This window comes from Paraburkholderia sp. CNPSo 3281, from assembly GCF_024206515.1.
GTDB lineage: Bacteria > Pseudomonadota > Gammaproteobacteria > Burkholderiales > Burkholderiaceae > Paraburkholderia > Paraburkholderia nodosa.
Window position 1 is genome coordinate 1 of record NZ_JAMBPS010000033.1, and the last position, 88630, is coordinate 88630.

The window sequence follows — 88630 nt, forward strand, 5'->3', positions numbered from 1 at the left end:
CGTCATGGCGGGAACGGCCGTGGGCAGGCCCGCCTTGATCGATGCCTGGCGCGCCACGTTCTGGCCCGAACCGGCCGTGAGCACCTGACCCATGATCACGTCGCTCACCTGCTCGGGCGTAACGCCCGCGCGCTCGAGCGCGGCCTTGATGACGATCGCGCCCAGGTCGGGCGCCGCCACCTTCGCGAGCGAACCGCCGAATTTGCCTACTGCCGTACGTGCGGCCGAAACGATCACAATGTCAGTCATGTTGAGCTCCTGCTCTGCAAATGCGCTGGAATATCGATGTCTGGGAAGCTGAACCGGCAAACGCCGCGTCCTCGTCGTTCATTCAGGGCGACGAAGACGCGTGTTGACGCGCATTGGCGTACTGCCGGTGGGCAGGAACGCGAATCAGGCCTTGGCCGAGCTTGCCTTGGCGGCAGCCGGCTGGACCGCGACCGGCGCGGCTTCCTGGGCGGAAGCGACGACGTTCTGGAAACCGCTCTGGGCCGTTTCGATGGCCTGGCGGGTCACGCCGCGCAGCGTTTCGGCGGCATTGTTCATGGCTGCGAACGTCGAGTTCATGGCCGCGACGAAGGGCTCCGCGCCCACGGGCGCGTTTTGCGTCAGACCTTCGGAAAAGGCCTTGAAACGCTGCTCGTGCTCGCCCGATTGCGCCTGGGCGGCTTGAATCCACTCGTTCTGGGTCGTCGTCGCGATGTCGACGAGATGGCGGCTGTACGACATAGCCTTGGCGGCCGCCTGCTGCGACGCACCAATTTGCTGTGTCAGGAACTCGGCGGGATTGCCGCTCTGGAGGGCACCTTTGAGCGTCGCTTCGCTTTCGGCGATGGCAGCCTTGCTCGCCTGGACGTTGAGATCGATCACGGCCTGCACGCCCTCGAAAACGGGCTTCGAGAGCGCAAAGAACGCTGCGACGCCGGCTTGGTAGTTCGCGCGGAATTGTTCGGGTGCGGAAACGGACATCAGATCATGCTCCTTGGTTAGTCTTACTAATTAAAGCGCCAACCCCCGATGGCTTGACTTACGGCTGCATTCCTATGTTTGAAAACGAATGTTGCATCGCCGCAGTCAATCTAGAGTGTCCATTCTAAGACAGAAATTTAACAATTTTGTGGCGGTTCATATTAGGTAAAAACCCTGAGCGTAAGTCTTTCGGGTTCGGAAATTGCAGTTGTCAAGCAACTACCTTTCGAGGCCGGTAAATTCGACGCTGAGCGCGAAAATTGCGTGATGAATAAATGGTCCGCGACGGATTTTCCCCGCGTGCGCCGTTTAAGTCCTTATAGGGGCTGTTAACCCCTCTGCATCCAGGTAGAGAAATCATGACCCGCAAACCACTGCATTCGTCACTTGCCGCCGTTCTGTTCGCCTCCACCGCAACGGCCGCGCTCGCACAGCCCGTGGTCGTCGCGCCAAATGAGCCGCCACAGCAGCCCGTGGTCGTCGCGCCGACGTCGCCGCCGCCTCCGCCACGGGAAGAAGCGCCCCCGCCGCCGCGCCAGGGCTATGTGTGGCAGTCCGGCCACTGGCGCTGGGACCGGGGCGTGTATGTGTGGGAACCCGGCCGCTGGGAAGAGGCCCGCTCGGGGTACAACTGGGTGCCGGGGCACTGGGTCGAGGATGGCCCGAACTGGCGATGGATTCCGGGCCACTGGGCATAGCGCGGCTCGAGCGGCATAAGGCCTGAATGCCCGACTTCAAACTGGGAAACGACTATGACGGCGCTGCAGCGGGTCCGCCTGCGGTTCAATCGTTGCAGACCGACAAGGCCGGGAAGGCCTTGAACGAACGCGATCCGGATGCGGAACTCGTCGCGCGTGTCGGCGCGCGTGATCCGCTTGCCGTACGCGCGCTCGTCGCGAGCAAGCTGCCGCGCCTCATCGCACTCGCCACACGCATGCTGGGCGACCACAGCGAAGCCGAAGACGTCGCTCAGGAAGCGTTCGTGCGGATCTGGAAACAGGCACCCACCTGGCGTACGGGCGAAGCGAAATTCGACACGTGGCTGCATCGCGTGGCGCTCAACCTGTGCTACGACCGCCTGCGCGGTCGGCGCGAAGAGACCGTAGCAGACGTGCACGCCGTGAGCGAGCCGGCCCCCGATCCCGCAGGCTCGCCCGACCAGCAGATCGAAGCGCGCACGCGCGACGAACGCGTGCGCGCCGCACTCGCGGCGCTGCCCGTGCGGCAGCGCGAAGCGCTCGTGCTCACTTACTATCAGGAGCTTTCGAACCTCGAAGCAGCCAGCCTGATGGATATTTCGGTGGACGCGCTCGAAAGCCTGCTGGCGCGCGCCCGGCGCACCTTGCGCGCACTACTGGCCGGCGAAGCTGCCGGTAAGGACTCCGTATGACACCCGAACGATTCCACACGCTCGTCGCGGCTTATGGCGCCGACCCGCAGCGCTGGCCGCAGCACGAGCGCGAAGACGCGCTCGAATGGGCGCGCGCGCATCGCGCCGAAGCCAACGCGGCGCTCGACGAAGCCATGGCGCTCGATAGCTGGCTCTCCCGCGACATGGTTGCGCCGCCCCCTCGCGCGCTTTTCGAGCAGATCGTTGCGGGCGCACCGGTGAAGCCCGTTGCCGCCGCGAAGCGCCGCAGCTTCTGGTGGTCCGGCGCGGCATTCGCGGGCGTGGGCCTCGCGGGCGCGCTTGCGGGCGCGCTGACGATATCGTTTGTCGTCCTCGGCGGCGCGACGCCCGCAGCCCCACATGAGACGTATCTCAGCACGAGCTTTGGGGGGACCAGTTCGGACTGGAGCGAATCGAACCTCAACCCCGGCGCCGAAGGGAGTGACGAATGAACGGCTGCTCATGGAAAACGCTGCTCGTCGGCTCGGTACTCCTGAACGTTTTTCTGCTCGGCGCCATTGCGGGCGGGGCGTGGCGCTGGTTCGCCGTACACGGCGAGCCGCAGGCGCAACCGGCGCAGCGCGTGGCGTTGCGCTTCGCCACCGAGGAGCTTTCGCCGGCACGTCAGCAGCAGTTCGCTCAAGCGCTCAAGTCCTCGCGCCGCGAGGGCCGTCAGTACGCGCGTGACGGACGCGACGGACGGCGCGAGGTGCTCGACCTGCTCGCCGCGCCGCAACTCGACCGCAACGCCATCGACGCCGCGCTCACGCGCACGCGCACGGCCGACAGCGCGTTGCGCGCGCAAATCGAAAGCGGCGTAGTCGATTTCGCGGCCACGCTCACGCCCGAAGAACGCGTGAAGTTCGTCGAAGGGCTCGAAAAGCGCGGCCAGTGGCGGCTGCCGGCGCAGCCGCAAAAGCAGCCGCAGAAGACCGTCAGCGAAGCGAGCGGCGCGCAGTAAATAATTTGGCGGACCAGCGACGGATAAGGCGAGCGATGACCGTTTAACGGGAATACGCAACGCTCCAACGAGCACAAGGACCGCGCATGGAAAGCCTTTCGAATGCCCGCGCCGGCGCGATCGCCATGAACCGCTTCGGCCTCGGCGCACGCGCCGACGAGACGCCGCCCGCCAACCCCCAAGGCTGGCTGCTCGGCCAGTTCCAGGCATACGAACCCCTGCCTGCCGCATGGCGCAACGAGCCCGGCGCGCTGGCGCTCGCCGCACGCTTCGGGGCAGAACGCCAGCAAGGTATGACGGCCGACGCGGCAGCAAGCGCGGCTTCAGAGACGAACGCACAAGACAACCAAGCCACACGCCGCGCGGTCAATCAGACGATCCGCCGCGAGAGCGTGGGCATCTACCGCAGCGCGGTCACAGCGCGCCTCACGAGCGCCTTGCAGACCGACACGCCTTTCGTCGAGCGCCTCGTGCATTTCTGGTCGAACCACTTCGCCGTATCGGTGGATAAGGCGCTGATTGCGGGCATTGCGGGCGCATTCGAAATGGAAGCGATACGGCCGCACGTGCTCGGCAATTTCGCGGACATGCTGGTCGCCGTCGAGCAGCACCCTGCCATGCAGCTCTTTCTCGACCAGACGCGCTCCGTTGGACCCGACAGCCGCGCCGCACTGCGCGCCGATCAGCGCGACCCCGCGCACAAGCGCGGCCTGAACGAGAACCTCGCACGCGAGATCATGGAGTTGCACACGCTAGGCGTGCGCACCGGCTACACGCAGGACGACGTGACCGAATTCGCACGTGCGCTCACGGGCTGGAGCGTGGCGGGCGTGCGCGGGCCGCAGCCTGGGAACGCCGCGCCAGGTAGCTTCGTGTTTCGCCCCGCGCTGCACGAGCCGGGTACGCGCACCGTGATGGGCAAGCGCTACGATCAACCGGGCGAGCAGCAGGCGCTCGCCATCCTGAACGACCTCGCGCACGCGAGCGCCACGAGCCGCCATATCGCGCTCCAGCTCGCGCGCCACTTCGTCGCCGACAATCCGCCGCCCGCACTGACCGAGCGTCTCGCGCTCGCCTTCGAGCAAAGCGGCGGCGATCTGCCTACCGTGTATCGCGCGCTCGTTGAAGCGCCGCAAGCGTGGGCGCCCGTCGATGCGAAGTTCAAGACGCCGTGGGAGTGGACCGTTTCGTCGATGCGAGGCCTCGGCTGGCGCGAACCCGGCGACGCGGGCGACATCAATGCCGCGCCGCTGCTCACGCAACTCGGCCAGCCAGTGTGGCGGCCGGGCTCGCCCGCCGGTTACGACGACATCGCCGCAAGCTGGGCCGCGCCCGACGCGCTCGTGCGCCGCGTGGAAGTCGCCCAGCGCTTCTCGGCGCGCGTGGGCGACCGGCTCGACCCACGCACGCTCGGCAACACGCTCATGGGCGCCACGCTCAGCGCGCCCACGGCCACCGCAGTCGCGCATGCCGAAAGCGCGTCCACCGCGATCGCCTTGCTGCTCGTCTCGCCCGATTTCCTGAGGAGATAACCGCCATGGTTTCCCGCCGCCATTTCCTGCGCGTTGCCGCCGCCGGCGCGGGCGCGATGCTCGTCGCGCCCCGGATCGTGTTCGCCAGCGTCGAAACCGAGCGCCGCTTCGTGTTCGTGATCCAGCGCGGCGCGGCCGACGGGCTCAACATCGTCGTGCCCTATGCGGACCCGGCCTACGCTACGCTGCGCGGCCCGCTCGCCATCGACATCGACAAGGCTACTAAACTCGACGGCACGTTCGCGCTGCATCCGTCGCTCGTCCAGATAGCGCAGATGTATGGCGAAAAACAGGCGCTTTTCGTGCATGCGATCGCTTCGCCGTATCGCGACCGCTCCCACTTCGACGGTCAGAACGTGCTGGAAACAGGTGGTCGCGCGCCCTACCAGGTCAAGGACGGCTGGCTCAACCGGCTCATCGCCATGCTGCCTGCCTCGCGCGAAAACGCCATTGCGCTCGCGCCTACCGTGCCGCTCGCACTGCGCGGCACGGCGCAGGTGAGTTCGTACGCGCCCTCGGCGCTGCCCAGCGCATCCGACGATCTGCTCACGCGCGTTTCCGCGCTCTACGAAGCCGATCCGCAACTGCGCGCGCTCTGGACTTCGGCGATGAACGCGCGTGGGCTTGCGGGCGACGCCAGCGCGCGCCAGGACCCCGCGAGCGTCGGCAAGCTTGCGGCGCGCTTCCTCTCGCGCCCCGATGGCCCGCGCATCGCCATGATCGAAACCGGCGGATGGGACACGCACAGCGCGCAGAACGCGCGGCTCGCGAATCAGCTAAAAGCGCTCGACACGATGCTCGCCTCGCTGCGCGACGGGCTCGGCCCCGCGTGGGACAAGACCACGGTGCTCGTCGCGACCGAGTTCGGCCGCACGGCCGCGGCGAACGGCACGGGCGGCACCGACCACGGGCAGGCTTCGGTGGCGATGCTCGCGGGCGGCGCCGTGGCGGGGGGACGCGTACAGGCCGACTGGCCGGGGTTGCGCAGCACGGATCTCTACGAGTCGCGCGACCTCAAGCCCACGGCCTCACTCGATGCATTGATCGCGGGCGCGGCCGCGGAGAGCCTCGGGCTCGATCCACACCGCACGGCATTGACGCTATTCGGCGATGCAGGCACAAAAAATGCGACTACGGGTTTGATAAAGGCATGAACGGTGAGGAACAGACAAACACCGAAGCGGGCCGCTTTGCGTGGACGCGGATGCCGCCACGCGACGAGACCTGCCAGCCATTCGGACAACCAAACAATTTCAGTCAGTGGAGGACACCCGTCATGAAAATAAAACTATTGCACCCCGTGACCCTGGTCGCCTGCGCCGCCCTGCTTTCCGCGTGTATTGTGGAACCGGCCCACCCACCGGAACCGGCGCCGCGCGTCGAGACGCCGCCGCCCGCACCCGCCCAGGGCTATGCCTGGGCCAAGGGACATTACCGCTGGGAAGGCAACCAGTGGGTGTGGATTCCGGGGCATTGGGTGCAGGGGTACTGAGTCATATTGCTGCGGCGGTCAGATCGCATCGAGAGGATAGATCGGCCGCCGCACCTTTCTGAATTCGAGCTTGCCGCCTCATTACTGTTCTTCAAGGACATCGTGAAGGCGACCGCGCCCGTGCTCGCCGACCACGGTTACGCCATCATCAAGCGTTTTTACACGCGGCTCTTCGAAGCCCACCCTGAACTGAAGAATGTGTTCAACATGGCGCATCAGGAACAGGGGCAGCAACAGCAGGCGCTCGCGCGTGCCGTCTATGCGTACGCGGAAAACATCGAAGACCCTTCGAGCCTCGCGGCCGTGCTCAAGAACATTGCAAACAAGCACGCGAGCCTCGGCGTGCTGCCCGAGCACTACCTATCGTTGGCGAACATCTGCTAGGCGCGATCAAGGACGTGCTCGGCGACGCGGCCACCGAGGACATCATCTCCGCATGGGCGCAGGCCTACGGCAATCTCGCCGACGTGCTCATGGGCATGGAAAGCGAACTCTATGAAGGTTCCGGCGACAAGCTGGGCGGCTGGACCGGCTGGCGCTTTCTACAACGAGCCGCTGCCCGGCGATGTGCAAGGCCGCGATTACGATTACGCGGGGTTCGTCGACATCGGGCAGATCAAGCAGGCGATTCTGCAACCGGACGCCGACTACTCCATTTGCGGCCCGATTCCCTTCATGCGCATGCAGCACGATGCGCTAAAGAATCTCGGCGTTCACGAAGCCCGGATCCACTACGAAGTCTTCGGCCCGGATCTTTTCGCGGAATAGGCTCGAACTGCTGGTCGACAGGCGCGGCCCACACGCCGCGCCTGCCGCTTCCATCGCTCAGAAACCAAACACTCTCAGCGCGTTGCTGCCGCGCACGGCCTCGCTTTGTGCTTTCGGCAGGCGCGCGGTATTGGCAAACGCACCGCGCGTGTCATGCACCTGGTGCGGCCAGTCCGTGCCGAACATGACCTGGTCCACGCCCACCACCGAGATCAGGAACTCGAGCGAGGCCGGGCTATACGTGATGCAGTCGTAATAGATGTGGCGCAGGTAGTCGATGGGCTTGCGCTTCATCTGGCGGCGCTGCGGAATTTCCACTTCGTCGCCCTTGGCGAAGCGGCCTGCGAGATACGGCAGCGCTCCACCCGCATGCGAGGCAATGATCTTGAGGTTCGGATACTGGTCGAAGAAGCCTTCGAAGATCATGCGCGTGATGGCGAGCGTCGTATCGAACATGAAGCCCACCGACCAGCTCAGGTCGAATTTCGTCATGTCCATTTGATCGACGCCCGGGGGATCGGTGGGATGCACGAGCACCGGCAGCGAGCGCCGGTCGATCTCGGCCCAGACCGGCGCGAATATCGGGTCCGTGAGGCTGCGGCCCGCCACGTTGGCGAGCACCATCACGCCGCTCGCGCCGTTGGCGCAGGCGCGCTCCAGTTCCTGCACCGCGCGTTGCGGATACTCCCACGGCAGCGAAGCGAACCAGCGGATACGCTCGGGGTGCGCGGCCTGGCCCTCGGCAATCGTGTCGTTGGTCTCGCGCGCGGCCTGGCAGCTCGTTTCCTCGTCGCCCCAGAAGACATTCGGGCACGTCAGCGAAACGACCGAGACGTCGATGCCCGCTTCGTTCATGTGCTCGATGCGAAGGTCGAAATCGAAATGGCCCTTCTGCGGAATCACGACCGGCGTGTTACCGCGAAACACTTCCTGCTGCCCATCGGGCCGCGTTTGAATGTTGTAGGCTCTGCCGCGCTCCTTGAGCAGTTCGAGCCACTTGTGCGTGAAGATATGGGTATGGACGTCGATGACGGGCATGGTGGTTTCTCCTGTTCGAAGCTCGTCGATGGAATCGTTAACGCTTCGTCATCCTTATCTTGTGGATCGAAGCGTCAGCGTGCAGGCGTTGCGCCGCTCCGCTCAAATGGACGAAGGCGCGGAAAGATCGTTCAAATACGGTGCGTCACGCTTGAGCATGAACGCGCCAACGAGACCCAGCGCGAAGAACACCGCGCAGAAGTGGGCAGGCGCCATGTTGTTGCCCGTGGTATGCAGCAGCCACGTCAGCACGAACGGCGAGAACCCGCCGAAAATCGCCGCGCCGATGTTGTACGAAATCGCCAGGCCCGTGGAGCGCACTTCGGTGGGAAACAGCGTGGCGAGCGCCGTGGGAATCGGACTGTTCGAAGCGCCGATCAGCAGCGCAAACAGCAGTTCCACCGTCATGATCGACACGATGGAAGGCGCGCTTACGATCCAGTAATAGGTCGGATACAGCACGACAAGAAAGACGATGAGCGAGCAGCAGATCATGCGGTTGCCGCCCACACGGTCCGCCAGATGGCCGAAGAACGGAATCGTGACCACGCGCAGCAGCACGCTGGCGAGCAGCACGGTAAAGGGCAGCGTCACCGGCATGTGCAGGTTCTGCACCGAATAAATCGGCAGGTAAGTGATGATCACGTACGCCATGACATTGAGCGCGGCGCTCAGCGCCGTCGCCACGAAAAGCTCGCGCGGGTATTGCGACACCACGCGGCTGAACGGCGCCTTCACGCGCTTGTCGATCTGCTCGAACGCCTCGGTCTCGGGCAGGCTGCGGCGGATATAGAAGCCCACCGGGCCAATGAGCAGACCAAAGAGGAAGGGGATGCGCCACGCCCAGGATTCGAGCGCGTGCGGCGTGAACAGGTGCGTGAGCGCGCTGCCCATTGCCACGGCCAGCAGCGCACCCAGCGCCTGGGCGAACATCAGCCAGCTGCCGTAGAGATTGCGCCGACCTTTGGGCGCGTACTCGATCAGCATGGCCGTGGCCGTGCCGAACTCGCCGCCCGCCGAAATACCCTGCAGCAGGCGGGCGCACAAGACGATTGCGGGCGCAACGAGTCCGATCTGCTGAAAACCGGGCGTAAAGGCGACCATCGCAGCCGCCAGCGTCATCAAGGCGATGACGAGCGTGAGGCCCGCCTTGCGGCCCTTGCGGTCGGCGTACATGCCAAGCAGCACGCCGCCGAGCGGCCGCACCACGAACCCCGCGCCGAAAGTGGCCGTGGTCAGCATGAGCGCCGCGTATTCGCTGTCGCCGGGAAAGAACTGCCTCGCGATGATGATAGAGAGAAACCCGAATACGACGAAGTCGTACCACTCCAGCACGTTTCCGAGCGTCGACGCCACGGCGCCGCGCCAGCGAATGCGCGTATCCATTGCTCTCACGACTGTCTCCTGCGGCCGGCTCGCGGCTGGCCTGCTTTTATCGGATCGTTATCGGCTTCACTCGAATCTGCCGCAAAGCAATGTAAGGCACTATAGTCATGAAGACAATCGAACAAAATCAATGGCTCCATAAAGTTACTTTATGCAACCGACTATCAAACAACTGCGGGCGTTCGCGCTCGTCTGCCGCTTCGGCGTGCTCACGCGTGCCGCCGACGAGATGTTCATCACGCAGCCCGCCGTGAGCGTACTGATCCGGCAGATGGAGGAAGCGCTCGGCATGCGCCTGTTCGACCGCACGTCGCGCTCGCTGCGGCCCACGGTGGCGGCGCGCGAAATCCTGCCTACCGTCGAGCGCATGCTGCGCGACCTCGAATCGATCCAGTCGAGCGTGAAGGAGTTGGCCGGGCGCGAGCGCGGGCAGTTGCGTTTCGCCGCCACGCCTTCCATCGCGGCCGCCATCGTGCCGCGGCTCGTGGCCGAATATCGCGCGCTGTATCCGAACATCGAAGTGTCGATCGACGACGCCGCGCCCGACCGGCTCACGGCGTCCACGCTGACCGGCGACGTGGAATTCAGCATCGGCACGATCAGCGACAAACCCGAAGGCATTACGTTGCAATGTCTCGCGCGTGACAGGCTCTGCGCGATCTGCCGCAAGGACTCGCCGCTCGCGAAAAAACGCCGTGTAACGTGGGCCGATGCGCTCGGCTACCCGTGGATCGGTGTGAAGCCGGGCAGCGGCATTCGCGGCCTGATCGACGAGACGCTCTTCGCGTTAGGTGAGCGCAAGGCCGTTGAATATGAGGTGTCCTATATGACAACGGGGCTTTCGATGACGGAGGCGGGACTCGGCATTGCGATCTTTCCTGGCATGCTGCTCGGTGCGTTTCCGCACCGCGATCTTGTCGCACGCAAGCTCGAAGCGCCCGTCGTCACGCGCGACGTCAATCTGATCCGGCGCGCCGAGCATTCGCTTTCGCCCGCGGCGGAGTCGTTCATCGAACTTTGGTACAAGCGCATCGGCAAGCCGGCGGGCGCCTGAAGCCCGCGCGACCGTATCACCCCATCATCACCTGTGCAGCGCCTCTCCGGAACATTCGATCATCCCCCGTATCACGCGGCTGCGCGCGGAAGCGCGCGACCACAGAATGCCGAAACGACGCGGCTCCGTTTCCTCGGGTAGCGGCAGGCGTGCGAGTCGCAAGCCTTTCGTAAGCGGCGTGCCGATATCGGGCACGAGCGAGACGCCAAGGCCGCGATCCACCATCAGCGCAATCGCCATCAGCGAGTTCAGTTCGAACAGCTCGCGCGGTGCGATCTTCGCGCGGCGCAAATACTGGTCGGCCTGCTTGCCGCCGCCCAGCGCGCGGTCGTACCGAATGAACGGCTCGCGGCGCAGCAGGTCGTGCGGATCGGCGCGCGCGAACTTTACAGGCGCGAGCACGACGATGGGCTCCTCGCGCAACAGGTGCCAGTCGTACGACTTCGGCAGCGCGAAGGCGGGGTGCAGGCAAATGGCCACGTCCACCTCGCCGCGCTGCAAGGCCTCGAAGAGTTCCGTCGAAGTGCCTGCGCGTATCAGCAGCTTGACCTGCGGGAAGGCGGCGGCGAAGCGCGCCAGCACGTCGGGCAGCACGCTCAGCAACGCCGACGTGATGGTCCCCACGCGCAGTTCGCCGCCCATTTCCTGCTCCTGCGCCAGCGCTTTCAACTCGTCGAAACCGCGCACGAGCGAGCGGGCGCGCTCCACCACGCGCTGGCCTGCCTCCGTAGGAATGACGGTGCGCCCTGCACGCATGACGAGCGCCACGCCCAGCTCGCGCTCCAGCGCCTGGATTTGCTGCGCGATCGCGGCGGGCGTCACGCCCACGCGCCGCGCGGCCTCCGCCATGGAACCGCTCTCCACGACCAGCAGCAGGTTGCTCAGGAACCCGGTGTCCATAAACGTAGTTTCTCTATGGTTTAAAGATAGATTCGCATAGTTTATCTAAATCATTGCCGATCGTAGACTGCCCTTCAGTGGTGATCTCTATGGAACGCGTGGAATGAGAAGCAAGTTGTTCGTGCCGGCATCGCGCCCGGAGCTGTTCGAAAAGGCGTTCGCGAGCGCCGCGGACGCGTTGTCGTTCGACCTGGAAGACTCGGTTGCCCCTGCGCGTAAACCCGAAGCGCGCGAGGCGCTGCGCACGTTGCTGGTGTCGGCCGCCGTGCGCGAACGCGGCAAGGTGCTGATCGTGCGCGTGAACGCGCTCGACACACCGTGGTTCGCCGACGATATTGCCGCCGTGGTTCAACCCGGCCTCGACTACGTGAATCTGCCGAAACCCGCATTCGCCGACGACGTGCGCGCCGCCGCAGCCGCGATCGAGCGCGCGGAGCGCGCCAATGGCGTAAGCCGCCCCGTGAAGCTGCTGCTCAACGTTGAGTCGCCGCGCGCACTGCGTGAAGCGGCAACGCTCGCCGCCGCGCATGCCCGCGTCGCGGGCCTCCAACTGGGTCTCGGCGACCTGTTCGAGCCGCTCGGCATCGCCCGGCGCGACCCGGCCGCCATTCAGCAAGCCATGTTCAGCCTGCGGCTCGCGGCCGGCGAAGCGGGCGTATTCGCGTACGATTCGGCTTTCGCAAATATCAAGGATACCGAAGGGTTTCGCGCGGAAGCCGAACTGGCCCGGGCGCTAGGCTTTCTTGGCAAGAGCTGCATCCACCCGAGCCAGATCGCGCTCGCCAACGATGTGTTCCGCCCCTCCGACGAAGAAATCGCCCACGCGCTGCGCGTGGTGGAAGCCGCGCGCAACGCCGAACGCGACGGCGTGGGCGCTTATGTCGTAGACGGCAAGATGATCGACGCGCCTTTCGTCGAGCGCGCCCGCGCGCTCGTGGCAAGCGCCGAGCGTCTTGGACTCGTTGCGTCCGCAACGTCGAACGAGGTGCGCCAATGAACCAGCCTCCCGAAACGAATGCAGCACCGCGCGGCCCACTCGCGGGCGTGCGCGTGCTCGACCTGAGCGCCTATATCGCGGGCCCGTATGGCTGCACGCTGCTCGCCGATCAGGGCGCGGACGTCATCAAGATCGAGCCGCCCACAGGCGACAACCTGCGCAAGTACCCTTCCACGCTACAAGCCGAAAGCCGCGCGTTTCTCGGTGTCAACCGCGGCAAGCGCGGCCTCGTGCTCGACCTGAAGCAACCCTGCGCGCAGGAGGTGCTGCTGCGTCTCGTCAAACAGGCCGACGTCCTCGTGCACAACTTTCGACCCGGCGTGCCCGCACGGCTCGGTATTGCCTGGGAACAGCTGCGCGAGGTGAACCCGCGGCTCATCTACTGCGCGGTCACCGGCTACGGCGACCAGGGCCCGAACAAGGACAAGGCCGGCTACGACCAGGTGCTGCAGACCATGACGGGCATGTGCGCGCTGCAGGGCAAGGAAGGCGGGCCGCCCGAGATTCTCTATGGCTCGGTGGTCGACTACTACGCCGCCGCACTCGTCGCAGCGGGGGTATCCTCCGCGCTGTTCGAGCGCGAGCGCAGCGGCGCAGGCCAGTACGTGGGCGTCTCGCTGCTGCGCAGCGCGCTCACCATGCAATCGGCGCGCATGATCTGGGCCGACGACGAACCTAAGGACGTTGGACGCGACATGCGCTCGGGCGGCATCACCGGCATTCATCCCACCCGCGAAGGCTGGCTCTACATCTCCGCGAACACGCCGCATTTCTGGCAGGCGCTCTGCGAAAAAACCGGGCTCGCTGCACTCGCGCAGAACGAGCGTTACGATTCGGTGCGCAAACGTGCGGAGCATCGCGACGAGATCGTGCCGCAATTGCACGCCGCGTTGCTGGCTCGCAGCGCGCTCGAATGGGAAGCGCACTTTGGCGAGGCGGTCCCCTGCGCGGCGGCGCGTACGGTCGAAGACATGTTCGACGATCCACAGGTGCTCGAGGAGGAGATGGTCACGCGCTACGACTACCCCGGCGTGGGGGCGTATCGCGGCTTTCGCGAGCCGATTCGCTTCGGTGCGACGCCTGCACCGGACCCGATCGCTGCGCCCGCCTTTGGCGAGCATTCCGATGCGGTGCTGCGCGAGGCCGGCTGGAGCGATGCGGATATCGAACGATTGAGAAACGGGCACGCCGTGCTCTGAACACAAAAGGCTGCATCCGCGCGCATCCATGCCAAATGGCGCGCGCGGCAAACAAGGAGACAGCGCGATGGACCGTGAGCAGCATGTCCATACCCTCGACGCCCCCAAGGCGGCCATACAGGCGCCTGCCTTCGCGTGCGATTCGCACATCCACATTTACGATCGCCGCTTCGCGGCCTCGCCCGGCAACGGTGCGCATATCGTCGATCGCGCGACGGTCGGGGACTATCGACGCGTTCAGGAACGCACCGGCACGCAGCGCACCGTCATCGTCACGCCGCGCCCCTACGGCACCGACAACTGCGTGACGCTCGATGCGATCCGCCAGCTGGGCATCGACAACGCCCGCGGCGTGGCCGTCCTGCGCCCCGAGGTGAGCGACGCCGAACTCGACATGCTCGATCGCGGCGGCATACGCGGCATCCGCTTCACGTTGTACACGCCGCATCAAGCGGTCGTGACCTTCGACATGGTCGAGCCGCTTGCGCGTCGCATAGCGGAACTCGGCTGGCACGTGCAACTGCACTGGACCGCCGACCAGATCGTCGAGCACGAAACCTTGCTCACCCGGCTGCCCTGCAAGATGGTGTTCGACCATCTCGCGCGCCTGCCCGTGCCCGCGGGCACCTCGCATCCCGCGTATGGCGTGGTGCGCCGCCTGGCCGCTTCGGGACGCGTGTGGGTCAAACTCTCCGGCGCTTACCTCGATTCGCAGGTGGGCCTCGCGGGCGGTTATGCCGACCTCGCCGAGACCGCGCGCGCATGGGCCACACTGCTGCCGGAGCGCACCGTGTGGGGCAGCGACTGGCCGCACGTGACGGAGACGCACAAGCCGAACACCGCCGCGATCTTCGATCTGCTCGCCACGTGGGTCGACGACGAAGCGGCACGCAAGCGGATTCTCGTCGACAACCCCGCCGAACTCTACGGCTTCGCCCGATGAACTAGCGCCGCCGGGCCCCGATACAAACAGCCGCGCGCCAGGTACGCGCGGCCACTTTCAGCACCAGGAGACGATACGTGAAGTCCACCGCCACCGCCGCACCCGTACGCAAGACACGCTTTACCGACGCGACGATCAACCTGTTCGAGCGCACCATTCCCGACCCGTTCGTGCTCGCGATTCTGATCACCGCGGTCGTGGCCGCGCTCTCGGCGATGTTCGCCCCGCATGCGACGCTCAACACGCTCGTGGTCGGGTGGTACAAGGGATTCTTCAATATTCTCACGTTCGCCTTCCAGATCACGCTCGTCCTCGTCACGGGTCACGCGTTCGCGCACGCCGCGCCCGTGCAGCGCGTGTTCAAGGCGCTCGTGGGCATTGCCCGCACGCCGGTACAGGCAGCCGCGCTCACCTTCCTGCTCGTGGCCGTGGCCTCGTTCTTCAACTGGGGCCTCGGCCTCGTGGTGAGTGCGCTGCTCGCGCGCGAAGTGGCCAAGCGCATGCGCGTGGACTTCGCATGGATCGTCGCGGCGGGCTTTTCGGGCTGGGTGGTATGGGCGAGCGGCATTTCCAGCTCCATCGCGCTCGCACAATCCACGCCGGGCAGCGCGATGAACGTCGTGCAAAAGCTCACAGGAAAAGTGCTGCCGTTCAACGACACCGTGTTCACGGCGTTCAACCTCGTGCCCGTGGTCGTGATGCTCATCGCCACGCCCATCGTGCTCGCGCTCCTCAAGCCGCGCGATGAAGACGCCGTCGTGCTCGACATCGAAAAGAACCCCGACCCGGAACCGCGCAAACGCCCCGAAGGCAAACTGAGCTTCGCGAAGTGGCTCGAATACTCGTGGATCGGCAGCGCGTTCATCGGCGTAGTGGGCGTGACGTTCCTCGTGCTCGCGCACATCGAGCACATCGAAGCGTTTTCTGGCGTGAACGCGGTGATCTTCGTGATGTTCATCGCGGGCGTGATCCTGCACGGCTACCCGCTCGCTTACGCGGATGCGGTCAAGAACGCCGCCAAACAAACCGGCTCGATGATGTTGCAATACCCGCTCTATGGCGGCGTGATGGGCATGATGGATGCCACGGGCCTGCCCAACGTGATTTCGCACTTCTTCATCGCGATCTCGAACACGCACACGCTGCCGTTCTGGAGCTATGTGTGCTCGCTCATCGTCACGTTCTTCATTCCGAGCGGCGGCGGCCACTGGGCCGTGCAGGGTCCGTTCGTCGTGCCCGCGGCGATCGCGCTGCATGCTTCGATGCCTGCAACCACCATGGCCGTCGCCATGGGCGAGCAGGTCTCCAACATGATGCAGCCGTTCTGGGCCGCACCCGTAGTCGCGATGGCCGGCATTGGCGTGCAGCGCGTGCTCGGCTTCACGGTCATGACGTTCCTGCTCGGCACCGTGGTGTTCGGCGCGGCGCTGCTGCTGCTCGTTTGATCGGCATTCTTTCCTCGAGTCTGCGCCGCTCGCTGTTCACACTTGAGTCACGAAAGGGTAACGTTCAGCCCCTCCCATGGCGCGCCGAAAGCTCCTCCAGATCGAGATCGCGTTCGAGCACGCGCAATAGTTCGTCGTGGATCAGGCCGGCGCGGTGCAGCTTCAACAGCTCCGCGCGTCCGGCTTCCACGGCGGCCAGCACGACATCGTAGTGCGAGGTGCGCATTTCCTGCGGATAGCTCTCGGCGTTTACATAATTGCGCGTCAGGTTCGCGCGATACGTATATTGCTCCAGCAGCCGCGGGTGGATCACGCTGCCGTCCGGCCCGTGGACGAGCGGCGTGATCGCCGCCAGCTGTGCAGCTTCGAGGCGGGCCCACGCCTGCGGCTCGTTGAGGTAGGGTTCCTCACCTTCCAGATCGTTCGCAGGTCTGATGAGTTTGATGAGCGGCCCGATGGTCGTGCCCTGTAGCAGCACTGTGAAAAGAATGACGGCAAACGCGGCAAAGAGGATGAGGTCGCGGCCCGGCATCGCCTCCGGCAACGCAAGCGCAATGGCCAGCGTGACCACGCCGCGCATGCCGGCCCAGCTAACCACCGTCGCACCGCGAAAGTCCGGCGCGCTCACGCGGCGCGGCACGATCCGGTGCAGCGCGGTCCTCACGATCTCGATTCCATACGTCCACACGCAGCGCGAGACGACAACGGCGAGCACCACGGCCATCGCAGCGGGACCGAGCAGCGCGACGGCATTGCCCGTCCCACCGAGGCGCAGCATGACCCCGCGCAGCGAGAGGCCGATCAGCACGAACACCAGCGCCTCGAGCACGAAGACCATGACCTGCCAGAACGCGGTGCCGCGACTGCGCACCGTGGCCGAAAAGACTTCGTGCTGATGCCAGCCTAGCTGCATGCCGCACGTGACCGTGGCGATCACGCTCGAAACGCCCAGCATGTCTCCCGCGATATAGGCAATCCAGCCTGCGAGCACGGAGGCGGTGATGATCAGATACTCATCTTCGAGCTGCCGCAGCAGACAAACCACGACATAGCCCACGACCGCGCCGACGACAATGCCGCCAAGCGCGAGCCCGACGAAACTGAGCGCCGCATTCGGCTCGCTGAATACGCCCGTCAATGCGGCAGCGACGGCGAAGCGAAACAGCACGAGACCGGCGGCGTCGTTGAGCAGACTCTCGCCTTCGAGCAGCACCATCAGGCGGCGCGGCAGCGCGAGCCGTTCGAGCACGGCTTTCGCGGCGACGGCATCGGGCGGCGATACCACCGCGCCCAGTGCGAAACACGCGGCCCACGGCAGCGACGGAACGGCCCAATGCGCGACCACGCCCACCGCCCACGTCGTGAATGCAACCGCGCCAATGGCGAAGAGCAGGATGGGTGCGAGGTGACGCTTGAAATCGGACCAGACGAAGGAGTAGGCGCCGTCCATCAGCAAGGGCGGCAGAAACACGATGAGAACGAGGTCCGGGTCGATCACGACCGGCGGCAGGCCGGGCACGAAGGCCATGGCGGCGCCGCCTACCAGCAGCGCGGCAGCGGGCGGCAGGCGCAGGCGTTTGGCGAGCAACTCGAGTGCGATGATGGCGATGAGCGAAAGGAGCACGAGCTTGAACGCCGACACGGACGACATGACGCTTCCTTGTTTTTACCCAATGGGGATATCGAAGGAATTCGAATTGGGGGCGCGGCCGCCGCTCAATTCCCGCAAGCGTGAATCAAAAACTGCTGCATCGCTCTCGCTGGATCGCTGAGTACCGCCCCAGGATGCCACAACATACCCGCTTCCATCTGCGGAATGGCATCCTCTACGGCGCAAGCGTCGATGCGCTTACCCTCCAGCGACCACGGCCTGAACACCATATCCGATAGAATCGTCACGCCAAAGCCATGCGCCACGAGCCCGCGCAGCGCCTCCATCGAACTCGTGCGAAACGCGATATTCGGCGCAACGCGCCGCTTTTTCCAGTAGCGCAGCGTCGAGGCCTCGCCCTCGTCCACCGTGAGCAAGATATAGGGGTAACGCGCAATGTCGCGCAGCGTGACGGTGCCCATTTGCGCGAGCGGATGCGTCGGTGCGGCCCACAACTGGCGGCGCGAACGCATCAACACATGGTGGCCGAAGCGCGCGCCGCTCCACGTTGGAAAGCAACGCCACGCCAAGATCCACCTTGCCCGCGAGCACCGCGTCCTCGATGGCCGGCCGGTCCAGATCGTGCAGATCGATCTCGATCTCGGGATAGGTCGCACGAAACCGCGCGAGCAGTTCCGGCAGGAAATAGCCGAGCAGCGTATAGGAGGCGGCCATGCGCACCGTACCGCGCAAGCTGTGCGCGCGAAACGGGGCCTTGTGCAGCGCGTCGCGCACCGACTCCAGCACGTGGCGGGCGTGGTTGAGGAAGTCCTGCCCGTCGGGCGTCAGTTCCACGCCCTGGGGCAAGCGCACGAAAAGCCGTGTGCCGAGCGCCTCCTCGAGCGCGAGCACCGCATTGGTGATCGCCGACTGCGAGACATGCTCGGACGCCGCCGCCATCGAAAACTGCCCGTTCTGCGCCGCCGCCACGAAGTAGCGGAACTGCCGCAAAGTCACGTCCTTGGCCATGTGCTTTTCGAATATCGTGAGTCGATGGTTCCGATTCTACGATACGTAGCTTTCGACCTCCCCGCGGCGGTCAGCCCCACACAAAACGTGTATCAGCGCGGCGCCATGCGCAACGCGCCATCAAGCCGGATCACCTCACCGTTCAAATAGCGGTTGCCGACGATATGCTCGACGAGCGCCGCGAACTCCGCGGGCTGGCCAAGACGCTGCGGAAACGGCACGCCCGCGCCGAGCGCCTGCTGCACTTCGGCGGGCATGGCGAGCAGCATCGGCGTTTCGAAGATACCAGGCGCGACGGTCACCACGCGAATGCCGTTGCGCGCCAGTTCACGCGCCGCCGGCAGCGTGAGCGAAACGACGCCGCCCTTCGAAGCCGCATAGGCAGACTGCCCGATCTGGCCATCGTACGCGGCCACCGAGGCTGTATTGACGATCACGCCGCGCTCGCCGCCGGCGTCGGGCGCATTGGTCGCCATCGCCACGGCGGCGAGGCGCATCACGTTGAAAGTGCCGATGAGGTTGACGCTCACGACCTTGGCGAACAGATCGAGCGAATGCGCCCCCTCTTTTCCGACGATGCGCTGCGCCGGTGCGATCCCCGCGCAGTTGACCACGCCATGCAGCGCACCGAAGCGCTGCGTGACGAGGGCGATCGCTGCCTCGACGCTTGCCGCCAGCGTCACATCCACCTCGACGGCCAGTGCATGCTCGCCGCCGAGCGCCGCCTCGTCACGCGCACGGGCGACGTCGATATCGCCGAACACAACATTCGCGCCGCGTTCGAGCAGATGACGGCCTACCGCCGCGCCGAGTCCTGACCCACCGCCCGTGATGAAAAACGTCTTGTCTTGCACAACCATTTGAGTCTTCTCCGGTAGTTATCTGTTAGTTATCCGATCTTTTCAAACCGTCTCGCCTGCGATTTCCGCGCGATACCGCTCGCGCACGCCGCGCGAACGCTCGTAATTGCGCTCCTTGACGATACCGAAGCCTCGCACCGCACCCGGCACGCCAAGCAGGCCGACGGCCGCAGCAAGCGTCTGCTGCGTAAGTCTGCCGAGCACGAGGCGCACGTCGTCTTCGAATTCGCCGATCATCGCGCGCTCGATCACGCGGTCGCGCTGCCGTGCGAACGGATCGAGCGGCGTGCCGCGCAGCGCCTTGCCGTGCTTGAGCACGCGCAGCAACGGCTCGGCCCACACGCCGCGCAGCGCGATCTTGTTGCGGCGTCCCGTTTGCGTATCGCGGCGTGTGACGAGCGGCGGCGCCATGTGGAAAGTCTTCTTGCCCGCCGTGCCATCGAACAAACCGGACAGGTACGCGCCGAAGCCACCATCGGTGTGCAGGCGCGCAACTTCGTACTCGTCCTTGTAGGCCAGCACCTTGAAGTAATGGCGCGCTGCCGCTTGCGCGAGCGCGCCGCTCGCCCCTTCGATTCCGCGCTCCGCCTGCGCGACGGTTTCGACCAGCGCGCGATAGCGCGCCGCATAGGCGGCGTTCTGGTACTGCGTGAGATCGCGCTCGCGCTCGGCCACGAAGCGTGCGAGATCGAACGGCGTGTCCGCGGCCGCAACCTCCGCTCCCGTCACGCGTTCGAGCGCGCGAGCGTCCTGCGCGATCAAACGTCCCCACAGGAACGCGCGTTCGTTCATCTTCACGGCCGCGCCATTGAGACCGATTGCGCGCAGGATCGATGCTTCGGAAAGCGGCACGAGGCCCGACTGATACGCGTAGCCCACCATCATCATGTTAGAGGCGATGGCGTCGCCGAAAATCGCTTCCGCAGCCGCCGTGCAGTCCCAGAACACCGCACCGTCCGCGCCCATCGCGCTCTCTATCGCCGCCTGATGGACGGCCTTGCTCACGGGCAGATCGCCGTCGCGTACGAAGTCGGCGGTCACGTTGATGCGCTCGTTCACGATGGCGCGCGCACCGCTGGCCGGCAGGCGCGAGAGCGCGCCCGACGATGCCGCCACCACGGCGTCGCAGCCCAGCAGCACGTTGGCCGCATGCGCGCCGATACGCGAGGTGGTGATGAGCCCGCGGCTCTGCGCGATCTGCACGTGGCTCAACACTGCGCCGTTCTTCTGCGCGAGGCCGGTGAAGTCGAGCGTCGAGGCGCCGCGCCCTTCGAGGTGCGCGGCCATGGCGAGGATCGCGCCGATCGTCACGACGCCCGTGCCGCCCACACCCGTCACGACCATGCGCAGATGTTGCTCGAGCGCCTGCGGCACGCGCGCGGGCGGCGCGAGCGTGGCGCGCAGTTCGGCTTCGATGCGCTGAATGCGCGCGGCGTCCGGGCGCTTCGGCTCCATGCCCTCCACCGTCACGAAGCTCGGGCAAAAGCCCTTCACGCACGAGCTGTCCTTGTTGCAACTCGATTGATTGATGGCCCGCTTGCGGCCCAGCTCCGTTTCGAGCGGCTCGATCGCGATGCAGTTCGACTGCACGGAACAGTCGCCACAGCCCTCGCACACGGCCGGATTGATCACCACACGCGTGGGCGGATCGATCAGCTTGCCGCGCTTGCGGCGGCGGCGCTTTTCGGCGGCGCAGGTCTGGTCGTAGACGATCACCGAAACGCCCTTCTGCTCGCGCAGGCGGCGTTGCAGCGCGTCGAGCGCGTCGCGGTGCAAGAGCGTCACGCCCGCAGGCAACACCAGCGAGCCCGCGTACTGCTCAGGCCGGTCGGTGACCACGACGACTTCGCTCACGCCTTCGGCCCGGACCTGCGCCACCACGCGATGCACGGTCAGGCCGCCCTCGGCGGGCTGGCCACCGGTCATCGCCACCGCGTCGTTGAAGAGAATCTTGTAGGTGACGTTCGCGCGCGCCGCGACGGCCTGGCGGATCGCCAGGCTGCCCGAGTGCTGATAGGTGCCGTCACCGAGATTCACGAACAGATGCGGCATGTCCGTGAAGGTCGACATGCCGACCCACTGCACGCCTTCGCCGCCCATCTGGCAAAACGTCGCCGTGTTGCCGGCCTCGCCGAGCGCCATGATGTGGCAGCCGATGCCGGCCGCGGCATGCGAGCCTTCGGGCAGACGCGTCGACGTATTGTGCGGGCAGCCCGCGCAGAAGAATGGCTTGCGGGTGAGCGGCTCGCCTTGCGGCACTGGCGCGAGCGCAATCACGCGCTGCGCGCCCAAACGCGCATGAGTCGCACCGGTAGCGACGAGTGGCACATCAATCTCGGCGTGCCGGAAAAACCGCTGGAGCGCGTGCGCAAGCTGCTCGGGCGCGAACTCCATCGCGGCGGGCAGCAGCGGCTCGCGCTCGCCAAGCGTCTTGCCGTGCACGGACGGCCGCTCGTCGGCGCGCACGTTGAAGAGCGCCTCCTTGATCTGCCGCTCCACGAACGAGCGCTTTTCCTCCACGACGAAAAGCGCCTGCATGCCGCGCGCAAACGCCTTGAGCCCTTCCGTTTCGAGCGGCCAGATCATGCCGACCTTATAAAGCCCGATACCGAGTTGTTCGAGGCGCTCGGGCGTGAGGCCCAGCGCCTCGAACGCGGCCAGCACGTCCGCATGCGCCTTGCCTACCGTCACGATGCCCACGCGCGCCTGCGCGGGCCGCAGCAACGCGCGGTCGAGCGGATTCGCGCGCATGAAGGCGAGCGCGGCGGGCAGGCGCTCTTCGAGCACGCGGCGCTCCAGTTCGGCGCGCTCCGCCGGCCAGCGCAATTGCGGGTCGTAGTTGAAGCCGCGCTGCGCCGGCATCGCGATGTCTTCGGGCAAACGCAACGGCGCGCTGCGGCCCACGCGCATCGAGCGGCCGCTTTCCACCGTCTCCGTAATCGCCTTGAAGCCGACCCACAGTCCGCTGAAACGCGAAAGCGCATAGCCCGTGAGCCCGTACTCGATGTACTCCGCAACCGACGCCGGAAAGAGAATCGGCATCATCGCGCCTTCGAATACGTGGTCCGTCTGGTGCGGAAACATCGACGACTGCGCCGCGTGGTCGTCGCCGGCCACCGCCAGCACGCCGCCGTGGCGCGCGGCGCCGAGCATGTTCGCGTTGCGGAATACGTCGCCGGTACGGTCCACGCCCGGCCCTTTGCCGTACCACATCGAGTACACGCCTTCGACACGTTTGCCCGGAAACGCGTCGAGTTGCTGCGCGCCCCACAGCATGGTCGCGCCGAGGTCTTCGTTCAGGCCCGGCTCGAAGCGCACGTCGAAGTCCGCAAGCAGCGCCTTCTGGCGCCACAGTTCCTGATCGAATCCGCCGAGCGGCGAGCCGCGATAGCCGGAGACGAGACCCGCCGTTTTCAGCCCGGCAAGCCGGTCCGCGCGCGCCTGTTCGATCAGGATGCGCACGAGCGCCTGGGTGCCGGTGAGAAAGACCGCGCCGTCCTCGCGCAGGTAGCGGTCTTCGAGACGATAGTCCGTATCGATCTGGCGGTCGGTCTCGACGGCTCGCATGTTCATGGTTATCTCCGCTGTTCGACTTGTGGGTATTAGCGGATTCTAGGTAGCCAATAGCGGCGATTCGTGCCAAACTGAGCCACAGTATTCTCGCAAGTTAGCAACAATCGCCCCAAATTCACCTTTTTCAGGGAAAGCTGGCCAATGAAATTCGACCGCGTGGATGTGGCCATCCTGCACGCGCTGCAGCGCGACGCGCACGTGAAGTCCGCCGACCTCGCGGAATCGCTCGGGCTTTCGCTCTCGCCGTTCTACCGGCGCATCCGTATGCTCGAAGAGCGCGGCGTCATCACGCAGTACGTCACGCTGCTCGATCAGGAGAAGGCGGGCTTTCCTGTCAACGCGTATGTGTCGGTGGCGATCGAGAAGAAGAACGAGACGCGGCTAGCCGCGTTCGAGCGCGCGATCTCGAACTGCGACGAAGTGATGGAGTGCTATTTGATGACGGGCGCGTTCGACTACATGCTGCGCGTGGTGGCGAGCGATATTGCGGGCATCGAGCGTTTCGTCATGACGCGCCTCACCAAGATCGAGGGCGTGCGTGACATTCACACTTCCGTGGCGCTGCGCCGCGTGGAGTACAAAACCGAGCTGCCGGTGCGCGTGCGCGACGCGTGACACGCGGCCAACGCCGGGGCTCAGTCAGGATGTCGAAGGAATCAACGCGTAGCCAAAGCCTTCACGCCTTTTGCCCCGCCTTGCGCGCCGCCCGCAACGGCTTCACGGCGGCCGCAGCGGCGCCCTTCTCCTGAGCGGCCTGCGGCTCGCGCACCTGAACTTCGCGGGTCGAACGCAGCGCGTCCAGGCGGCCTTCGAGCGTGCCCACCTGGTGGCGCAAATCGCCCAGTTGCGTCTGCAATGCCTGAATTTCGGCGCGCGCACTTTCCTCCGTGCGCGCTGCGCGCTGCGTGGCGGCTTCGGCGTCGCGCTGCAAACGCGCGTTCGCCGTGTGCTCGCGCTCGATTTCGAGCTGGGCGCGCTTCTCCGCTGCCTGCCAGCGCGTTTCCGCGAGTTCGGCGCTTGCGCGCAGCTTGTCGCGTTCGGCCGCAAAGTCGGCGCGCGCCTGGGTGAGCGCCGTGCCGCGTTCGCGGCTCACCTCGCGCTCGCGCGCCAGTTCCGCTTCGAATGCGCCGCGCGTGGCAACCGCGCCGGCTTGCGCCTGTTCCAGCTCCTGAATGCGCACCTGCGCCGTGAGCAGCGCAGCGGTGCGCTGTTCGAGCGCCACCTCCGTGTGCGCGAGGTCCGCGCGCACGGCGGCGGTTGCGCCTTCCGCGGCGCGGCGCGCCTCCTCCACTTCCAGCCGCAGCGCTTCGAGCGACGCCTGCGCGGCCGCCGTGGCGCGCGTCCAGAGCGCACCCATGAGTTCGCCGGCGGCCCCCTGCAGTTCCTCGGGCAAATCGGCGTGCTCGATACGCACGCGGCTCTTCTCGCGCAGGGTGGCCCAGAACTCCGAAAGGACTGCCGTAGGCGTGCTCATGCTGCCGCGGCGCACGAGCTGATAGAGGCGGTTGGCCGTGGGCGTGATGCCGTAACGGAAGAACATCAGCGCGCACACTTCGCGATACAGTTCACGCGTTTTGGGAAACTCGGCCTTGAGCCGTTCGATCTCGGCGGCGAGGCGTGCTTCGTGGGAGGCGACGTCGGTCATGGGGCAATGCGGGGCTGGAATGCGTCGATATTACAACGTAAAGCGTACGATTCCTACCGTCACGCATGCAGCCCGCGCGTGCGTGAAAATTATAGAATCCATGCAGTGCGCTTGCTAAACTGTTAAAGCGAATCCAGACGCGACAATAATCTGAATTAATTGCACGCTTTTTTATCAAGCTGCATAATTTAGGTTATCTAATGAATCTGCGAGGCTCGGTGGCTGCCTGGGTACGATCCAGACGGTCACAAAGCGCTCGCCGCCCGGTCCCTTGCGGTCCGGCCAGAGGCGGCCCCCGCCGCCCTTTGCGAAAGCCCTTCCTTCCCGCTTTCCCGACCGGACGCACGCCGCGTCACGCGCGTGCGTAAGCCGCATTGATTCGACAATTGAAGCGGTCGCCCGCAGTTCCGTTCAGTCCATGAAAACGCCCGCCCAGCTGTTGGCGCGCGTTTGTCCGATCCGTTGAATTGAGAGGTGTGCCATGTCAAGCCTGTCGAGCGAATCCATCGCCACGCTGAAAAGCGCGCTGCGCGGCGAAGCCCTGCAACCCGGCGACGCGGCCTACGAAGAAGCCCGGCAAATCTGGAACGCGATGATCGAGCGCCGTCCCGCGCTCATCGTGCGCTGCCGGGGTTGCGCCGACGTGCGCCAGGCTGTGGCGCTCGCGCGTGAATCCGGGCTGCCGCTCGCCGTGCGCGGCGGCGGCCACAATATCGCCGGCAGCGCGCTATGCGACGGCGGCATCGTGATCGATCTCTCGCTGATGAAGTCGGTCAGAGTCGAGCCCGCCACGCGCCGTGCGTATGTGGAGCCAGGCGCCACGTTGCACGACTTCGACCACGAAGCGCAGGCGTTCGGCCTCGCCACGCCGCTTGGCATCAATTCGACGACGGGCGTGGCGGGTCTCACGCTCGGAGGCGGCTTCGGCTGGCTGAGCCGGCGCTTCGGCATGTCAGTCGACAACCTCGTCGCCGCCGACGTCGTGACCGCCGACGGCAATCTGCTGCGCGCGAGCGCTGATGAAAACGCCGACCTCTTCTGGGCGCTACGCGGCGGCGGCGGCAACTTCGGCGTAGTTACGATGTTCGAGTTCGCGCTTCACCCCGTCGGCCCCGAGATCTACGGCGGACTGGTCGTGCTACCGTTCGACGCCGCGAAAGAAGCGCTGACGCTATATCGCGAGGCGGTCAATGCGATGCCCGAAGACCTGACCGTGTGGAGCGTGTCGCGTCTCGCACCGCCGCTGCCATTCCTGCCGCCCGAGGTGCACGGCAAGCCGGTCATCGTGTTCGCGATCTGCTATTCGGGGCCGCCGGAAAACGGGCCGAACGCGGTGGACGCGGTGCGGCGCTTCGGCAAGCCTTGTGGCGAACATCTCGGGCCAATGCCCTACGCCGCGTGGCAGCAGGCATTCGATCCGCTTCTCACGCCGGGCGCGCGCAACTACTGGAAATCGCACAATCTGGCTACGTTGCCCGACGGTCTCATCGACACGCTGATCGACGCCATCGCCACGCTGCCCTCGCCCGAGTGCGAAATATTCTTCGGGCAAATCGGCGGCGCGACGCTGCGCGTCGCGCCCGATGCGATGGCCTATCCGAATCGCGACGCGCTCTACGTCATGAACGTGCACGGCCGCTGGACCGATCCCGCCGACGACGAGCGCTGCGTCGCCTGGGCGCGCGGCTTCTTCGAGGCTTCCGCGCCCTATGCGCTCGGCAGCGTCTACGTGAACTTCCTCACCGACGACGAACGCACGCGCATCGAGGCGGCCTATGGTCCGAACATGAGCCGTCTCGTCGCCGTCAAGACGCGTTACGACCCGCACAATCTTTTCCGCCACAACCAGAACATCCGGCCCGAAGGGTCGGCCGAGGGGAGCCAGTAGTCAACTTTTCGATGTCATCGTAAGGGGAATCGTCATGTCGACTTATGTGGTGCTCGCGCAGTTCACCGACCAGGGTATCCGCGCTGTCAAGAACAGCGCGCAACGGGCCGGTCAGGCAGCGGAACTCGCCAAAACTTTCGGCTGTGAAATGAAGCAGATCTACTGGACGCTCGGGAAATACGACATCGTCACGGTCATCGAAGCGCCCGACGAGCAAAGCTTCATGGCGTTCGGCCTCGCGCTTGGGTCGCTCGGCAATATCCGCACGCAAACGCTGCGCGCCTTGAGCAAGGATGAGTTCACGGCGGTGCTCGGCAAGCTCAATTAACGAGCGCCGGCGCGCGGCACCTGGGCCGGTGCCGCGCTGCCGTCCGTCATTCTTCATATCTATTCGCCGCATGCGCGGCGCATTTCCCCTCAAGATCGGGGAGGCAGTTCCCTGCCCGAACACACGATCGCGCGCGAGCAACCTTCCGGGAAGCGGCGTTGCGCGAGCGAAGTCTTTCTTTTTGGCAAACGTTTGCCGCCCGGGTATCAAGTCCGCGCGCGCGAGGCCGAAAACGCGTACATCGCCACGAATTTTTGGAGACCCGGCCGTGACGCGCGTTTTGCTTTTACTTGCCGTAATGGTTGTGACAGGCTGCGCGCAACTGCAGCCGCCCACCACGGCACAGACCGGGAAGCCCGCCGTGTCGAACGTCATCATGAAGTTCGACATTCCCGCCGATGCGCTGGGCGCGCACGACCCGCAACTGAGCGCGGTGCTCGCCAAGGCGGGCGCGCTCGCCGCCGCGCAGAAGCAGCCCACCGTGATCCGCGTGACGGCCCTCGGCCAGGACCTCAAGTACATCAATCAGGCCATCTGGCGGGGCGTGCCCGCGCAAGGGCCCAAGCCCACGCTCGAAAACCTGACGGCCGGCGCGAATCAGACGTACAGCGTCGCGATCGAGCCGTTGCATGCGGGGAGCTGACACGATGCGTCCGATCGTTCTCGCCGTCGCACTCGGCTTTTGTAGCGCCGCCTGGGCGGGCCAACCCGCCGCCGGCGCGCCGGCCACTGCCACCATCGTTGCCACTGCCGCCACGCCCGCCGCCGACAAGGTTTATCCGCCGCTGCCTACACTCGCCATGCTGCCGCCCGCAACCGGCGACGACGACGAGGTTCCCGCGCCGCATTCGTCTTCGCACAGCAAGAAGAAGACGCGTCAGCGCGATTGCCACTGCGCCATGCCCACGCCGCGCCTCGTCGTCTCTGACACTTCGCGCGCCTACCTCAAGGACATCGAGCAGCAACTCGATTCCGCTCTCGCGCAGTGACGCCCAACCCGGAGCTTCGACCGATGCAGAAGACCAACGCCCTGCGCCAGTTCGGATCGCGAGTCATGCGCGCGTGGGTCGCGTTCATGAGCCTCGCGGCGCTCGGCGCAACGGCCGCACATGCCGCGCCGCCCGCCGACGAATGCTTCGAAAAGGCCGGCGCCTACCAGGGCGTGAATCCGCTCGTGCTGCGCGCGGTGGCGTGGCGTGAATCGAAAGGCGACGCGGCGGCCGTCAATCACAATGCGAACGGCTCGATCGACGTCGGGCAAGCACAGATCAACTCGATCCACTTTTCGGAGCTTTCGCGCGAGGGCATTCCGCACGGCGCCCTCACTGACCCGTGCGTGAATATCTTCGTGGCCGCCTGGCTGCTCAAGCAAAAGATGGTGCGATACGGCAACACGTGGCGCGCCATTGGCGCGTACCACTCGGAGTCGCCGCACGAGCGCGATGCCTACGCGCGCAGCATTCAGGCCATCCTCGTGAGCTGGGGCCGGCTGCAACCGGGGCGGTAAACGCGGCGCCCGGCGTCGTTGCAGACTCGTTGCAGGCGCAACGGCTCGCTTACCCGCGCAGCTTGTTCAACAGCTTGAGCCCGCGGCGCGCCACGGCCGAATAAAGCTCGGCGCCCTTGAGCGCGGGGTCGATATGGCGCTCGTAAGGCTGCAGCGTGATCGGGAAATACGGCACAAGCTTTTCCACCACGCGCTGTGGCGAGATGTGCGTGTTGCTCTGGACCACGGCGAACATGCCATCGCTTTCCGGCGCGAGATGGCGGGCCTCGCTCCAGCCTTCCATCTTGTCGGCAAACCATACGCTTTCGTCGGCGTGCAGCGCGCGCTGGCCCGGTTTCGGGCCCGTGTGGTACTGCTCCAGCAGCCCTTCGTTTTCCGCGTTGAGCCAGTAAAGCGTGTATTCGGTCCAGTCGAGCGCGTAGTTGGCGAGCAGCACGCGCCGCCAGTCGGTGCCGTGCAGCGCCGCGAGGCGCTGTTGCAGGCTCAGGCATAGCGTGCGCGACAAAATCGCCGGCGTCCACCAGATGCCGTCGCGCGTGAGTTGCGGATCGATATTCAGCAGCTTCGCCGAAGCCTCCCAGTAATACGGCTCCACCGTGCGCGGCTGCACATGCGTAAGCGCACGGCCGTCGAGAATCAGCGTATCCGCGCTGAAGCGATGCGTGGCGAAACAGTCGGGGTCGAGCACGAGGAAATACTCGGTTTCGATCCATTCGGGCGCATTCAGCTTGATGATTTGCTGCCGGTGCCAATTGCGGATCTGGTGACGCTGCGAGAACTCCGCAAAAATGCCCATGTACAGCGATTCGTCGACCACTTCGATGGGGAAATCGGACCACGCCTTCGCGTAGCCTTTGACTTCTTCGAGTTCGTCGTGCGGCACGACGATCACGAAACGGTGAAACGTTTTGGGCGTCGTGAAGTGACGCAGCGACGAGAAGAGGATGTCGCAACGGCCAATGTTGTCGGCGTAGTGCCGTCCCCGCGTTTTGACCGGCAGGATGGCGCTGATCTGGTGCATGGCAGTCAGGTCCCGAATGTTAGAAGAATCGATAAATGAAGTTCGGGATGTAGCCGCGCCGATGCGTCAGCGCGATGCCGATCAGCCTGCCGCCCGCGTCGAGCAACTGCGTTTTCAGGCCGAGGACCACGGGCTTGCGCGAAACCTCTGCGCGTACCGCCATGACCGTTGCGTCCGCCAGCGCCGCGTTTTCAATGCCGGCGAACGACTGGCTAGCGGGCGGCGCATGCACGACGATGTAGTCGTGCGTCTCGCGCAGCGCGTCGAACAGGGTCGTGGTCTGCTGCCACGAAGTCGGGAACGTGCCGCTTTCCGGCCGCGCGACGACGATGTTGTGCCGCTCGACGCTCTCGAACACGAGGCCGCTCGACGCCGCGATCTCCGCGGGCGCCGCGCTCGCCGCACGGCTCTGCCCGCTATGCCCCGACCAGGTCAGCAGGCCCTGCGCGTTCGGCGGGCCATAAAGCGGCGCGTCGGCGCTGGAGGCCATGTCGAGAATGAGGACCGGCTTGGTCGTGCGGTGCTCCAGTTCGACGGCGAGGCCGCGAATCACCGACAGCAGCCCGTCGTTCTTGCCGAACGAAAGCGCCATGACGACCTTGGCGGGCGAGTCCGTGCTCGCGTTGATGGCCGCGATCATGCGGCCATACGCCATCTGCGCGGGCCGGTTGGCCGCTTTGGCTGCGTCGGCTGACGCCCGCACGCCGCCGGGGCGGCGTGCGCCGCCGCCGAGCATCACCGGCGCGTTCAGCACCGGCAGCAGCAGAGAGCGCTCCGCCTGCTCCGGACTCAGGAAGGTCTCGCGCAGGCTCGCCATGATGAGCACGACGAGCGCCGAAATCAAGAGACCCGCCGCCACGCTCGCCGAAATGATAAGACTGGCCGAAACGCTGCGCTGCGAAGGCGGAAACGGCGCCTGGATCACGCGCACGTTCGTGCTGTTCACCTGGCTCACCTGCCCCTGCTGGATCTTCGCCAGCTCCACCTGGCGCGAACGGTCCTTGAAGCTGTCGGCCAGAATGTCACGCGTTGCCTGCAGCTGGCGCATCTGGCTGGAGATATCGCTCAAGCTGCGCAACTTCGCGCGCGTGTCCTTGATCTGATCTTCGAGCGTCTGCTGGCGTGCGGTTTCGCCCGCGATGCCGGCATTGAGCGCGGCCAGCCGCCCTTGCACCACGTCGTAGTAATCGTTGTGGCCGTAGCGCGTGGCGGTGGCCATTTGCGCCTTGCGCCGCGCGATGCTCGCGTGCATGTCGGCAATCTGCTGATCGAGCTGCTGCACGAACGGCGAGCTATCCATGTAGCGCGAGGCGAAGTCGGCGCGGCGCGCTTCGAGTTGCATCAGCGAGAGCTGCATCGTGTCGAGCGCGTGAGCGGCTTCGGAATCGTCGGTGAAGATCGGAATCGTCGCCTTCACCCCCTTCGAGGACGCCTGCTCCGACTTCAGTTCGCCGCGATGCTGCGCGAGCGACGTGTCGTTTTCGAGCTTTTGTTGAACCAGCTGGCTTTCGAGCAGCACGGCACGCGAGGTCTGGTCGTCGATATTGACGATGCCGTGCGTCTTCTGGAACGCGAGCAGGTCGGCATCGGCTTTTTTCAGTTGCCTTGCGACTTCGTCGCGCTGGCCGGTCAGGAAATCGACGCGGCCCGACGTGAAAATCGTCGCGCGCCGGCGAAAGTACGTGTCGAGCAGACGCGAGAGCGCATCGGCCGCTTCCTTGGGATCGGCGTCGTAATACGTGAGGTTGATGGTGCTCGCGAGATCGTTCTGCTCGATATGCAGCCGATGCTCGAATTCCTGCAAATGGCTGTCGATTTCGTGTTCGCTTGCGTTCGGTCCCAGTTTCGCAATCACGACGTCGCGGTGCAATTCCGGGCTGCTGAGGATTTGCGCTTCGACGCCGTCGAGCTGGCCAATGGCGGGCTGCACCGCGGCGGCACCATTCGGGTTGTTCGACTGGTCGTAATATCCTGCAAGGAGTACGAGCAGCGTCGACTGTGCCCGGTAAGGCATGGGCACCAGCAGCGCGACCGCCACGCCGATCGCCACAACGGCAAGAAATACCGCTGTTGCAATCTTGCGATAATAAAAAAAGGTGTTGAGATAATCCCGGACCGTCAGTTCGACAACAGCCGCCTTCCTTTCAGGCCTTGTTCTAGTAGTAATAACCATACAGGTGCGGTTCCGGACCAACAGTGAAGATTCGACGGCGCATATAATACGTAAGAAAACATCCAGGATGTCGCGTTAAACTGACATCCGCGAAAAAATCATGTGAGTTCCACCCTTCATTAACGGCAATTCCTGCCGTTACTTGACAAGAGATCAGGAACCGCAAGCCACCGCTTCACCCACGCGCCCGATGAACATACTCCGACCAGCCTGTATCCTCGGGCTGCTGACGCTTACCGCCTGCACCCAGACCTGGGTGGAACCGCAATTCCAGCAGCGCGCGCAGTTCGCCGCGTGGTTGCAAGCCACGCCCGGCGTCTATCGCATCGAACCCGGCGACGACCTTTCGGTCGTCATGCCCTTCAATGCCGAGCTGAACTTTCGCGGTTCGGTCGCGCCGGACGGCGGCCTGACGATGCCGTTCGCGGGCACGATCCCGGCGGCGGGCCTCACGGTCGCCCAGCTCGGCGACGCCATCAACAAGGCGCTCGCCGCCAACGGCATGGCGAAGAACGCGCACGCTTCGGTCTCCATTGTGCAGTCGGCCGCCAAAATCTATGTGGCCGGCCAGGTCGCGCGCCCCGGTGAAATCGCGCTGCACACGGGCATGAGCGTGCTGCAAGCCATCGCCGCCGCGCAGGGCTTGCTCGACACGGCGCGCACCAACGAAGTCGTCCTGATTCGCCGCAGCCCCGATGGCCGCCCGATGCTGCGCACGATCGATATCGACGCGCTCACGCATCGCGGCGACCCAACGCAGGACGTCATCCTGCAGGCCACCGACACGATCTTCGTGCCGAAGTCCTCGATCGCCGAAGTCGACCAGTGGGTCGATCAGTACATCGACAAGGTCATTCCGTTCCAGCGGGGCTTCGACTACACGATCTCGAACAACCCCGCGACTTACTAAGCCTGCTCAGCGAACCCATGCCGCCCGACGGTTTGCAACGTCCGGGCAAACGAATCAACTGCGATGGAAACCGCCACCACGACCACCGGGCTTGCCCCGGTCTTTTCGAGCGAGCCCGCCAGGTGGCGGGTCACGTGGTGGCTGCTCGCGCTCTTGCCGCTCTTTGGGCAGACCTTCCACTACCTGAGCACGCTCGTGCCGCTCTGGGCGCTCTCGAAAGCGCTGCCGGTCATTTCGCTGCCCGGCGTGCTGCGTCTGGGCGGCGAACCGCGTTTTCCCATGACACGGCAAATCCTCATCAGCTTCGCGTGGCTCTTGCTGGTGCCGAGCTTCGCTGCCGTGTTCTACTTCCACGAGGGCTTTTTCACGAGCATCACGGCACAGGTGAAACTGCTGCCCGTCCTGTACTTCTTCTCGTTTCTCGCGCTGCTCCTCACGCTCAAGCCCACGCTCGGCGAGCTGGAGCGCAGTTTCGTGGTGCTGGGCGTCGTCATTCTCGCCGTGCTGATCGTGCTCTGGGCCGTGGTGCCCTCCGACTGGTACCAGGAGTCGTATGTGATCGGCCAGTCGCCCTTTTTCAGCAGCGACAACCGCGGCCATCGCATCCGCATGTCGATGTATTTCCCGCTCATCCTGCTGTTCTTCTGCTACCGGCGCGCCTTTTTCGAAAAGCATGCGGGCTATCTGTTCGGCGTGGTCGTTGCGTTCGCGGTCACGCTGCTGATCGTCAAGACGCGCGCCATGGTCATCGGCATCATGGGCGTGCTCGTCATCAACACCTTTGCCTGGTCGCGCATGCGCACGCGCGTTCTGCTGCTGCTCGCCGCGCCCGTCGCGCTCGCCGCCACATTCTCAGCGGGCTACCTCGCCACGACCTTCAGCACCGACGCGAGCACGGGCTTCGACACGCGCCGCATCACCATCCTGCTCGCCACGAAGTTCCTCGGCAGCGAACCGATGCGCTGGCTCTTCGGTGTAGGCACGATCAGCTCGACCAGCAAGGACAACCTGATCGACTACTTTCACCACTTTTTCTTCCTCGCCGACATTACGTGGCTCGGCATCGTGTTCGAGTACGGCCTGATCGGTGCGCTCATCATCCTGTTCTTCCAGCTGCGCGGTATCGTGTTCTACCGGCGCCTGCGCAAGAAGGTCGATGACGATTTTCTCGGCGCACTGTTCGACTATCTCGTCTACGTCCTGCTCATTTCATTCTTTTACCCGCCTACCCTCACGCCAGGCGAGACCGCGGTCATTCTCGCAATCTTCGCGTACGTCTGGCGCGTGGGCGAGCTGGACAGCAAACACGACGACCATGCCGATCTGCAGGTTCACCATGCCTCGCTTTAAGCGCATCAAGCGCCCCAACCTGCATACGCTGCTGGTCGGCGCGCTGCTCATGTCGGGCGCGGCAGCCTGCACCGATGCGACCTCGGGCACGCCCTTGCCGGTGGCCATCCCGGTAGATGCCGGCGCCGGCCGGCACCCCATCAGCCCGCTGATTTACGGCATCAACTTCGGCACGACGGCCGTCCTGCAAGACCTGCGCGCGCCGGTCAACCGCTCCGGCGGCAACAGCGCCTCGGCCTATAACTGGCGCATCGACGCACGCAACGCGGGCAAGGACTGGTATTTCGAGAGTCTCGCCGTCAATCCCGCCGATATCAATGATCAGTTCGGCGAGCGCTTCGTTGCGCTCACCCAGGCGGCGGGCGCCACGCCCATCGTGACCATTCCGATGCTCGGCCGGGTGGCGAAACTCGGGCCGGCGCGCGAGACGCTCGCGAGCTTCTCGATCGCCAAATACGGTCCGCAACCGAATCACGACGTGAATGGCCACGCCGACGCCGGCAACGGCCTGGCGCCCGGCGACAAGCCGATCGCCGGCAACGACGCGAACGACGCCTCGACGCCCGACGACCCGCAAAACGAGCAGGCGCGCGTCGCGGATCTGGTCAAGCAATTTGGTGGCGCAAGTGGCGGCGGCGTGCGTTACTACGCGCTCGACAACGAGCCGAGCCTTTGGCAGCTGATTCACCGCGACGTGCATCCCACGGGCGCGCATGCGAGCGAAATCGCCAGCAAGGTGATCGCCTATTCGCGCGCCGTGAAGGCGGCGGACCCGCACGCGCAGATCGTCGCGCCGGAAGAATGGGGCTGGCAGGGCTATTTCTACAGCGGCTTCGACCAGCAGTACGCAGCGGACCACGGCCTCGATCACGCGCCCGACCGCACAGGCGAAACCCAGGGCATGCCGTACGTGCCGTGGCTCCTCACGCAATGGAAAGCAGCCGGCCATCCGGTCGATGTGTTCAGCCTGCACTTCTACCCGCAGGGCGGCGAATATGCCGAAGCGGGCGTGACGAACTCGCAGGCCGTCGCGCTCATGCGCAACCGCTCCACGCGCGACCTGTGGGACCCGAACTACAAGGACCCCACGTGGATCAACAGCGTCGTGGCGCTGATTCCGCTGATGCGCCGCTGGGTCGATTCGTACTACTACCCGGGCACGCCCATCGGCATCACGGAATACAACTGGGGCGGCGACACGCTGATGAACGGCGCGACGGCCCAGGCCGACGTGCTCGGCATTTTCGGCCGCGAGGGGCTGGACATCGCCACGCGCTGGGGCACGCTCGATCCTTCGATGCCGGTGTACAAGGCATTCAAGCTCTACCGCAACTACGACGGCAACGGCGCGGCGTTCGGTGCGACCAGCATTGCCGCGAGCGTGCCCGACCCGGACACCGTTTCCGCGTTCGCCGCCTTGCGCGAACGCGACCACGCGCTGACGCTCGTGGTCATCAACAAGCAGCTGGACCGCCCCGCCGACGCCGCCATCACGCTCGATCATTTCGCGGCCAGCGGCGTGGCCGAAACCTGGCGGCTCGCCAACAACCAGCTGTTTCGCATGCCCGACGCGCGCTACCACGACAGCGCGCTGCGCGCGAGCCTGCCCGCGCAGAGCGTGACGCTGTTCGTACTGCGCGGCGCCCAGGCGCAGCATGACTGAAGCCACTGAAACCCAGCACCCGGCGCAAATGCGCGCGCGCCAGAACGGCGGCTCGATGATCCGGGGCTCGCTCGTGAGCCTCGGCGTGCGCCTGCTCGACCTGCCGAGCCGCTACGGTTTCCATCTGCTGATCGCCGCCATGCTGGGCGTGGTGCAGACGGGCGACTTTTATATCGTGTTCAGCACAATGGTGGCGCTCGCGGGCTTCGGTCGTCTCGGCATCGACCAGGCGCTGACGCGGCAGATCGCGATGGACCTCGCGGCGGGCGAGGCGCGCGCCGTGCGGCCGGCCATCCGCCGCGCGCTGTGGCTGGTGCTGCTCGCCTCCACGGCCATGTCGATCGCGCTTGGCGCGGGCGCGTTCGCCTTCGCGCACGACGTGCTGAAGAAGCCCGAACTCGCCTGGCCGCTCGCGCTCGGCGCGCTCTCGTTCCTCCCGCAAAATCTCGGCGCGGCAATGGCGGGGGCGCTTGCCGGACTCCAGCGCGTGGGCTACAGCCAGATGATCTATTCCTGGCTCTGGCCCGCGATCTTCTGCGCCGTCGCCCTCCCGCTCGGATTGACGCGCGGCATGAGCGTCGCCAGCACGCTCATGCTGATCGCCGCCAGCTTCACGCTCACCGCGCTGACCGGCGCGTTCCTGCTCAAGCGTTTTCTTGCCGGCGTGCCCGCCGGCGCACAAGCGCCAGCCGAACCGCCGCGCTTGCTCAAGGCGGCTTTGCCGCTCTTCACGCTGGAATTCACGAAGCTCCTGATCACCTCGGCGCCCGCCATCGTGCTCGGCATCGTCGCCTCGTCACGCGAGACCGGGCTTTTCGCGCTGGCGTGGCGGCTCGCGCTCGTCATCAATCTGCTGATCAGCGGCGTGACCGGCATGGCCGCGCCGAAGTTCGCAGGCCTTTTCGCGCGCAACGACCGGCACGGGCTCGACAAAAGCGCGGCCCAGGCGGCGGGCCTCGTGCTGTGCCTCGCGTTGCCCGCCGCGCTGTGCATGCTGCTCTTTCCCGAACACCTGCTACGCTTGTTCGGGCCGGGCTTCGGCGGCGGCGCGGCCGCGCTGCGCGTGCTCGCGCTCGGCCAGATCGCCGCGGCATGCTTTACGGCCATGCCCGAACTGCTGGGCATGACGGCGCACACTGCCGTGCTGTACCGAATCAACCTCTACTCGGTCGCCATGCTGCTCGTGGGCCTCGCCGTGCTCGCGCCGCCTGGCGGCAGCGTCGGGGCGGCGGCGGCGGCATCGCTGGCCATTGCCGTGAACGGCGCGCTCGCGGCGTGGGCGGCGCACCGGCTGCTGGGCGTGTTGCCACTTGCGCTGCTTGGGCGATGGGTGCTCGGGCGCGTGCCGGGACGCACTGCGGCGAACGACGCGAAACAGGACGCCTAGATCGTCGGGATTGCAACGGCGCCGACTTCAACTCTGACCAACAATAACGGCACGTCGGGACCGATCCAGGACGACAGCGAGACGCAAAAAAAAGCGCCTCGACCCGCGACATGCTGCGTACCCCTGAGGCGCGCAGCATTGCTGATATCATGAAAAGCACCCCCGACCCCTCTGCGCTCCCCGTGGAGACAGGGCCGTAAGCAATCGCGGACACTGGAGGCGCAAGCACCCGATGTCGTCAGCCGAGGACCGTTTCCCGGACACGCAACCACTGCCAGGCGAGGCGAAGGCGGCCCCCGGATGCGTGCGCGCCCGCCCGCGCGCGCGGGCAGCATTGCATCACAATTGGGATAGCTAATCGTTTTACCCAGCTTGCCCATTCCGGTTCACCCATCGCGAGGAGAACAGCCGTCATGAAACGACGCTGCCTGCTAAAGGGGGTTGTCGCTTTGCCGTACCTCACCGCTACCTCGAGTTTCGCCGGCGCGCTGCCCGCTGCGGCTCCTGCGGGCCGCATCCGGCCCAGCGATCCCGCGTGGCCGAAAGCGCCGGAATGGGAAGCGTTGAGCCAGGCGGTCGGCGGAAATTTGCTGCAACCCACCACGATCTGGCAAACCTGCGCACAAGCGCCCCACGCGCCAGCGTGCCTGGCAAGAATCAAGGAAGCGCGCAATCCGTTCGCGCTCGGCGACGATCCTGGTGCCACCCAGATCTCCGGCTGGCTCGATGCATGGACGGCGCACGCAAGCGCCTACGCAGTGGCGGCCCGCTCGACCGCGGACGTCGTCGCGGGCGTCAATTTCGTGCGCCAACACAATTTGCGCCTCGTGGTGAAAGGCGGCGGCCACAGTTACCTTGGCGGCTCGAACGCGCCGGATTCCCTGCTGATCTGGACGCGTGGGATGAACCGCATCGAACTACATGACGCGTTCGTGCCGGCCGGCTGCTCGACGCCGCCACAGCCGGCCGTGACGGTGGAGGCAGGCTGCATGTGGATCGACGTCTATACCGCCGTCACGACGCAGGCCGGACGCTACGTCCAGGGCGGCGGCTGTACGACCGTGGGCGTTGCCGGCCTCGTTCTGGGCGGCGGCTTCGGCTCCTACTCGAAACGCTACGGACTCGCGGCCGCGAGTCTGCTCCAGGCGGAGATCGTCACCGCCGACGGCATTGTCCGCACGGTCAACGCATGCCGGGAGCCCGATCTTTTCTGGGCGCTCAAAGGGGGCGGCGGCGGCAGTTTCGGTGTGGTGACGAGGCTCACGCTACAGACCCATGACCTGCCCGCAAGCTTCGGCTGGGCCAGGTTCAAGGTCAAGACTTCATCGCCGGAGGCTTATCGGCGGCTCGCTGCGCGACTGGTCGATCACTATGCAGAACATCTGTTCAACCCTGCATGGGGCGAGCGCTTCATCTTTCACAGCGACGAGATCGAGGTGGCGATGGTGTGCCATGGCCTCGACGACCATCAGGTCAAATCGGTCTGGGCGTCCTTCATCAATTGGGTGCGGGCCTCGCCGGGCGATTTCACCCTCACCGAGGGACCTCGCGTCGGCGCCGGCCCTGCGCGTCGCTGGTGGGACGTCGAAGCCAACCCGGGACTCGTGGCCGACCCACGCACGGGCGCCGCGCACAACCATGGCTGGTGGCGAGGCGATGGCGAGCAGGCCTCCGCCTTCCTGCACGCCTACGAGTCGCAATGGCTGCCCTCGGCCCTTCTCGAACCGGCGCAACGCGGCCGGCTCGTTGACGCCTTCGTGGCGGCGGCCCAGTTTCAGGCCGTCGAACTGCATTTCAACAAGGGACTCGCGGGCGCACCGCCGGAGGTGAACGAGCAGGCGCGCCAGTGTGCCACCAACCCCAAAGTTGTCGACGCCTTCGGCCTGGTGATCGTCGCCACAGGCGGCCCGCCGCCCTTTCCGGGCCTGCCCATCGCCCCGCCTGACATGGCACAGGCACATCGCAACGCCGCGAACATAACCAAGGCCGCGACCATTCTCAAGGCGCTATCGCCAGCAAGCGGCTCCTATATTTCGGAGACCGATTTTTTTCGCAACGATTGGCGCGAAGCGTTTTGGGGCGTCAACTACGCGCGGCTAAAAACGATCAAGGATCGCTACGATCCGGAAGGGTTCTTTTACGTCCATCACGGCGTGGGCAGCGAGGACTGGAGTCCCGACGGCTTTAGGCCCGTGCCGTCGTGAACGTTGCGGTGGTGGGCGCACGCTTATTGTTTAGCTAGCCTAATTAAATACCCGAATTTTCCGCATCTCGTCGAGCGACAGAACACACAAACAAGACCCTCGATCGCGGAGACCGTCCCTTATTTCCCCGCATCCCCACATCGCGCACTGGCCTCGTCAGGACTCCCGCCCTCTTGCACAACCAAAGTCCTGCACCAATCGAAAGATCCGTGAAGGTAAATCGTAGGCGCGGTCACGTGACCTGCATAGAACCGACTTACTGCCGCCTCCTGAACGTCATGTGGAAGGTCTAGCTTTCCAGCCTGTAACACGCCGTAATGATTTGAAGTGACGCAATCGCTGCCCCACCGTCATGCAAAGAAGTGCAATGCTTCAATGGAGAGACACATGCGCCAGACATCGAGATCCAGACACCAATGGCCCGCCGTTCCCGCCTTGCTTGCGGCAGTTTCGCTAGCGGCTGCGGCACTCTACTGCTCTGCTGCCGATAGCCAGTCCACAGCGGATCCATCTTCGGTCACGGCAACGCCGATCAAGCATGTCATCATCATTGTGGGCGAAAATCGAACGTTCGATCACGTGTTCGGCGCCTATCAGCCGCGCGCGGGCCAGACCGTATGGAACCTGCTGTCGAGAGGCATCATCAGGGCAGACGGGGGACCCGGACCCAACTTCAAGCTCGCCGAGCAATACATGGCCAAGGCCACGAATCCCTCGCGGTTCGACGCCAGCCCGACGTCGAAACAACCTTACCCGACGCTGCCGGCGCCGAACACGGGCTCGGCGCCGACCGCTGCGAGCGATGCGAATCCGCCGCCATTCGCCACACTGGCGGCTGCGCAGGCAGCCGAAGGCTATGCCCTCGAATCGAGTGATGTCGTTCATTTGACGACGGGCGCAACGGGCCTCCCCAACGACGTGCCTGACGCGCGCTTTGGATCGAACCTGTACAACCTGCAGAGCGGTCCCTATCAGATCTCGCGTGTGGGTCCGAACTACGACCAGTACATGAACAGTCCGGTCCATCGGTTCTACCAGAACTGGCAGCAGTCGGACTGCAATATCGCGCACGCGACGCTCGACAATCCGAGCGGTTGCAAAATGGATCTATTCGCGTGGGTCGAAGTGTCGATAGGTGCCGGATCGAATGGCAAAGCGCAAGCGGCGAACTTCACCGACCAGTCGACCAACGAGGGCGCGACCGCGCTCGGGTTCTATAACGTGAAGAGCGGCGATATGCCCTATTTCACGGATCTCGCACTTCACTACACGATCAGCGACAACTATCACCAGCCGGTGATGGGCGGCACGGGCGCGAACAGCATCATGATCGGAACGGCCGACGCGCTCTATTACACGGACGGCAAAGGCAATCCGGCAAAGCCTCCCCAGAACGAGATCGAAAACCCGCGGCCGCAGCCAGGCACCAACAACTGGTATGCGCAGGACGGCTACTCGGGCGGGACCTATAGCAATTGCTCGGATCCGAAGCAGCCGGGCGTAGGCGCGATACGAAATTATCTCGACAGCCTGCCTTATCACCCCAATGCCAACTGCGCGCCCAGCACGTACTATCTGCTCAATAATTACAACCCCGGCTACAACGGTGACGGCACCGTCAACACGAGTACGTTCACCATCCCACCTTCGCCGGTGCGCACGATCGCCGATACGCTCCTCGAGAACAATATTTCGTGGAAATACTACGGCGAAGGCTGGAAGACATTCGTGACCAATCCTTCAACAAGTGTCTACTGCAATATCTGCAATCCGTTTCTTTATGAAACGGCGATCATGACTAATCCGGCGCTGGTGGCCGCGCATCTTCAGGACACACCGAACCTGTATTCCGACATCGCAAATGGCACACTACCCGCGGTATCGTTTGTGAAACCCGGCGGACTGCTCGATGGGCATCCGTCTTCTTCGAAGTTCGGTCTCTACGAAGGGTTCGTGCACAAGATCATCGATTCTGTTCAGGCGAACCCCGCGTTGTGGGCATCCACTGCGATCTTTATCACGACCGACGAGGGCGGCGGCTACTACGACTCCGGCTACATTCAACCCGTGGACTTCTTCGGGGACGGGCCGCGCATTCCCCTTATCGTCGTATCGCCATACTCGCGCGGCGGCCATGTCGTTCACGACTATTCGGATCACGTGTCACTCGTGAAATTCATCGAACACAACTGGTCGCTGGGACCGATCACGGCGCGCAGTCGCGACAATCTTCCCAATCCCGTCCAGCTTCCCGCGAGCCCATACGTGCCGACGAACGCGCCGGCGATCGGCGACCTGTTCAGTGCCTTCCAGTTCCAGCCCGCCAGGCAGTCCGGAGCGGACAGCGGAAACGAGGGCGCGGCGGGAATGCTGCCGTTCTGATCGCAGCAAAGACGCACACCGGACACGCCGACGGCCCTCAGCAAAAAGGGACCGTCGGCGCACTCACTGCTACTGCTCCGAACGATCGCCCGAGTCGTCGTCCCCCGTGGTCTGGAGGCCCGGAAGGACCTGGGTGCCTTCACGCTGAACGGCTACCAGCTTGTGCGGGTCGAGACCGAGCATCTTCAGGATGGTCGGCGCCACCTGCATGTTGGTCACCGGCGTATTGACGACATTCTTCTGCAGCTTCGGATTGGAGACCACCAGCAGCGTGTTCGTATCGTCCGTGTAGAGTCCGCCGTGTTCGGCCAGCTTCGCCGCGCTCTTGCTGTAGATCGTCCCGGGTATCGGCTGAATGATGAGATCGGGGACACGGCCCTGGGCAGGATCGCCCCAGATCGCCTTCAGCGCTGCGTCGTGGTAGAGCGTCTGGATGTGAGTGGAATTGCCGCTCGCCTCGTCAGCGCCAAGGATCGAGACCGCCTTGGCCGTATCGCCGTGGTTCTTGAGCCAGATGAGCGACACGTCGTCGGCCGTTTCCTGGGCAACCGGCACGCCGCCATTGCCGAGCACGGTGGCGACATCGCTCACATCGGCGGTGGCATACGCGTTCTTCGAACCGCTCAGCATGTGAAGCTTCTTGAAGTCGATCGGCGACTGGCCGTGTTTGCCGCCGACGATGAACAGCGTCGAATGCAGGAGATGGCCCGCTTTGAGCGCATCGTACATCTGGCCCAGCGAGGCATCGACGAAGTCGAGCGACTGCTCGAGCGGCAGTGTCGGCGTCCCGGCTGCATCGAGATAGCCGCCACGCGTCGTGGTCGTGCCTTCCATCGCGGACGTGACCTTCTGTCCGACGCTCACCGCCTGAAAGTTCATGCCGAAGATCGCGGGTACGCCCACCTGCTTCGTCCCGGTCTGATCGAGCCCATGAATCCAGTTCAATACGACCTTGACCTTGAAGCCGTCATAAGCCCGGGTATAGATCGGGTCGGCGGTCCAGTCGTCGGTCGCGGGCGCACCCGGAAAGCCATTGGCTTGCAGGGAGGTCGAGTTGATCTCGGGCGCGTAGAGTTCGTCGAGACCCAGCCCCGAAGGCCCGTTCACGATCTCGTACGCCGGGTGCTTGTCCGACCAGGCGGTGCGCATGCCGGCCTGATGAATGATCTCGAAGATCGTGTTCGTGCCGTTCTTGAGATACAGATGCGGCCAGACCTGCACGCAGGCGCCGCCGGCCGTCTTGCGCAGCGGGAGCTTCGCGGGATTGATGTGCGGATTGCGCGGGTCGAACGCGGCTCCCGCGGGCGGCGATCCGCCGTCGAGCTGGGTGAGATCCCAGTCGAGCGCTTCGAAGTTGGTCACCTCCGTGCCGGGCGTGCGCGTGCAATTGCTGCCTGGCGGGTACAGGGTCGCGTCGTAGGTGTCGTCATAGAAGACGCCGTGGCTCAGCGGGCTGCCGCCGGTTGCGAATGCGAGGAGGCCGGGATACGAGTCGGAAGGCCTGGATGTCGATGCGTGGGTGTACTCGACACCGTGTTTGACGAGCTTCGCGAAGGTGGATTGCGGGTGTGTCTTGATGTAGTTTTCCAGGTCGGCCTCGTGCATCCCGTCCACACTGATCAGCAAAACGTGCGTGTATCGCTGGTTGTGATCGCCATCCTGATCCTGCGCTGTCGCGGTCATGCTCGCAAACGCCAGCACGCTCGCACTGACGATTGCCCTGACTCCAAACCATTTTCCGAACGCGTTCATTCTTCACCTCTTGATATGAATTATGAATTGGGCGCGAAAGCGCCCTAGAGGAGATAAGTCGCGGAATGAGAAAATGCCGTGAAAGATTACTTTCGGTTGTCTTCCACAGGAGCGCGGGAGGCTTGAGGGACGTGCGTTTGACTCAATGTAACAGGTTGTATCAGGGCAGCGCGGCTATTCCATGACGTTGTGAATGCAGCGATCTCTTTCGGCCGATTAATCCATTCACGATGTCAATCTGGAATCCTGATGATAACGTTTATCGTTTATTGCGCTAATCGTCTAACCAGCCGAACTCGCCCCGTTCAGATCGATGTCATTGCCCTTTTCGCGCTCGAGCATATCGAGCGCGAGCACGCGCCCGACATCGCGCACGAACGCTTCCATGATCGCGAGAGACTCCGGGCTGCCCGGCACACAGTCTTCGGGATTCCGCTTTCCCTGTGCCCGTCTGATCGCGCGGATGCTGGCTTCCAGCGCCCGTGCTTCTGCCCAGATCGGATCGTCTTGCGGTGGTTTGGGTTGTTCGTGCGCCATGCTGGGATTTTCGGCGGCCGGCACACAAACTTTAGCGTCTGGGCGTGACTTGTTGAACGGCTAGGGCGCGGCCTTCGCGATGAGGTCCTGCAGACGGGCCATCGAGCGCTGATCCAGCGGGTGCATCTCGCAACCCACGCGGCTCCATCCTCTTTCCTGATCCTCGGAGATCCAGCGAACATCGAGCGCGACGGCCAGGACGATGTCGTCTTCGTCGTCGATCGGCGCCGACTGCAGCCACCCCGAGACCGTCTCTCCCCGGAAGAGCAGTCCGTTGCGCGCGTGCAGGAGCGCCCCGCGCGAGCTAAGGTCAGCGACCTGTGCGAGCGCCCTACCGTCCTTGTTCAGAAGCACAGGGGCGAACAACAGCGGCGTACGGACCTCCCGACGCATATCCAGACCACTTCGCATACGCATTACACCTGTTTCAACGTTTCATTTTTATTGAGCGTCGGGATTTTAACGTGACTGCGCACAATTGAGCGCCTGAACAGTCTGGCCGCTCTTCGCGCGCCCCCAATTCGCCCTGGCGAAATAGCGATTGCCTGCCCTCAAGTTGCGCGGATCTTTGTCGATATGTCAATTGCATTGATTGTGGGCGCAGGGTGACGAGTATGCAGCGTGGGGACAGCAAGATGGGGAATGGCGCACGGAATCCGGCCGCGAGGCCGGCGCCCATCGGGCTATGGCGCGTGCTGCACGCATGGAGCATGCGAAAACACGGCTGGTCGCGCCGCTGGCACTGATTGCGATCCTGTCGGCCATCGCCCTGAATACCGTCATCGCCCTGCGGCAATCTCATGAGCAGCGGTATGCGCTCGCGCAGCAGCGTGCGGACCTGCGAAGGCCGCGAGCGCTGCATCACCCTGCTCGACGAGTTGAAGGACATGATTCGCCATCTGGGCGCCCTGAGCAACCGGCTCGCGACGTACTCCATGCTCAAGCCGGGCAGCGTGACGATGGATACGCCGTCGCTGGGCGAACTCGACGCGCGCTTTTTCCAGACGATGCAGAAGATCGGCGAGATCCGCATGGACGAAGACGCGCACCTCGACCGGTCGGTCACCCGGGCGTCGCGTGCGTCGGGCACGATGATCGGCGCCGAGGCGCTTGTGCGATGGACCGATGCAGAACTCGGCAGCGTGTCGCCGGCGGCGTTCATCCCGGTCGCCGGGCTGATTCGCGGCATCTCTCGCCGCGCGCACGTTGGCCGGTCTGCGGGAGATGGGCGTGCGCGTCGCCATCGACGATTTCGGCACGGGTTATTCGAGCCTCGGGTATCTCAAGCGCTTTCGAGTCGATCGCCTCAAGATCGACCGCGAATTCGTGCGCGAGATTGGCCAGGACACGGAAACGGAAGCGATCACGCTCGCCGTCATCGCCGTGGCGAAGGCACTTGTACAGCCGCGCCGGCACGTCCGGTGCCGCTGCCCGCGTGAACCCGCGCTACGGCGCGCTCGCGCGGCGCGACTGCTCGCGGCGAACACAGAGCACGGGCATCGAGCAGGTGAACGCGGTCGTCACGGTGATGGATCGCGTCACCCTGGCAGCAGTAGGACCAAAGTCCGATTGACGATTGATCCACGACATGGGATTCGTCTAGTTTCCGCTTCAGCGTGTTGAATGCAGTAGCCCACAGGAAGGCAGCGGTGAGACATTCGACGTAGGCGTGCGTCGGTAGTGTTCCCGTTCCTGGAGGCCACAGCATCATGCGCGATCAGTCCGCGTCGCACCGCAAATCCGGCTTTCGTCTCCCCGTTCTCGAGTGGGTACGCGGCTACCAGACATCGTGGATCAAGCCCGACATCATCGCGGGCGTCACGGCGGCGGCTGTCGTGTTGCCCAAAGCGATGGCTTACGCGACCGTTGCCGGACTGCCCGTCGAGGCCGGACTCTACACGGCGTTTGTGCCGATGGTGATCTACGCGCTCTTCGGCACGTCGAGGCCGTTGAGCGTCAGCACCAGCGCGACGCTGGCCATCCTGAGCGCGGCCGCGCTCGCTGAGGTTGCACCGGGCGGCAATGCCGCCCAGCTGGCCGTCGCGACCGCCACGCTTACGCTGCTCGTCGGCCTCTTCCTCGTTCTCGCTGCCTTGCTCAGGCTGGGGTTTGTCGCGAACTTCATTTCCGAGCCCGTGCTGACGGGTTTCAAGGCCGGCATCGCCGTCGTCATCGTGCTCGATCAATTGCCAAAACTGATTGGCATTCATGTCGTGAAAGGAACGTTCTTTCATAACGTGTATGCGCTCGCTGCCGGGCTTCCCCATGCGTCTATGGCGACGGTTGCAATGGGCGCACTGACGATCGCTGTGCTGGTCGCGCTCGAACACTGGTATCCGAAGTCCCCGGCCCCGCTCATTGCGGTGGCGCTCGGGATAGCGTGTGTCGCCTTCGCAGGCGTGCAGCGGTACGGCGTGGAGATCGTCGGCCAGATCCCGACCGGACTGCCTTCGTTCGTGATGCCGGATCTGTCGCTGATCGACGCGCTCTGGCCAGCGGCGGTGGGCATCGCCTTGATGAGTTTTACCGAAACGATTGCTTCAGGGCGCGCATTCGCGCTCAGCGGGGAACCCGTTCCGCTGCCGAACCGCGAACTGCTGGCGACGGGTCTGGGCAACGCGGTGGGCGCGCTGTTCGGCTCGATGCCCGCGGGCGGCGGGACGACCCAGACGGCCGTCAACCGGCTGGCCGGTGCGCATTCCCAACTGGCCGAACTCGCCACCGCGGCCGTGACGCTCGGCACCATGGTGCTGCTCGCGCCCGTCATCGGTCTCATGCCGCATGCCACGCTCGCTGCCGTGGTGATCGTCTATTCGATCGGCCTGCTCAACCCGGCGGACTTTCGCGCGATCCTCGCTATCCGTCGTACCGAGTTTGTCTGGGCGGTCGTGGCGCTGGTGGGCGTCGTGCTGCTCGGAACGCTAAAGGGCATTTTGATCGCCATCGTCGTTTCGCTCGTGGCGCTCGCCCATCAGGTCTCCGATCCGCCTGTGTACGTGCTGCGGCGCAAACGCGGCACGAACGTATTCCGGCCGATTTCGGACGAGCATCCCGACGACGAGGACTTTCCCGGACTGCTGCTCCTGCGTCCCGAGGGGCGAATTTTCTTTCTCAACGCTTCCAACATCGTGCACAAGATCATGCCGCTCCTCGCCCAGACGCGCCCCAGGGTTATGGCGCTCGATATGCGGGCGGTATTCGATGTGGAGTACACAGCATTGAAGATGCTGACCGAGGCGGAGAGGAAATGTCGTGAGAGTGGGATCGAAGTCTGGGTCGTGGGCCTCAATCCCGAGGTGTTTGCCGTTGTCGAGAAAGCGCCGCTCGGCAGCGTGCTCGGACATGAGCGCATGTTTCTCAATCTCGAACAGGCGCTAGCCGCATGGTGGCAGGCGCAGCATGCCGTGTCGCGCGATCGTGTATCTTCTTCCAACATCGATCCCGGACAGAGAACGCCATGAGCGCTCATCTCCTCGTGCAAGAGGCCATATGAATACCACTACCCCGACACAGCAGAGCGCGGCCGAAAAGCGCGAGCCCATACTCAATACGGTCGAGCGCGTGACCGAACTGTGCTTTGGCCTGTTCATGGCGTTGACGTTCGTCGGCGCGGTCAAGGCCGTCACAGCGGGCGAGGACGCCGGCCGCAAACTGTTCCTGGCCGCGCTCGGATGCAATCTCGCCTGGGGCCTCGCCGACGCCGTGATGTATCTTGTCCGCACACTCGCGGATCGCGGACAGCGCCTGACACTCGCCTTGACCGTGAAGCGCGAACCGGAACGCGCCGCTGCGGTGCGGGCGTTGCGCGCCGCGTTGCCGAAGGCGCTGGAGCCGCTCGTCGACGATGAAGAACTCGAGTTGATTCGCGCGCGCCTCGCTGCGGCGCCTACGCTGCCACCTCGCGCGCATTTTAAGCGCGATGACTTTCTTGGGGCACTGGGCGTTTTTCTGCTCGTCGTCATATCGACGTTCCCCGTCGCGCTGCCCTTTATCCTCGTGAGGGATCACACAGTCGCGCTCGTCCTCTCACGCGTACTCACGCTCGCGATGCTCTTCACTGCCGGTTTTGCGCTAGGACGCTACACCGGCGCGGGCGCGATGAAAGCGGGCTTCGCCATGACGCTGCTTGGGATCGTGCTGACGGTGGCGATCATCGCGCTGGGCGGCTAGCCGTCAGTTCGATGGGCGCGGCCGTTGATGCTGGCGCTCCGGGCCTGGCAGGCGGGCGTGCCGTAGACATCGCCCGGATGGCAATTCAGGTTTTCGCCTGGTCCACCGGTGGATAGACGATCGACCCATCAGGTCGAACGACCGCACCCGCCGTCAGCCGCGCGGGTTCGTGTCGTTGCGCACTCATGATGTGTATGACTGTTTCGCCTCGCGCGATCAGATAGTCGGCGATGATGCGTCGGTGACACCGCCACCACACGGCTTCCGAGCACATCACGGCACAACGCCTGTCGTGCCCCTGTTCGACCAGATGATCGATGCCCGCGTGAAACGCTTCGGAAAGCGCATAGTCGGCGTAATGATGAAAGCTGCTGTTGATCCAGAAGCCATTGACGTCTCCGGATACGGTTCGCGATTTTCCGCGCAGCCCACCGAGTACGGTTTCGTGTTCATACGAGATATCGCATGCCGCAAGCGCAGCAGGCAGGGTTTCCTCGTTGAATTGCGGGTTGGTTCTCGACCTGGGCATTTTTCTCACGTCGACGAGCATGCCGATGTCCGCACCCCTCAATAGCCCGATAAATTCATCGAGGGTGCGGTCGGAATGGCCGATCGTGAAGAACGGGAGGGTCACACTTCCCACCTGCGCGTGAACAATAGCTGGATGACTCGCCGAGCGCTTATTATGCGCCTCCAGCAAGGAGGCGCGCGCTCGTGATTTCGAGCCCGTCGTGCCTCATCATGCGAAGGCGCTAGGCGTGCGAACCTTGGGCGGCCGGTCGCTCAGCAGCAGCGGCATCAGCCTCCGGTTGGCCGTCTGCGCCGCCCACTCGCAATAGGCGGCGCTGCCGAGCACCCAGCCCTCGAGCGTCGCCTGCATCAGGTTGTTGACTTCGCATTCGTCTGCAGGCTGCGCGCCCAGATCGCGGTAAGACTGGTGGCGCTCGAACGGCGTATTGCCGAGCGCCCGGTAGAGCGGATGATCCTTGATGAACCTGTCGACACGCAGCCCGACGTGGTGCGTGTAGCTCGACCACGGGTAGTTGCCCGGCTCGGCCACGAGGCGGTTGCGCACCGGCGCATGATCGATGACCTGGCTCGCGAGCAGGAAATAGCGGTCGGGTTCAACGATTGTTGCCCGGTACTCGCCACGCCACATCGCACCGCGGCGTCCGTGGCGGCGGTTGAACGTCTCGACATAGCGGCGGCAAACCGCCTGCATCGCCATGGCCACGCTCGATTCGTATGAAGGCGTGACAAGGAACTGCACCGCGTCGGGCATGAGCACCCACGCGTGGATGGCCAGATCGGCGACGCGCGCGGCGTCCGCCAGGCAGGCGAGGAAGTAGAGGTAGTCTCCTTCGTCGAGGAATGCGGGCCCCGTGAGCCCCTGCAAGATAACGTGCTGCGGTTGTTCTGGGACGTAGTGCCGTGCAAGCCGTGTCATGCTGAATTAACCGGAAATCCGATGTGGGAAAGCGATCCGACGGGTATCGGTCGCCTGACGCTGCGTGAGTGCATCTACGATCAAATTCTATGGGGCGCGCGCGTGCGTCTGCGTCGCGAACAGGCCTTTTTTATGGCCTCAATTCGCCGATTTGCCGATCGCAACGCGCGCCTTTTTATGCCGCCGCTGAATAGCCGTCGCACCGCGATCCGGAACCACTAAGTCATGGCAACACGAGCGTACGGTCTCCCTTCGCAGCGCACCTGAACCGGTCAATGTTCGCCGCCAAGTGTTTCGCGATTTCTATTAATAGGAATCCGAACAATAACGGGCGCGCCGCAGCCCGAAATGTCGACGAACCGACACCCGGGCTAACCCAACCGGTTCAGTCGGTGCGCGACGCCGCCGCCACGAACGCTTCGGCCTGCAGCGCGACGCGCCACGGCGTCCACGCCATATCAAAAGCTTTTTCCGCGCGCCGCGCATCGAGCCGGATGTCCTGTTGCCACAGCCGCGCGAGCGAAGGCGGCAGCGGCGCCGGCACCTTCACGCCCCCAAGTTTCCGCCCGGCGATCTCGGCAATCTTCAGCGCAGGCGCCCACACCTTCGTTTCGAGCGCGAGACGCCGCGCACCGATCCGCTCCACCGGCGTCGCCCCCAAAATACGTGCGTACGCGACGAAGTACTCGTTCCAGCGCGGCGCCTGGGCCATCGCCAGGTTGTAGGCCTGTGCGCCCGAAGCCGGCGTGCGCAGCGCAGCCAGCGCCGCCTGCACGACGTCGTCGATGTGCACGAGATTGCTGCAACCGTCGCCAGCGGCGCCGAGGTCGCCCAGGCGCCGCGCGCGCAGCAGCTGCGCAATGCGTGCCGACCATTGCGGACTGCCGCCTCCATAAATGCAGCCCGGGCGCAATATCGTGAGCGCAGGCAGCGAAGCGAGCAGTCGTTCCGACTCGACCTTGGCATGGCCATAGGGGCTCGCGGCGTCGAGCACGGCTGCTTCGTCGATGCGGCCTTCGGCGGCGCCGTACACCGCCATCGAACTGAAGTGGACCACGGGCAGCGGCGCACCGCGTGCCTCCAGCGCGGCAGCCAGCGCGCGCGCATTTGCGACGATCGTCGCCGGCGCACCTGCCACGCAGTTGACCACGCCGTCCACGTCGGCCAGCGCGGCGGCGAGCGACGCGGGGTCCGCCGCATCGACACGGCGCAAGCCGCTCCCTTGCCTGCGCGAGGCGGCAACCGGCTCGGCCCATTCGGTACTGTTTAGCGCTTTCACCAGATGGCGGCCGACAAAGCCGGTCGCACCGAGAACGAGAATACGGGCTTTCATCACGCGGGTTCGGAATGGTTTGCAGTGGGAACGGACAGCGCGCCGATATCGGCGGCGCCCTTGAGGTGTTCGGCGAGCCGCAGTGCGAGCGCGACGATGGTCAAGGTCGGATTCGCCTGGCCCGAAGTCGGGAACACCGCGGCGCCCGTCACATAGACGTTGTCCGCTTCGTGCAGCCGGCAGTCGGCATCGACCACGCTCGTGCGCACGTCTCGCCCCATGCGCGCCGTGCCGATGTGATGGCCGCCATAGGCGCCGTAGCGCGTCATTTCGGCTTCGACCTGCGCGGGGTCGTAGCTGAAGCGGCCGACGCCCGCGCGCTCGACCTCGTGCGCGAGCGCGGCGAGCGCACGGCTCACGGTCGCGACGTCCTGTTGCGTGTAGCGCCAGTCCACATGAATGCGGCGCAGGCCGAGCGTATCGGTTTCGTCGCCGAGCGTGACGCGGCTCGCCGGATTGGGCTCCTGCTCCGCGTGGAAGTCGAGCGAGAAGCACAGATTCGCGGGCCGCACGATCACCGAGGGGAACTTGCGCGCGGCCAGCGTGCGCCGCCGCAGCCAGTGCCACAGGAAACGCGCCGTGTTCGGCGCGTCGGCAACGACGTTATTCAGGTGCGCGAGCGTGGAGCCCGCATAGCCTTCTGGCGTGCCGTCGTAGAGGCGCTTTGCGTATTCGTAGGGCACGATGCCGCGCGCGAGATACAGCGCGGAGAGGATGCCGTTGCCGTGCCCGGCGTCCGGAATGCGCGGATGATGCAGGCGCGCAATGAAGTTGCCCGCGCGCAGCGCGGCTTGCTGCTCCGGGCGCAGCGCGAGGCGGCGGCGGCAATAGATACCCTCTTCCGTCACCTCGTAGTCGTGCCACACCGACTGCGCCGCCGCGAGATCGAGCGTGCCGATCGTGCCCGCGAGATGGCTCATGTAATAGCGGCCCACCGCATCATGGGCGTTGCCGAGTCCCCGGCCGCTCGGCCCAGGGCTGTTGAGCAACAGGCGTGGCACTTCTAGCCCGCCGGCCGCGAGCACGTAGGCGCGCGCGGCCACCTCGAACGTTGCGCCGCCCGTCGCGTCCGTCGCGCCCGTCGTGTTCAGTACGCGCACCTGGGCCGCGCCGACACGCCGCGTCGAACCCGCCAGCATCGGCAGGCGGCACAGGTTCGCATGCTGGAGCACGCGCACGCGGCCTTTCGCGAGGCGCGCCCGGTAACGCTGACCGAAATCGGTCGGGCAGCTGAAGCGCTCGAGCGTGTGCGTCGAAAACACGTCGCTGGCATAGCCGCCGATCATCGGGCGCAGCGGCGCGGCGAACGCGCCTTCGGCCGTATAGGCGAATTCGCCCGCTTCGCACAGCGCGTTGGCTTGCGGGTAGTGGCGCAGCACATCGGCGAAGGCGATCGGCCAGCCGCTGTGCGCGACGTAGTCGCGCGCCTCGAAGTCGAGCGCGTCGAGCGGCATGCAGCGGCCGCCCCACAGCGTGGTCGAGCCGCCGAAGCGGCGCACACGGTAGTTGTCCGGCGGCGGATGAAGCGCCGCATTCGCCACCGTGCCCGCGTACAGCTGCTGGGTGGCGGGCTCGGGCGCATCGCCGCCGCTCTCCAGCACGATCACGTCGAGCCCGCTCTCCTCCAGCGCGAGCGCGAGCGCAATGCCGGCGGCACCGGCGCCCACAATGCACAGGTCCGCGCGCAGCGTCGTGCCGGCGGGAATCTCACGGGCGTCGGTGATCATCGTCTGTCATGAACGGTAAAGGAAAAACGGGCCGCGGCGATAGTAGCCGATCGCACGCATGCAACCGCCGGCGCAAGCAGAGAAATTTCAGACGCATGCCGATTTTTGTCTCTAAAAAAACACTGTTGTGTTACCCGCCGCACCGACACAGCAGTAAGATTCTGTCTGAAGTCCAAAGCGCCTTGGCAAAAGCCAGGAGACCAGAAAAAAACATAACGTTCGACGCATGACGGGGTGGCACGACGCCGGTTCAACGGGCGCCGTGCGTGGCTCACGTCGTGTGCGCACGTCGGGGTCACAAAAACAGGATGAGCACGCCTTACATAACGGCGGCGCCGCAGGCAGCCGCACGGGGTGTCTTCAAGCCGAGCATTCCCTTGTTCGGACTCAATATCGCCGCCGTGTCGTTCGACACCGCGCTCGACGTGCTTTGTGCCGCCGCCGTGCAGCGCGACGGCCGGGCGCGGGTGGCGGTCACGCCGAACGTCGATCACGTGGTGCGTCTCGACACGCAGCCCGACCTTCAACGCCTTTACCGCACCGCCGACTTCCTGTTCGCGGACGGCATGCCCGTTGTCTGGGCGAGCCGCCTGTTCGGCGCGCCGCTGCCGGAACGCGTGACCGGCTCGGACCTGTTGCCCGCGCTGTGCGAGCGCGCCCGCGCGGGCGGCTGGAAAGTCGTGGTGGTGGGCGGTCGTCCGGGCCACGAAGCCACGCTCCTGAATGGCTTCGCGCAGCACTATCCTGGCCTCGACGTCGAGGTGATCGCGCCTTCCATGACGTTCGTTCCGACCGGCCCCGAGGGCGATGCGGTGGCCGAGCGCGTGCGCGCGGCCGCGCCCGATATCGTGTTCGTGTGCCTCGGCATGCCCAAGCAGGAACGCTGGGCCCTGCATCACGCCAGCAAGCTGCCGGGCGGCCTCATGCTGTGCGCGGGGGCGGCCGTCGAGTTCGCCGTCGGCCTGCAGCAGCGCGCCCCCGTGTGGATGCAGCGCTGCGGCCTCGAATGGTGCTGGCGCATCAAACAGGACCCCGCGCGCCTGTGGCGCCGCTACCTCGTGGACGACCGCCGCTTCTTCGCCATCCTCTGGCGTCACTGGCGCATGGCGCGCACGCAGCAGCGCGCGGCGTAAAGCCGCCGATGCGAGCGCGGCCGGCTCAGGTCCGGCCACGTCTCGCGCGGCGCTCGCTTCACACCGCATTGCGGCCCGAGACGATCGACGGGACCGTCTTCAGCAGGATCTGCAGATCGAGCCATAGCGACCAGTGCGTGATGTAGTAACGGTCGTACTCCACGCGGCGCTGCATCTTGTCGGGCGTATCGGTCAAGCCGCGCAGCCCGTTGATCTGCGCCCACCCCGTGATGCCCGGCTTCACGCTATGGCGCAGCATGTAGCCGGAAATCAGCTGCCGGTACTCTTCGTTGTGCTCCGCCGCGTGTGGACGCGGACCCACGAGACTCATCGAACCGCCCAGCACGTTGAAGAGCTGCGGCAACTCGTCGAGCGAAGTCCGGCGCAGATAGCGCCCTACGCCCGTGATCCGGTCGTCGCCGTTGCGGGCCTGGCGCACACCCTGCTCTTCTGCATCTTCCTCGCTCTGCGCCGCGACGCGCATCGAGCGGAATTTGTGCACGACGATCGCCCGGCCGTGCTCGCCGTTGCGACGCTGCCTGAACAGCACCGGACCCGGTGAATCGAGCCGGATCACCAGAGCGATCGCGAGCATGACTGGCCACAGCAGCGCGAGCAGCAACGCCGCGCCGGCAATGTCGACCGCGCGCTTGAGCATGCGCGAAAGCCCCAGAATCGGAACGTCGTGCAGAGCGAGCAGCGGCACCCCGGCGAGGTCCGCGCCGGTCGTCGCGACGTCTTCGAGATAATGCAGCTCGGGCACGAGATAGATCGCGGCCGTTGAATCGTAGAGGCGCGACACGATGTCGGCCGTGATGTCCTTCACTGCCGTCGCGTCGGCTCGCACCACCCCGGCCTGCCCCATGGCGAGGAACACGATTTCGTAGTCGTTCGCGTGGATGCGCGCGGCGGCGTCTTCATAGCGGCCGAGATACGGCGGCAGCGTTTCCCCGTCACGCGGCGCAGCGGGCGCATCGTTGTAATAGCCCTTCACGTGAATGCCGAGAATCGGCGAACGCTGCAGGCGCAGGTTCAGCTTGCGCGCCTCGCTACCCATGCCGAAGAACACCGCACGGCGCAGGTTGCCGGGCGCGTTGTTGACGCTGTGGGCCACGCCGCGCAAAACAGCGAGGCCGACGAGTTGCAGCGGCAGCGCAATGACGGCCCACTGCGCGACCAGCGTGCGCAGGGCCGTCGTGCCGCTATCGCCATGCGTCACGAACAGCAGCACCATGAGCGCGATCGGCAGCCGGCACCACCGCCACGCGCCGCGGCCCAGCATCCACCATAGATGACGCGCGCTGGCAATCAGGTGAAAGCGCGCAAACACGACGAACGCGGCCACGGCGAACGCGCCTGTCAACGCACGCGTGTACGGCGTGTCGCCGCTCTGTCCGCGCAGCAATAGCAGCGCGACGAGCGCGCCCGTATTGAGCGCCGCGCTGATGACACCGACCAGCGCCATAAAGAGGCGGTGATGGTGGGTCGACTGGGTGGACATGACGGGTTCGGCCAGTATGTGCGACTGTTTGATACGCCTGATTGGCATGACGGCGGGATTAGACCGCGAGGGGAATGACCGTCTGCGCAAGGCGCAACAGCGGCAAGCGGCGGCAGACGATTCGCCGGAAAGGCGAAACGCGAGTCTCAAACGCTTGCGATTAAACACACAATCCGAACGTACGCGCTTTTTTTAAACATGGAGCGCAATTCGTAGTGCAAGACGGCCGCTCCCCGTCGGCCTGATGACGCGGACTCCTTTTCCGGCAGCGCGAGTGGTCTGGATTCGCGCCGATAGTCCGGAATGGAGAGCGGCCATCCCATATTCGCGCGTATCATACCAGCGCACTATGAATTTGCGTGCGTCTGAAAGATGACACCGTAAAAACGCGCGATATTGTGGTGAATTTGCCAATGCAACTGATTTAACGTCGCCGCTATTAATGGGGCAAGTTCGCGACTTTAATAAAAATGAATAACCCTTTTTTGCGCGCGAATGGGGCGAATTACGTCCGCGCAAACGTTTGATCAAGCGAATCGAAATGCGCGGCGGCGCCCGGCGTTATCGCCGGGGCGGCTGCGCCGCCCTGTGGCTCGCTCAGTGGCCCGCATAAATCGAGCGCCCGCCGACGCTGGCCATGACCGGTGCGCCCGCGTCCGAGCTGCCCGTCATCGCCACGCCGCCGACCGCCGTGTTGCCCGGCGCGGCCTGCTGGGTCTTTTGCGCCTGCTCCTGAGCCACGATCGCCTCCGCGTGCTGGATGTCATCAGGATAGTTGACATCCTTGGCCACAGGACGATACCCCGCCTGCTCCACCCGCACGAGATCGGCGATCACTTGAGCACGCGTGACCGGCGCGTTAGCGGGGTTGGCGGTCTGTGCGAAAGCGGCAGCCGGCGCGGCCAGGGCGCAGGCAACGAGCAATGTGGAAACGAGTGCTTTCATGATGTTCACCTCTCAAAGAATGGCCGCCGCATCGGGAAAGGATGCCGCCGCAGCCGCCCTCGGCAATGTCGCGAAGGTTGAGCGCATTCTGGTCGCGCGGCGCTGACGCAAAGCTGACCTGCTGATTACGAATTCGTTATCTGGGCGCAACGCGCTCACAGCGGCCAACGCGCCCTGCGCGGCGAAGATGACAAATCCGTAATGTCGAGGTCAGCACGGGGTAAGCGCGCCCTCCCGATACTTGCGCCACTCCTGCCTCAACCCGGACCCCGTCATGTGGATCGTCAAACTGGCTCTCAGACGGCCCTACACGTTCATCGTGCTGGCCATACTGCTCTTCATCCTTGGGCCGCTCGCCATCATGCGCACGCCCACGGACATTTTTCCGAACATCAATATCCCGGTGGTCAGCATCGTCTGGACCTACAACGGTTTCTCCGCCGAGGACATGGCTCACCGCATCACCTCGAACTACGAGCGCGCGCTGACTTCGGACGTGGATGACATCGAGCACATCGAATCGCAATCGCTCAACGGCGTTTCGGTCGTGAAGGTGTTCTTCCATCCGGGCGCCGACATCAACCGCGCGATTGCGGAGGCGGCGTCGAACTCCGCTTCGATCCTGCGCGTCCTGCCGCCGGGCACGCTGCCGCCGAACATCATCACGTACAACGCCTCCACGGTGCCGGTGCTGCAACTGGGCCTGTCCAGCGCGACCTTGCCCGAGCAGTCGCTTTACGACCTCGGCAACAGCTTCATCCGCACGCAGCTCGCGACCGTCCAGGGCGCGGCCGTGCCGCTGCCCTATGGCGGCAAGATCCGCCAGATCATGGTGCAGCTCGATCCGAAAGCGTTGCAGGCCAAGGGTCTCGCGCCCGCGGACGTCGTCAACGCCGTGAACGCGCAGAACCTCATCCTGCCCGGCGGCACCGCGAAAATCGGTTCGCGCGAATACAACGTGGAGATGAACGGCAGCACACAAACCGTGGCGGCGCTCAACGACCTGCCCATCAAGACCGTGAACGGCAGCGTGGTATATGTGCGCGACGTCGCGCATGTGATCGACGGCTACGCGCCGCAAACGAACATCGTGCGCGCCGACGGCAAACGCGCGGCACTCCTTACCGTCGAAAAGACCGGCAGCGCCTCGACGCTCACGATCATCCAGCAGGTGAAGGCCATGCTGCCGAAGATCGCGGCGGGCCTGCCGAGCGCGCTCAGGATCACACCGCTCTCCGATCAGTCCGTATTCGTGAAGTCGGCGATCTCGGGCGTGGTGCGCGAAGCGCTCATTGCGGCTTGCCTCACCGCCGCGATGATCCTGCTCTTTCTCGGCAACTGGCGCGCCACGCTCATCATCGCCGTGACGATTCCGCTCGCCGTGCTCACGTCGCTCATCGCGCTCGCGGCGCTCGGCGAGACCATCAACATCATGACGCTCGGCGGCCTCGCGCTCGCGGTCGGCATCCTCGTCGACGACGCCACCGTCGCCATCGAAAACATCACGCATCACCTGGAGCGCGGCGCGCCGCTGCACGACGCCATCCTCAACGGTTCCGGCGAGATCGCCGTGCCGACGTTCGTTTCGACGCTCTCCATCTGCATCGTGTTCGTGCCGATGTTCCTGCTTTCGGGCGTGGCGCGGTATCTGTTCGTGCCGCTCGCCGAGGCCGTGGTGTTCGCGATGTGCGCGTCGTACTTCTTCTCGCGCACGCTGATTCCCACGCTCGCCATGTATCTGCTGCGCACACGCAAGCCTGACGCTGCACCCAGGCGCGGCATCGCGGGTCTGTTGACGCGCTTTCAGGCGGGCTTCGAACGACGCTTCGAAGCGGTGCGCAACCGCTATCGCGCGCTGCTTCAGGCCGCGATAGCGCAGCGCCGCCGATTCGTCGTGCTGTGGGTCGCGCTGTGCCTCGGCTCGCTCGTGCTCGTGCCGTTCACCGGCCGCGACTTCTTTCCCGCTGTCGATACCGGCGAAATCCGCCTGCATCTGCGCGCGCCCACCGGCACGCGCATCGAGGAGACGGCCCGCCTCACCGACGAAGTCGAAGCGAAAATCCGCAGCGTGATTCCGCCCGCCGAACAGGCCGCGGTGCTCGACAACATCGGCGTGCCGGTGAGCGGCATCAACCTCACGTACGACTCCTCGGACCCCATCGGCCCCGAAGACGCCGACATCCTCATCACGCTCGCGCCGAAGCACAAACCCACCGCGCAATATGTGGCGACACTGCGCAACGTGCTCAACGCGTCGTTTCCCGGCGTGACGTTCGCGTTCCTGCCTGCCGACATCGTGAGCCAGATCCTGAACTTCGGCCTGCCCGCGCCCATCGACGTGCAGATCGTCGGCAACAAGCTCGCGCAGAATCGCGTCGTGGCGAACCGCCTGCTCGACCAGATGCGCGGCGTGCGCGGCCTCGTCGACGCGCGCATCCAGCAGCCCGGCGACGAGCCCACCCTCAACGTCGACGTGGACCGTACGAAGGCCTTGCAAGCGGGCCTCACGCAGCACGATGTGGCGCAGAACCTGCTCATCGCGCTCTCGGGCAGCTCGCAAACCACGCCCAATTTCTGGCTCGATCCGAAGAACGGCGTGAGCTATCCGCTCGTGACCGAGGTGCCGCAATACGATATTCATTCCCTGCAAACGCTCGCCAATATTCCGGTGACGACGTCGCAATCCGTCACGTTCACGCCGCAGAATCAGCTAGGCACGCTCGGCACGGTCTCGCGCAGCTCGCAGGAAGCCGTGGTCTCTCACTACAACGTGCAGCCCGTGCTCGACATCTTCGCCTCGACGCAAGGGCGCGACCTGGGCGGCGTCGCCTCCGACGTGAACCGACTCGTGAACGCCGCGCGCGCGCAACTGCCGCCGGGCTCATCGATCGTGATGCGCGGCCAGGTGCAGTCGATGAACGCCTCGTTCAGCGGCCTCGCAGCGGGCCTCGTGTTCGCCATCGCGCTCGTCTACCTGCTGATGGTCGTGAACTTCCAGTCGTGGCTCGATCCGCTCATCATCGTGAGCGGCCTGCCGGCCTCGCTCGCCGGCATCGCGTGGATGCTGTTCGTCACGCAGACCACGCTGAGCGTGCCGGCCCTCACGGGCACGATCCTCTGCATGGGCATCGCCACGGCCAACAGCATTCTCGTCATCAATACGGCGCGCGAGTCGCTTGCCGCCGGCATGGAACCGCTCGCCGCCGCGCTCGACGCGGGCTTCAACCGCTTTCGCCCGGTGCTGATGACGGCGCTCGCCATGCTGATCGGCATGTTGCCGATGGCGCTGGGTCTCGGCGACGGCGGCGAACAGAACGCGCCGCTCGGACGCGCCGTGATTGGCGGCCTCGCGATCGGCACGCTCTCCACGCTCGTGTTCGTGCCGGTCGTGTTCGGCATGGTGCATGGCTGGCTCGCGCAACGCCGCGCCGCGCGCAATGCCAGTAACGATGCGCAAGCCAGTGTAACCACTCACGTTGAATAAGGATTCCAGATGAAATCGCAGACACCGCACGAAGAACGCGATGCCGCGGCGCCAACCGCAACGCGAGGCCGCACCGCTGTCGTCGTCGGCCTTACCTGCCTCGCCATCGCCGTCACGCTCCTCACCGCGGGCATCGTGCCGCGCCTCGAAGCGCGCACCGCGCAAGCCCGGCAGGTCGCGGCGCAGCGCGAGCTGATCGTCTCCACGCTCACGCCCACGCGCGCGCCCGCGACGCAAGACCTGTTGCTGCCCGGATCGGTCATGTCCTGGGCCGACGCCTCGATCTACGCGCGTACGAGCGGGTACGTGCAGCACTGGTACACGGATATCGGCGCGCACGTGAAGGCGGGTCAGACGCTCGCGCAGATCGACACGCCCGAACTCGACGCGCAACTCCAGCAGGCGCGCGCCGACGAAGCCACCGCACAGGCCAACTATCGCTTCGCCAGCAGCACGGCGCAGCGCTGGCAGACGATGCTGCAGACGCAATCGGTTTCCGAGCAGGACGCCCAGGCAAAAACGAGCGACGCCGCCGCGAAACTCGCCACGCTCCAGGCGGCGCAGGCCAACGTGGCGCGGCTGCAGGAGCTGGTTGCCTACCAGAACGTGACGGCGCCTTTCGACGGCGTCGTTACGGCGCGCAACGTGCAGGTGGGCGCGCTCGTCACCGCGGGCGGCACGCCCGGCCTCGCCACGATGCCAGGCGAGCTGTTTCATCTCTCGCAGACCGACCGGCTGCGCGTGTACGTGGACGTGCCTCAGGACGACGCGAGCCTCGTCACGCCTGGCATGACCGTCTGGTTGACGACGCAGCAATATCCGGGCCGCCGCTTCGAGGCGAGCGTTGCGCGCAGCTCGAACGTGATCGATCCGCTGAGCCGCACGTTGCGCGTGGAAGTCGATGTGGACAACCATGACGGCGCGCTGATGCCCGGCGCCTACGCGCAGGTGCATCTTGCGCTCACGGCGGCGGCCCCGGCGCTCGAACTGCCTGTGAGCGCGCTGCTGTTCCGCCCGGACGGCGTGACCGTCGCGGTGGTGGATGCAAAGAACACGGTGCAATTGCGCACGGTGACCATAGGCCGCGACTTCGGCACCTACGTGGAAATCGCCACCGGACTCACGCCGACCGATCGCGTCATCAACAATCCCGGCGACGCCATTGCCAGCGGCCAGAGCGTGCACGTGGCGGCGCCCTCGACGGCTACGAAAGCGAAAGCGTAAGCGAGGCTCACCATGTTCGAACACCCTCTTCCTGCGCTGCGCCGGATCGTCGTCGCCTGCACGGCAGCCTCGCTCGCGGCGTGCACCACGTTGCCGCAGTACAGCGCGCCCCCGCTAGACGTGCCCGCGCACTACGCCACACAACTCGCGGCGGCGCCCGGCTGGACGGTCGCCACGCCCGCCGACGTCAAACCACGCGGCCCGTGGTGGACCCTCTTCGGCGACAACGACCTCGACCAGCTCGAGGCGCGCGTGGACGTGTCGAATCAGAGCGTGCGCCAGGCCGTCGCCAATCTCGAAGCCGCGCGCGCGATGATCGATTATCAACGCGCGGGCTATGCGCCTACCGTCACGGCGGGCGTGGCGGCGCAGCGTTACCGGACCTCGCAGAATCTCGTGGACCATTCGCTTGCGGGCAAGACGATTCCCGATTATTCGACGGGCCTCACGGCGAGCTGGGAACCCGACTTGTTTGGGCGCGTAAAGGACGCAACCACGGAGGCGCATGCCAACGCGCAGGCTGCGGAAGCCGACCTCGAATCGGTACGCCTTTCGATTACGAGCCAGCTTGCTACGGACTACTTCGATTTGCGTTCGCTCGATCGCCAGAAGAAGCTACTCGACGACACCGTGACCGCCTACACGGCCGCGCTGCGCATCGTGCAGCAGCAACTTGCCGATGGCGCGATCGACGCCTCCGCCATCGCCCAGGCGCAAACGCAGCTCGAAAGCGCGCGCACGGCAGATAGCGACATCGACGTGCAGCGCGCCCAACGCCAGCACGCCATCGCCACGCTGATCGGTGTGCCCGCTTCGACGTTCAGTCTGCCGCCGCGTGTCGATCCCGCCGTCGTGCCGTCGATTCCCGCGGGCGTGCCCTCCGCGCTGCTCGAACGGCGTCCCGACATCGCCTCGGCCGAGCGGCGCGTGGCGGCGGCCAATGCAGGAATCGGCGCAGCGCACGCAGCCTTTTATCCCGACCTCACGCTCTCCGCGACGGCGGGTCTCGAAAGCACCTTCTTCGCGCCGTGGCTCAGCGCGCCGAGCCTCTTCTGGTCGCTCGGCTCGCAACTGGCGGGCACGCTCTTCGACGGCGGCCGGCGCGACGCCACGCTAAAAGGCGCGAACGCGCAATACGACGCGGCCGTGGCCGGCTATCGGCAAACCGTGCTGACGGCGTTCCAGCAAGTCGAAGACAACCTGAGCGCGCTCGATACGCTGGCGAGCGAAGCCCAAAGCCAGCAACGCGCCACGGCCGCCGCGCAACTCTCGCTCAAGCTCACCACCAACCGCTACCAGGCGGGCGCGGTGAACTATCTCGATGTCGTGACGGCGCAGACCATCGCGCTCTCGAACGAACGCAACGATGAGCAGATCGCGGCAAGAAGGCTCGATGCGAGCGTGCATCTGCTAGAGGCGCTCGGCGGCGGTTGGGACCGCGCGGCGCTGGGCAACTTGAGCGCTAAGGGCGGGCGAACGTCAGGATGAAACGCGTGAGCACCGCGTCGCTTTCGGCGCGTGCCGAGCCGCCGTGCAGCGTCATGATCGTGCGCACGATCGCGAGCCCCAGACCCGTCGAAGCGCCCGCGCGCGGCTCGCGGTGGCGCGACGCATCCGCGCGATAGAAGCGGTCGAAAATGCGCTCCAGCAGCGCGGCTTCGATGGGCGTGCCCGGATTCGCCACCGTGACCTCGACGGCCGTTGGCGTCTGTTCGACGCTCATGGTAATCTCTGCGCCGCGCGGCGTGTAGCGCAGCGCATTGGCGAGCAGGTTGCCCACGGCGCGCCGGAACAGCTCCTTGTCCGCACGCAGGCGGCCCTTTCCTTGCACGCGGATTTGCACGCCCGCCTCGTCGGCGAGACCTTCGAAGTAGTCGGCAATCTGCGTGAGCGCATCGTGCACGTCGAACTCCGCGAGCGTCGTCATGAACTGCGGGTGCTCCGCGCGCGCGAGAAAGATCACGCTTTCGATCATGCGCGAAAGTCGCTCGCATTCCTCCAGATTCGATTCGAGCAGGGCTTCGTATTCGGCGGTACTGCGCTCCCGCGCGAGCGCCACTTCGTTCGCGCCGCGCAGGTTGCCGAGCGGCGTGCGCATGTCATGCGCGAGGTCCGCCGTGTATTGCGACATCCGCTCGAAGCCGCCGTGCAAACGGTCGAGCATGGCGTTGAGCGACTTCGTGAGCGTGTCAAGCTCGCTCGGCGCGCGTTCGACTTCGATGGGCGTATTGAGCCGGTCCACCGTGACCGTAGCAGCACGCGCCGCCATCTCGCGCAGCGGCCGCAGCGACTCGCGCACGAGCAGCCAGCTCATGAGGAACGCGAGCAGCATGCCCGCCAGGCCGAAGCCGTAGAGCCGCTCGCGATAGTGGTCGAGCAGCCGCCAGCGGTCGGTCATGTCGCGCGCGATGACAATGGTGACGGGCGTGCCGTCCGCCAGCGCGGCGTCCGTGGCAAGTCCGCGCACGGGTACACCGCGCGCGTTGCGCCACTCCACGACGTCGCCTTCGGTAATGCGTTGCGCCGGAGGGAGGCGCCGTGCGAGCGCCGCTTCTGGAAACGCCGCGTCCGCAATGGCCGCCGTGTTGTGCTCGACCAGTTGCGCGCCGCCGGTGCCGAGTATTTCCATGGAAAGCGCGGGATTGCCGAGCACCTGGCTCGTGAGCCGCTCCGCATGTTCACGCACGTCGTGCTCGTTGTGCAGCTCCTGGGCGAGGCGGCGCGTATGCCGCGAGATCAGCACGATATCGAGATCGTCCTGCTGCTTCACTTCGCGGTCCAGCGTGAAATAGAGCGTGCTGCCCACGAGCGCGAATACCGCGAGCGTAGTGCCCGCGAAACTCAGCGCGAGGCCTGTGGCGAGCGAGCGCACAGCCATGCGCGGCATCAGGCGTTCCCTTTGATTTCAGCGACATAGCCCACGCCGCGCACCGTGTGGATCAGCTTGACGTCGAACGCGTCGTCCACCTTCGCGCGCAGGCGGCGGATGGCGACTTCCACGACGTTGGTGTCGCTGTCGAAGTTCATGTCCCACACGTATGAGGCGATTTGCGTGCGCGTGAGCACTTCGCCCTGGCGGCGCACGAGCAGTTGCAGGAGCGAGAACTCCTTTGGCGTGAGGTCGATGCGCGTGGCCCCGCGTTTCACGCGCCGGCGCGTGACGTCCACTTCGAGGTCGCCCAGCGTGAGCACGTCGCTCTCGCGCGGGGGGCCGCGGCGGGCCAGCGTGCGCACGCGCGCGAGCAGCTCGACGAACGCGAACGGCTTGACGAGGTAGTCGTCCGCGCCCAGCTCCAGGCCCTTCACGCGGTCGCTGATATCGTCGCGCGCGGTGAGGAAGAGCACCGGCGTGGTGTGCGTGGCGCGCAGTGTCTTGAGCACCGTCCAGCCGTCCATTTCGGGCAGCATGACGTCCAGCACGATCACGTCGTACGCGGCCTCTTTCGCGAGAATGAGGCCTTCCGCGCCGTCACCGGCAACGTCCACGGCATAGCCGGATTCCTCGAAGCCCTTCTTCAGATACGCGCCGGTCTTCGGCTCGTCTTCGATCACAAGAATGCGCATCGCCGTTTTACTCTGAGTGTGTCCGGCTCAATTGTATGCGCTGTGCCGCTTGCTGCGCGTCCGGGCGGCGCGCCTGGCATGGCCGCCCAGCCCCTGCGGGATGCATTTCGAACGGTCGTATCGAATCTGCTTTGAGCGACTTGCGAAGAAGTTATCGGGTGTTGTGCATGCAAACACCCGCTCAAACGCCTCGATGCCCTTGCGTTCCTGGCTGCAAGCCTTATGCGGTGCGGGTTTCAGCCGTGGTGCCCCGGCCCACGCCCCGGCGCTCCGCTCCATTTATCGCTCTCCTTCGCCGCGGCGATGAGTTTTGGCCTCGAACGGCCCCATTCATGATCGAAAACACCGGCCGATAAGCAGCGGTCAGCGGGACAACCCAATCGAAAAACGACGGAGATCACGCATACCGAATCATCGACCCGACCGAACCATCAGGGAGAAGCCGCTCTCCGGCCCGGCAAACAGTTCGTTTCCCGACCGACACACGCGGCGTGACACCCACTGCAACGACGCGTTCATCGAAGCCAGCGGCCTTTCCCGCGAAGCCCTGATCGGGCAGCCTCATAACGTCGTGCGCGTGCGCCGGCCGGGGAGCGTATGCAGTTTGCGCAGGCCATGCGGCCGTCACTTGACCACCTCATTGCGAATCTGGGTGAAGAAATCGCCCAGGCGCACCTTTCCGGTGTCCGGCTGCCACCAGTGGCCGGCGAACTCAGCGCCGTAATGGACACCTACCGCGCGTCGATGTCCAGCCGTTTGCACTGAAGCCGTTACCCGCATCTTGAGCCGCAGTCCGAAAAGTCTGCTCAGCACAACTGACAGAACGTGGCATTCACATCGCCAGCGAAGCGTAAGTAATGCTAATCAGGTATCTCAAAATTTGATTTACCTCAATTGTTGTCGACCGTCATTTCGCTTAACGATTCTTGACGGATTTTTTCTGCCGCCCAAGCGATGATTTAGCCTTCCGCGCGCGCCTTAATTTGTAGCGATGCCGGACCGGTATCGCGTGAAACTGCCGGATCTCGCTCCTGCAATGCCTGGCATCATCTGGCCTCAAGGGTTAATAAAAATGAATGACCGTTGTTATCGGCTTGTCTTCAGCAAGGTGCGGGGCATGCTGGTCGCAGTTTCAGAAACAGCGACGGGAAACAGCAGCACCTGTCATGGAGAAACCGGCCCGACGTGCGCGCTTCAGTCCTTTACGCTCTTTTCAATGCGTCATGCAGCGTTTGCTGCGCTCGTTCTCTTTGGTCTCGCGCCAGAGCTCTCGGAAGCGCAGATTGTGCCGTCCGGCGCGCGCGCGCCAGATGTAATCACTACGGCAAACGGGCTCCCGCAAGTGAACGTTACCAAGCCCTCCGCGGCTGGTGTGTCACTTAACACATATTCCCAATTCGACGTCCAGAAAAACGGAACAATTCTCAATAATTCGCGTGTTATTACAGGAACGCAACTCGCCGGGCAAATATCGGGGAATCCGAATTTTCGCCCGAATGACGCAGCGAAGATTATCGTCAACCAGGTTAACAGCAATAATCCATCCCAGTTGAGAGGTTACGTCGAGGTCGCCGGGAGAAAAGCCGATGTCGTGATTTCGAACGGTTCCGGGATCGTGGTCGATGGCGGCGGCTTTATCAATAGCGCACGTGGAATTTTAACGACTGGTAATCCGCTTATCGATGGCAGCGGAAATCTGACGTGCTTCAGTGTAACGGGCGGCCTGATTACTGTCCAGGGCGCGGGCCTGAACGCCTCGAATATCGATGAGGTCGATTTGTTGTCCCGAGCCCTCGAAGTGAATGCGGCCATATACGGCGGCAATACACTTCATGTCGTGACGGGCGCCAACAACATCGATTACACGAGCCTCGTTCCCACGCCTGTCGCGGGTAGCGGACCCGCACCCGGCGTCGCCATCGACGTATCGCAACTGGGTGGTATGTACAGTGGCCGCATCATTCTGGTTGGCACGGAGAACGGTGTGGGTGTCGCGAATGCGGGCACCATCGCGGCGCAGGCGGGCGACCTCATCCTCACGAGCGCGGGTCAGCTTGTGCAGTCCGGCAAGGTCAATGCGAGCGGCAATGTCGGAATCAGTGCGACGGGCGTCGCGAATACGGGCACCATCTACGCGCAGGGCGATACCGCCATTAGCACGGCGGGAACCGTTTCGAACAGCGGGACCCTTGCTGCACAACAAAGCACGTCGATTACCGCTGGCAATATCGCATCGACTGGCACACTCGGTGCGGGTGTGAATGGCGACGGCGCGGTGGGCAACAGCGGTGACCTGCTGCTTTCCGCGTCGGGACAGCTTGACGCCACCGGGCTGAACCTGGCGGGCGGCAATGCGACGCTTACGGGCGGCGGCGTGAATCTCGCGGGCAGCGAGACAGCAGCGAACGGCTACCTGTCGCTGGCGGCCTATGCCGGTGACGTGAACCTTGCTGGCGCGACCACGAGCGCTGGCGGCGCCGTGAACGCACAGGCGAGCGGCGCACTGGTCAACGACTCGGGCTCCCTGAGTGCTGGCAACGGCGTCACGCTTGATTCTGGCAGCCTCTCGAACCAGCAGGGCGAGATGACTTCGCAGGGTGCGTTCGTCGCGCAGACCTCGGGACAGATTGCGAACCAGGGCGGCCAGTTTGTCTCTCAGGGCGCAATGCAGGTTAGCAGCGGCGGTGCCATTGCGAATAACGCGGGGGTCATGCAGGGTGCTGCGGGCGTATCGGTCGCAGGCGCGTCACTGGATAATTCGGCGGGGCGCATCACCTCCCTCTCCGGCGATGGCCTTTCGGTCACCACGACCGGGCAACTTCTGAACGCAGCGGGGACCACGGCAGGCGGCGCGCAGGGTGGCGTAATCGGCGGCAACGGTGCCGTGACGTTGCAGGGCGGGAGCATTGTCAACCACGGCGCGGTCAGCGCACAAACAAACCTCCAGGTTGATGCGCAGTCCCTGAATAACGATGCGGGCACGCTTCAGGCGCAGAATAATGCAACGATCAACGCCGGAGCGCAGCTCACCGACAACGGCGGTGCCATTGTTGCGGGCCGGACCGCGCGCCTGAGCGCGAGGACGCTGGATAACAGTGGGGGCGTCACCCAGGCCGCGCAACTCTCCCTCAACGCAACGAACCTTGTCAATCACGCAGGCACGATCACGCAGAGCGGTTCCGGGCCGATGAGCGTGAATGTCAGTAATACGCTCGACAATTCGGCAGGCGGCACGTTTCAGACCAACAGTACCGACCTCACGCTCGCCTCTGCTGCAATCGATAACGATGGCGGCACAATCACGCACGCAGGGACCGGCACGCTGACGATTGACGCCGGTAACGGCACGGGCACGCTGTCAAACGTCAATGGCAAGATTCAGAGCAACGGCGAAGTGGTTGCCCGGGACGGTGCATTCAACAACACCCAGGGCCAGGTTGTCGGCCAGAACGGCCTCACCGCCACGGTGGGCGGCGCGCTCAACAACACAAACGGAAGACTGCTGTCGAATGCAGACCTGAGCCTCGCGAGCGGCACGCTGGCCAATGATGGCGGCCAGGCTGGCGCGGGTGCGAACGAAACGATCCATGCTGGCTCAGTCACAAACAGCGGCGGCGTTTTTGTGGCACCGAACCTGTCGATCACGACCGGTGGCACGTTCGATAACAGTGGCGGCGAAACGCAGGCCAATCAGCTTGCGTTGTCAGCGACGGATCTGCTTAACCACGGCGGAACGATTACGCAGTTTGGCGCATCACCGATGGCACTCGATGTCAGCGATACGCTGGACAATTCCGCGAATGGTGTCATCCAGACCAACAGTACGGACCTCACACTCGCCCCTGCCAGTCTCATCAACGACAATGGCGGTACGATCACGCATGCGGGTACTGGCACGCTCACGATTGATCCGGGCAATGGTTCGGGCTCCTTCTCGAATGCGGGCGGCCAGGTCCTCACGGCGGGGCAGCTTCAGGTCAAGGCTGGCAGCGTCAACAATCAGGCGGGAGCACTCGCGGCACAGGGGGCTATCTCGGCAACCGTTGCGGGGGACGTGAACAACAACCAGGGCGTTGTGCGATCGCTGTCCTCGATTGACCTCGCGAGCGGCGGTGCGCTGACGAACGTGAACGGGAAAATCCAGTCCGGCACGGGTTCGCCCGGTGACACCAGCACACTCGGTGTTCAGGCCGCGTCGATTGATTCCACACATGGCCTCATCGGCAACCTCGGCACGGGCGATACCACCGTGCAGGGCGGCAGCCAGATCGTCAACAGTAACGGGCTCATTGCGGGTAACGGGGCCGTGAAGCTCAACGCGTCGTCCATCTCGAACACGCAGAACGGCCAGGTGGCCGGCGCGGCCGTCTCGATCCAGACGGGCACGCTCGATGACACTGCGGGCAAGATTGGCACCTTTACCGGTTCGGGCGGTGACGTCGATATTACGGCCACGGGGGCTGTGTCGAATACCTACGGCCAGATCGGCGCCGATCATGACCTGCTGATCAGTGCCGCAACGCTCACGGGGGGAGGCGCATACAGCGCAGCCAATGACGTGACGGCAAACCTGCAGGGTGACTTCGCGCCGACGTCGGCCATGCAGTTCACGGCCGGTCACGACCTCACCTTCACCCTGCCTGGCACGTTCACCAATTCCGCCACCCTCCAGGCGGTCGATAACCTGAATGTCAACGCGAACGACATCAACAACAGCGGCGCCATGATGGCGGGCGGTACCCTTTCAACGCAATCGAACACGCTCGAAAACTCGGGCGCGATTGTGGGCAGCAGCGTATCGCTGAACGCGACCAGCCGTATGTCGAACGTGGGTCCGACCGCGCTCATTGGCGCCACCGACAGTAACGGCCTGCTTGAGCTGCTCGCGCCCGACATCGAGAACCGCGACGACACCACGGCCACCGACACGCAGGCGACCACCGCGATTTTCGGTCTTGGCCGGGTCGTGCTCGCGGGCGGCAAGGACGCAAACGGCAATTACACCAACGCGAACCTGATCGACAACGTATCGGCGCTCATCCAGTCCTCGGCTGACATGGCGATGTACTCGAATCAGGTCACGAACACGCGCCGCGTGATGACGACCGACGGGGCCTACATCGAAGCAGTCGATCCGTCGATCATCGAGAAGCTTGGTATCAGCCTGTCGGGGTGTACGGCAGCGTACATGGCCGCATGCGGTCCTGGCAATCCGCAGGTCATGGGCATCCAGTTCGATCCGAATGCTTCCAACTACGATCCCGCCGTCATCGCTGCATTGCAGGCCGGGCCAGGCGGCATGCCGATCGATCCGCCGCACGGCGGCCAGTGGAACAGTACGTACCAGTACACGACCTATACGGGCGTGGCGCTCGGTAACCTGATTACCGCCATCAGCCCGAAGGCGCAGATCATGTCGGGTGGCAACCTGGACCTGTCGAATGTGGGCCTGTTCCAGACCTACTGGAGCGCGGTGGTTGCCGTGGGCAACATTGCGATGCCGGCCTCCCTCGACGCGAATAGCTGGGCCGGACAGCTTGCACCGGGCGTGCAGGTGACCTACTCAGGCCAGTACCACTACGACAACTACGACAACTCGGAACATAACTGGCAGTTGCCGTTCGGCAATGCGACATTCGTCACCTCCAATCCGGGCGGCTACCAGGTGGCCCCGGCGGATGTCAAGCTCTACGGTCTGCCCGACTACGAATCCACCTGGGGTGCGGGCGGCACGATTTCCGGTAACGGCGTAAGCATCAACAATACCGCCGGTAACGCTGGAATTCCGTCGCTCGGCCTGGTCAACGGTCAGTCGATCTCGGGCGTCAATGTCGGTTCGGTGAGCGGCAGTGCGAACGGCACAAAGAGCGGCGCGGCATCTGTCCAGGGCAACGCGACCCAGGTCGATCCGGTCATCGCACACGCGACGGCGGTGAGCGTCCTGAGCAACCTGTCGGTTCCCCAGGGCGGCCTGTTCAGTCGCGATACGGCACCGAACGCGCCGTATCTGATCGAGTCGAGCCCTGCCTTTACGAGCGCGAAATCATTCATTTCAAGCGACTACTATCTCCAGCAGCTTGGCCTGAATCCGCAGATGGTGGAGAAGCGCCTGGGCGATGGTCTCTACGAGCAGCAGCTCGTGCAGAACCAGATCACGTCGCTGACCGGCAAGGCCGTGCTTGGCCCCTACACCGATACGCAGTCGATGTATGAGTCGCTGATGGCAGCGGGCGCATCGCTTTCCGAATCCCTGAACCTTCCGCTGGGCATGGCACTGTCTCCCGCGCAAGTTGCGGCCCTGACGACCAACGTCGTCATCATGCAGACCGAGATGGTTGACGGACAATCGGTGCTCGTGCCGGTCGTCTATCTCGCGCAGGCCAGCCAGCAGAACATGAACGGGCCGCTCATCACAGCGACCGACATCGACCTCCAGAACGCGCAGACCTTCACGAATAGTGGCACGATGCAGGCCAGCAATACGTTGACGATCAAAGGTAAGTCGATCGACAACGCGTTCGGCACGCTGCAAAGCGGTGGCCTCATGTCGCTGACGACAACGGGCGACGTGAATTTCACCTCCGCGACGGTGAACGCCGGAAGCCTGGCGCTGAGCGCAGGCGGCAATCTGCTGCTGAACACGGCAACGAACACGGTGAAACAGGTCAGCGCAACGGGTGCCACGCGAACCACGACCACGCTCGGCCCCATCGCGAATCTGAACGTCAAGGGCGATGCTGCGATTGTGACGGGCGGCGACCTCGAGCAGAACGGGGCCAACCTCAATGTCGGCGGCAACCTCGGCATGGCCGTTGGCGGCAACTACGACATCGGCACGGTGCAGACCGGCGAGCAGAAGGTGGTTCATGGCGCGAACGGCGTGTCGGATACGAACATCAATAGCGCGACTGGAAGCTCGGTGAAAGTGGGCGGGGCCTCGCTGATTGGCGTGGGTGGCGACCTGACCGTAACCGGCGCGAACATCAACCTGGCCGGTGGCGGCACCATCGCAGCGAACGGCAATGTGACGTTGCAGGCGGCGACGACCACATCGACCATCGACGGTAGCCATGCAACCAGCGATCACAATGGCAACTACTCCGATGCGGAGCATCTGTCCAGCCAGGCCCTGACCAGCACGACCCTCACGAGTGGCAACACGCTGAACGTGGTGTCGGGCAACAACATCAACGTGAACGGCAGTTCGATTGTGCTGACCCAGGGCAATGCGAACCTTCAGGCGGCCAATGACGTGAATATCGGCGGGACCACTGCGACCCAGGTTTCGGATACGCAGCAGACATCGAGCACCAGTCACATTGTGAGCAGCAAGCAGGTCGCAAGCGCGCGGGACACGACCACCACGCAGACGCTTGGCAGCACGATTTCGGCGGACGGCGTGTCCATCAGTAGCGGACACGACATCAACGTCGCGGGTAGCACGATTGTCGGCACGAACGACGTGGCGTTGAGTGCCGCGCATGACCTGACCGTTACCACGACGCAGGACACCATGCAGTCCTCCGGCACGTATCAGGAGCAGCATTCTGGCCTGGGCACAAGCGGTCTGACGGTCACGGCTGGCACCAGCAAGCTTACGCAGACCGACCAGGAGTCGAGCGTCACGAATAACGGAAGTCTGATCGGCAGCCTTGACGGCAGCGTATCGATGACCGCCGGCAACAACCTGCACATCACCGGCAGCGATGTCATCGCTGCGCAAAACGTGACAGGCAAGGCTGCGAATGTCACCATCGACTCCGCAACCAACACCTCGAACTACAGCGAGACCACGCAGACCAAAAAGAGCGGTTTCACACTCGGTCTTTCGGGCAGCGTGGGCGACGCCATCAACGGGGCGTACCAGCAGGGGCAAGCAGTCGCAAGCGGCAACAGCGACAGCCGCGCGACGGCCCTGCACGCCATCGCGGCGGCAGGCGATGCAGCGATTGCCGTGGCCGGTGCGACAGGTGGCGCGCTGGCGGGCCAGAGTCCGAGCATTGGTGTGCAACTCAGTTTTGGGTCCAGCCAGAGCAGCAGTACGTTCAGCGAGAGCCAGGTCACGCAACAGGGCTCGACCGTCCAGGCAGGCGGCACCGCGAGCTTTACGGCAACGGGCAATGGCACGCCCGGCTCGGGCAATGTCACGATTGCCGGTTCGAACGTGAGCGCGAACGATGTCGCCCTCACTGCGAAGAACGAGGTGAATATCGTCAACACCACGAATGCGGACCAGACGGCCAGCACGAACAAATCGAGCAGCGCAAGTGTTGGCGTTTCGTATGGCACGCAGGGCTTCGGCGTATCAGCGTCAATGTCAAACGCGCACGGCGACGCGAACAGCGACGCGGCGGTCCAGAACAACTCGCATGTCACGGGCGCTAACAGCGTGAGGATCACGAGTGGCGGCGATACGAATATCGTTGGCTCGGATGTCGCGGGCGGCACGGTGACCGCGAATGTCGGCGGCAACTTCAACATCCAGAGTGTGCAGGACACGACCGTGAGCACCGCGCACCAGAGCAGCGCGGGCGGTGGCTTCAGCATCAGCCAGGGCGGCGGCAGCGCGAGCTTCAGCGCCCAGAACGGTCACGCCGATTCGAACTATGCGCAGGTCACCGAGCAGGCGGGCATCGAGGCCGGTAGCGGTGGTTTTAACGTCAATGTCAACGGTAATACGAACCTGACGGGCGCGGTGATTTCGAGCACCGCTGACCCGTCGAAGAACAGTTTGACGACCGGTACCCTCACGTTCAGCGATATCCAGAACCAGTCGCATTATGACGCGACGAGCAACGGCATCAGTGCGGGCGTAGGCGTTGGCAGTACAGGCAAAGCAATCGGGCCGGGCTCGGTCGGCGGGACGGGTGGCGTATCACCGATGATGTCGCAGAACGAAAGCGGTGATTCGAGCGCGACCACGCGCAGCGCGATCAGCGCGGGTTCGATCAACATCACGAACCAGGCAGCGCAGACGCAGGATGTATCGACCCTGAGCCGCGATACGACCAACACCAACGGCACGGTAGCCGGCACGCCGGACGTGAACGCGATCCTGAACCAGCAGGCCGACACAATGCAGGCGGCGCAGGCGGCAGGCCAGGTAGTAGCGCAGGGCATTGGCGCGTATGCTGATTCACAACGGCAGGCGGCGGTAGACCAAGCGAAGATAGATGCCGCGAACGGCGATACGGCAGCCTTTGCCGCAGACGCGGCTACTGCCAAGCAGTGGGATGAAGGTGGAGAGAGCCGCGCGATATTGCAGGCGGCAGGCGGTGCGCTTATTGGCGGTCTTGGCGGCGGGAGCGTCTTTACGGCGGTCGGGGGCGCGGCTGGCGCGGGCATTGCCTCGACGATGGCGAACCAACTGGATAGCCTTTCGAAGGGCGTGGCGTCGGAGACGGGTTCCAGCCTCCTGGGCAACCTTGCAGCGAACGTGGCAGCGGGCGTGGGCGGCGCACTGGTCGGCGGAGGTACAGCAGGCGCAGCAACTGCAACGAACGTGGACCTCTACAATCGTCAACTCGATCCCAAGGAGAAGTCCCTCGCGCAGCAACTCGCCGATGCGAGCGGCGGGAGATATACCGTAGCGCAGATCGAGGACCAGATGCGCCAGATGGAAATGAGCGTCAACGGCACAACGACATCGGGCGCGCCCGCCACCCTCGTGGGTCGGACGCCAACAGATTCTGGAGCAAAATGGATGTCTGCCGGGACAACTGCAAACGGGCAGCCGGTGTTGACGCAAATACTTGCGCCGTCCGATCCCGCATTGCAGAGCTACATTCTGGCGAACTACAACAGCGTTTCGCCGGGGCAGGTGCCTAGCCAATTCACATATCCGTCGAGCGGCGGTGGCGGCTCGATCAAAGTGACAGGACCGTTCACAAATTTCGATCAATCAGACCTCAACTACGTGCGCAGCACAACCTCAAACGCGAGTTCGATGGTTTCTAATACTGCGGGCTGGATCGGTTCCTCTGCTGCCATGGGCGCTGCAACTCCATCTCCTCTCACACCCGTTCTGGGCGAAATTGCCTTTGGAGCGACGGTTGTCGGCACTGCCGCTGATGCATTATCACAATTGGCGCAACCTAATGTCGGCCAATATACATACCAAGGCGTAGTCTCGCTGGCCGGGCAGATTGCTGGAGACTACAATCCAGCGGGATCATTGGCTGTGAATGGAGCTGCCGCGGTTATCAACAATGTCCCGCTGGCGACGACAATCCAAGATTGGCTAACTCAAAAATCGAATTCGATTTTTAACTCAAATTCGAATGGGGCGAAAAAGTGAAATTGATTGACGATGGGAACTTTCCCCGTTGGCTTCGCGTAGCGTTGTTCGTGGTGGGGCTGGCGATCTTTGGTGGTAGCTTGGCGCTTGAGTGGTTGCCGCGATGGGCCAGGTTGGGTGGTTTCTTGTTGGGATTCGGAATGATGGTTTTGGGTGGTTTTACTAGCCGTGCACATATGCTGCATATCAAGCCATTCGATAACAGCTACAAGAAGGCCCGCAAGAGCTACGAAAATGACGATGACGAAAGCAACAAGTGAAAATTAAAAAGAGGAATTTTTCGTCAGTACCGCTTGCTGTTCTCGTTCCTCTCGCGGCCCACGCGCAGACTCCGCCCGATGCGGCGGTCCGCACGACCGCCGAACAGTAGCGACAGGTCCAGCAGCAGCGGGATGCGTGTCCGTAGCGCGAGGGGTGCGCTCTGTTGAACCGCCAGAGTTTGGGCTTTTCCATCACGTTTGATCATTCACTTCTTCGTCGTGGGGTCGGCAGCGGCGAAGATAGATAGGGCCGACATTATTAAAGGGAACAAGGCAGTGTTCTACAAAAATATCGCTACTGGGTTGATCGTTGCTGTTGTACTGGGAGGCTGCGCCAGTGCGGGCGTCCAGCAACTCAAGGATGAGAGCGCCACAACGGTAGGCGAGAAAATTACCAAGGGCAAGAGCACGAAGGATGACGTGCGCGCTACATTCGGGGATCCAACCGAAACATCGTTTACCGACAGCGGCAATGAAATCTGGCGTTACCGCTATTCGCACTCCACGGCCAAAGGAATCAATTTTGTGCCTCTCGCCAACATATTCATGTCTGGCCAGGACGTGGACAAAAAGGAACTTGTGGTGTTTTTTGACGACAAGGGTGTCGTGAAAAATTTCGCCATGCAGTCGAGCAAGGAAGAAGTAAAGGGCGGCATCCTTCCGCAATAACCGGTTTCCACGAAAAATGACTCGCACCAAGCGGCTGTCAGCGGGAACACTGACGGCCTTGATTCCGCTCGCTGTCCACGCGCAGACCCCGCCCGATGTGGCGGCCCGTACCAACGCCGAACAGCAACAGCAGGTCGAGCAGCGGCGCGACGCGCAGCAGCGCGCCGCGACCGTCGCCGCGCCCGTTGTACGCTCGACTGCCCCTGTCGTCGGGGAGTACCCCGTGCTGCCCGTTGAGACACCGTGCTTTCGCATCGACACGTTCACGGTCGAGGTGCCCGATACGCTCCCTGAAGTGGTTCGTGTAAAGGGTGCATCGGCGTTGCCGCTCGATCCGTTCGCATTCCTGCATGACTGGCTGCGCCACTATGAGGGGCAATGCGTTGGCAAGCAGGGCGTTGACATGCTGGCGAAGGGCCTGCAAGGCGTTATCCTGAGCCACGGCTACATCACGACGCGTGTACTGATGCCGACCCAGGACCTCTCGAAAGGGGCGATGAAATTCACGCTCATACCGGGCGTGATCCGCAACCTGAAGCTTGCCGACGCCAGTACACGGGGCACGCTGAAAACCGCCTTTCCGGCTCGCGACGGCGACATCCTCCAGTTGCGCGACCTTGAGCAGGGGCTGGAGCAGATGAAGCGCGTCCCGAACCAGGACGCCTCCATGGAGATTGTGCCCGGTACCGAGCCCGGCCAGAGTGATGTCGTGGTTACGGTCAAGCGCACGAAGCCATGGTCGCTCGTCGTCTCGGCGGATAACTCGGGCACCGACGCGACGGGCCGTTACATCGGCAACGTGTCGCTCGCGCTCTATAACCTCCTGGGCATCAACGACGTGCTTTCAGGCGGCTACAACCAGGATTTGCAGTTCGGCAACCATGACCTCGGTACACACGGCTGGAATGCCTCGTATGCGGTGCCGTGGGGCTACTGGACAGGCACGCTGTTCGGCTACACAAACACGTATTACCAGCAGATTGCCGGGGTCAACCAGACGTTCGTTTCGAGCGGAAACGCGCAGACAGCCGGTCTGAAGCTGGAGCGCGTCATTCGTCGTAGCCAGAACGATGTTTCGGGCGTCGAGTTTCAGCTAATCAAGCGCTTTGGCGCGAGCTTCATCGATGACGTCGAAATCCCACAGCAGAAGCGCGACAACACGTTCATCGAGGCGGGGCTGACCAATCGCCATTACTTCGGCGCGGCGCAGTTCGACGGCACGCTCGCCTATCGCCAGGGTATCGGCTGGCTCGGGGCGATGCCGAATACAGCGAGTGGGCCTACGTACTATTTCCACATGGCGACGCTCGACGCCAATCTCTCGGTTCCGTTCGCTGTGGCCGGCAAGACGCTGCGCTATGTGGGTACGCTGCACGGGCAGTTCACCAACGACGAACTGAACTATATCGATGACCTGACCATCGGCAGCCGCTACACGGTTCGCGGCTTCAGCGGTGAAACGATGCTGGCCGCGGAGAAGGGCTTCTACTGGCGCAACGAACTCCAGTATCCGATTGGCCAGACGGGCCAGCTGCTTTATGCGGGCCTCGACTACGGCCACCTTTGGGGACCATCTACGGCGTTTCTTGCCGGGACGCAGCTCGCGGGCGCGGTCCTCGGCTTCAAGGGTTCCGTACCCTCGCGCCTGGGCGCGTTCAGCTATGACGTGTTCGCCGGCACGCCGGTCTACGCGCCGCGCGGCTTCCCTGCGCCGAGCGTGACGCTGGGCTTTCAGGTGACGGGGCAATTCTGATTGCGATTCACTGACCATAAGGAGCTAACAATGCGCCGAAAATTTTTGATGGGTCTGATTGGTGCCACCGTGCGATGGTGTCCAATGACAATATCGCAACCTTGAAATTCAAGGCTCCACGGGTGGCGTCACGCGCGCCTTGACGCTCTGCCTGGGGAAACCTGACCCGGTGCCCGCTGGCGTCACGACGCCCTTCGCCTACGAAATCACGGAAGGCGGCGCTGGCGATATCACGCAGATGGACAGCCGGATGCTGACGTTCAATATCTCGACAACGCAGACTGTGACGGGCACTCCTGCACTCGAACTGGCGACCGTTACGGCTGCGGGCGTGACCTATTCTCCGACGGTTCCGGGACCGCTGATGGCCGTCAGCCCGAACTACAGCGTCGCCGGCTCTCCGAGCCAGGCGGCGCTGTACGTTGTGCGCCTGACGAAGTAACGGATGAGTGGGCGACACAGGCGATGACCAGCAGGCTCTCGATCCTATCGAAGCGCTCACGCAGCAGGACAGCGCACTCGTGAATCACTTTTCGATTTCGGCCAGTACGCTTGGCAGGAATGCGCAGACCGTGATCGAAACGGTGAGCGCGTTCAGGATTTGACGCTGCAATCAAGCGGAGGCTGTGTCTCCGCTCTCACGCCAGACAAAAAAAACGGCGCGGCAGTGCAACCCGCACCGCCGCGCCGATCAGTCCAGCGCTGTTGCTATATCAAACTCAGTGTGCCGCCCTCACCTGCGTAGCCGGTTCCGACTGACGCGCACGCTGCGACACCAGGATCGCAATCGCCGCGAGCACCGCCGGTACGGCGAGCATCGCGAGAATCGCGGCAAATTCCCAGCCGAGTCCCAGCAGGGCACCGCCGATGGCCGAACCGAAGATGCTGCCGAAGCGGCCCATGCCCAGCATCCAGCTCACACCCGTTGCACGCGCAACCGTCGGATAGCGGCCCGGTGCGTAGGCGTTCAGGCCCGTTTGCGCACCGCTCATGCAGAAGCCCGCAGCGAACACCAGCAGCGCGAGCGACGAGGAAAGCGCGCCCACGCCGGCCAGCGCCAGCACGCAAATGCCGCCGCCGACGTACGCCGCGCTGATCACGCGCGCCGGACGCACCTTGTCCATGATCCAGCCCACCAGCACCGCACCGATCGTGCCGCCAATCTGGAACATGGCCGTGACGTTCGCCGCCACGGTAATGGAGAGGCCCGCGTCCTTGATCAGCGTGGGCAGCCAGCCGGTCAGCAGATAGATCACGAGCAGGCCCATGAAATACGTGACCCACAGCGCGAGGGTCATCACGCCATAGCCTTCCGAGAACAGCACGCCGATCGGTTTGCGCGTGGGCAGCGGCGGCTCCGTCGAGACGAAACTCTCGTCGCCCGCGAAGTTCGCGCCGGTCACGCGGTTCAGCGTCGCGGCAATGCGCTTGCTCGTCGCGCCCCGCACGGCGAGCAGACGCGCCGATTCCGGCAGCAGCCAGGCTTGCAGCGGCACGAGTGCGAGCGGAATGGCGCCGCCGAAAATCAGCACCGCGCGCCAGCCGTGGTTCGGCACGAGCCAGCCGGCCGCGAAGCCGATCAGTGCGGAGCCGAGGTTGAAGCCCGTGAACATGATCGTGATGAGCAGCGCGCGGCGGCGTTGCGGCGAGTACTCCGAGAGCAGCGTCGTGGAGTTCGGCATGGCCGCGCCAAGACCGACACCGGTCAGCACGCGCAGCACCGCCATTGACACCGGCGACTGCGTGAATGCCGTGAGAATCGTGAACACGCCGAAGAGGAACACGGAGGTGATGAGCACCCACTTGCGGCCAACGCGGTCCGAGGCCGGACCCGCGGCGAGCGCGCCGATCACGAGACCGATGGGCGCGGCGCTCATGACAAGCCCGAACTCGGGGCGCGAAATGCCCCACTCGTGAATGATGGAGGGCGCGACGAAGCCCATGATGGCCACGTCCATGCCGTCGGCGGTCACCGCGAGGAAGCACAGCGCCACCAGTAGCCACTGATAGGCCGAAATGTGGCGTTCGTCGATGAACGCCTTGACATCGATTGTTTTGCTGCCAGACATCTGTAGTCTCCTGTCCGTTCTGTGGTCTGCCGCTCGCTCGTGCCCGAGTCGAATTTCAACGAACTGCTATCCGTCGGGGGCACGATAGGTGGCCAACCCCTCGCCCGAAAGTGCGGGTTAACCACATATGGATATGTCCGTACCCGTCCGCATGGGCGAGTTCGGCACGCCCGCAGCCGCGAAGCCGCCCCGGAAGCCGCGCCGCGTAAAGGCCGGGCGCAATCAGCCCGCGCTTTGCCTGTCGCGGTCTGGGGCCGGAATCGAATCCAGCGTGATAAACAAAATCGATACTCTCCGAAAGGATTCGCAAACGAGCTGGACGATCATGCGGAATTCAGTTGCCGCTACCTCGCTGGGCGGCGCTCTCATTCGCGCCGCTTTTCGAGGCGGCGGCGCAGTTCGAACCGCTATCAGCGCCGCGCATTCGCCATGCGATTCAGTTATCGCAATACAAACGAAGCCAGCCCCGAAGGGCTGGCCGGTTCAACGGTGAATCACGCGAGGTTGCCCGAAGTCAGCCCGTTAAGGCGCGGCAACGCCTTGCGTAGTCGGCGTGTACGTCGCATAGAAGCTCGAGCCTGCCCAGGCATGCGTGGGCTGGTTGTACAACGGTGCGCCCTGCGTCCAGTTCGCGCCGAGGTGCCAGTCGCCAGTGCCCGTGAACTGCGCGACTGCCGGGTACGGATAGACCGGCCGGCTGGCCGTCACGTTGTTCGACGAATCGGTCTGATACGTCATGACCGCGTTCGGCGCCGTGCCCTGCTCGGCCCAAGCCGTGATCTGCGAGACGAGGTCGATGTTCGGGAAGCCTTCGCCGCCGCCACAGTGAGCCACGCCGGGCACGAGGTACAGGCGCGCGAAATCGCTCACGTTCGAAGCGCCCATCGTGTTCTGCATCGCTTCGTAGTACTGGGTCGTGAAGAGCGGCGAAATGTGTTGATCAGCCCAGCCGTGCCACAAGATCAGCTTGCCGCCCGCCTTCTTGAACGCCGAGAGGTCGGGGCTCGTCGCGTCCATCAGCGGATGATTGGCCTGCAGGTAGGTCGGGTAGAAGCTCGCATCCGTGTAGCCGAAGGTGTCGATGGTCGGCATGGCGGGCGAGCCCGTGAAGATCAGGTTGTAGGCACCCGTCACGATCATGTAGCTGAAGAGGCTCTTCACCGAAACCGGCGCGGCAGTCGAATTCGTCGTCGGCACTTCCACACCGACCCAGTTCTCTTCCGAACCCATCTGCGGGGAACCCGCCAGCATACGCTCGCCCGTTGTCGCGTCCACCGGTCCGCCATAGATCTTGCTCGCGGTGGCGACTTCGGCTGCGCTCAGGCAGTTGCTCGTGTTCGTCGCGCCTTGAGCACACTGGATCGATGCGGGATCGAAATTGCAGGTGCGCGGATCGGCGATCAGACCATCGGGCACACCCGCCTGGCCGCCGCATGCCGCGACGACTGCCTTGTGCAGCACGAGCGCCTTGTCGGCGTACAGGGTCGCGTTGCCGGTGCTGCCGCCGGTCGTGCTTTGCGACTCCACGCTCCAGCCGTGATACAGCGAGTTCTGGATCTGGAAGTGTGCAGCCGGCGCGCCCGCGACGATGCCGTTATAGTCGTTCGGGTAGCGTTGCGCGGCCATCAGCGCTTCGCGGCCGCCGTCCGAGCAGCCGATGAAGTACGCGTACTTCTGCGTTTGCCCGTAATAGGCCTTGATGAGTTTTTCCGCCGTGAGCGTCGTGATGTGCTGCCCGCGATAGGCGAAATCGGCCTGTTTTTGCGGGTCCGCGGTCCACGTCGTGTCGTTGCCCGAGTGGCCCATATCGGTCGCCGCCGTCACGAAGCCGCCTTCCTGCACGAGCGGACACGTGTAGCTGAAGCTGAACGACGACTGCTCGGTCGGGTCGCTCACGTTGCCGCACAGGCCCCCGCAGCCCAGCGCCGCAAAGCGCTGCGTCCACGTGCTCACCGGCAGCGCCACTTCGAACGTATTCGAAGGTGCGAGCGTGCCCTTCACGGTACAGAAGTTGACCGAAGCACCGTTGATGGTCGCCGTGGTCACGGTAGCCGAAGTAATCGTGCTTCCCGAACCGCCAATATCGGTGATGTCCACCGATGCCAGCTTCGAGCAATCCACCACGGGCGCCACGACGGCTAGCGGCGCTTTCGACGCATCACCGCTGCTGTTGCTGCCGCCGCCGCTGCCGCACGCGGCCACGAGGGTGGCCGCCGCGAAGAGGGAGAACAGCGAGAGCAGCGAGGCTGCACGAGCGCGCACGCTCGTAAAAATCCGCCGGGTATGCAGGTTTCTCATGCTTGCCTCCTGGCGTTGTCCGTATTGGTGTTGTTCTGATTCATTTTTCACGCCTCCGATGCTGTTTTTTCTCATTAGGATATCTAATTAATGTAGATGCGTAGACCGTGCGACATGAGATGTCCAATCTAATCGTCTTATTGTTCCTTCTAATTCTCTTATTGCCGCCTTGCTCGTGCTCTGCTGCTCTGCTACAGCCCGTAGTCCGCGTCGCCTGCCGGCTCCATGCCAAACGCCCGCTTGGTCGCCTCGGCGCGTTCCGAACAGAGGAATGTCAGGAAGTCCGCCGCCGCCTGCCGCTGCTGCGACACGGCGCAGATCGCCGCGGAAAAGACCGTGACGAGTTGCGCGCCTGCGGGCAGCGGCCCGATCACGTCGACGCCCGGCACGTCCTTTAGCTCGCTCAATTGCTGAAACCCGATCTCGACCTCGCCTTCCACGATCAGGCTGGCCACCGGCACGCCCGGCTGCGCCATCACGAGGCGCGGCCCGAGTGTTTCGGCCACGCCCCAGCGTTCGAGCAGCCTCAGCAGATGGTCGCCGCTAGGCCCCGTCGAATAGCCAATGCGCGCCGCGCGCAGAACCGTCTCGCGCAGTGCGTCTTCAGTGCCGATATCCGGGTGCGCCGCACCGGCGGCGACGGCCGCCGCCATGCCGGAGCGCACGACGTCCGTGCGCTCGCCGATGAGATGCCCGCCCGCCGCCAGGCGCTCGATAGCAGCCGAGGCCAGCACGGCGAAATCGAACGCCGCGCCCGCCTGCACGCGCCGCGCGGCTTCCATGCCGCCTATCGCGGCAACGGTCAGCCGCTGCCCCGTTTCGCGCTCGTATTGCTCGGCGAGCCCCGCAAGCAGGAGGCGCGTCGCCATCGACCCGACTCCCGCCAGCGCGGCGTTGCTTTTCCCATCGTCCTTTGTCATTGACTTCCGTTTCAGTCGAGAGTGAGCGAGGCCGCCTTATAGGGCGCTTCGCCGGTATTGCACAGATTGCGAGCCGCTGCGTGTGCGCTCACAATCCCTTTGCCTTAAGCCGCGCATCGAGGCGCGGATACACGCGGCGCGCGTTGCCTTGGTAGATCTTGTAGCGATCGGCGGCGTCGACATGTGCGGCTTCGATATAACGCTTCGTGTCGTCGTAGTTGTGGCCCGTTTCGGGGTCAATGCCGCGCACCGCGCCGATCATCTCGCTCGCGAACAGAATGTTGTCCACGGGAATCACGCGCGTGAGCAGATCGATGCCGGGCTGGTGATACACGCAGGTGTCGAAGAACACGTTATTCAGCAAATGCTCGCTGAGCGGCGGCTTCTTCAGTTCCTGCGCGAGGCCCCGAAAGCGCCCCCAGTGGTAAGGCACCGCGCCGCCGCCGTGCGGAATCACAAAGCGCAGCGTGGGGAAATCGCGGAACAGGTCAGACGTCAGGCACTGCATGAATGCGGTCGTATCCGCGTTCAGGTAGTGCGCGCCTGTGGTGTGGAAGCACGCGTTGCAGCTCGTGCTCACGTGGATCATCGCGGGAATGTCGTATTCGACGAGCTTTTCGTAGATCGGATACCAGTGACGGTCGGAGAGCGGCGGGCTCGCCCAGTGGCCGCCCGAAGGATCGGGATTCAGGTTGACCGCTACATTGCCGTACTGCTCGACGCATTTGACGAGTTCCGCAACGCACGTGGCGGGATCGACGCCCGGGCTTTGCGGCAGCATCGCGGCCGGCACGAAATGCTCGGGGAAGAGCTCGCTCACGCGGTGGCACAGCTCATTGCAGATCGCGGCCCAGGTGCTCGACACCTGGAAGTCGCCGATGTGATGGGCCATAAAACTCGCGCGCGGGCTGAAAATCGTGAGATCAAGACCGCGCTCGCGCATCAGCTTGAGCTGATTGAGTTCGATCGATTCGCGCAATTCATCATCGCCGATCTTCAGTTCCGACGCCTTCGGCATATCGGATGGATGGGCGATGCCCGCTATCTGGCGTTTGCGCCACGCCTCCAGCGCTTTCGGCGCCGTGGTGTAGTGGCCATGAATGTCGATGATCATTGGGACCCCTGCTGCTGATTCGAATCGTTGCGCTACGGTACGAATTAGCCCCACCGCGCTAGTAGCCAGGGCTATTACCTAGATTGCGCAAAAAATGCCGCTCATGCCAATAAGCGGGTGCGGCAGCCGGCGGCTGAAAATACTGGAAACCACGGACGCCGTGGGGTTTGCGCCGCGCCGCGTTGCCCGACTGAGGCGTCGCGCCGCCCCGCCGCCGCTTGCCAAACGCCGATAAATTAAATCGATGCCTCGATAAACATCTGGTAAGCGATGGATGGAATTCGAAGGGTCGTTGGGGGCGGCCGATGCGCGGCGGCGAATTCGCTCATAATGGACAGTTCCTCGGCCTGCCAGCGTGCGGATGAACCACCATGCATATCGACCGGTTTGAAATTCGCGTTCCCGAAGAGGCACTCGACGACCTGCGCCGGCGTTTGCGCGCCACGCGCTGGGCCAACGCTACGCCCTCGCCGGCGTGGCAACAAGGGGCCGATAGTGCATGGCTGCGCGAGCTCGTCGCATATTGGGCAGACGAATACGACTGGCGCGCCGCCGAACGCGCGCTGAACCAGTTGCCGCAGTTCATGGCCGAAGTGAGTGGTGCGGGTGGTGCGGGCGGCCAGCGTGTGCACTTCGTGCATCGGCGCGGCGCGGGCCCGAAGCCGTACCCGCTCGTCATCACGCACGGCTGGCCGGGCTCGTTCATCGAATTCCACGCGCTGCTCGACCGGCTCTGCGATCCCGCGACATACGGCGCGGACCCAGCCGATGCGTTCGATGTCGTCGTCCCGTCGCTGCCGGGCTTTGCCTTTTCGCCCGCGCCGGCAGCGCCCGGCACCTCCGCGTTCCAGATCGCAGACCTGTGGGCCGCGCTCATGCGCAGTCTCGGCTACGAGCGCTTCGGCGCGCAGGGCGGCGACCTCGGCGCGGGTGTGTCCATCGCGTTAGCCGCGCGGCACAGCCAGGCCGTGGAGGGCATCCACCTGAATTTCCTGCCCAGCTCGTATGAACCCGCAATCGACGCTGCGCAAGCCCCGCTCACCCCGGTGGAACAGGACTATCTGCGCGAAAAGGCCGACTGGGCAGCACTGGAGGGCGGATACGCGCATATGCACAGCACCAGGCCGCAAACCGCGGCGGCGGCGCTCAACGACTCGCCCGCTGGACTGGCCGCATGGATCGGCGAGAAGTTTCGCGCGTGGAGCGACTGCGACGGTGACATCGAGCGGCGGTTCTCGAAGGACACGTTGCTTACGGACCTTTCACTGTACTGGTTCACGGGCAGCATCGGCACATCCATGCAGATGTACTGGGAGAACCGTCTCCAGCCGTTTCGCTTCGCGGCCGGGCAACGCGTGGCGCTGCCCGTCGCCTTCGCGCACTTTCCCAAGGAGATCAATCACCCGCCGCGGTCGTGGCTCGAGCGCGTGTTCGATGTCGCGCAATGGACCGACATGCCGCGTGGCGGCCATTTCGCCGCCATGGAAGAGCCCGATCTGCTCGCTGCCGACATTCGGCGCTTCTTTAAACGGTTCCGGCAGTGAGCGTCACTGCGCTGTGCTATCGCCGAACGGATGCGCGGGAGCATCCGTCGCGCGCCACGCGTAACGCCTGAGGAGCGCGGCATAGCCTTCGATCACGAAACCACTGCATTTGTGCCGATAGTCGTCGCGCCGCATGCGGTAGGCGCGCGCCAGCTGAAACCACGGCAAGCGCGGCAGATCGTGGTGCACGAGATGGTAGTTGTTGTTCAGATACAGAAAGCGCATGACGAGCCCGGCCTCGTTGATGGCGATACGCGCCTTGGGATGCGACGCCGCGCGATGCTCGTACAGCGAGCGGACCATCGCGAGCCCGAGCGCGGGCCAGGTGACGGCGGCGAGATACCACCACCACGGCACGCCCGCGTAACGCTGCACCCACGCGAGCAGCAGCACAACGGCCGCGAAGTGCGCGAGCCACATCGGCACGTCACGCCAGTCGCCGCTTCGCAGCGCTTTCACCGCGCCGGCGAGCATGGCGGCCACGCTCATGGGCGGCCCGATCACCACACGGCCCACGAAGCTCTTGCGTGCGTGCCATAGCACGCGATGCCAGCGCGGCAGGCGAGCCCATCGCTCGTGCCGCACGTAGTTCGTTTCGGGGTCGATGCCAGGCACAGTCAACGCTTCGTCGCGATGATGCGCCATATGGCTCTCGCGGTACACCGCATAGGGAAACCAGACGGCAAGCGGCGGCCAGCCCAGCGCCATGTTCAGCCATGCGAAACGGGTGGGATGACCGTGCAGCAATTCGTGCTGGAGCGACATATGCCATGCGCACAACACGATGAGGCATGGCGTGGCGGACACGAGCGTGACCAGACCTGAGCGCACGAACGCCAGCACCGCAAACCAGCCACCGTAGATCACGGCGATCAGCAGCCACGTGGGCCATTCCGTGCGTGCGGTGAACCCTGTGGCGAGCGCGGCGATTTCCCGCGCGTGATCTGCGTCGAAGTATTCGGCCATGTTCGCCAGCTCCCGCGATGAAGGATGGTGCCACTCCATACGGAGAGCAAAGCAACGCAGGTCCTCACCATACCGAACGCGCGGCGCTTCACCAACCAACGAATTGCCATTTGCTTATTTCACCGCGCCGCGCGACGCGCCACGAGCGTGCGGCGTAGAATGCGCCGATGACCCGCTGGATCGCCTCCCTGCCGATGTACAACGTGACGCCGCAACATGCGGCATCGTGGCGCTCGCTGTTGAGCGACTGTCTGGCCATCGTTGCACGCTCGTTCGAGTTGGGCGACATCGCGATCGAGAACGCGCCGGAGGGCGAACTCATGCCCCACTGGCGGCGCGAGGATTTGCTGCTCTCGCAGACCTGCGGGTATCCGTACCGGATGCTCGGCCTCGCCAAAGATGTCCATCTGATTGCGACCCCGATATTCGACGCGCCCGGTTGCGAAGGTCCGCGCTATCGCAGCGTGCTCGTCGTTTCGGCGCAGGCGTGGGAGCGCGGCGCGAAAACGCTGGCAGCGTGCCGCGGCTTGCGCGCCGCATGCAACGGCGCGGATTCGCATAGCGGCATGAACGCGTTTCGCCACGCGGTCGCGCCGCTCGCACGCGACGGCCGCTTCTTCGCCTCGGTGCGCTGGACAGGCTCGCACGCGGCCACCTTACGCGCGCTGGCGAACGGCACGGCCGACGTGGGCGCCATCGACTGCGTCACGTTCGCGCTGCTTCACGATTCGCAGCCCGAACGGTTCGACGGCGTGCAAACCATCGGCATGACAGCCTCCGCCCCCGGCCTCCCGCTGATCGCCTCACGCGCGCTCGGCAAGAATCAAGCCGATGGATTGCGCGATGCGCTGGACGCCGCGCTCGCAGCCGATCCTGAGCGTGCACACAAGCTGCGCCTGCGCGGGTTCGCCAGGCTCACTGGCGAGGCGTACGCCGAGATCGAGGCGTTCGCCAGCACTGCGGCTCGACAGGGCTATGCCGAGCTGCGTTGAAGCGCGGCGTCAGGCTCATCCGCGTAGTCTTCGCTATCGATCTCGTAGCCCGAGGGCTGGCCACGCCGTTGCGCGCCGCAAAACGACGAATATAGATAAGCAATCCTCCCAAAATTGGTTGTCCGCTTGCGACGCGCTCTCTAGCATCGCTTTATCCACAACTCTTCGAATAACGGATCCTATGAAAAAAAGAACCTTGCTGGGCACGATGCTGGCTTCGCTCGCGATGGCCGTGAGTTTCGGGGGCGTGACGCTCGCGCACGCGGCGGACCAGACGTTGCGCGTGGGCATCATGTCGGGTGAAGACGAGGACGTATGGCGCGTGGTCGCCGCCAACGCCGCGAAGCGCGGCCTCACGATCAAGGTGACCACGTTCTCCGAATACACGCAGCCCAACGAAGCGCTTTCCAGCCACGACCTCGACGCCAATTCGTTCCAGCACAAGCCGTATCTCGACGCACAGATCAAGGCGCGCGGCTACAAGATCGTGCCGGTGGGCTTTACCTACGTGCAGCCTATCGGGCTGTATTCACGCAAGGTGAAGTCGGTAACGGACCTGCCGCAGGGCGCGACCATTGGCGTGCCGAACGATCCGAGCAACGAAGGCCGCTCGCTGCTGCTGCTCCAGGCACAGGGGCTCATTACGTTGCGCGACGACGTCGGCCTGCTGCCGACCGCACGCGACATCGCGAAGAATCCGAAGAATATCCGTATCAAGGAACTCGATTCGGGTATTGTCGGGCGTGCGATTGGCGATCTGGATGCGGCCGTTGTCAATACGGACTGGGCCGTGAAGTCGGGGATCAAGATTCCGCAGGAGCGGATTGCTCAGGAGAAGGTGACTGGCAATCCTTATCGCAACTTCATTGCCGTGAATGAGAAGGATGCCAATGCGGGTTGGGTGCGTGCGCTTGTGGAGAGTTATCAGCAGGCTAATGTCGCTTCTGAGATTATTGCCGTGTATCACGGGGCGACGCTGCCTGCCTGGCAGGGTGCTCCGCAGCAGTAAGCGGGTATGCGGTGGGGCGCTGTGATGCTTTTTGTTCGCGGCTAGTCGGCGCTTTTGCGCTTTCCTTTTGGCTTTCCTTGTGTTCGCGTGGAAGTGTCTGAATTTTTGTGTGCAAGGCAGATAAAAACCTGCCGTCTGGCAGGTCATCAATTGCATTCTACAAATGATTCCTGGTGAAGCGATCCTCGTAGAGGATCGCGAACTGGTTCATCGCGGCTTTCCAGTCATGTGCGGCACGGCTCCAGTCAGCCGTGATATTGCGCAAGGCCAGCCACAGCAGTTTGGTCGCGGCCTCGTCCGTGGGGAAGTGCCCACGCGTCTTGACGATCTTGCGTAG

The 88630-nt window shown here is 64.4% G+C and carries 70 protein-coding genes and 5 pseudogenes; 44 read left to right on the forward strand and 31 right to left on the reverse strand.

Annotated features, from left to right (window positions below; all coding sequences use genetic code 11):
• A pseudogene (locus M3I56_RS26440) lies at positions 1 to 249 on the reverse strand (acetyl-CoA C-acetyltransferase); the annotation flags it as partial.
• 144 nt (positions 250 to 393) lie between these two features.
• A complete protein-coding gene (gene phaP, locus M3I56_RS26445; protein WP_254356454.1) occupies positions 394 to 969 on the reverse strand; it encodes a TIGR01841 family phasin in 576 nt (191 codons plus the stop codon).
• Between the two features lie 359 nt (positions 970 to 1328).
• Between phaP and M3I56_RS26450 the strand changes: the two genes are divergently transcribed.
• The 8 genes and pseudogenes from M3I56_RS26450 to M3I56_RS41705 all read left to right on the forward strand — a co-directional run bounded on the left by M3I56_RS26450 (position 1329) and on the right by M3I56_RS41705 (position 7112).
• The gene (locus M3I56_RS26450) at positions 1329 to 1667 is read left to right on the forward strand and encodes a YXWGXW repeat-containing protein (RefSeq protein WP_254356455.1); all 339 of its coding nucleotides are present in this window, start codon (positions 1329 to 1331) and stop codon (positions 1665 to 1667) included.
• A 26-nt stretch (positions 1668 to 1693) separates the two neighbouring features.
• The gene (locus M3I56_RS26455; RefSeq protein WP_254356456.1) at positions 1694 to 2359 is read left to right on the forward strand and encodes an RNA polymerase sigma factor; all 666 of its coding nucleotides are present in this window, start codon (positions 1694 to 1696) and stop codon (positions 2357 to 2359) included.
• Positions 2356 to 2811 (forward strand): hypothetical protein, encoded by a 456-nt coding sequence (locus M3I56_RS26460; protein ID WP_254356457.1) that lies wholly within the window; start codon positions 2356 to 2358, stop codon positions 2809 to 2811. The genes M3I56_RS26455 and M3I56_RS26460 overlap by 4 nt, the downstream gene beginning before the upstream one ends.
• Entirely contained in the window at positions 2808 to 3320 is a 513-nt protein-coding gene (locus M3I56_RS26465; protein WP_254340845.1) for a periplasmic heavy metal sensor, read from the forward strand. The genes M3I56_RS26460 and M3I56_RS26465 overlap by 4 nt, the downstream gene beginning before the upstream one ends.
• A gap of 86 nt (positions 3321 to 3406) precedes the next feature.
• Complete coding sequence (locus M3I56_RS26470; RefSeq protein WP_254356458.1) at positions 3407 to 4852, forward strand: DUF1800 family protein; 1446 nt, start codon at positions 3407 to 3409, stop codon at positions 4850 to 4852.
• Between the two features lie 5 nt (positions 4853 to 4857).
• A complete protein-coding gene (locus M3I56_RS26475) occupies positions 4858 to 6006 on the forward strand; it encodes a DUF1501 domain-containing protein (RefSeq protein WP_302057009.1) in 1149 nt (382 codons plus the stop codon).
• A gap of 122 nt (positions 6007 to 6128) precedes the next feature.
• A complete protein-coding gene (locus tag M3I56_RS26480; protein WP_081771786.1) occupies positions 6129 to 6344 on the forward strand; it encodes a YXWGXW repeat-containing protein in 216 nt (71 codons plus the stop codon).
• An 84-nt stretch (positions 6345 to 6428) separates the two neighbouring features.
• A pseudogene (locus M3I56_RS41705) lies at positions 6429 to 7112 on the forward strand (globin domain-containing protein).
• A 57-nt stretch (positions 7113 to 7169) separates the two neighbouring features.
• On the opposite strand, the gene M3I56_RS26490 reads toward M3I56_RS41705, so the two are convergent.
• Positions 7170 to 8150, reverse strand: coding sequence for an amidohydrolase family protein (locus M3I56_RS26490; protein WP_254356459.1), 981 nt, complete (start codon positions 8148 to 8150; stop codon positions 7170 to 7172).
• A 102-nt stretch (positions 8151 to 8252) separates the two neighbouring features.
• Positions 8253 to 9536 (reverse strand): MFS transporter, encoded by a 1284-nt coding sequence (locus M3I56_RS26495; protein WP_254356513.1) that lies wholly within the window; start codon positions 9534 to 9536, stop codon positions 8253 to 8255.
• 151 nt (positions 9537 to 9687) lie between these two features.
• Here M3I56_RS26495 and M3I56_RS26500 point away from each other — a divergent pair, with 151 nt between their 5' ends.
• Positions 9688 to 10590: a LysR family transcriptional regulator gene (locus M3I56_RS26500; protein ID WP_254356460.1), complete on the forward strand. Its 903-nt coding sequence runs from the start codon at positions 9688 to 9690 to the stop codon at positions 10588 to 10590.
• A 27-nt stretch (positions 10591 to 10617) separates the two neighbouring features.
• Here the strand turns inward: M3I56_RS26500 and M3I56_RS26505 are convergent, their stop codons facing one another.
• Complete coding sequence (locus M3I56_RS26505; RefSeq protein WP_254356461.1) at positions 10618 to 11490, reverse strand: LysR substrate-binding domain-containing protein; 873 nt, start codon at positions 11488 to 11490, stop codon at positions 10618 to 10620.
• 103 nt (positions 11491 to 11593) lie between these two features.
• On the opposite strand from M3I56_RS26505, the gene M3I56_RS26510 reads away from it, so the two are divergent.
• From M3I56_RS26510 to M3I56_RS26525, 4 genes are all read left to right on the forward strand, one after another.
• Positions 11594 to 12487 carry a CoA ester lyase gene (locus tag M3I56_RS26510; RefSeq protein WP_254356462.1) on the forward strand — a complete coding sequence of 298 codons (894 nt, stop codon included), beginning with the start codon at positions 11594 to 11596 and terminating at the stop codon, positions 12485 to 12487.
• The gene (locus tag M3I56_RS26515; RefSeq protein WP_254356463.1) at positions 12484 to 13686 is read left to right on the forward strand and encodes a CaiB/BaiF CoA-transferase family protein; all 1203 of its coding nucleotides are present in this window, start codon (positions 12484 to 12486) and stop codon (positions 13684 to 13686) included. The genes M3I56_RS26510 and M3I56_RS26515 overlap by 4 nt, the downstream gene beginning before the upstream one ends.
• A gap of 67 nt (positions 13687 to 13753) precedes the next feature.
• Entirely contained in the window at positions 13754 to 14629 is an 876-nt protein-coding gene (locus tag M3I56_RS26520; RefSeq protein ID WP_254356464.1) for an amidohydrolase, read from the forward strand.
• A 77-nt stretch (positions 14630 to 14706) separates the two neighbouring features.
• Positions 14707 to 16074 carry a short-chain fatty acid transporter gene (locus M3I56_RS26525; protein ID WP_254356465.1) on the forward strand — a complete coding sequence of 456 codons (1368 nt, stop codon included), beginning with the start codon at positions 14707 to 14709 and terminating at the stop codon, positions 16072 to 16074.
• 64 nt (positions 16075 to 16138) lie between these two features.
• Here M3I56_RS26525 and M3I56_RS26530 read toward each other — a convergent pair whose 3' ends face one another.
• Positions 16139 to 17725, reverse strand: a complete 1587-nt coding sequence (locus M3I56_RS26530; RefSeq protein WP_254356466.1) for a Na+/H+ antiporter — start codon at positions 17723 to 17725, stop codon at positions 16139 to 16141.
• Here M3I56_RS26530 and M3I56_RS26535 point away from each other — a divergent pair.
• A complete protein-coding gene (locus M3I56_RS26535) occupies positions 17703 to 17846 on the forward strand; it encodes a hypothetical protein (protein WP_254356518.1) in 144 nt (47 codons plus the stop codon). The two genes, M3I56_RS26530 and M3I56_RS26535, sit on opposite strands and share 23 nt — an antisense overlap.
• Here the strand turns inward: M3I56_RS26535 and M3I56_RS26540 are convergent.
• The 3 genes and pseudogenes from M3I56_RS26540 to M3I56_RS26550 form a co-directional block, all read right to left on the reverse strand.
• Positions 17791 to 18694: pseudogene (locus tag M3I56_RS26540) on the reverse strand (LysR family transcriptional regulator). The gene M3I56_RS26535 and the pseudogene M3I56_RS26540 overlap by 56 nt on opposite strands.
• Positions 18695 to 18786: 92 nt before the next feature.
• The gene (locus M3I56_RS26545; RefSeq protein WP_254356467.1) at positions 18787 to 19554 is read right to left on the reverse strand and encodes an SDR family NAD(P)-dependent oxidoreductase; all 768 of its coding nucleotides are present in this window, start codon (positions 19552 to 19554) and stop codon (positions 18787 to 18789) included.
• A gap of 42 nt (positions 19555 to 19596) precedes the next feature.
• Positions 19597 to 23127, reverse strand: coding sequence for an indolepyruvate ferredoxin oxidoreductase family protein (locus M3I56_RS26550; RefSeq protein ID WP_254356468.1), 3531 nt, complete (start codon positions 23125 to 23127; stop codon positions 19597 to 19599).
• Between the two features lie 141 nt (positions 23128 to 23268).
• On the opposite strand from M3I56_RS26550, the gene M3I56_RS26555 reads away from it, so the two are divergent.
• Positions 23269 to 23742 carry an Lrp/AsnC family transcriptional regulator gene (locus M3I56_RS26555; RefSeq protein WP_028205874.1) on the forward strand — a complete coding sequence of 158 codons (474 nt, stop codon included), beginning with the start codon at positions 23269 to 23271 and terminating at the stop codon, positions 23740 to 23742.
• 61 nt (positions 23743 to 23803) lie between these two features.
• Here the strand turns inward: M3I56_RS26555 and M3I56_RS26560 are convergent, their stop codons facing one another.
• Positions 23804 to 24772, reverse strand: a complete 969-nt coding sequence (locus M3I56_RS26560) for a DNA-binding protein (RefSeq protein ID WP_254356469.1) — start codon at positions 24770 to 24772, stop codon at positions 23804 to 23806.
• 481 nt (positions 24773 to 25253) lie between these two features.
• Between M3I56_RS26560 and M3I56_RS26565 the strand changes: the two genes are divergently transcribed.
• From M3I56_RS26565 to M3I56_RS26585, 5 genes are all read left to right on the forward strand, one after another.
• Complete coding sequence (locus M3I56_RS26565) at positions 25254 to 26660, forward strand: FAD-binding oxidoreductase (protein WP_254356470.1); 1407 nt, start codon at positions 25254 to 25256, stop codon at positions 26658 to 26660.
• A 34-nt stretch (positions 26661 to 26694) separates the two neighbouring features.
• The gene (locus M3I56_RS26570; RefSeq protein ID WP_254340811.1) at positions 26695 to 26988 is read left to right on the forward strand and encodes a GYD domain-containing protein; all 294 of its coding nucleotides are present in this window, start codon (positions 26695 to 26697) and stop codon (positions 26986 to 26988) included.
• Positions 26989 to 27256: 268 nt separating this feature from the next.
• A complete protein-coding gene (locus M3I56_RS26575; RefSeq protein WP_254356471.1) occupies positions 27257 to 27631 on the forward strand; it encodes a hypothetical protein in 375 nt (124 codons plus the stop codon).
• Positions 27632 to 27635: 4 nt separating this feature from the next.
• A complete protein-coding gene (locus tag M3I56_RS26580; RefSeq protein ID WP_254356472.1) occupies positions 27636 to 27977 on the forward strand; it encodes a hypothetical protein in 342 nt (113 codons plus the stop codon).
• An 86-nt stretch (positions 27978 to 28063) separates the two neighbouring features.
• Complete coding sequence (locus tag M3I56_RS26585; protein WP_254356514.1) at positions 28064 to 28495, forward strand: lytic transglycosylase domain-containing protein; 432 nt, start codon at positions 28064 to 28066, stop codon at positions 28493 to 28495.
• A gap of 49 nt (positions 28496 to 28544) precedes the next feature.
• Here the strand turns inward: M3I56_RS26585 and M3I56_RS26590 are convergent, their stop codons facing one another.
• Together M3I56_RS26590 and M3I56_RS26595 are read right to left on the reverse strand one after the other, a co-directional pair.
• On the reverse strand, positions 28545 to 29516 hold the full coding sequence (locus tag M3I56_RS26590) for a DUF6492 family protein (RefSeq protein ID WP_254356473.1): 972 nt from the start codon (positions 29514 to 29516) through the stop codon (positions 28545 to 28547).
• 19 nt (positions 29517 to 29535) lie between these two features.
• Entirely contained in the window at positions 29536 to 31710 is a 2175-nt protein-coding gene (locus M3I56_RS26595) for a hypothetical protein (RefSeq protein WP_254356474.1), read from the reverse strand.
• Positions 31711 to 31879: 169 nt separating this feature from the next.
• Here M3I56_RS26595 and M3I56_RS26600 point away from each other — a divergent pair, with 169 nt between their 5' ends.
• From M3I56_RS26600 to M3I56_RS26625, 6 genes are all read left to right on the forward strand, one after another.
• On the forward strand, positions 31880 to 32599 hold the full coding sequence (locus tag M3I56_RS26600) for a polysaccharide biosynthesis/export family protein (RefSeq protein ID WP_254356475.1): 720 nt from the start codon (positions 31880 to 31882) through the stop codon (positions 32597 to 32599).
• Between the two features lie 63 nt (positions 32600 to 32662).
• The gene (locus M3I56_RS26605; RefSeq protein ID WP_254356476.1) at positions 32663 to 33949 is read left to right on the forward strand and encodes a hypothetical protein; all 1287 of its coding nucleotides are present in this window, start codon (positions 32663 to 32665) and stop codon (positions 33947 to 33949) included.
• Positions 33936 to 35612 (forward strand): glycoside hydrolase family 44 protein, encoded by a 1677-nt coding sequence (locus M3I56_RS26610; protein ID WP_254356477.1) that lies wholly within the window; start codon positions 33936 to 33938, stop codon positions 35610 to 35612. Before M3I56_RS26605 ends, M3I56_RS26610 begins: the two co-directional genes overlap by 14 nt.
• Entirely contained in the window at positions 35605 to 36999 is a 1395-nt protein-coding gene (locus tag M3I56_RS26615; RefSeq protein ID WP_254356478.1) for a lipopolysaccharide biosynthesis protein, read from the forward strand. The genes M3I56_RS26610 and M3I56_RS26615 overlap by 8 nt, the downstream gene beginning before the upstream one ends.
• A gap of 413 nt (positions 37000 to 37412) precedes the next feature.
• Positions 37413 to 39203 carry an FAD-binding oxidoreductase gene (locus tag M3I56_RS26620; RefSeq protein ID WP_254356479.1) on the forward strand — a complete coding sequence of 597 codons (1791 nt, stop codon included), beginning with the start codon at positions 37413 to 37415 and terminating at the stop codon, positions 39201 to 39203.
• Positions 39204 to 39590: 387 nt separating this feature from the next.
• Positions 39591 to 41585: an alkaline phosphatase family protein gene (locus M3I56_RS26625; RefSeq protein ID WP_254356480.1), complete on the forward strand. Its 1995-nt coding sequence runs from the start codon at positions 39591 to 39593 to the stop codon at positions 41583 to 41585.
• 69 nt (positions 41586 to 41654) lie between these two features.
• Here M3I56_RS26625 and M3I56_RS26630 read toward each other — a convergent pair whose 3' ends face one another.
• From M3I56_RS26630 to M3I56_RS41710, 4 genes are all read right to left on the reverse strand, one after another.
• Positions 41655 to 43337, reverse strand: coding sequence for an alkaline phosphatase family protein (locus M3I56_RS26630; RefSeq protein ID WP_254356481.1), 1683 nt, complete (start codon positions 43335 to 43337; stop codon positions 41655 to 41657).
• Between the two features lie 282 nt (positions 43338 to 43619).
• Complete coding sequence (locus tag M3I56_RS26635) at positions 43620 to 43874, reverse strand: hypothetical protein (protein ID WP_254356482.1); 255 nt, start codon at positions 43872 to 43874, stop codon at positions 43620 to 43622.
• Positions 43875 to 43934: 60 nt separating this feature from the next.
• Positions 43935 to 44285 carry a PilZ domain-containing protein gene (locus M3I56_RS26640; RefSeq protein WP_254356483.1) on the reverse strand — a complete coding sequence of 117 codons (351 nt, stop codon included), beginning with the start codon at positions 44283 to 44285 and terminating at the stop codon, positions 43935 to 43937.
• Between the two features lie 16 nt (positions 44286 to 44301).
• Positions 44302 to 45036, reverse strand: a complete 735-nt coding sequence (locus M3I56_RS41710) for a hypothetical protein (protein ID WP_254356484.1) — start codon at positions 45034 to 45036, stop codon at positions 44302 to 44304.
• 44 nt (positions 45037 to 45080) lie between these two features.
• Here M3I56_RS41710 and M3I56_RS41715 point away from each other — a divergent pair.
• From M3I56_RS41715 to M3I56_RS26660, 3 genes and pseudogenes are all read left to right on the forward strand, one after another.
• Positions 45081 to 45272: pseudogene (locus M3I56_RS41715) on the forward strand (EAL domain-containing protein); the annotation flags it as partial.
• A 311-nt stretch (positions 45273 to 45583) separates the two neighbouring features.
• Positions 45584 to 47335 (forward strand): SulP family inorganic anion transporter, encoded by a 1752-nt coding sequence (locus M3I56_RS26655; RefSeq protein WP_254356485.1) that lies wholly within the window; start codon positions 45584 to 45586, stop codon positions 47333 to 47335.
• A 28-nt stretch (positions 47336 to 47363) separates the two neighbouring features.
• A complete protein-coding gene (locus M3I56_RS26660; RefSeq protein WP_254356486.1) occupies positions 47364 to 48044 on the forward strand; it encodes a hypothetical protein in 681 nt (226 codons plus the stop codon).
• A gap of 85 nt (positions 48045 to 48129) precedes the next feature.
• Here the strand turns inward: M3I56_RS26660 and M3I56_RS26665 are convergent, their stop codons facing one another.
• Together M3I56_RS26665 and M3I56_RS26670 are read right to left on the reverse strand one after the other, a co-directional pair.
• A complete protein-coding gene (locus tag M3I56_RS26665; RefSeq protein ID WP_254356515.1) occupies positions 48130 to 48678 on the reverse strand; it encodes a DUF488 family protein in 549 nt (182 codons plus the stop codon).
• A 105-nt stretch (positions 48679 to 48783) separates the two neighbouring features.
• Positions 48784 to 49491 carry a transposase gene (locus M3I56_RS26670; RefSeq protein WP_254356487.1) on the reverse strand — a complete coding sequence of 236 codons (708 nt, stop codon included), beginning with the start codon at positions 49489 to 49491 and terminating at the stop codon, positions 48784 to 48786.
• A 21-nt stretch (positions 49492 to 49512) separates the two neighbouring features.
• Between M3I56_RS26670 and M3I56_RS26675 the strand changes: the two genes are divergently transcribed.
• Positions 49513 to 49713, forward strand: a complete 201-nt coding sequence (locus M3I56_RS26675; RefSeq protein ID WP_254356488.1) for a hypothetical protein — start codon at positions 49513 to 49515, stop codon at positions 49711 to 49713.
• Between the two features lie 163 nt (positions 49714 to 49876).
• On the opposite strand, the gene M3I56_RS26680 is transcribed toward M3I56_RS26675, so the two are convergent.
• On the reverse strand, positions 49877 to 50824 hold the full coding sequence (locus tag M3I56_RS26680) for an NAD(P)-dependent oxidoreductase (protein ID WP_254356489.1): 948 nt from the start codon (positions 50822 to 50824) through the stop codon (positions 49877 to 49879).
• Positions 50824 to 52551 carry an FAD-dependent oxidoreductase gene (locus M3I56_RS26685; RefSeq protein WP_254356490.1) on the reverse strand — a complete coding sequence of 576 codons (1728 nt, stop codon included), beginning with the start codon at positions 52549 to 52551 and terminating at the stop codon, positions 50824 to 50826. The genes M3I56_RS26680 and M3I56_RS26685 overlap by 1 nt, the downstream gene beginning before the upstream one ends.
• 308 nt (positions 52552 to 52859) lie before the next feature.
• On the opposite strand from M3I56_RS26685, the gene M3I56_RS26690 reads away from it, so the two are divergent.
• Positions 52860 to 53684: a WecB/TagA/CpsF family glycosyltransferase gene (locus tag M3I56_RS26690; protein ID WP_254356491.1), complete on the forward strand. Its 825-nt coding sequence runs from the start codon at positions 52860 to 52862 to the stop codon at positions 53682 to 53684.
• Between the two features lie 58 nt (positions 53685 to 53742).
• Here M3I56_RS26690 and M3I56_RS26695 read toward each other — a convergent pair whose 3' ends face one another.
• Positions 53743 to 55185 (reverse strand): undecaprenyl-phosphate glucose phosphotransferase, encoded by a 1443-nt coding sequence (locus M3I56_RS26695; RefSeq protein WP_254356492.1) that lies wholly within the window; start codon positions 55183 to 55185, stop codon positions 53743 to 53745.
• Positions 55186 to 55782: 597 nt separating this feature from the next.
• Positions 55783 to 56130, reverse strand: a complete 348-nt coding sequence (locus M3I56_RS26700) for a DUF4148 domain-containing protein (protein ID WP_254356493.1) — start codon at positions 56128 to 56130, stop codon at positions 55783 to 55785.
• A 274-nt stretch (positions 56131 to 56404) separates the two neighbouring features.
• Here M3I56_RS26700 and M3I56_RS26705 point away from each other — a divergent pair, with 274 nt between their 5' ends.
• Genes M3I56_RS26705 through M3I56_RS26715 form a run of 3 tightly spaced genes read left to right on the forward strand, consistent with a single transcriptional unit; the run spans position 56405 to position 62326 of the window.
• Positions 56405 to 59614, forward strand: a complete 3210-nt coding sequence (locus M3I56_RS26705; RefSeq protein ID WP_254356494.1) for an efflux RND transporter permease subunit — start codon at positions 56405 to 56407, stop codon at positions 59612 to 59614.
• Between the two features lie 9 nt (positions 59615 to 59623).
• Positions 59624 to 60838: an efflux RND transporter periplasmic adaptor subunit gene (locus tag M3I56_RS26710; protein ID WP_254356495.1), complete on the forward strand. Its 1215-nt coding sequence runs from the start codon at positions 59624 to 59626 to the stop codon at positions 60836 to 60838.
• A gap of 12 nt (positions 60839 to 60850) precedes the next feature.
• A complete protein-coding gene (locus tag M3I56_RS26715; RefSeq protein WP_254356496.1) occupies positions 60851 to 62326 on the forward strand; it encodes an efflux transporter outer membrane subunit in 1476 nt (491 codons plus the stop codon).
• Here M3I56_RS26715 and M3I56_RS26720 read toward each other — a convergent pair.
• On the reverse strand, positions 62301 to 63716 hold the full coding sequence (locus tag M3I56_RS26720; RefSeq protein WP_254356516.1) for a heavy metal sensor histidine kinase: 1416 nt from the start codon (positions 63714 to 63716) through the stop codon (positions 62301 to 62303). The two genes, M3I56_RS26715 and M3I56_RS26720, sit on opposite strands and share 26 nt — an antisense overlap.
• Positions 63717 to 63724: 8 nt before the next feature.
• The gene (locus tag M3I56_RS26725; protein WP_254340765.1) at positions 63725 to 64402 is read right to left on the reverse strand and encodes a heavy metal response regulator transcription factor; all 678 of its coding nucleotides are present in this window, start codon (positions 64400 to 64402) and stop codon (positions 63725 to 63727) included.
• Between the two features lie 597 nt (positions 64403 to 64999).
• On the opposite strand from M3I56_RS26725, the gene M3I56_RS26730 reads away from it, so the two are divergent.
• The 3 genes from M3I56_RS26730 (at position 65000) to M3I56_RS26740 (ending at position 74959) form a co-directional block, all read left to right on the forward strand.
• Positions 65000 to 65167, forward strand: a complete 168-nt coding sequence (locus M3I56_RS26730; RefSeq protein WP_254356497.1) for a hypothetical protein — start codon at positions 65000 to 65002, stop codon at positions 65165 to 65167.
• 307 nt (positions 65168 to 65474) lie between these two features.
• Positions 65475 to 74699, forward strand: coding sequence for a hemagglutinin repeat-containing protein (locus M3I56_RS26735; RefSeq protein WP_375541794.1), 9225 nt, complete (start codon positions 65475 to 65477; stop codon positions 74697 to 74699).
• Positions 74696 to 74959 (forward strand): hypothetical protein, encoded by a 264-nt coding sequence (locus tag M3I56_RS26740; protein ID WP_254356499.1) that lies wholly within the window; start codon positions 74696 to 74698, stop codon positions 74957 to 74959. Before M3I56_RS26735 ends, M3I56_RS26740 begins: the two co-directional genes overlap by 4 nt.
• A gap of 23 nt (positions 74960 to 74982) precedes the next feature.
• Here M3I56_RS26740 and M3I56_RS26745 read toward each other — a convergent pair whose 3' ends face one another.
• Positions 74983 to 75165 (reverse strand): hypothetical protein, encoded by a 183-nt coding sequence (locus M3I56_RS26745; protein WP_254356500.1) that lies wholly within the window; start codon positions 75163 to 75165, stop codon positions 74983 to 74985.
• Here M3I56_RS26745 and bamE point away from each other — a divergent pair.
• The 4 genes from bamE to M3I56_RS26765 all read left to right on the forward strand — a co-directional run bounded on the left by bamE (position 75158) and on the right by M3I56_RS26765 (position 77986).
• On the forward strand, positions 75158 to 75628 hold the full coding sequence (gene bamE, locus M3I56_RS26750; RefSeq protein WP_254356501.1) for an outer membrane protein assembly factor BamE: 471 nt from the start codon (positions 75158 to 75160) through the stop codon (positions 75626 to 75628). The two genes, M3I56_RS26745 and bamE, sit on opposite strands and share 8 nt — an antisense overlap.
• Positions 75629 to 75644: 16 nt before the next feature.
• Positions 75645 to 77381 (forward strand): ShlB/FhaC/HecB family hemolysin secretion/activation protein, encoded by a 1737-nt coding sequence (locus tag M3I56_RS26755; RefSeq protein ID WP_254356502.1) that lies wholly within the window; start codon positions 75645 to 75647, stop codon positions 77379 to 77381.
• Between the two features lie 139 nt (positions 77382 to 77520).
• On the forward strand, positions 77521 to 77823 hold the full coding sequence (locus M3I56_RS26760) for a hypothetical protein (RefSeq protein WP_254356503.1): 303 nt from the start codon (positions 77521 to 77523) through the stop codon (positions 77821 to 77823).
• A gap of 7 nt (positions 77824 to 77830) precedes the next feature.
• Positions 77831 to 77986 carry a hypothetical protein gene (locus tag M3I56_RS26765; RefSeq protein WP_254356505.1) on the forward strand — a complete coding sequence of 52 codons (156 nt, stop codon included), beginning with the start codon at positions 77831 to 77833 and terminating at the stop codon, positions 77984 to 77986.
• A gap of 114 nt (positions 77987 to 78100) precedes the next feature.
• Here the strand turns inward: M3I56_RS26765 and M3I56_RS26770 are convergent, their stop codons facing one another.
• From M3I56_RS26770 to M3I56_RS26785, 4 genes are all read right to left on the reverse strand, one after another.
• Positions 78101 to 79450 (reverse strand): aromatic acid/H+ symport family MFS transporter, encoded by a 1350-nt coding sequence (locus M3I56_RS26770; protein WP_254356506.1) that lies wholly within the window; start codon positions 79448 to 79450, stop codon positions 78101 to 78103.
• Between the two features lie 522 nt (positions 79451 to 79972).
• Positions 79973 to 81748, reverse strand: a complete 1776-nt coding sequence (locus M3I56_RS26775; protein WP_254356507.1) for a tannase/feruloyl esterase family alpha/beta hydrolase — start codon at positions 81746 to 81748, stop codon at positions 79973 to 79975.
• 191 nt (positions 81749 to 81939) lie between these two features.
• Positions 81940 to 82617 (reverse strand): substrate-binding domain-containing protein, encoded by a 678-nt coding sequence (locus tag M3I56_RS26780; protein WP_254356508.1) that lies wholly within the window; start codon positions 82615 to 82617, stop codon positions 81940 to 81942.
• Between the two features lie 139 nt (positions 82618 to 82756).
• Positions 82757 to 83782: an amidohydrolase family protein gene (locus tag M3I56_RS26785; RefSeq protein WP_254356509.1), complete on the reverse strand. Its 1026-nt coding sequence runs from the start codon at positions 83780 to 83782 to the stop codon at positions 82757 to 82759.
• A 371-nt stretch (positions 83783 to 84153) separates the two neighbouring features.
• Here M3I56_RS26785 and M3I56_RS26790 point away from each other — a divergent pair, with 371 nt between their 5' ends.
• Positions 84154 to 85326, forward strand: a complete 1173-nt coding sequence (locus M3I56_RS26790; protein WP_254356510.1) for an epoxide hydrolase family protein — start codon at positions 84154 to 84156, stop codon at positions 85324 to 85326.
• Between the two features lie 3 nt (positions 85327 to 85329).
• Here the strand turns inward: M3I56_RS26790 and M3I56_RS26795 are convergent, their stop codons facing one another.
• On the reverse strand, positions 85330 to 86331 hold the full coding sequence (locus M3I56_RS26795) for a fatty acid desaturase (RefSeq protein ID WP_375541795.1): 1002 nt from the start codon (positions 86329 to 86331) through the stop codon (positions 85330 to 85332).
• A gap of 128 nt (positions 86332 to 86459) precedes the next feature.
• Here M3I56_RS26795 and M3I56_RS26800 point away from each other — a divergent pair, with 128 nt between their 5' ends.
• Together M3I56_RS26800 and M3I56_RS26805 are read left to right on the forward strand one after the other, a co-directional pair.
• Positions 86460 to 87284 carry a phosphate/phosphite/phosphonate ABC transporter substrate-binding protein gene (locus M3I56_RS26800; protein WP_254356511.1) on the forward strand — a complete coding sequence of 275 codons (825 nt, stop codon included), beginning with the start codon at positions 86460 to 86462 and terminating at the stop codon, positions 87282 to 87284.
• 208 nt (positions 87285 to 87492) lie between these two features.
• Positions 87493 to 88293, forward strand: a complete 801-nt coding sequence (locus M3I56_RS26805; RefSeq protein ID WP_254356517.1) for a MetQ/NlpA family lipoprotein — start codon at positions 87493 to 87495, stop codon at positions 88291 to 88293.
• Between the two features lie 157 nt (positions 88294 to 88450).
• On the opposite strand, the pseudogene M3I56_RS26810 reads toward M3I56_RS26805, so the two are convergent.
• Positions 88451 to 88630 (reverse strand): annotated as a pseudogene (locus M3I56_RS26810) (IS256 family transposase); the annotation flags it as partial.

Excerpts from the sequence above, each read along its gene's own strand:
- phaP (WP_254356454.1), bottom strand. The coding sequence starts at position 969 with ATGTCCGTTTCCGCACCCGAACAATTCCGCGCGAACTACCAAGCCGGC.
- M3I56_RS26450 (WP_254356455.1), top strand. The coding sequence starts at position 1,329 with ATGACCCGCAAACCACTGCATTCGTCACTTGCCGCCGTTCTGTTCGCC.
- M3I56_RS26455 (WP_254356456.1), top strand. The coding sequence starts at position 1,694 with ATGCCCGACTTCAAACTGGGAAACGACTATGACGGCGCTGCAGCGGGT.
- M3I56_RS26460 (WP_254356457.1), top strand. The coding sequence starts at position 2,356 with ATGACACCCGAACGATTCCACACGCTCGTCGCGGCTTATGGCGCCGAC.
- M3I56_RS26465 (WP_254340845.1), top strand. The coding sequence starts at position 2,808 with ATGAACGGCTGCTCATGGAAAACGCTGCTCGTCGGCTCGGTACTCCTG.
- M3I56_RS26470 (WP_254356458.1), top strand. The coding sequence starts at position 3,407 with ATGGAAAGCCTTTCGAATGCCCGCGCCGGCGCGATCGCCATGAACCGC.
- M3I56_RS26475 (WP_302057009.1), top strand. The coding sequence starts at position 4,858 with ATGGTTTCCCGCCGCCATTTCCTGCGCGTTGCCGCCGCCGGCGCGGGC.
- M3I56_RS26480 (WP_081771786.1), top strand. The coding sequence starts at position 6,129 with ATGAAAATAAAACTATTGCACCCCGTGACCCTGGTCGCCTGCGCCGCC.
- M3I56_RS26490 (WP_254356459.1), bottom strand. The coding sequence starts at position 8,150 with ATGCCCGTCATCGACGTCCATACCCATATCTTCACGCACAAGTGGCTC.
- M3I56_RS26495 (WP_254356513.1), bottom strand. The coding sequence starts at position 9,536 with ATGGATACGCGCATTCGCTGGCGCGGCGCCGTGGCGTCGACGCTCGGA.
- M3I56_RS26500 (WP_254356460.1), top strand. The coding sequence starts at position 9,688 with ATGCAACCGACTATCAAACAACTGCGGGCGTTCGCGCTCGTCTGCCGC.
- M3I56_RS26505 (WP_254356461.1), bottom strand. The coding sequence starts at position 11,490 with ATGGACACCGGGTTCCTGAGCAACCTGCTGCTGGTCGTGGAGAGCGGT.
- M3I56_RS26510 (WP_254356462.1), top strand. The coding sequence starts at position 11,594 with ATGAGAAGCAAGTTGTTCGTGCCGGCATCGCGCCCGGAGCTGTTCGAA.
- M3I56_RS26515 (WP_254356463.1), top strand. The coding sequence starts at position 12,484 with ATGAACCAGCCTCCCGAAACGAATGCAGCACCGCGCGGCCCACTCGCG.
- M3I56_RS26520 (WP_254356464.1), top strand. The coding sequence starts at position 13,754 with ATGGACCGTGAGCAGCATGTCCATACCCTCGACGCCCCCAAGGCGGCC.
- M3I56_RS26530 (WP_254356466.1), bottom strand. The coding sequence starts at position 17,725 with ATGTCGTCCGTGTCGGCGTTCAAGCTCGTGCTCCTTTCGCTCATCGCC.
- M3I56_RS26545 (WP_254356467.1), bottom strand. The coding sequence starts at position 19,554 with ATGGTTGTGCAAGACAAGACGTTTTTCATCACGGGCGGTGGGTCAGGA.
- M3I56_RS26550 (WP_254356468.1), bottom strand. The coding sequence starts at position 23,127 with ATGAACATGCGAGCCGTCGAGACCGACCGCCAGATCGATACGGACTAT.
- M3I56_RS26555 (WP_028205874.1), top strand. The coding sequence starts at position 23,269 with ATGAAATTCGACCGCGTGGATGTGGCCATCCTGCACGCGCTGCAGCGC.
- M3I56_RS26560 (WP_254356469.1), bottom strand. The coding sequence starts at position 24,772 with ATGACCGACGTCGCCTCCCACGAAGCACGCCTCGCCGCCGAGATCGAA.
- M3I56_RS26565 (WP_254356470.1), top strand. The coding sequence starts at position 25,254 with ATGTCAAGCCTGTCGAGCGAATCCATCGCCACGCTGAAAAGCGCGCTG.
- M3I56_RS26570 (WP_254340811.1), top strand. The coding sequence starts at position 26,695 with ATGTCGACTTATGTGGTGCTCGCGCAGTTCACCGACCAGGGTATCCGC.
- M3I56_RS26580 (WP_254356472.1), top strand. The coding sequence starts at position 27,636 with ATGCGTCCGATCGTTCTCGCCGTCGCACTCGGCTTTTGTAGCGCCGCC.
- M3I56_RS26585 (WP_254356514.1), top strand. The coding sequence starts at position 28,064 with ATGAGCCTCGCGGCGCTCGGCGCAACGGCCGCACATGCCGCGCCGCCC.
- M3I56_RS26590 (WP_254356473.1), bottom strand. The coding sequence starts at position 29,516 with ATGCACCAGATCAGCGCCATCCTGCCGGTCAAAACGCGGGGACGGCAC.
- M3I56_RS26600 (WP_254356475.1), top strand. The coding sequence starts at position 31,880 with ATGAACATACTCCGACCAGCCTGTATCCTCGGGCTGCTGACGCTTACC.
- M3I56_RS26605 (WP_254356476.1), top strand. The coding sequence starts at position 32,663 with ATGGAAACCGCCACCACGACCACCGGGCTTGCCCCGGTCTTTTCGAGC.
- M3I56_RS26610 (WP_254356477.1), top strand. The coding sequence starts at position 33,936 with ATGCCTCGCTTTAAGCGCATCAAGCGCCCCAACCTGCATACGCTGCTG.
- M3I56_RS26615 (WP_254356478.1), top strand. The coding sequence starts at position 35,605 with ATGACTGAAGCCACTGAAACCCAGCACCCGGCGCAAATGCGCGCGCGC.
- M3I56_RS26620 (WP_254356479.1), top strand. The coding sequence starts at position 37,413 with ATGAAACGACGCTGCCTGCTAAAGGGGGTTGTCGCTTTGCCGTACCTC.
- M3I56_RS26625 (WP_254356480.1), top strand. The coding sequence starts at position 39,591 with ATGCGCCAGACATCGAGATCCAGACACCAATGGCCCGCCGTTCCCGCC.
- M3I56_RS26630 (WP_254356481.1), bottom strand. The coding sequence starts at position 43,337 with ATGAACGCGTTCGGAAAATGGTTTGGAGTCAGGGCAATCGTCAGTGCG.
- M3I56_RS26635 (WP_254356482.1), bottom strand. The coding sequence starts at position 43,874 with ATGGCGCACGAACAACCCAAACCACCGCAAGACGATCCGATCTGGGCA.
- M3I56_RS26640 (WP_254356483.1), bottom strand. The coding sequence starts at position 44,285 with ATGCGAAGTGGTCTGGATATGCGTCGGGAGGTCCGTACGCCGCTGTTG.
- M3I56_RS41710 (WP_254356484.1), bottom strand. The coding sequence starts at position 45,036 with ATGAACGCCGCCGGCGACACGCTGCCGAGTTCTGCATCGGTCCATCGC.
- M3I56_RS26655 (WP_254356485.1), top strand. The coding sequence starts at position 45,584 with ATGCGCGATCAGTCCGCGTCGCACCGCAAATCCGGCTTTCGTCTCCCC.
- M3I56_RS26660 (WP_254356486.1), top strand. The coding sequence starts at position 47,364 with ATGAATACCACTACCCCGACACAGCAGAGCGCGGCCGAAAAGCGCGAG.
- M3I56_RS26670 (WP_254356487.1), bottom strand. The coding sequence starts at position 49,491 with ATGACACGGCTTGCACGGCACTACGTCCCAGAACAACCGCAGCACGTT.
- M3I56_RS26675 (WP_254356488.1), top strand. The coding sequence starts at position 49,513 with ATGTGGGAAAGCGATCCGACGGGTATCGGTCGCCTGACGCTGCGTGAG.
- M3I56_RS26680 (WP_254356489.1), bottom strand. The coding sequence starts at position 50,824 with ATGAAAGCCCGTATTCTCGTTCTCGGTGCGACCGGCTTTGTCGGCCGC.
- M3I56_RS26685 (WP_254356490.1), bottom strand. The coding sequence starts at position 52,551 with ATGATCACCGACGCCCGTGAGATTCCCGCCGGCACGACGCTGCGCGCG.
- M3I56_RS26690 (WP_254356491.1), top strand. The coding sequence starts at position 52,860 with ATGAGCACGCCTTACATAACGGCGGCGCCGCAGGCAGCCGCACGGGGT.
- M3I56_RS26695 (WP_254356492.1), bottom strand. The coding sequence starts at position 55,185 with ATGTCCACCCAGTCGACCCACCATCACCGCCTCTTTATGGCGCTGGTC.
- M3I56_RS26700 (WP_254356493.1), bottom strand. The coding sequence starts at position 56,130 with ATGAAAGCACTCGTTTCCACATTGCTCGTTGCCTGCGCCCTGGCCGCG.
- M3I56_RS26705 (WP_254356494.1), top strand. The coding sequence starts at position 56,405 with ATGTGGATCGTCAAACTGGCTCTCAGACGGCCCTACACGTTCATCGTG.
- M3I56_RS26710 (WP_254356495.1), top strand. The coding sequence starts at position 59,624 with ATGAAATCGCAGACACCGCACGAAGAACGCGATGCCGCGGCGCCAACC.
- M3I56_RS26715 (WP_254356496.1), top strand. The coding sequence starts at position 60,851 with ATGTTCGAACACCCTCTTCCTGCGCTGCGCCGGATCGTCGTCGCCTGC.
- M3I56_RS26720 (WP_254356516.1), bottom strand. The coding sequence starts at position 63,716 with ATGGCTGTGCGCTCGCTCGCCACAGGCCTCGCGCTGAGTTTCGCGGGC.
- M3I56_RS26725 (WP_254340765.1), bottom strand. The coding sequence starts at position 64,402 with ATGCGCATTCTTGTGATCGAAGACGAGCCGAAGACCGGCGCGTATCTG.
- M3I56_RS26730 (WP_254356497.1), top strand. The coding sequence starts at position 65,000 with ATGCAGTTTGCGCAGGCCATGCGGCCGTCACTTGACCACCTCATTGCG.
- M3I56_RS26735 (WP_375541794.1), top strand. The coding sequence starts at position 65,475 with ATGAATGACCGTTGTTATCGGCTTGTCTTCAGCAAGGTGCGGGGCATG.
- M3I56_RS26745 (WP_254356500.1), bottom strand. The coding sequence starts at position 75,165 with ATGATCAAACGTGATGGAAAAGCCCAAACTCTGGCGGTTCAACAGAGC.
- M3I56_RS26755 (WP_254356502.1), top strand. The coding sequence starts at position 75,645 with ATGACTCGCACCAAGCGGCTGTCAGCGGGAACACTGACGGCCTTGATT.
- M3I56_RS26770 (WP_254356506.1), bottom strand. The coding sequence starts at position 79,450 with ATGTCTGGCAGCAAAACAATCGATGTCAAGGCGTTCATCGACGAACGC.
- M3I56_RS26775 (WP_254356507.1), bottom strand. The coding sequence starts at position 81,748 with ATGAGAAACCTGCATACCCGGCGGATTTTTACGAGCGTGCGCGCTCGT.
- M3I56_RS26780 (WP_254356508.1), bottom strand. The coding sequence starts at position 82,617 with ATGGCGACGCGCCTCCTGCTTGCGGGGCTCGCCGAGCAATACGAGCGC.
- M3I56_RS26785 (WP_254356509.1), bottom strand. The coding sequence starts at position 83,782 with ATGATCATCGACATTCATGGCCACTACACCACGGCGCCGAAAGCGCTG.
- M3I56_RS26790 (WP_254356510.1), top strand. The coding sequence starts at position 84,154 with ATGCATATCGACCGGTTTGAAATTCGCGTTCCCGAAGAGGCACTCGAC.
- M3I56_RS26795 (WP_375541795.1), bottom strand. The coding sequence starts at position 86,331 with ATGGAGTGGCACCATCCTTCATCGCGGGAGCTGGCGAACATGGCCGAA.
- M3I56_RS26800 (WP_254356511.1), top strand. The coding sequence starts at position 86,460 with ATGACCCGCTGGATCGCCTCCCTGCCGATGTACAACGTGACGCCGCAA.
- M3I56_RS26805 (WP_254356517.1), top strand. The coding sequence starts at position 87,493 with ATGCTGGCTTCGCTCGCGATGGCCGTGAGTTTCGGGGGCGTGACGCTC.